This is a genomic window from Burkholderia oklahomensis C6786 (assembly GCF_000959365.1).
Taxonomy (GTDB): Bacteria; Pseudomonadota; Gammaproteobacteria; order Burkholderiales; family Burkholderiaceae; genus Burkholderia; species Burkholderia oklahomensis.
This window is the reverse complement of the sequence record NZ_CP009555.1, coordinates 454,633-568,382: the sequence shown is the minus strand read 5'-3', so window position 1 is coordinate 568,382 and position 113,750 is coordinate 454,633. Positions and strand designations below refer to the sequence as shown.

The 113,750-nt window shown below is 69.1% G+C and carries 99 protein-coding genes and 3 pseudogenes; 52 read left to right on the top strand and 50 right to left on the bottom strand.

All coding sequences use genetic code 11. The features are described 5' to 3' along the window. Positions 1 to 47: 47 nt before the first annotated feature. Positions 48 to 503: a multidrug/biocide efflux PACE transporter gene (locus BG90_RS02515; protein ID WP_010102325.1), complete on the top strand. Its 456-nt coding sequence runs from the start codon at positions 48 to 50 to the stop codon at positions 501 to 503. Positions 504 to 600: 97 nt separating this feature from the next. On the opposite strand, the gene BG90_RS02510 is transcribed toward BG90_RS02515, so the two are convergent. Then, positions 601 to 1,563 carry a LysR family transcriptional regulator gene (locus BG90_RS02510; RefSeq protein ID WP_010102326.1) on the bottom strand — a complete coding sequence of 321 codons (963 nt, stop codon included), beginning with the start codon at positions 1,561 to 1,563 and terminating at the stop codon, positions 601 to 603. Between the two features lie 208 nt (positions 1,564 to 1,771). Between BG90_RS02510 and BG90_RS02505 the strand changes: the two genes are divergently transcribed. From BG90_RS02505 to BG90_RS02495, 3 genes are all read left to right on the top strand, one after another. Further along, a complete protein-coding gene (locus BG90_RS02505; RefSeq protein WP_025989724.1) occupies positions 1,772 to 3,085 on the top strand; it encodes an MFS transporter in 1,314 nt (437 codons plus the stop codon). Between the two features lies 1 nt (position 3,086). Further along, positions 3,087 to 4,346: a Zn-dependent hydrolase gene (locus BG90_RS02500; protein WP_010102330.1), complete on the top strand. Its 1,260-nt coding sequence runs from the start codon at positions 3,087 to 3,089 to the stop codon at positions 4,344 to 4,346. Between the two features lie 257 nt (positions 4,347 to 4,603). Further along, the gene (locus BG90_RS02495; RefSeq protein ID WP_010114448.1) at positions 4,604 to 5,629 is read left to right on the top strand and encodes a histone deacetylase family protein; all 1,026 of its coding nucleotides are present in this window, start codon (positions 4,604 to 4,606) and stop codon (positions 5,627 to 5,629) included. Positions 5,630 to 5,804: 175 nt separating this feature from the next. On the opposite strand, the gene BG90_RS02490 is transcribed toward BG90_RS02495, so the two are convergent. From BG90_RS02490 to BG90_RS02460, 7 genes are all read right to left on the bottom strand, one after another. Then, the gene (locus tag BG90_RS02490) at positions 5,805 to 7,013 is read right to left on the bottom strand and encodes a chromate transporter (protein WP_045568037.1); all 1,209 of its coding nucleotides are present in this window, start codon (positions 7,011 to 7,013) and stop codon (positions 5,805 to 5,807) included. 153 nt (positions 7,014 to 7,166) lie between these two features. Beyond that, entirely contained in the window at positions 7,167 to 9,527 is a 2,361-nt protein-coding gene (locus tag BG90_RS02485) for a bifunctional diguanylate cyclase/phosphodiesterase (protein ID WP_010102333.1), read from the bottom strand. Positions 9,528 to 9,721: 194 nt separating this feature from the next. Further along, positions 9,722 to 10,618 carry a PhzF family phenazine biosynthesis protein gene (locus BG90_RS02480; protein WP_038802522.1) on the bottom strand — a complete coding sequence of 299 codons (897 nt, stop codon included), beginning with the start codon at positions 10,616 to 10,618 and terminating at the stop codon, positions 9,722 to 9,724. Positions 10,619 to 10,622: 4 nt separating this feature from the next. Beyond that, on the bottom strand, positions 10,623 to 11,081 hold the full coding sequence (locus tag BG90_RS02475; RefSeq protein ID WP_010102337.1) for a RidA family protein: 459 nt from the start codon (positions 11,079 to 11,081) through the stop codon (positions 10,623 to 10,625). Positions 11,082 to 11,133: 52 nt separating this feature from the next. Then, the gene (locus BG90_RS02470) at positions 11,134 to 12,315 is read right to left on the bottom strand and encodes an aminotransferase-like domain-containing protein (protein WP_010102338.1); all 1,182 of its coding nucleotides are present in this window, start codon (positions 12,313 to 12,315) and stop codon (positions 11,134 to 11,136) included. Between the two features lie 60 nt (positions 12,316 to 12,375). Beyond that, a complete protein-coding gene (locus BG90_RS02465) occupies positions 12,376 to 13,284 on the bottom strand; it encodes a DMT family transporter (protein WP_010102339.1) in 909 nt (302 codons plus the stop codon). Positions 13,285 to 13,351: 67 nt separating this feature from the next. Further along, complete coding sequence (locus tag BG90_RS02460; RefSeq protein WP_010114451.1) at positions 13,352 to 14,035, bottom strand: VOC family protein; 684 nt, start codon at positions 14,033 to 14,035, stop codon at positions 13,352 to 13,354. A gap of 146 nt (positions 14,036 to 14,181) precedes the next feature. On the opposite strand from BG90_RS02460, the gene BG90_RS02455 reads away from it, so the two are divergent. The 7 genes from BG90_RS02455 to mctP all read left to right on the top strand — a co-directional run bounded on the left by BG90_RS02455 (position 14,182) and on the right by mctP (position 21,821). Further along, positions 14,182 to 15,636 carry an aminotransferase-like domain-containing protein gene (locus tag BG90_RS02455; protein ID WP_010102342.1) on the top strand — a complete coding sequence of 485 codons (1,455 nt, stop codon included), beginning with the start codon at positions 14,182 to 14,184 and terminating at the stop codon, positions 15,634 to 15,636. 122 nt (positions 15,637 to 15,758) lie between these two features. Continuing rightward, positions 15,759 to 17,657, top strand: coding sequence for a molecular chaperone HtpG (gene htpG, locus BG90_RS02450; protein ID WP_010102343.1), 1,899 nt, complete (start codon positions 15,759 to 15,761; stop codon positions 17,655 to 17,657). Next, positions 17,657 to 18,259: a chorismate--pyruvate lyase family protein gene (locus BG90_RS02445; RefSeq protein ID WP_010114452.1), complete on the top strand. Its 603-nt coding sequence runs from the start codon at positions 17,657 to 17,659 to the stop codon at positions 18,257 to 18,259. The genes htpG and BG90_RS02445 overlap by 1 nt, the downstream gene beginning before the upstream one ends. Further along, positions 18,259 to 18,735 carry a DNA-deoxyinosine glycosylase gene (locus BG90_RS02440; protein WP_010102347.1) on the top strand — a complete coding sequence of 159 codons (477 nt, stop codon included), beginning with the start codon at positions 18,259 to 18,261 and terminating at the stop codon, positions 18,733 to 18,735. Before BG90_RS02445 ends, BG90_RS02440 begins: the two co-directional genes overlap by 1 nt. 171 nt (positions 18,736 to 18,906) lie before the next feature. Continuing rightward, positions 18,907 to 19,830: a class I SAM-dependent methyltransferase gene (locus BG90_RS02435; RefSeq protein ID WP_010114453.1), complete on the top strand. Its 924-nt coding sequence runs from the start codon at positions 18,907 to 18,909 to the stop codon at positions 19,828 to 19,830. A 204-nt stretch (positions 19,831 to 20,034) separates the two neighbouring features. Further along, positions 20,035 to 20,274, top strand: coding sequence for a DUF3311 domain-containing protein (locus BG90_RS02430; protein ID WP_010102349.1), 240 nt, complete (start codon positions 20,035 to 20,037; stop codon positions 20,272 to 20,274). Beyond that, entirely contained in the window at positions 20,271 to 21,821 is a 1,551-nt protein-coding gene (gene mctP / locus BG90_RS02425; RefSeq protein WP_010114454.1) for a monocarboxylate uptake permease MctP, read from the top strand. Before BG90_RS02430 ends, mctP begins: the two co-directional genes overlap by 4 nt. 109 nt (positions 21,822 to 21,930) lie before the next feature. On the opposite strand, the gene BG90_RS02420 is transcribed toward mctP, so the two are convergent. The 5 genes from BG90_RS02420 to BG90_RS02400 form a co-directional block, all read right to left on the bottom strand. Beyond that, positions 21,931 to 22,365: a VOC family protein gene (locus BG90_RS02420; protein ID WP_010102352.1), complete on the bottom strand. Its 435-nt coding sequence runs from the start codon at positions 22,363 to 22,365 to the stop codon at positions 21,931 to 21,933. 371 nt (positions 22,366 to 22,736) lie between these two features. Next, entirely contained in the window at positions 22,737 to 23,690 is a 954-nt protein-coding gene (gene tal / locus BG90_RS02415; protein WP_010102353.1) for a transaldolase, read from the bottom strand. A 156-nt stretch (positions 23,691 to 23,846) separates the two neighbouring features. Continuing rightward, positions 23,847 to 25,064 carry a benzoate/H(+) symporter BenE family transporter gene (locus tag BG90_RS02410; RefSeq protein ID WP_025989725.1) on the bottom strand — a complete coding sequence of 406 codons (1,218 nt, stop codon included), beginning with the start codon at positions 25,062 to 25,064 and terminating at the stop codon, positions 23,847 to 23,849. 63 nt (positions 25,065 to 25,127) lie between these two features. After that, positions 25,128 to 26,303: a vWA domain-containing protein gene (locus tag BG90_RS02405; protein ID WP_010114456.1), complete on the bottom strand. Its 1,176-nt coding sequence runs from the start codon at positions 26,301 to 26,303 to the stop codon at positions 25,128 to 25,130. A gap of 122 nt (positions 26,304 to 26,425) precedes the next feature. Next, positions 26,426 to 27,268 carry an AAA family ATPase gene (locus tag BG90_RS02400; protein ID WP_010114457.1) on the bottom strand — a complete coding sequence of 281 codons (843 nt, stop codon included), beginning with the start codon at positions 27,266 to 27,268 and terminating at the stop codon, positions 26,426 to 26,428. 244 nt (positions 27,269 to 27,512) lie between these two features. Here BG90_RS02400 and BG90_RS02395 point away from each other — a divergent pair, with 244 nt between their 5' ends. Together BG90_RS02395 and BG90_RS02390 are read left to right on the top strand one after the other, a co-directional pair. Then, entirely contained in the window at positions 27,513 to 27,881 is a 369-nt protein-coding gene (locus BG90_RS02395; RefSeq protein WP_010102358.1) for a c-type cytochrome, read from the top strand. 40 nt (positions 27,882 to 27,921) lie between these two features. Next, positions 27,922 to 28,290, top strand: a complete 369-nt coding sequence (locus tag BG90_RS02390; RefSeq protein WP_009892353.1) for a c-type cytochrome — start codon at positions 27,922 to 27,924, stop codon at positions 28,288 to 28,290. 357 nt (positions 28,291 to 28,647) lie between these two features. Here BG90_RS02390 and BG90_RS02385 read toward each other — a convergent pair whose 3' ends face one another. Then, entirely contained in the window at positions 28,648 to 29,082 is a 435-nt protein-coding gene (locus BG90_RS02385; RefSeq protein WP_010102361.1) for a DUF1841 family protein, read from the bottom strand. Positions 29,083 to 29,476: 394 nt separating this feature from the next. Here BG90_RS02385 and BG90_RS02380 point away from each other — a divergent pair, with 394 nt between their 5' ends. Further along, positions 29,477 to 30,409: a DMT family transporter gene (locus BG90_RS02380; protein WP_010114458.1), complete on the top strand. Its 933-nt coding sequence runs from the start codon at positions 29,477 to 29,479 to the stop codon at positions 30,407 to 30,409. A gap of 530 nt (positions 30,410 to 30,939) precedes the next feature. Here the strand turns inward: BG90_RS02380 and nth are convergent. Further along, positions 30,940 to 31,584, bottom strand: a complete 645-nt coding sequence (gene nth, locus BG90_RS02375; RefSeq protein ID WP_010102366.1) for an endonuclease III — start codon at positions 31,582 to 31,584, stop codon at positions 30,940 to 30,942. Between the two features lie 4 nt (positions 31,585 to 31,588). Beyond that, positions 31,589 to 32,455 carry an electron transport complex subunit RsxB gene (gene rsxB / locus BG90_RS02370; RefSeq protein ID WP_010114460.1) on the bottom strand — a complete coding sequence of 289 codons (867 nt, stop codon included), beginning with the start codon at positions 32,453 to 32,455 and terminating at the stop codon, positions 31,589 to 31,591. 257 nt (positions 32,456 to 32,712) lie between these two features. Here rsxB and bspR point away from each other — a divergent pair, with 257 nt between their 5' ends. Beyond that, entirely contained in the window at positions 32,713 to 33,345 is a 633-nt protein-coding gene (gene bspR, locus BG90_RS02365) for a T3SS transcriptional regulator BspR (protein ID WP_010102371.1), read from the top strand. Between the two features lie 132 nt (positions 33,346 to 33,477). Here the strand turns inward: bspR and BG90_RS02360 are convergent, their stop codons facing one another. Both BG90_RS02360 and BG90_RS02355 read right to left on the bottom strand, forming a co-directional pair. Continuing rightward, positions 33,478 to 34,956, bottom strand: coding sequence for a polyhydroxyalkanoate depolymerase (locus BG90_RS02360; RefSeq protein WP_010114461.1), 1,479 nt, complete (start codon positions 34,954 to 34,956; stop codon positions 33,478 to 33,480). A 218-nt stretch (positions 34,957 to 35,174) separates the two neighbouring features. After that, positions 35,175 to 37,007: a glycoside hydrolase family 15 protein gene (locus BG90_RS02355; RefSeq protein WP_010114462.1), complete on the bottom strand. Its 1,833-nt coding sequence runs from the start codon at positions 37,005 to 37,007 to the stop codon at positions 35,175 to 35,177. Between BG90_RS02355 and BG90_RS38015 the strand changes: the two are divergent. Next, positions 36,963 to 37,186: pseudogene (locus BG90_RS38015) on the top strand (hypothetical protein). The gene BG90_RS02355 and the pseudogene BG90_RS38015 sit on opposite strands and share 45 nt — an antisense overlap. A gap of 56 nt (positions 37,187 to 37,242) precedes the next feature. Next, positions 37,243 to 38,418, top strand: coding sequence for a lactonase family protein (locus BG90_RS02350; protein ID WP_010114463.1), 1,176 nt, complete (start codon positions 37,243 to 37,245; stop codon positions 38,416 to 38,418). Between the two features lie 213 nt (positions 38,419 to 38,631). Here the strand turns inward: BG90_RS02350 and BG90_RS38010 are convergent. Continuing rightward, a pseudogene (locus tag BG90_RS38010) lies at positions 38,632 to 40,164 on the bottom strand (DNA translocase FtsK); the annotation flags it as partial. A 193-nt stretch (positions 40,165 to 40,357) separates the two neighbouring features. On the opposite strand from BG90_RS38010, the gene BG90_RS38005 reads away from it, so the two are divergent. The 3 genes from BG90_RS38005 (at position 40,358) to BG90_RS37995 (ending at position 42,085) form a co-directional block, all read left to right on the top strand. Next, positions 40,358 to 40,834 carry a hypothetical protein gene (locus BG90_RS38005; protein WP_107950832.1) on the top strand — a complete coding sequence of 159 codons (477 nt, stop codon included), beginning with the start codon at positions 40,358 to 40,360 and terminating at the stop codon, positions 40,832 to 40,834. A 42-nt stretch (positions 40,835 to 40,876) separates the two neighbouring features. After that, the gene (locus tag BG90_RS38000; protein ID WP_107950830.1) at positions 40,877 to 41,182 is read left to right on the top strand and encodes a hypothetical protein; all 306 of its coding nucleotides are present in this window, start codon (positions 40,877 to 40,879) and stop codon (positions 41,180 to 41,182) included. Between the two features lie 306 nt (positions 41,183 to 41,488). Next, on the top strand, positions 41,489 to 42,085 hold the full coding sequence (locus BG90_RS37995) for a hypothetical protein (protein ID WP_107950828.1): 597 nt from the start codon (positions 41,489 to 41,491) through the stop codon (positions 42,083 to 42,085). Here BG90_RS37995 and BG90_RS37990 read toward each other — a convergent pair. Beyond that, positions 41,995 to 43,983: pseudogene (locus BG90_RS37990) on the bottom strand (DNA translocase FtsK 4TM domain-containing protein); the annotation flags it as partial. The gene BG90_RS37995 and the pseudogene BG90_RS37990 overlap by 91 nt on opposite strands. Before the next feature lie 185 nt (positions 43,984 to 44,168). Beyond that, on the bottom strand, positions 44,169 to 44,717 hold the full coding sequence (locus BG90_RS02340; RefSeq protein WP_010102384.1) for an META domain-containing protein: 549 nt from the start codon (positions 44,715 to 44,717) through the stop codon (positions 44,169 to 44,171). 599 nt (positions 44,718 to 45,316) lie between these two features. On the opposite strand from BG90_RS02340, the gene purT reads away from it, so the two are divergent. From purT to BG90_RS02320, 4 genes are all read left to right on the top strand, one after another. Continuing rightward, on the top strand, positions 45,317 to 46,531 hold the full coding sequence (purT, locus tag BG90_RS02335; protein ID WP_010114467.1) for a formate-dependent phosphoribosylglycinamide formyltransferase: 1,215 nt from the start codon (positions 45,317 to 45,319) through the stop codon (positions 46,529 to 46,531). 171 nt (positions 46,532 to 46,702) lie between these two features. Continuing rightward, a complete protein-coding gene (locus tag BG90_RS36595; protein ID WP_010102389.1) occupies positions 46,703 to 46,867 on the top strand; it encodes a DUF6726 family protein in 165 nt (54 codons plus the stop codon). A 64-nt stretch (positions 46,868 to 46,931) separates the two neighbouring features. Continuing rightward, the gene (locus BG90_RS02325; RefSeq protein WP_010114468.1) at positions 46,932 to 47,318 is read left to right on the top strand and encodes an MliC family protein; all 387 of its coding nucleotides are present in this window, start codon (positions 46,932 to 46,934) and stop codon (positions 47,316 to 47,318) included. Between the two features lie 280 nt (positions 47,319 to 47,598). Further along, positions 47,599 to 49,050 carry a DEAD/DEAH box helicase gene (locus tag BG90_RS02320; RefSeq protein WP_045568035.1) on the top strand — a complete coding sequence of 484 codons (1,452 nt, stop codon included), beginning with the start codon at positions 47,599 to 47,601 and terminating at the stop codon, positions 49,048 to 49,050. A 306-nt stretch (positions 49,051 to 49,356) separates the two neighbouring features. Here the strand turns inward: BG90_RS02320 and gluQRS are convergent, their stop codons facing one another. Together gluQRS and BG90_RS02310 are read right to left on the bottom strand one after the other, a co-directional pair. Continuing rightward, positions 49,357 to 50,250 carry a tRNA glutamyl-Q(34) synthetase GluQRS gene (gluQRS, locus tag BG90_RS02315; protein WP_010114471.1) on the bottom strand — a complete coding sequence of 298 codons (894 nt, stop codon included), beginning with the start codon at positions 50,248 to 50,250 and terminating at the stop codon, positions 49,357 to 49,359. Positions 50,251 to 50,293: 43 nt separating this feature from the next. Continuing rightward, positions 50,294 to 51,175 (bottom strand): sulfurtransferase, encoded by an 882-nt coding sequence (locus BG90_RS02310; RefSeq protein WP_010102396.1) that lies wholly within the window; start codon positions 51,173 to 51,175, stop codon positions 50,294 to 50,296. Positions 51,176 to 51,742: 567 nt separating this feature from the next. Between BG90_RS02310 and dnaE the strand changes: the two genes are divergently transcribed. The 7 genes from dnaE to rfaQ all read left to right on the top strand — a co-directional run bounded on the left by dnaE (position 51,743) and on the right by rfaQ (position 63,497). Next, positions 51,743 to 55,267: a DNA polymerase III subunit alpha gene (gene dnaE, locus BG90_RS02305; RefSeq protein ID WP_010114472.1), complete on the top strand. Its 3,525-nt coding sequence runs from the start codon at positions 51,743 to 51,745 to the stop codon at positions 55,265 to 55,267. A gap of 36 nt (positions 55,268 to 55,303) precedes the next feature. Next, positions 55,304 to 57,094, top strand: coding sequence for a lipid A export permease/ATP-binding protein MsbA (gene msbA, locus BG90_RS02300; RefSeq protein WP_010114473.1), 1,791 nt, complete (start codon positions 55,304 to 55,306; stop codon positions 57,092 to 57,094). 47 nt (positions 57,095 to 57,141) lie between these two features. After that, positions 57,142 to 58,233, top strand: a complete 1,092-nt coding sequence (locus BG90_RS02295) for a glycosyltransferase family 4 protein (RefSeq protein WP_010114474.1) — start codon at positions 57,142 to 57,144, stop codon at positions 58,231 to 58,233. A 317-nt stretch (positions 58,234 to 58,550) separates the two neighbouring features. Next, positions 58,551 to 59,696 (top strand): glycosyltransferase family 9 protein, encoded by a 1,146-nt coding sequence (locus BG90_RS02290; protein WP_010114475.1) that lies wholly within the window; start codon positions 58,551 to 58,553, stop codon positions 59,694 to 59,696. After that, on the top strand, positions 59,693 to 60,991 hold the full coding sequence (locus BG90_RS02285) for an O-antigen ligase family protein (RefSeq protein WP_010114476.1): 1,299 nt from the start codon (positions 59,693 to 59,695) through the stop codon (positions 60,989 to 60,991). The genes BG90_RS02290 and BG90_RS02285 overlap by 4 nt, the downstream gene beginning before the upstream one ends. Beyond that, positions 60,988 to 62,238 carry a glycosyltransferase gene (locus BG90_RS02280; RefSeq protein WP_010114477.1) on the top strand — a complete coding sequence of 417 codons (1,251 nt, stop codon included), beginning with the start codon at positions 60,988 to 60,990 and terminating at the stop codon, positions 62,236 to 62,238. Before BG90_RS02285 ends, BG90_RS02280 begins: the two co-directional genes overlap by 4 nt. A gap of 86 nt (positions 62,239 to 62,324) precedes the next feature. Continuing rightward, on the top strand, positions 62,325 to 63,497 hold the full coding sequence (gene rfaQ, locus BG90_RS02275; protein WP_010114478.1) for a putative lipopolysaccharide heptosyltransferase III: 1,173 nt from the start codon (positions 62,325 to 62,327) through the stop codon (positions 63,495 to 63,497). Between the two features lie 290 nt (positions 63,498 to 63,787). Here rfaQ and BG90_RS02270 read toward each other — a convergent pair whose 3' ends face one another. Continuing rightward, positions 63,788 to 64,552 (bottom strand): glycosyltransferase family 2 protein, encoded by a 765-nt coding sequence (locus BG90_RS02270; RefSeq protein WP_010114479.1) that lies wholly within the window; start codon positions 64,550 to 64,552, stop codon positions 63,788 to 63,790. A 434-nt stretch (positions 64,553 to 64,986) separates the two neighbouring features. On the opposite strand from BG90_RS02270, the gene BG90_RS02265 reads away from it, so the two are divergent. After that, the gene (locus tag BG90_RS02265) at positions 64,987 to 65,373 is read left to right on the top strand and encodes an RcnB family protein (RefSeq protein ID WP_010114480.1); all 387 of its coding nucleotides are present in this window, start codon (positions 64,987 to 64,989) and stop codon (positions 65,371 to 65,373) included. 247 nt (positions 65,374 to 65,620) lie between these two features. On the opposite strand, the gene BG90_RS02260 is transcribed toward BG90_RS02265, so the two are convergent. The 8 genes from BG90_RS02260 to BG90_RS02225 all read right to left on the bottom strand — a co-directional run bounded on the left by BG90_RS02260 (position 65,621) and on the right by BG90_RS02225 (position 72,720). Then, positions 65,621 to 66,178: an FUSC family protein gene (locus BG90_RS02260; RefSeq protein WP_010114481.1), complete on the bottom strand. Its 558-nt coding sequence runs from the start codon at positions 66,176 to 66,178 to the stop codon at positions 65,621 to 65,623. A gap of 206 nt (positions 66,179 to 66,384) precedes the next feature. Next, positions 66,385 to 67,647 (bottom strand): MFS transporter, encoded by a 1,263-nt coding sequence (locus BG90_RS02255; protein ID WP_038802529.1) that lies wholly within the window; start codon positions 67,645 to 67,647, stop codon positions 66,385 to 66,387. Continuing rightward, complete coding sequence (locus BG90_RS02250) at positions 67,644 to 68,615, bottom strand: hypothetical protein (protein WP_038802870.1); 972 nt, start codon at positions 68,613 to 68,615, stop codon at positions 67,644 to 67,646. Before BG90_RS02250 ends, BG90_RS02255 begins: the two co-directional genes overlap by 4 nt. A gap of 496 nt (positions 68,616 to 69,111) precedes the next feature. Beyond that, positions 69,112 to 69,564 carry a carboxymuconolactone decarboxylase family protein gene (locus tag BG90_RS02245; protein ID WP_010114492.1) on the bottom strand — a complete coding sequence of 151 codons (453 nt, stop codon included), beginning with the start codon at positions 69,562 to 69,564 and terminating at the stop codon, positions 69,112 to 69,114. A gap of 325 nt (positions 69,565 to 69,889) precedes the next feature. Continuing rightward, the gene (locus BG90_RS02240; RefSeq protein WP_025989727.1) at positions 69,890 to 70,783 is read right to left on the bottom strand and encodes an RNA polymerase sigma-70 factor; all 894 of its coding nucleotides are present in this window, start codon (positions 70,781 to 70,783) and stop codon (positions 69,890 to 69,892) included. A 352-nt stretch (positions 70,784 to 71,135) separates the two neighbouring features. Next, a complete protein-coding gene (locus tag BG90_RS02235) occupies positions 71,136 to 71,678 on the bottom strand; it encodes a LysR substrate-binding domain-containing protein (protein WP_010114494.1) in 543 nt (180 codons plus the stop codon). A gap of 181 nt (positions 71,679 to 71,859) precedes the next feature. After that, on the bottom strand, positions 71,860 to 72,309 hold the full coding sequence (locus BG90_RS02230; RefSeq protein ID WP_010102420.1) for a lipocalin-like domain-containing protein: 450 nt from the start codon (positions 72,307 to 72,309) through the stop codon (positions 71,860 to 71,862). Positions 72,310 to 72,390: 81 nt separating this feature from the next. Next, positions 72,391 to 72,720, bottom strand: coding sequence for a TfoX/Sxy family protein (locus BG90_RS02225; protein WP_010102421.1), 330 nt, complete (start codon positions 72,718 to 72,720; stop codon positions 72,391 to 72,393). A gap of 227 nt (positions 72,721 to 72,947) precedes the next feature. Between BG90_RS02225 and BG90_RS37710 the strand changes: the two genes are divergently transcribed. Continuing rightward, a complete protein-coding gene (locus BG90_RS37710; protein ID WP_158335880.1) occupies positions 72,948 to 73,160 on the top strand; it encodes a hypothetical protein in 213 nt (70 codons plus the stop codon). Here BG90_RS37710 and BG90_RS02220 read toward each other — a convergent pair. From BG90_RS02220 to upp, 18 genes are all read right to left on the bottom strand, one after another. Further along, positions 73,154 to 73,447 (bottom strand): hypothetical protein, encoded by a 294-nt coding sequence (locus BG90_RS02220; protein WP_010102422.1) that lies wholly within the window; start codon positions 73,445 to 73,447, stop codon positions 73,154 to 73,156. The two genes, BG90_RS37710 and BG90_RS02220, sit on opposite strands and share 7 nt — an antisense overlap. Positions 73,448 to 73,523: 76 nt before the next feature. Further along, positions 73,524 to 74,456: a hypothetical protein gene (locus BG90_RS37985; protein ID WP_157135612.1), complete on the bottom strand. Its 933-nt coding sequence runs from the start codon at positions 74,454 to 74,456 to the stop codon at positions 73,524 to 73,526. Between the two features lie 335 nt (positions 74,457 to 74,791). Further along, entirely contained in the window at positions 74,792 to 75,427 is a 636-nt protein-coding gene (locus tag BG90_RS02215) for an SCO family protein (RefSeq protein WP_010114501.1), read from the bottom strand. A 107-nt stretch (positions 75,428 to 75,534) separates the two neighbouring features. Beyond that, on the bottom strand, positions 75,535 to 77,244 hold the full coding sequence (locus BG90_RS02210; protein WP_010114503.1) for a c-type cytochrome: 1,710 nt from the start codon (positions 77,242 to 77,244) through the stop codon (positions 75,535 to 75,537). 55 nt (positions 77,245 to 77,299) lie between these two features. Continuing rightward, positions 77,300 to 78,535, bottom strand: coding sequence for a S53 family peptidase (locus BG90_RS02205; protein ID WP_025989730.1), 1,236 nt, complete (start codon positions 78,533 to 78,535; stop codon positions 77,300 to 77,302). A gap of 88 nt (positions 78,536 to 78,623) precedes the next feature. Further along, entirely contained in the window at positions 78,624 to 80,768 is a 2,145-nt protein-coding gene (locus BG90_RS02200) for a polysaccharide deacetylase family protein (RefSeq protein ID WP_025989731.1), read from the bottom strand. Between the two features lie 617 nt (positions 80,769 to 81,385). Next, positions 81,386 to 81,769: a copper resistance protein CopC gene (locus tag BG90_RS02195; RefSeq protein WP_010114509.1), complete on the bottom strand. Its 384-nt coding sequence runs from the start codon at positions 81,767 to 81,769 to the stop codon at positions 81,386 to 81,388. Further along, entirely contained in the window at positions 81,766 to 82,698 is a 933-nt protein-coding gene (locus tag BG90_RS02190) for a hypothetical protein (RefSeq protein WP_025989732.1), read from the bottom strand. Before BG90_RS02190 ends, BG90_RS02195 begins: the two co-directional genes overlap by 4 nt. A 108-nt stretch (positions 82,699 to 82,806) precedes the next feature. Further along, on the bottom strand, positions 82,807 to 83,130 hold the full coding sequence (locus BG90_RS02185) for a DUF2946 domain-containing protein (RefSeq protein WP_232288869.1): 324 nt from the start codon (positions 83,128 to 83,130) through the stop codon (positions 82,807 to 82,809). A 782-nt stretch (positions 83,131 to 83,912) separates the two neighbouring features. Further along, entirely contained in the window at positions 83,913 to 85,376 is a 1,464-nt protein-coding gene (gene rng, locus BG90_RS02180; protein WP_010114515.1) for a ribonuclease G, read from the bottom strand. Positions 85,377 to 85,384: 8 nt separating this feature from the next. Further along, complete coding sequence (locus tag BG90_RS02175) at positions 85,385 to 86,017, bottom strand: Maf family protein (RefSeq protein WP_010114517.1); 633 nt, start codon at positions 86,015 to 86,017, stop codon at positions 85,385 to 85,387. A 46-nt stretch (positions 86,018 to 86,063) separates the two neighbouring features. Next, complete coding sequence (gene rlmH, locus BG90_RS02170; RefSeq protein ID WP_010102434.1) at positions 86,064 to 86,534, bottom strand: 23S rRNA (pseudouridine(1915)-N(3))-methyltransferase RlmH; 471 nt, start codon at positions 86,532 to 86,534, stop codon at positions 86,064 to 86,066. 35 nt (positions 86,535 to 86,569) lie between these two features. Beyond that, positions 86,570 to 87,037, bottom strand: coding sequence for a ribosome silencing factor (rsfS, locus tag BG90_RS02165; RefSeq protein ID WP_010114519.1), 468 nt, complete (start codon positions 87,035 to 87,037; stop codon positions 86,570 to 86,572). Positions 87,038 to 87,041: 4 nt separating this feature from the next. Further along, complete coding sequence (locus tag BG90_RS02160) at positions 87,042 to 87,698, bottom strand: nicotinate-nucleotide adenylyltransferase (protein WP_232239064.1); 657 nt, start codon at positions 87,696 to 87,698, stop codon at positions 87,042 to 87,044. A gap of 92 nt (positions 87,699 to 87,790) precedes the next feature. Continuing rightward, entirely contained in the window at positions 87,791 to 88,714 is a 924-nt protein-coding gene (gene hemF / locus BG90_RS02155) for an oxygen-dependent coproporphyrinogen oxidase (RefSeq protein WP_010114520.1), read from the bottom strand. Between the two features lie 128 nt (positions 88,715 to 88,842). Continuing rightward, the gene (gene purD / locus BG90_RS02150) at positions 88,843 to 90,120 is read right to left on the bottom strand and encodes a phosphoribosylamine--glycine ligase (protein WP_010102442.1); all 1,278 of its coding nucleotides are present in this window, start codon (positions 90,118 to 90,120) and stop codon (positions 88,843 to 88,845) included. Positions 90,121 to 90,227: 107 nt separating this feature from the next. Next, on the bottom strand, positions 90,228 to 90,956 hold the full coding sequence (locus BG90_RS02145; RefSeq protein ID WP_010102443.1) for a YebC/PmpR family DNA-binding transcriptional regulator: 729 nt from the start codon (positions 90,954 to 90,956) through the stop codon (positions 90,228 to 90,230). 272 nt (positions 90,957 to 91,228) lie between these two features. Then, entirely contained in the window at positions 91,229 to 91,879 is a 651-nt protein-coding gene (gene upp / locus BG90_RS02140; protein WP_010102444.1) for a uracil phosphoribosyltransferase, read from the bottom strand. 235 nt (positions 91,880 to 92,114) lie between these two features. Here upp and BG90_RS02135 point away from each other — a divergent pair, with 235 nt between their 5' ends. The 19 genes from BG90_RS02135 (at position 92,115) to BG90_RS02040 (ending at position 113,714) form a co-directional block, all read left to right on the top strand. Beyond that, a complete protein-coding gene (locus tag BG90_RS02135; protein ID WP_010102445.1) occupies positions 92,115 to 92,894 on the top strand; it encodes an SDR family oxidoreductase in 780 nt (259 codons plus the stop codon). Between the two features lie 145 nt (positions 92,895 to 93,039). Beyond that, complete coding sequence (locus BG90_RS02130) at positions 93,040 to 93,432, top strand: methylglyoxal synthase (protein ID WP_010114521.1); 393 nt, start codon at positions 93,040 to 93,042, stop codon at positions 93,430 to 93,432. Positions 93,433 to 94,057: 625 nt separating this feature from the next. Beyond that, on the top strand, positions 94,058 to 95,032 hold the full coding sequence (locus BG90_RS02125; RefSeq protein ID WP_010102449.1) for a quinone oxidoreductase family protein: 975 nt from the start codon (positions 94,058 to 94,060) through the stop codon (positions 95,030 to 95,032). Positions 95,033 to 95,127: 95 nt separating this feature from the next. Further along, positions 95,128 to 95,436 (top strand): hypothetical protein, encoded by a 309-nt coding sequence (locus tag BG90_RS02120; protein WP_010114523.1) that lies wholly within the window; start codon positions 95,128 to 95,130, stop codon positions 95,434 to 95,436. A gap of 168 nt (positions 95,437 to 95,604) precedes the next feature. Further along, the gene (gene kdpF, locus BG90_RS02110; protein ID WP_004550719.1) at positions 95,605 to 95,697 is read left to right on the top strand and encodes a K(+)-transporting ATPase subunit F; all 93 of its coding nucleotides are present in this window, start codon (positions 95,605 to 95,607) and stop codon (positions 95,695 to 95,697) included. Then, a complete protein-coding gene (gene kdpA / locus BG90_RS02105; protein WP_010114530.1) occupies positions 95,694 to 97,502 on the top strand; it encodes a potassium-transporting ATPase subunit KdpA in 1,809 nt (602 codons plus the stop codon). The genes kdpF and kdpA overlap by 4 nt, the downstream gene beginning before the upstream one ends. 65 nt (positions 97,503 to 97,567) lie before the next feature. Then, a complete protein-coding gene (gene kdpB, locus BG90_RS02100) occupies positions 97,568 to 99,694 on the top strand; it encodes a potassium-transporting ATPase subunit KdpB (RefSeq protein WP_010114532.1) in 2,127 nt (708 codons plus the stop codon). 12 nt (positions 99,695 to 99,706) lie between these two features. After that, on the top strand, positions 99,707 to 100,288 hold the full coding sequence (gene kdpC / locus BG90_RS02095) for a potassium-transporting ATPase subunit KdpC (RefSeq protein ID WP_010102455.1): 582 nt from the start codon (positions 99,707 to 99,709) through the stop codon (positions 100,286 to 100,288). A 190-nt stretch (positions 100,289 to 100,478) separates the two neighbouring features. After that, entirely contained in the window at positions 100,479 to 103,541 is a 3,063-nt protein-coding gene (locus BG90_RS02090; RefSeq protein WP_045568034.1) for a sensor histidine kinase, read from the top strand. After that, positions 103,534 to 104,232 (top strand): two-component system response regulator KdpE, encoded by a 699-nt coding sequence (gene kdpE, locus BG90_RS02085; protein WP_025989734.1) that lies wholly within the window; start codon positions 103,534 to 103,536, stop codon positions 104,230 to 104,232. Before BG90_RS02090 ends, kdpE begins: the two co-directional genes overlap by 8 nt. A 233-nt stretch (positions 104,233 to 104,465) precedes the next feature. After that, positions 104,466 to 104,762, top strand: a complete 297-nt coding sequence (locus tag BG90_RS02080; protein WP_025989735.1) for a putative hemolysin — start codon at positions 104,466 to 104,468, stop codon at positions 104,760 to 104,762. A 162-nt stretch (positions 104,763 to 104,924) separates the two neighbouring features. After that, entirely contained in the window at positions 104,925 to 105,245 is a 321-nt protein-coding gene (sugE, locus tag BG90_RS02075; RefSeq protein ID WP_010114561.1) for a quaternary ammonium compound efflux SMR transporter SugE, read from the top strand. A gap of 189 nt (positions 105,246 to 105,434) precedes the next feature. Continuing rightward, positions 105,435 to 106,052, top strand: coding sequence for a DUF4126 domain-containing protein (locus BG90_RS02070; RefSeq protein WP_010102462.1), 618 nt, complete (start codon positions 105,435 to 105,437; stop codon positions 106,050 to 106,052). After that, on the top strand, positions 106,049 to 108,640 hold the full coding sequence (locus tag BG90_RS02065) for an ABC transporter permease (RefSeq protein WP_010114562.1): 2,592 nt from the start codon (positions 106,049 to 106,051) through the stop codon (positions 108,638 to 108,640). The genes BG90_RS02070 and BG90_RS02065 overlap by 4 nt, the downstream gene beginning before the upstream one ends. Positions 108,641 to 108,727: 87 nt before the next feature. Then, entirely contained in the window at positions 108,728 to 109,138 is a 411-nt protein-coding gene (locus tag BG90_RS02060; RefSeq protein ID WP_010102468.1) for a group II truncated hemoglobin, read from the top strand. Positions 109,139 to 109,249: 111 nt separating this feature from the next. Beyond that, positions 109,250 to 109,981 (top strand): alanyl-tRNA editing protein, encoded by a 732-nt coding sequence (locus BG90_RS02055; protein ID WP_010114563.1) that lies wholly within the window; start codon positions 109,250 to 109,252, stop codon positions 109,979 to 109,981. Continuing rightward, positions 109,978 to 110,619, top strand: coding sequence for a DUF924 family protein (locus BG90_RS02050; RefSeq protein ID WP_010114564.1), 642 nt, complete (start codon positions 109,978 to 109,980; stop codon positions 110,617 to 110,619). The genes BG90_RS02055 and BG90_RS02050 overlap by 4 nt, the downstream gene beginning before the upstream one ends. 231 nt (positions 110,620 to 110,850) lie before the next feature. Then, positions 110,851 to 112,245: an amidase gene (locus BG90_RS02045; RefSeq protein ID WP_010114565.1), complete on the top strand. Its 1,395-nt coding sequence runs from the start codon at positions 110,851 to 110,853 to the stop codon at positions 112,243 to 112,245. A 146-nt stretch (positions 112,246 to 112,391) separates the two neighbouring features. Then, entirely contained in the window at positions 112,392 to 113,714 is a 1,323-nt protein-coding gene (locus tag BG90_RS02040; protein ID WP_010114566.1) for an MFS transporter, read from the top strand. The last annotated feature ends 36 nt before the right edge of the window (positions 113,715 to 113,750 follow it).

Below are 113,750 nucleotides of genomic sequence, written 5' to 3'. Positions count from 1 at the left end.
TTAATCCGATGAAAATAGCGCCATCTCATTCACTGATGGAGCTTTTCATGCAGATGCAAATGGCTAAGCACGTGCCGAGGAAGACGCTGACCGAGCGCCTCGTGCACGCGCTGACGTTCGAAGTGACCGCGATCGCGATCTGCGCGCCGATCGTCAGTTGGATGCTCGGCCTGTCGCTCGTCCACGTCGGCGTGTTGACGGCCGCGGTGTCGGTGATCGCGATGGTGTGGAACGTCACGTTCAACGCGCTCTTCGAGCGGATCGAGCGCCGCTATCGGTTGACGCGTACGCTCGCGGTGCGCGCGGCTCACGCGATCGTGTTCGAGCTCGGCCTCGTCGCGATGGCGCTGCCGCTCGCCGCGTGGTGGCTCGGGATCAGCCTGCTCGAGGCGCTGTTGCTCGACTTCGGCATCCTGCTGTTCTTCCTGCCGTACACGTTCCTGTTCAACCTCGGCTACGACCGCCTGCGTGCGCGCCGGATCGCGCAAAGGGTGGCGGCCTGACGATGAACGCAATCCGAATCCGCTTCGATGGTCCCTTTCGAAAGCCGGCGCGACGCCGGCTTTTTCTTTTTGCGCGGACGCATCGCCGCGCGCCGCGTCACGGTTCGGCCGACAGCCGCTCGTCGAACGCGTAGCGCTGCATCGCGCGCTCGAATCCCTCGAGGAACGCGTGCTCGGCAGCGTTCATCTTTCGCTCGCGATGCCACAGCAAGAAGATGTCGACGTCGACGAGGCCTTCTTCCGGCGGGAGCCGCCAGAGCCGCTGGCGCGCGAGATCGTCGCGGACGATGTGCTCGGGCAGGCAGCCGATCCCGTAGCCCGCGAAGATGAGGCGCCGCACTTCGTCGAGGCTCGGCGACGCCGCGACGATGCGCCCCGTGAAGCCCTTCTGGTCGCGGAACACGGTGAGCGGCGACAGGCTGTCGCCGATCTGGTCGCTCGTAAACGACACGAAGTTCTCCGCGAGCAGATCGTTCATCGTCAGCTGCGTCTGACCGAAGAGGCGATGGTGGCGGCCGCAGAAGATCGCGTAGCGCTGGCGCAGGAACGGCGTGCGCGCGAGCTTGTCGACCGGGTTTCGGCAGAGGCTCAGGCCCGCCGTCGCGGTCTTCTGCAGCAGCGACGAGATGATGTCGGACGAGCGCATCACTTCGATCTGCAGATCGACGCGCGGATATTGCCGGTGGAAGTCGGCGAGGAAGAGGTCGTAGACGCCCGATTCGATGCGGCTCACCGACAGCAGCCGGATCGAGCCCGCCAGGTCGGCCGCGGCGTCGTCGAGCTCGGTGTCGAGCTGCGAGATCGTGCCGTAGATCTCGCTTGCGATCCGGTACACCTCGGCGCCCGCCTGGGTCGGCTCGAAGTGCGGGCCGCGGCGCTGGATCAGCGTGTGGCCGAGCGTGTCCTCGAGACGCTTGAGCGCCTGGCTCACGGCCGGCTGCGTGACGTGCAGGCGCGCGGCCGCGCGGCTCACGCTGCGCGCCTGCATGATGACGAGGAACGTGCGCAGCAGGTTCCAGTCGAGGCGGTCGTTCAGGAAGCGGACGGCGGCGGGGCGCATGGCGGCAAGTCTCCGGCGACTGACATTAGTAAAAATTATGCCGTAGATAATAAGACGAAATTTGACTAATAGTTAATGGATGGCGATAAACGTGCTGCGCGCAGCCGCTTGCGTGCGGCGCGGGCCCTCCGCGACGGGCCCGCGCGACGTCGAGTGCACGCCCGCCGATTCGCCGGGTGCCGCGCGTGAGCAGAGAGGAGATCCCGCGATGACTGCCCCCCAACCGTCCGCGCGCCAGCCGGTGCGCGCCGCCGGCGCCGCGTTCGTCGGCACGATGATCGAGTGGTACGACTTCTACATTTACGCGACCGCCGCCGCGCTCGTGTTCGGCGAGCTGTACTTTCCGTCCGGCGATCCGTTCGTCAGCACGATGGCGTCGTTCGGCACGTTCGCGGCCGGCTTCTTCGCGCGGCCGCTCGGCGGCATCGTGTTCGGCCATCTCGGCGACCGGATCGGCCGCAAGAAGGCGCTGATGACGACGCTGATGATGATGGGCGTCGCGACCGTCTGCATCGGCCTGTTGCCGAGCCATGCGTCGATCGGCATGCTCGCGCCCGTGCTGCTCGTGCTGCTGCGGGTCGTGCAGGGCGTCGCGGTCGGCGGCGAATGGGGCGGCGCGGTGCTGATGGCGGGCGAGCACGCCCCCGAAGGGCGGCGCACGTTCTTCGCGTCGTTCGCGCAGCTCGGCAGCCCGGCCGGGCTCATCCTGTCGCTCGTCGCGTTTCGCGCGGTCACGTCGCTCGACAAGGCCGATTTTCTCGCGTGGGGCTGGCGCCTGCCGTTTCTCGCGAGCGCGGCGCTCTTGATCGTCGGGATCGCGATCCGGCTCGGCGTCAACGAATCGCCCGAGTTCGAGGCGGTCAAGCGGACGCGCGCGACCGCGAAGCTGCCGATCGCCGACGTGTTCCGCTCGGCATCGGGCCTCGTGCTGCTGTGCATCGGCGCGAACACGATCGGCATTGCCGGCGTGTACTTCACGAACACGTTCATGATCGCGTACACGACGCAGCAGCTCGGCATCTCGCGCTCGACGATCCTCGATTGCCTGTTCGCGGTCGCGATCATTCAGTTCGTCGCGCAGCCCGTCGCCGCGTGGCTCGCCGAAAAGACCGGCGGCGCGCGCTTCCTGAAGCTCGCGGCCGTCGCGGCGATGGCGTCGCCGTATCCGATGTTCATGCTCGTGACGAGCGGGCGGCCCGGCGCGATCGTCGCCGGCATCGCGCTCGCGGTGGCGTGCATGGCGGGCTTTTATTCGGTGATCGCGGGCTTCGTGTCCGGCGTGTTCCCGGCGCGCATCCGCTATTCGGCGATCTCGCTGTCCTACCAGGTGTGCGGCGCGCTCGCGGGCGGGCTCACGCCGCTCGTCGGCACGTGGCTCGCGCATCGCCACGCGGGCGCGTGGCTGCCGCTCGCGCTGTTCTATACGTGTCTTGCGGGGCTGTCGCTCGTGAACATCGTCGCGCTGGATGCGCGCCGCTCGGCCCGTCATGCTTCGGGTCGCGAAGTAATGGAGGCGCGCTGACATGACGCTTGCATTCGATTGGCGATCGCTCGCCGTGAACGGCGAGCGACTGTGGCGTTCGCTTGCCGAGATGGCCCGGATCGGCGGGACCGCGAACGGCGGCGTGCGCCGGCTCGCCGCGTCCGACGACGACAGGCGCGGCCGAGATCTGTTCGCGCAGTGGTGCCGCGACGCGGGGCTCGCGGTCAGCGTCGACGAGATCGGCAATCTGTTCGCGCGCCGCGGGGGCGCGGACGCCGCGGCGCCGCCCGTCCTGATCGGCAGCCATCTCGACACGCAGCCCGAAGGCGGGCGCTTCGACGGCGCCTACGGCGTGCTCGCCGCGCTTGAGGTCGTGCGCAGCCTGAACGACGCGGCGATCGTCACGCGCAAGCCGATCGAGATCGCGTCGTGGACCAACGAGGAGGGCGCGCGCTTCGCGCCTGCGATGCTCGGCTCGGCGGTGGCCGCGGGCGTGATGCCGCTCGCCGATGCGCTCGCCGTGCGCGACGCCGCGCAGGCGACGCTTGCCGACGCGCTCGATCGGATCGGCTATCGCGGCGCGCGGAAGGCGGCGCGGCCGGCGATCGATGCGTACTTCGAGGCGCACATCGAGCAGGGGCCGGTGCTGGAGGCGAACCGAACCGAGATCGGCATCGTCACGGGCGGGCAGGCGATCCGCTGGCTCGACGTGACGATCGCGGGCCAGCCCGCGCACGCGGGAACGACGCCGATCGCGCATCGCCGCGACGCGCTGTTCGGCTTCGCGCAGATCGCGGACGGAATCGAACGGATGCTCGCGGACTTCGCGCCGCACGGGCTCGCGACGATCGGCTGCGTCGGGATTCCGAATGCGTCGCGCAACACGATCGCGGGCGCGGTCGCGTTCACGCTCGACTTGCGTCATCCGGACGACGCGACGCTCGACGAGATGGCGCGCGCGGCGACCGAGGTCTGCGCGCGCGTCGCTGCGCAGCGCGGCTTGCGCATCGACGCGTCGACGCACTGGACGAGCCCCGCGACGCCGTTCGATGCGGCTTGCGTCGCGAGCGTCGAGGCCGCGGCCGAGCGCTTCGGCTATCGGCACGAACGGATCGTGAGCGGCGCCGGGCACGACGCGATCCATCTCGCGAAGCACTGCCCGAGCGCGATGGTGTTCATTCCGTGCGTCGGCGGGTTGTCGCACAACGAAGCCGAGGATGTGCTGCCCGACGACGCGACGCGCGGCGCGAACGTGCTGCTCGGCGCGGTGCTTGACCGCGCGGGCGTGATGGAACGGTGAGTGCCGGATCGCTGCGCGACGGAGCGCGAGACGGCGAGCGGGCATGCATCGAAACGAGCGTCGCGGCCGTCGATCGACATCGATTCGATCGATGTTGATCGACGATTATCGAATCGGAGCGCATTCGGACATCGCATGCCGAATGCGAAACCCGAAACGCGAAACGCGAAACGCGAAACCGACACGCACCGCCTCGACCACCCGATAACCGATAACGGGCGCCGCGCGGCCCGCCCGTCCAACCCGAGGAACGCAAGATGCTCACGTACTTCCACCCCGACCAATCGCTGCATCATCCGCGCACGTACTATTCGCGCGGCCGGATGCGCACGCCGCAGGAGGTGCCCGATCGCGCGGCGCGGCTCGCCGCGGCGGCGCTTGCGATGGGATTCGCGGTGCGCGAGCCGGCCGACTTCGGCATCGCGCCGATCGCGGCCGTGCACGACACGCGCTACCTGCGCTTTCTCGAAACCGCGCATCGCGAATGGAAGAAGATGCCCGAGGACTGGGGCGACGAAGTGATGTCGAACATCTTCGTGCGCGAGCCGAACGCGCTGTGCGGCGTGCTCGCGCAGGCGGGCCGCTATCTCGCGGACGGCAGCTGCCCGGTCGGCGCCGACACGTGGCGCGCCGCGTACTGGTCCGCGCAGAGCGCGCTCGCGGCGGCGGCGGCAGTGCGGGACGGCGCGCGCGAAGCGTACGCGCTGTGCCGGCCGCCCGGCCACCATGCGCGTGTCGACGCGGCGGGCGGTTTCTGCTACCTGAACAACGCGGCGATCGCCGCGCAGGCGTTGCGCGCCCGTCATGCGCGCGTCGCGATCCTCGACACCGACATGCACCACGGCCAGGGCATCCAGGAGATCTTCTATGCGCGGCGCGACGTGCTTTACGTGTCGATCCACGGCGATCCGACGAACTTCTATCCGGCCGTCGCGGGCTTCGACGACGAGCGCGGCGCGGGCGACGGCTGCGGCTACAACGTGAATCTGCCGATGCCGCACGGATCGAGCGAAGCGGTGTTCTTCGAGCGCGTCGACGATGCGCTGCGCGAGCTGCGGCGCTTCGCGCCGGATGCGCTCGTGCTGTCGCTCGGCTTCGACATCTATCGCGACGACCCGCAGTCACAGGTCGCGGTGACGACGCAGGGCTTCGGCAAGTTAGGAAGCCTGATCGGCGCGATGCGGCTGCCGACCGTCATCGTGCAGGAGGGCGGCTACCACATCGAGAGCCTCGAAGTGAATGCGCGGGCGTTCTTCGGCGGATTCGGCGCGGCGCGCGGCTGACGCGGCGGCGTGGGCACGTGCGACAGGCGGTGCGCACGGAGCAGCGCGAAAAGCTACGAAGCAAGGGAACGAGCAGCAAGGGAACGACGAGCGGAAAACGGAGAGCGGAAAACGGAGAGCGGGGCGAGACGAAACGACGCAACGACGAAACGGAAACAACCGGCGCAGGCGGCGCTCACCCATGCGCCGCGAGGATCAGCCAGCCGCCGCACGCCGCCGCGACCGCGCCGTATATCGCATAGACGGGCACCTTGAATCGCGCGAGGCACAGCCACGCGATCGCGCCCGTTGCCCAGTACACAGGCTCGACGGGCGTCTTCGCGACGAGGCGCACGGCCGCGATCACGAGGAACGCGGTGGTGGCCGCGCGCAGCACGCGCATGCCGCCCGCGAAGCGCGGATGGAGCTTCAGACGCTCGACGTGCCGCCGCGCGAATATGACGAGGCAGCCGGACGGCACGAACAGCGCGACGGTCGACAGCAGCGCGCCGCGCCAGCCGTCCTCGAGATAGCCGAGAAACGGCACGACGTTCAGGAGCGGCCCGGGCGACACGGGCGACAGCGTGAACGCGAGCATGAAGTCCTGCTCGGTGATGCCCGTCGCGCGCGTGACGAACAGCGATTTCAGCACGGGCAGCGCGGAGAAGCCGCCGCCGAAGAGCGTCATGCCGGCGCCCGCGAGGCGCGGCCAGAGCAGCGACGATTCGTATTCGATCGGCAGCGGCAGCGCGAACAGCGTGATCAGGATCGCCAACGATGCGAGCAGCCGCCATTCCCGCGCGGGCAGCGCGAGCCGCAGCGCTTCGTTGCGCCGCCGCCCGCTCGAAAGCCAGCCGACCGCGAACGCGGCGGAGAGGATCGCGACGAACGAGGCCGGGCTGTGCGCGAGCGCGAGCAGCACCGTCGCGAGCGCGGCGATCGCGCGTTCCAGCGGCGCGTGCACGAGCGCCCGGACTTGCCTGAACCACGTGAGCCCGATCAGCGCGGCGAGCACCATCCCGAAGTGATGCAGCAGCACGGGCGATGCGAGCGTGCGCACGAGCGGCGTCTGATAGAAGATCGCGAAGAGCGTCATTGCCCCGAAGAACGGCAGCACGCTCGCCGTGCCGGCGATCCATGCGCCGGTGCGGCCGCGCAGCGCGTGGCCGACCTGAACCGCGACGTTGCAGCCGACGGGGCCGGGCATCATCCATGCGAGCGCGACGAGATCGGCGAACGACAGCGGGTCGATGCGCCGCTCGTGGTCGACGTAATGCCGCTCGAGTTGGGCCATCATCGCAAGACCGCCCCACGACACGGCGGAGACGCCTGCCACGGTTTTGAACAACGCCCACAGCGATTCTCGTTCGCCGCAAAACGCGGCATCCACGCTTGTGATTGTCATGATGGTGTCCAGGTGCGCTCGTGGACGCACCACGGCCACGCGTGCGTCGCACGTTTCATTGTGCACCCGCGAACGCGATTATTGTATGAGCGAAAACGAGTACGGGCCGCGCGGCCGCCACCGGCGGGCGCAGCGCGGACGGAGGTGCGCTGTTTAGTCGCTGCCGAACGATTGTTTAGCTGTGCTGGCGGTGTCGCGGCGGGCCGCGTGCGCGCCGTCGCCGCCGCAGACGCCGAAGCGTGCGAGAAGGGCCGGAATGCCGTCGGCGGGCACCGGCCGCGAGAACAGAAAGCCTTGCGCCTCGATCCGGCCGAGCGCGGTGAGCCATGCGATCTGCTCTTCCGTCTCGGTTCCCTCGACGACGACCGTGAGCCCGAGCGAACGCGCGAGGTGCACGATCGACGACACCATCACGCAGACGCTGCGATCGGCCGGGATCGCCTGGATGAACGAGCGGTCGACCTTCAGCGTGTCGACCGAGAAGCGGTGCAGGTACGACAGCGACGAATAGCCGGTGCCGAAATCGTCGAGCGCGACGCGGATGCCGAGCTTCTTCAGCGCGACGATCTTTTCCGACACGAGCTCAGGGTATTCCATCATCGCGGTTTCCGTGATCTCGAGTTCGAGGCGGCGCGCCTCGACCCCGGTCTCGACGAGCGCGCGCGAGATCGTGTCGATCAGGTCGCCGCGCCAGAACTGCACGGGCGAGATGTTGACGGCGAGCGTGAGCTTGTCGTGGCCTTCGCTGCGCCAGCGCGCGAGCTGCTCGCACGCGGTGCGGATCACGAAGTCGCCGATCGGAACGATGAGTCCCGTCGATTCGGCGATCGAAATGAATTCGTTCGCGGAGATCACGCCGTGCTCCGGATGATCCCAGCGCACGAGCGCCTCGAAGCCGGTGATGCAGCGGTACGTGAGGTCGATCTTCGGCTGGTAGGCGAGGAAGAGCTGCCCGTCCGATAGCGCGACGCGCAATTGCTGCTCCCAGCGCATCAGGTGGTCCGCGCGATGCGACAGGTGCGGCGCGTAGAACTGATAGCAGTTCTTGCCGGCGTCCTTCGCGCTGTACATCGCGAGATCGGCCTTCTTCAGGAGGTCGATCTCGCTTTCGTTCTCGACCGAATGCAGCGCGATGCCGATGCTCGCGTGGAGCACGAACGAGCTGCCGCGCACGTCGAACGGCTCGGCGAACATCCGGACGATCGCCTCCGCGAGGCGCTCGGCGCGCCGCTCGACGTCGTCGCCCTTCACCACGACGACGAATTCGTCGCCGCCGATCCGCGCGAGCGCGCCTTCGTTCATCACCGCGTCGGACAGGCGCGCGGCCGTCATCTGCAGCACGATGTCGCCTGCGTTGTGGCCGAGCGTGTCGTTGACGGTCTTGAAGTTGTCGAGATCGATGAAGAGGATCGCGAGCCGCGACAGGTTCGACGGCAGCGCGACGTCGTTGCGCAGGCTGCGCAGCGTCGCGTAGCGGTTCGCGAGGCCGGTCAGCAGGTCGAACTCGGCCAGCTGCGTCATCTCGCGCTCGCGGCCGAGCAGCTTGCCGATCAGGCCCGTCGCGACACCGAAGAACGCGAGCATCGCGAGCGTGATGAAGCTCGTCATCAGCAGGTAGACGTTGCGCGTGTGGTGGTAGTCGGCGAGCTCGTCCGCCTGCGAAAGGCCGACCATCACGCCGAGCGGGTAGCCGTCGAGATGGCGGTACGACACGATGCGCACGATGCCGTCGATCGGATCGACGTAGGTGCCCGACGCGCGCTCCGACACCGGATACACGCCCGACGCCGAGAACGTGCCGGGCGTCTTCTGCGCGGAGCCGGTGCTGCGCGCGAGCACGGCGCCCGTGTCCGAGATCACGGCGATCACGCCGTCCTTGCCGAGCGTCGCGTTGTTGTAGAAGTCGTTCGTGAAGTAGGCCGGATCCTCCGACACGACGACGACCCCGGCGAACGAGCCGTCCGGGTGGTTCAGGCGACGCGTCATCTGCAGCGTCCAGTGGCGGGACACGCGGCCGAGCACCGGCTTGCTGATGTAGAGATCGTTGTCGTTGCGCTGCGAGTGCACCTTGAAGTGCTCGCGGTCGGACAGGTCGATCGGCTTCGGATGCGGATCGGCCGTGTTCGCGAGGAGCCGGCCGCGAGAGTCGAGGAGCGACACCTGGATCAGCGTGTCGCTCGGCACGACGCCTTTTTCGACGGTGCTCGCGAGGTTGAAATGCGCGGGCGACTTCTCGAACTCGTACTTGACGAAGCGGGTGATCTGGTCGACCTGGTGGATCGCCTTGACCGTGTGCTGCTCGAGCGCCGTCGACAGGATCGCGGCCGACGCGGCGGCCTCGCGGTACGCGCTGTCCTTCTCGACGGACAGGCGCGCGATGATCGCCACCCAAAGCAGCGCGAGCGCGAGCGTGCCGAGGAGCGGAATCGCGAACAGCGCGCGGCGGCGGCGCGACCTGCGTGTCGCGCGTACCGACCGCGCGGCGCGGGCGGCATGTGACCGAGACGAACTCATCGGACGGAAAGTGTCCTTGCGCGCATGGGCGATCCGACAGGATAACCGAGTAAACGGGCCGATAAAGAAGACAATAGACGAGGCCCGATATTACTGAATGGTCAGTCTTTAATTTAGCGCGATCAAGATATCGCTAACCGGGCGAGGAGGGGACCGGTCCCGCGCGCGGCCCGCGCGGCCGGGCGAAACGCGGCTCAGCGCAGCCGGATGCCGCCGTCGACGAGCGTGACGGCGGCGCCGCCGATCCAGATCTTGCCGGCGTCGTCGTCGTAATCGACCGCGACGCGGCCGTCGCGGCCGAGCGCCGTGCCCTGGCGCGCGGTGTAGCTGCGGCCGGGACGGCGCCCCGCTTGCGCGAGGAGGCCCGCGATCGCCGCGTTCGCGCTGCCGGTCACGGGGTCTTCGCCCACGCCGAACGCATCGCCCGTCATCAGGCAGCGCACTTCGAACGTCGCCGCGCCGCCCGCCGGATGCGGCGCGTAGGCGGCGAGGCCGTCCGCGCCGAGCGCGGCGACGATCGGCGCGAGCGCCGCATGGTCCGGCGCGAGCGCGAGACAGTCGGCGGCCGACGCGAGCCGCACGACGAGCCACGGCGCGCCGTTGTCGACCGCTTGCGGCGGCGCGTCGAAATCGATCGCGTCGGTGCGCAGCGCGGCCGCGAGCGCCGGGTAGTCGCGCTCGGGCAGCGGCGTCACGCGCGCGGGCGGCGCGGCGAACGCCCAGCCGCCGCCGCGCTTCGCGAGCTCGACGAGCCCCGCGCCGCATTGCTGGACGAGCCGCCCGGGCGTCTTCGGCTGCGCGCCCGCGTCGAGAAACGCGTGCGCGGCGCCGAGCGTCGGGTGGCCCGCGAACGGCAGCTCGCCGCCCGTCGTGAAGATCCGCACGCGGTAATCGGCGGCGGGATCGGTCGGCGCGACGAGAAACGCGGTCTCGGACAGGTTGGTCCAGCGCGCGATCATGCGCATGTCGGCGTCGGAGAGCGCATCCGCGTCGAATACGACCGCGAGCGGATTGCCCTTGAACGGCACCGACGTGAACACGTCGACCTGCTTGAAGCGCACCGTTTCCACGGCGCCCGGAGCGGCCGGCATCGCGTTACGCGACTTCGGCGATCAGTTCGATCTCGACGCAAGCGCCGAGCGGGATCTGCGCGACGCCGAACGCCGAGCGCGCGTGCTTGCCCGCATCGCCGAACACTTCGGCGATCAGCTCCGACGCGCCGTTCGTCACGATGTGCTGCTCGGTGAACTCGAGCGTCGAGTTGACGAGGCTCATCACCTTGACGATGCGCTTGATCTTGTTCAGGTCGCCCGTGTGCGCGTGCAGCGTCGCGAGCAGGTCGATCGCGACCGCGCGCGCGGCCGTCTTGCCTTCCTCGGTCGTGACGTCGCGGCCGAGCTTGCCGGCCCACACCTTGCCGTCCTTCTTCGCGATGTGGCCCGACAGATAGACGGTGTTGCCGCTTTGCGCGCTCATCACGTAGGCGGCGGCGGGCGCACCCGCGACCGGCAGTTCGATGCCGAGATCCTTCAGTTTGTCGTAGACGTTTGTCATCTGATTCCTGTCCTCGTGAGTCAATCGTGAATGTGTGAACGAACGAAGCGCGTCACAGACGCTCGCGCAACAGCTTGCCGAGCCGCGCGACGCCTTCCTCGATCTTTTCCGGCGGCACCGTGACGAACGACAGCCGCAGCGTGTTCTTCCGCGGGTCGTTCGCGAAGAACGGCGCGCCCGGCACGAACGCGACGTTGTTCGCGACGGCCGCATCGAGGAGCTGCATGCTGTCGATCTGCTCGGGCAGCTTCACCCAGATGAACATCCCGCCTTCCGGGCGGTTCCAGCTCACGCCTTCCGGCATGTGCCGCGCGAGCGACGCGAGCATCGCTTCGCACTGCGCGCCGTAGAGCCGGCGAATCGTCGGGATGTGCTCGTCGAGAAAGCCGTCCTGGATCACCTCGTACGCGATGCGCTGCGTGAGCGATGGCGTATGCAGGTCCGTCGCCTGCTTCGCCTGCACGAGCTTGAAGTGCAGTTCCTCGGGCGCAATGATATAGCCGATCCGCAGGCCGGGCGCGAGCACCTTCGAGAACGTGCCGAGATGGACGACGTGATCGGGCGCCATCGACAGCATCGTCGGCAGCGGCTCGCCCGCGTAGTTGAGCGCGCCGTACGGATCGTCCTCGAGCACCGGGAACGGGCTCGTCTGCGCGAGCGCGGCGAGCGCGCGGCGGCGCTCGACGGAGAGCCGGCGGCCCGTCGGATTCTGGAAATTCGGTTGCGCGTACAACAGGCGCGCGTCCTTCGTCAGCTCGGGCGTGAGCGCTTCGGGGACGAGGCCGGCGTCGTCGGTCGGCACCTGCACGTAGGTCGGCTCGAAGAGCGAGAACGATTGCAGCGCGCCGAGGTAGGTCGGCGTCTCGACGAGCACGCGGCTTGCCGGATCGATCAGCACCTTGCCGAGCAGATCGAGCGCCTGCTGCGAGCCCGTCGTGACGAGCACCTGCGTCGTGCGCACGCGATAGCGCTCGGCGATCCACTCGCGCAGCGGCAGGAAGCCTTCCGTCGCGCTGTATTGCAGCGCGGCGGCGGGCGAGTCGCGCAGCACGCGGTCGGCGGCTTCGCGCATCCGCTCGGCGGGGAACGTCGCGGGCGACGGCAGGCCGCCCGCGAACGAGATGACCTCGGGGCGCTCGGTCACTTTCAGGATCTCGCGGATCGCCGAGCTCGTGAGCTTGCGTGCGCGTTCGGACAGGGCCCAGTGGGGCGGCTTGAGATCGCTCGGATTCATGGTCTCCTCGGTCGGTGTCGTCGTTCGTGCGGGTAAAAGTGCCGATTATCGCTCGTCAATTCAGGCGGCGCGAGCCGGTTGCGGCGCGGTGCTCACGGCGGCGCGCCGGCCGAGCACGACGGTCGCGATCACGGCGGCGGCGAAGAGCCACGTCGACGGCGAGACGGTTTCGCCGAAGCAGAGCGCCGAGAACGCGATCGTGAAGAAGATCTGCAGCAGCTGCACCTGGCCGACGCGCGCGGTGCCGCCCATCGCGAGGCCCGCGTACCACGCGAAGAAGCCGACGAACTGCGAGAACAGCGTCACGTAGCCGAACGCGAGCCACACGCGCAGCGACACCGGGCCCGGATGCGCGGCGTGATGCGCCCACGCGAGCCAGCCGACGGGCAGCACGAGGAACGGCGCGGACACGACGAGCGCCCAGCAGATCACCTGCCAGCCGCCGATCTCGCGCGCGAGGCGCGCGCCTTCCGCGTAGCCGAGCGCGCCGATGCCGACCGCGACGAGCATCAGCAGGTCGCCCGGCTGCAGCGTGCCGCCCCCGTCGCGCAGCGCGAACGCGACGACGAGCACGCTGCCGAGCACGGCGCTCGCCCAGAACGCCCTCGACGGCCGCTCGCGCGACAGCCACGCCGCGTACAGCGCGACGAGGAGCGGCTGCAGGCCGTTGACGACCGCGCCGTGCGCGGCGGGCACGGTCTTCATCGCCCATGCGGAGAACACCGGAAACGCGACGATCACGCCCGCCGACACGACGGCGAGGCTCTTCAACTGCGCGCGGGTCGGCACGCGCTCGCGGCGCAGCCACAGCAGCAGCCCGGCCGGCGCCGCGGCGGCGAGCGCGCGGCCGAGTCCGTTCAGCAGCGGATGGAATTCGGTGACGACGATGCGCGTCATCGGCAGCGTCAGGCTGAAGATCATCACGCCGATCAAGCCGAGCAGCATGCCGCGGGTTTCGCGCGAATCCATGAAGTGTCTCCGTCGATATGGGGTGTCGGAAGCTGGAACGGGGGAGCGGGCCGCCGCGCACGCGCAGCTAGCGCAGCGTGCGCGCGCCGGCGGGCGTGTCGAATTTGGCGGCGAGCGCGGGCGTCTCGCCCGCGTCGAGGTCGATCAGGTGCGCGGCGTTCAGCCAGGCGAGCTGGTCGCGCACGGCGTCCGCCCGCGGGTGCGCGCCCTTGAGCGCCTTCAGCGCGACGCCGCCGTGCGGCAGCGTGTCGGCCGGATGGCGCGCGTCGTTCCACTGGATCAGCGACGGCAGCACGCCGTCGCCCGCGTGCCGCCACGCGGGCAGCGAGCCGTCGTCGGGCACCGTCAGCCGCCAGCCGAAGTCGCCGCGCGTCATCGGCACGACGCGGGCAATCCGCGCCGGATACTGGCGCTGCCACAGGTCGAGCTGGCGAGGGCGGTCGACCCGCGCGACCCAGTGCGCGAGGTACGGGCCTTGCTCGAGGCGCGCCTGCGTCGCCGGATCGTCGAGGCCGAAGAGGCGCGGCCGCGGCTCGCCGTCGGCGGGCGGGGGCGCGTCGGGATCGGGGGCGATCACTTCGAGATACGCGCCGCCCCACAGGCCGAACAGGCGATTGTGCGTGCGCATCGACGGATGCGCGCCGCCGCCCGCGGGCTCCAGGCCGAGCGTGCCGGCGACGTACGCGACGCCTTCTTCGAGCGTGCGCGCGGCGACGACGAGATGATCGAGTTTCAATGAATGAGCTGCCATCGAACCAAAAGCGAGGAATCGGGACCGGTTTCCCGGCGGACGTGCGCCATTGCGCCGCATCGCCGTCGAAAAAACTGTAATCGCGGCGACCGGCACAGTAACGGTACAATCGCGGCGATACTCTTCGGTACAGTTGGAGGCCCGCGATGTCCACCGTTCCGCTCGCGCAGATCCCCGCGCCGCACGATACCGCGACGCTCACGCTCGTCGACCAGCTCGTGCAGTGGGCGCGCCGCCGGATCGACGAGCGCGTGTTCCGGCCCGGCATGCGGATGCCGTCGATCCGCAAGCTCGCGGTCGACAAGAGCGTGTCGCGCTTCACGGTCGTCGAGGCGTACGAGCGGCTCGTCGCGCAAGGCTATCTCGATTCGCGGCGCGGGTCGGGCTTCTACGTGCGCGAGCGCGCGCCGGGGCCGCAGCCCGTCGCCGGGCCTGAAGGCGGGCAGGCGCAGCCGGTGCACAACACGATCGACGTCGTCTGGCTGCTGCGCAACATGCTGCACACGGTCAGCCCGGAAAAGGGGCCGGGGCTCGGCTATCTGCCGAGCCGCTGGCTCGACGGCGAGCTGATCACGAGCGCGTTGCGCGCGCTCGGCCGGCAGGCGGGCGCGCAGATGCTCGGCTTCGGCAGCGCGCAGGGCTTCCTGCCGCTGCGCCAGCAGTTGCAGACGCGCCTGGCCGAAATCGAGATCGGCGCGACGCCCGACCAGCTCGTGCTCGTGTCCGGCATCACGCAGGCGATCGACCTGATCTCGCGCCTCTGCGTGCGGCCGGGCGACGCGGTGATCGTCGGCGATCCGGCCTGGTTCCAGATGTTCGGCCGCTTCGCGTCGCAGGGCGCGCAGCTCGTCGGGATGCCGTACACGCCCGACGGCCCCGATCTCGACGCGCTCGAGAACCTCGTGCAGATGTGGCGCCCGAAGATGCTCGTGATCAACTCGGTGCTCCACAATCCGACGGGCACGTCGCTGTCCGCCGCGCAGGCGTTCCGGATCCTGAAGCTCGCGGAGGCGTACGATTTTCTCGTCGTCGAAGACGACGTCTACGGCGACCTGTGCCCGCCGAGCTATCCGGCGACGCGCATGGCGAGCCTCGATCAGCTGAAGCGGGTGATCTTCCTCGGCAGCTATTCGAAGACGCTCGCGGCGAACCTGCGGGTCGGTTACATCGCGTGCGCGCCGGAGCTCGCGAAGGCGCTGACGGACCAGAAGATGCTCGTCGGGATGACGACGCCCGAGCTCAACGAGCGCGTGCTGTACAAGGTGCTGACGGAAGGGCACTACCGGCGCCACGTCGAGCGGCTGCGCGCGCGGCTCGACGGCGTGCGCGACAAGACCGCGCGGATGCTCGAGCGCAGCGGGATGCGGCTCTTCACGATGCCGGCGGCCGGGATGTTCCTGTGGGCCGACACGGGCGTCGATTCGGACGCGCTCGCCGCGGCCGCGCACGAGGAGGGCTTCCTGCTCACGCCGGGCAGCCTGTTCTCGCCGCAGCAGTCGCCGTCGACCTGGACCCGTTTCAACGTCGCGAACTGCGGCGACCCCGCGCTGCCGGCGTTCCTTGGCCGCTATCTCGACAGCGTGAATCGCCGCGCCTCTTGAAATTCCCGCAAGCGCCCCAACTTGGGGCGCGGTCGAGCGTCGCGGGATGCCGCGCGCCGGCTCCTGTGGGGTCGTGAATCGAAAACGTTTGTCGTATTGACGCAATCAATGGGTAAATCAAGATGACTCAGCAAACCATGAGCTTTCAGGCAGAGGTCAAGCAACTCCTCCACCTGATGATTCATTCGCTTTACAGCAACAAGGAAATCTTCCTGCGCGAACTCGTGTCGAACGCGTCCGACGCCGCTGACAAGCTCCGTTTCGAGGCTCTGGAAAACAACGCGCTCTACGAGAGCGATCCGAATCTGCGCATCCGCCTGTCGTTCGACAAGGCCGCGCGCACGATCACGATCGACGACAACGGGATCGGCATGAGCCGCGACGAGGCGATCGCGAACCTCGGCACGATCGCGCGCTCGGGCACGAAGGAATTCTTCTCGAAGCTCTCCGGCGACCAGCAGAAGGACGCGGCCTTGATCGGCCAGTTCGGCGTCGGCTTCTACTCGGGCTTCATCGTCGCGGACAGGATCACGGTCGAGACGCGCCGCGCGGGCCTGCCCGCGTCCGAAGGCGTGCGCTGGGAAAGCGCGGGCGAGGGCGACTTCTCGGTCGACACGGTCGAGCGCGCCGCGCGCGGCACGACGATCACGCTGCATCTGCGCGAAGGCGAGGACGAGCTCCTGTCGTCGTACCGCCTGAAGTCGATCGTCCAGAAGTATTCGGACCACGTCGCGCTGCCGATCCTGATGAAGAAGGAAGAGTGGGATCAGGACAAGGGCGAGATGGTCGAGAAGGACGAGGACGAGACCGTCAACCAGGCGAGCGCGCTCTGGACCCGTTCGAAGAGCGACATCGCCGAAGACCAGTACAAGCAGTTCTACCAGCACCTCGCGCACGATCATCAAGACCCGCTCGCGTGGACGCACAACCGCGTCGAAGGCCGCAGCGAGTACACGCAGCTCCTGTACGTGCCGTCGCACGCGCCGTTCGATCTGTGGAACCGCGACTATCGCGGCGGCCTCAAGCTGTACGTGAAGCGCGTGTTCATCATGGACGACGCCGAGCAGTTGCTGCCGCAGTACCTGCGCTTCGTGAAGGGCGTCGTCGACTCGTCGGATCTGCCGCTCAACGTGTCGCGCGAGATCCTGCAGGAAAGCCGCGACGTGAAGGCGATCCGCGAAGGCGTGACGAAGCGCGCGCTGTCGATGCTCGAAGAGCTCGCGAACGCGGAAGACGATGCCGGCCGCGAGAAGTACAAGACGTTCTGGCGCGAGTTCGGCCAGGTGCTGAAGGAAGGCGTCGGCGAGGATCACGCGAATCGCGAGCGCGTCGCGAAGCTCCTGCGCTTCGCGTCGACGCACGGCGACACCGACGTGCAGGACGTGTCGCTCGCCGACTACGTCGCGCGGATGAAGCCCGAGCAGTCGAAGATCTACTACGTGACGGCCGACACGTGGCAGGCCGCGAAGCACAGCCCGCATCTCGAAGTGTTCCGCAAGAAGGGCGTCGAAGTGCTGCTGCTCACCGACCGCGTCGACGAATGGATGCTGTCGTTCCTGCACGAGTTCGACGGCAAGGGGCTCGCGAGCGTCGCGCGCGGCGATCTCGATCTCGGCTCGCTGAACGACGAAGAGAAGAAGGCGCAGGAAGAGACGGGCGAGGCGATGAAGCCCGTCGTCGACAAGATGAAGGAAACGCTCGGTGACAAGGTGAAGGACGTGCGCGTCACGTTCCGGCTGACCGATTCGCCGTCGTGCCTCGTCGCCGACGACAACGACATGAGCGGCTACCTGCAGCGGATGCTGAAGGCGGCGGGCCAGAATGCGCCGGCGTTCCAGCCGATCCTCGAGATCAATCCGGAGCATCCGCTCGTCAAGGCGCTGAAGGCTGACGGCGCGGACTTCGGCGACTGGTGCCACCTGCTGTTCGAGCAGGCGCTCCTCGCCGAAGGCGGCGCGCTCGAGGATCCGGCGAGCTTCGTCAAGCGGACCAACACGCTGCTGCTGTCGCGCGCGGCGTGATGGCGCGGATGCGTTTCGACGCGGCGGACGCGCACTGGCGCGACGCGCCGCGCCCCGGCGCGTCGAGCGCACAGAAGGACTGGCTCACGCGCGGCGGCTCGCTGACCGCGCATCTCACGCGGCTCGGCGGCGTGACGGTGCGCGTGACGCGCGAGGCCGTCGCGACGCCGTGGGCGGACGAGCACGCGGCGCTCGCGTGCGCGACGCGCACGCCTGTCTGGGTGCGCGAGGTCGTGCTCGCGGTCGACGGCGCGCCGTTCGTCGCCGCGCACAGCCTCGCGCCGCTCGCCGCGAGCAAGGGCGTGTGGCAGGCGATGCGGCGGCTGCGCACGCGGCCGCTCGCGGAGCTCCTGTACAGCGATCCCGAAGTGACGCGCTCGGCGCTCGTGAGCCGGCGCGTGATCGCGGGGCATCCGCTCTTCGCGCTGGCGTCGCACGCGCTCGGCCGCGCGCACGCGGCGCCGCACGCGTTCGCCGCGCGCCGCTCGGTGTTCGAGCGGCACGGCGCGCCGCTGATGGTGACCGAATGCATGCTGCCCGCGCTGTGGCGGCATCTCGACGCGCACGGCGAGCGCCGCGCGCGCGACGGCGAGGCGGCGTGATGTTGCGCGGTTTTCCTCCCGTCGTGTCGCCCGGCACGCATACGCTGATACTCGGCAGCTTTCCCGGCGAGGCGTCGCTCGCGGCCGCGCAGTACTACGCGCATCCGCGCAATCAGTTCTGGCGCTTGCTGGGCGTCGTGCTCGGCGAGCCGGATCTGCACGAGCGGCCGTACGAGCAGCGTCTGACGCGCGTGCTCGCGCACGGCTTCGGCATCTGGGACGTGCTCGCCGCATGTCATCGCGAAGGCAGCCTCGATGCGGCGATCCGCAATGCGCGGCCGAACGATTTCGCGTCGTTGCGGGAAGTCGCGCCGAAGCTCAGGAAGGTGTGCTTCAACGGCAAGACGGCGGGGCGCTTCGAGTCGACGATACGCGCGGCGGGATTCGATACGCTCGTGCTGCCGTCGTCGAGTCCGGCGAATGCGATGTTGTCGTTCGAGCAGAAGCTGACCGTCTGGAAGGACATCGTCGCCTGAGATGCTTCGCACGCGGCGCGATGGCCGACCGCGTGTTTCCCGTTCGCCTGCTTCGTCTTTCGGCGCGTCGCCGTACGCAACGGCACGAGCGAGCGGTTCGCCGATGCGCTTCGCCGCGAATGCTATCCTCTCGTTCGCCCAAACCGCCACATATCAGCACGAGATTCATCCATGACCCGATTGATCAAGCGCGCGTCCGCCGAGGCGCGCGCGTTCCAGCGCGGCAAGCCGTCTTCCTATAACGGCTCCGACAAGCTCAAGCCGTCCCGCGCGAAGCGCGGCCGCGCCGAGTTTGACGACGAATTCGACGGCGTCGCCGTCCTCGACGAGCCGCGCAAGCCGCGCTTCGCGCCCGTCACGTTCTCCGAAGAGCGCGGCGTGCGCTATCTGCATTTCGGCACCGAGTGGGTGCAAGGCGCAATGCGCCTGTCGAAGCCTTATCACATCGAACTCGAGTACGCGCAGCAGATGATGGCGTGGCTGCTCTTCCTCGAAACGCCGAAACGCATCGTCCAGCTGGGCCTCGGCACCGGCGCGCTGACGAAGTTCGCGCATCGCTTCCTGCCGCGCGCGCACGTCGAGGCGGTCGAGCTGAATCCGGCCGTGATCGTCGCTGCGCGCTCGATGTTCGAGCTGCCGCCCGACGACGCGCGTCTGACCGTCCACGAAGCGGACGCGTGGGATTTCGTCAATGATCCGAAGAATCGCGGCGCGATCGGCGCGCTGCAGATCGATCTCTATGACGCGACCGCGCGCGGCCCGGTGCTCGACAGCGTCGCGTTCTATCGCGCGGTGCGCGGATGTCTCGCCGACGCGGGCATCGCGACGATCAATCTGTTCGGCGACCATCCGAGCTTCGTGCGCAACATGAAGCACCTGAACGCCGCATTCGGGCAGCGCGTGATCGCGCTGCCCGAAGTGCACGACGGCAACCGGATCGCGCTCGCGTTCTCCGGCCCGGCGCTGTCGGCGTCGTTCGCGCAGCTCACCGAGCGCGCGAAGCTGATCGAAGCCGATCTGCGCCTGCCCGCGCGCTCGTGGGTGAAAGGATTGAAAGCGTCTCTCGGCGAGCGCGCCGACGTCTTCACGATCTGACGTCGAAGAGGCTGCTCGCGCCGCCGCCGGATGGGCGGGCGGCGGCGCGCGCCGGCTTCGGGTTCGCCCTCGTATGACCGAGCATTTCCGACTTTTATACTGACTGACGCCAGGGGAGGCGCAGCTTACCCGTCGTGTCGTTCCTCTCGCACCGCCGTACCCGTTCAGAACATATCAATAACCGGGATGTGAAGAGGAGACGTCATGGCTCACGATGCCGACGCCAACCGGGCCGCGAAACGCTGGCTCTGGCTGCTGGTCCTGCCGCTCGTTGCGATGGTCTGGGTGCCGTCGTACAACAAGATCGAACCGCAATGGTTCGGATTCCCGTTTTTCTACTGGTATCAGCTGCTGTGGGTGTTCTTTAGCGCCGTGATCACGGCGTTCGTCTACTTCAAGACGAAGAACTGCTGGAAGGGCGTTCCGCGGGGAGACGGCAAATGAACATGACCGCGACCTTCGTCTTCGTGCTGTTCTTCGTCGGCGTGACGATCATGGGCTTTCTCGCCGCGAACTGGCGGCGCGGCAATCTCGCGCATCTCGACGAATGGGGCCTCGGCGGCCGGCGCTTCGGCACGATCGTCACGTGGTTCCTGCTGGGCGGCGACCTCTATACCGCGTACACGTTCGTCGCCGTGCCGGCGCTCGTGTTCGGCGCGGGCGCGATGGGCTTTTTCGCGCTGCCGTACACGATCCTCATCTATCCGTTCGCGTTCGTCGTGTTCCCGAAGCTCTGGAGCATCGCGAAGCGCCACGGCTACGTGACGGCCGCCGACTTCGTCAGCGCCCGCTACGGCAGCCGCTCGCTCGCGCTCGCCGTCGCGGTGACGGGCATTCTCGCGACGATGCCGTACATCGCGCTGCAGCTCGTCGGTATCGAGGTCGTGATCGGCGGGCTCGGCTTCGACACGAAGGGCTTCGTCGGCGATCTGCCGCTCATCATCGCGTTCGCGATCCTCGCCGCGTACACGTACACGTCGGGCCTGCGCGCGCCCGCGATGATCGCGATCGTCAAGGACATCCTGATCTACATCACGATCGCCGCGGCCGTGATCGTGATTCCGGCGAAGCTGGGCGGCTTCGGGCACATCTTCGGCGCGGTGCCGCCCGCGAAGCTGCTGCTGAAGGCGCCCGACGTATCGAGCCTGAACGGCTTCAGCGCGTACACGACGCTCGCGATCGGCTCGGCGCTCGCGCTGTTCCTGTATCCGCATTCGGTGACGGCGATCCTGTCGTCGTCGTCGGGCAACACGATCCGGCGCAACATGGCGATGCTGCCCGCGTACTCGTTCGTGCTCGGCCTGCTCGCGCTGCTCGGCTACATGGCGCTCGCGTCGGGCGTGAAGGACATGCCGGAATACGCGCCGTACTTCGAGGCGTTCGGGCCGAACTTCGCGGTGCCGGCATTGTTCCTGCACTTCTTCCCGTCGTGGTTCGTCGGCGTCGCGTTCGCCGCGATCGGGATCGGCGCGCTCGTGCCGGCGGCGATCATGTCGATCGCGGCCGCGAATCTCTACACGCGCAACATCCACCGCGAATTCGTCAATCGCAACATGACGCACGACCAGGAGACGAACGTCGCGAAGCTCGTATCGCTGATCGTGAAGGTCGGCGCGGTCGCGTTCATTCTCGGGCTGCCGCTCACGTACGCGATCCAGCTGCAGCTGCTCGGCGGGATCTGGATCATCCAGACGCTGCCCGCGATCGTGCTCGGCCTCTACACGCGCGTGCTCGACTATCGCGGACTGCTGCTCGGCTGGGTGGCGGGGCTCGTCTGCGGCACGTGGATGGCGATCTCGCTGAAGCTCGCGAGTTCGATCTTCACGATCCATCTGTTCGGCTATGCGATTCCGGGCTACGCGGCCGTCTGGTCGCTGCTCGTGAATCTCGCCGTGTCGATCGTCGTCAGCGTGCTCGTTCGCGTGTTCGGGATGACGCATGCGGAAGACCGCACGCGGCCGGAGGATTATCTCGACGTCGTCGAGAGTTGACGCGCGGGTTCACATCGACCGGAAGCGAAAATGAAAACGCCCGCGGCGCGTCTTGCACCGCGGGCGTCGTCCGTTCGTCGACCGCGAGAAGCTTCGGCTTCCGAAGCGCTCACTTCTTCATGTTCGGGTCTTCGACGTTGATCATCCAGTGCACGCCGAACTTGTCGCGCAGCATGCCGAAGCCGAGCGCCCAGAACGTCTTCTCGAACGGCATCGTCACCGCGCCGCCGCCCGCGAGCAGCGCATCGAAGATCTTCTTGGCCTCGTCGACGGTCTTCGGATCGATCGACAGCGAATAGCCGTCGTGCACCTGCTGCGTGCCCGCCTTGCAGTCGCCGTCCGAGCACATCAGCACCGAGTCGCCGATCTGGAAACTCGCGTGCATCACCTTGTCGGCCATCTCGGGCGGCGTCGGCCGCTCGGGATTCGGCGGCGCTTCTTTGTAGCGCACGAGGAAATTCACCTTCGCGCCGAGCGCGTCGCCGTAGAACTTCAGTGCCTCGTCGCAGCGGCCGCCGAAAAACAGATACGGTTGTACTTGCATCGTCGTCTCCTTGATCTTGGGCTGGGATAGGGCGCAGCCGCGCCCGTGCGGACGATTGTAGTGCGTCCGGATGACGGTGACGGGACGATTGAAAGGGGCCGCAACGGGCGGGCCGGGAAGGCGCTTGGGAGAAGGGGCGGCGATCGAACCGCACCCCAAAAGTCAGCGCCGATGGCGGGCAATCGGCGGGAAATCAGCGGGAAATCGGGTAAATGGGCAAATCGGGCGCTCGATGCCGCTCGGCGACGCACGGACGCCGCTTCGCAGTGCGGCGCCCGTCGATTCAGGCATCCGAAAAAGATGCCGGCGCCGAACCGCGCGGCGGGCGCACGTCGACGACGCCCGCTCGCCGCGAACTGCGCCCGCTTGCGTCAGCGCAGCGCCTCGATCATCTTCTCGAGCTTCACCGCGTCGGCGGAGAACAGGCGAATGCCTTCGGCGAGCTTCTCGGTCGCCATCGCGTCGTCGTTCAACTGGAAGCGGAATGACGACTCGTCGATCGCGACGCGCTCGAGCTGCGCGTCCTTCGCCGTGTCCGGCGACAGCTTGCGCGCGACCGTCTCGGTGCTGTCCTGCAGCTTCTGCAGCAGATCGGGGCTGATCGTCAGCAGGTCGCAGCCGGCGAGCTCGGTGATCTGGCTCGTCGTGCGGAAGCTCGCGCCCATCACTTCGGTCTCGTAGCCGAAGTGCTTGTAGTACGTGTAGATGCCGCGCACCGACTCGACGCCCGGATCGTTCGCGCCGCCGTTCTTCGCCTCGTCCCACTCGGCGCCCGCCTGCTTCTTGTACCAGTCGTAGATCCGGCCGACGAACGGCGAGATCAGCTGCGCGCCCGCTTCCGCGCACGCGGCCGCCTGCACGAGCGAGAACAGCAGCGTCATGTTGCAGCGGATGCCTTCGCGCTGCAGCACTTCGGCCGCGCGAATGCCTTCCCACGTCGACGCGAGCTTGATCAGCACGCGCTCGCGGCCGATGCCCGCTGCTTCGTAGAGCTTGATGATCTCGCGGCCCTTGTCGATCGAGCGCTGCGTGTCGAACGACAGGCGTGCGTCGACTTCGGTCGATACGCGGCCCGGGATCAGCTTCAGGATCTCGGTGCCGAACGCGATCAGCAGACGGTCGATGATGAAGCCGACGGATTCGCCCGCATGATCGCGGACCGTTTTCTCGAGGATTGGCCGATAGGCGTCCTTCTGGACGGCCTTCAGGATCAGCGACGGGTTCGTCGTCGCGTCCCGCGGCTTGTATTGCGCGAGTTGCTGGAAGTCGCCCGTGTCGGCGACGACGGTCGTGTACTGCTTGAGCTGGTCGAGTGCGGTAGTCATGACGAGTCGAGAGCGAGGCGCGGCGCGCCGGTTCGGTGAAGACGACCGCGCGGCGGGGCGCGGGGCGATGCAGGGCGGCGCGCTGCACGCGGCCGCCGGATCCTCCATTTTAGGCCGGATCCGGAAACCGGTGCCGAACGACGAGATCGACGCGCGTCAGGCCGCGCGGCGCGCGTTCAGGATCGCCTGCGTGAGCACGCCCGCGACGAGGCCCCAGAACGCCGAGCCGATCGACAGCAGCGTGAGGCCCGATGCCGTCACCATGAACGTGACGAGCGCCGCTTCGCGCTGGCGGACGTCCTGCATCGCGTTGGTCAGGCCGCTCATGATCGAGCCGAACAGCGCGAGCGCGGCGACCGACACGACGAGCGCCTTCGGCAGCGCGCCGAACAGCGCGGCGATCGTCGCGCCGAACACGCCCGCGACGAGGTAGAACGCGCCGCACCAGACGGCCGCCGTGTAGCGCTTCGCATGATCGTCGTGCGCTTCGGGGCCGGTGCAGATCGCGGCCGTGATCGCCGCGAGGTTGACCCCGTGCGAGCCGAACGGCGCGAGCACGAGCGATGCGATGCCCGTCGTCGCGATGAGCGGCGACGACGGCGTCCGATAGCCGTCCGCGCGCAGCACCGCGATGCCGGGCACGTTCTGCGACGCCATCGCGACGACGAAGAGCGGAATGCCGATGCTCACGATCGCCGACAGCGAGAACGACGGCATCGTAAACACCGGCCGCGCGAGCGCGACGTGAAAGCGGCTGAAGTCGAGCAGGCCGAGCGCGCCCGCGACCGCGGTGCCGATCGCGAGCGTCGCGACGATCGCATAGCGCGGCGCCGCGCGCTTGACGATCAGGTACGTGAAGAACATCGCGAGCACGAGCGCGGTCTGGAACTGCGCGGCGCGGAAGATCGCGATGCCGATCTCGAACAGGATGCCGGCGAGCAGCGCGGCGGCGATGCCGGACGGGATCTTGCGCATCAGCGTGTCGAACAGGCCGCTCGCGCCGACCGCGGCGAGCAGCAGCGCGCAGACGACGAACGCGCCGATCGCGTCCGCATACGCGACGCCCGGCAGCGACGCGACGAGGAGCGCCGCGCCGGGCGTCGACCACGCGACGACGATCGGCGCGCGATACCGCATCGACAGCCCGATCGTCGTCACGGCCATGCCGATCGACAGCGCCCAGATCCACGACGAGATCTGCGCATCGGTCAGATGCGCGGCGCGGCCCGCCTGGAACATCAGCACGAGCGAGCTCGTATAGCCCGTCATCATCGCGACGAAGCCCGCGACGAGCGCGGACGCCGACGTGTCGGCGAAAAAACTCGGCCGCGCGAGGGCGGGCGACAGGTTGGAGGCGGGCGGCTGATTGCTCATCGGTGGAACGTCGGGTTGGATGCGCCGGAGGGGCGTCGAAAGGTTCGGGGGACGGCGGGCGCGTCACTTGCTGAGCACGCGCATCGCGGATTCGAGGCCCGCTAGCGTGAGCGAATACATCCGGTCGCCGAGCACGTCGCGGATGATCGAGATCGACTGCCGGTATTCCCACAGGCGCTCGGGCTCGGGATTGAGCCACGCGTGGTGCGGGAATTGATCGGCGAGGCGGCGCAGCCACACGGCGCCCGCCTCGGGGTTGTTGTATTCGACCGAGCCGCCCGGCTGCAGCACCTCATACGGGCTCATCGTCGCGTCGCCGACGAAGATCAGCTTGTAGTCGGGCGTGAACTTGTGCAGCACGTCCCAGGTCGGCGTGCGCTCCGAGTGGCGGCGGCGGTTGTTCTTCCACAGATGGTCGTACACGCAGTTGTGGAAGTAGTAGAACTCGAGGTGCTTGAATTCGGCCTTCGCGGCGGAGAACAGCTCTTCGGTGCGCTTGATGTGATCGTCCATCGAGCCGCCGACGTCGAGCAGCATCAGCACCTTCACGTTGTTGTGGCGCTCGGGCACCATCCTGATGTCGAGCCAGCCGGCGTTCGCGGCGGTGCTGCGGATCGTGTCGGGCAGGTCGAGCTCCTCGGCCGCGCCTTCGCGCGCGAAGCGCCGCAGCCGACGCAACGCGACCTTGATGTTGCGCGTGCCGATCTCGACCGAGTCGTCGTAGTCGCGATACGCGCGCGCCTCCCACACCTTGACCGCGGTGCGGTTGCCGTTCGACGGCCCGCCGATCCGGATGCCCTCCGGGTTGTAGCCGCCGTGCCCGAACGGCGACGAGCCGCCCGTGCCGATCCACTTGCTGCCGCCTTCGTGGCGCTCCTTCTGCTCGTCGAGCAGCTGCTTCAGGCGCTCCATCAGCTTGTCGAGGCCGCCGAGCGACTGGATCTGCGCTTTCTCGTCGGGCGTGAGCTCGCGCTGCAGGCGCTTTTCGAGCCAGTCGAGCGGGATGTCGAACGCGTTCGCGGGCAGCGCCGACACGCCGTGGAAGTACGCGCCGAACGCCTTGTCGAACTTGTCGAAGTACTGCTCGTCCTTCACGAGCGTCATCCGCGCGAGATAGTAGAACGCGTCGAGCGACGGCTCGATCACCTGCGCCTTCAGCGCTTCCAGCAGCGTCAGGTATTCCTTGACCGACACCGGCAGCTTCGCGGCGCGCAGCGAATAGAAGAAATCGATCAGCATGGGCGGGCCCTCACGCAATCGCGGCGAGCCGGGCGGCGATCGAGCGTCGCGTGCTCGATCGCGGGCGTGACGGATGGGGGCCGGCGGCTCATCTCGCGTGTCTCCTCGCAGCGCCGGCGCGCCTAGCGGTTGTGGCGGTTCATGTAGACGAGCCGCTCGAACAGGCTCACGTCCTGCTCGTTCTTGAGCAGCGCGCCCGCGAGCGGCGGCACGATCTGCTTCTGGTCCTTCGAGCGCAGCGCGTCGGGCGGAATGTCTTCGGCGAGAAGGAGCTTCAGCCAGTCGAGCAGCTCGGACGTCGACGGCTTCTTCTTCAGCCCCGACACGCTCCTCAACTCGAAGAAGCTCTCGAGCGCCGCGCGCAGCAGGTCCTGCTTGATGCCGGGGTAGTGGACCTCGACGATCTTCTGCATCGTCGACGGATCGGGGAACTGGATGTAATGAAAGAAGCAGCGGCGCAGGAACGCGTCGGGCAGCTCTTTCTCGTTGTTCGACGTGATGATGACGAGCGGGCGGTGCTGCGCGCGCACGGTCTCGCGCGTCTCGTACACGTGGAACTCCATCCGGTCGAGCTCGCGCAGCAGGTCGTTCGGGAATTCGATGTCGGCCTTGTCGATCTCGTCGATCAGCAGCACGCTCGGGCGCTCGGCGTCGAACGCCTGCCACAGCACGCCCTTCACGATGTAGTTCGCGATGTCCTTCACGCGCTCGTCGCCGAGCTGCGAATCGCGCAGGCGCGACACCGCGTCGTATTCGTAGAGGCCTTGCTGCGCCTTCGTCGTCGATTTGATGTGCCACTGCAGGAGCGGCATGCCGAGCGCCGCCGCGACTTCCTCGGCGAGCATGGTCTTGCCCGTGCCGGGCTCGCCCTTGATGAGGAGCGGGCGCTGCAGCGTGAGGGCGGCGTTGACGGCGAGCTTCAGATCGTCTGTCGCGACGTATTGCGAGGAACCTTCGAAACGCATGGCGGCGAGCTTCCGGCGAAAAAATCCCAGTATAAGTCAGAAGCGCCGACGGCCTCGCGCGGCCGGTGTATCGTGCGGGGCGCATTCGGCGGGGCCGCATGGTGGACGCATTCCCCGACGACGCGGTACAATCTGGCCGTTTTTTTGGCCTGCGTGGCGGCCTCACAAGTATAACGGCGGCATGACGGCGCCGGCCGTTGCCTTTGCGGGCGCCAGTTTCCCCTCAAGCTAGGTTACAAGAGCTATGAACAAATTCGTCGGCAAACATGTCGCTGCCACAGTGCTTGCGGCGCTCGCGGCGCTATCCGCCAGTGCGCAGGCGGCCGGTGTGGTCGGCAACCCGAAGGACGGGGCGAGCAAGGCTGCGATGTGCATCGGCTGCCACGGCATCGAAGGCTACCGCGTCGCCTACCCGGAGGTCTACCGGGTTCCGCTCCTCGGCGGCCAGAACCAGGTTTATCTCGAGAACGCGCTGAAGGCCTACCGGAAGAAGGATCGCCATTTCCCGTCGATGAACGCGATCGCCGAATCGTTGACGGATCAGGACGTCGCCGATCTCGCGGCCTACTACGCCGCGCAAAAGCCCGATTCGAAGAACAATCCCTACAAGTAAGCTCGCGCTTGCTGATCTCAGCACCGGGATAGGAGCATCCATGAAGAAGCCTCAGACGGCACTCAAGACGGCGGCGGCGCTCGCGCTCGCAGCCGGCTTCGCGATCGGCACCGCGCATGCGGCGGACGTCGCGAAGGGCAAGGAACTCGTCGAGTCGCACAACTGCGCGGCCTGCCACGGCGCGAAACTCGACAATCCGATCAACGCCGAATATCCGCGCCTCGCGGGCCAGCACGCCGACTACCTGGTCTGGGCGATGCGCCAGTATCAGATGGGCCTGACGAACCCGCTTCTCGGTCGCAACAACGCGATCATGCAGGCGCAGGTGCAGAGCCTGTCGGTCGCCGACATGAAGGACATTGCCGCGTATCTCGAATCGCTGCAAGGCAGCCTCGTGTTCAAGAAGTAACGGACACGTCCGGCATCGCGTGCGGCCGCTTGTGCGGCGCGCGCCGGAAATGCCCCGCCTCGTGCGGGGTATTTTTTTGTCCGGCGCGGGCGTGCGTTCGTTTGCGGCGCGCAATGGGGCGGCTCGTTGAGGGCGGCTCGTTGAGAGCGGCTCGCTGGGGCGGCTCGTGGGGGCGGCCTTTGCCGCGCCGATCGGCGGGTGGAAGCGGGGCGCACGGACGGCGGATTCATGCGCTCGGGCGAATCGTGCGTCGCGGTCCGTCGCGGGTCGACGGTTGGCGCTGGCCTTTGCAACTATGGCGAGCGTGCGCGTGTGCGCTATCGCCGCCTCGACGAAACGACGCCGGGCCGCGCGACCTCAACCGCGCGAAGCGCGCTGCAGGACCCGTTGCAGATAGGCGTCGGAATCGGGCGGCGTATTCGTGCGCTGCGCTTCCCAGATCGTCTCGCCGAGACATTCCATGATCGCGTGCTGCGCGTCGTGCGCGGAGCCGAAGCGGGCGGCGAGCTTCTCGTGCGCGGCCCGGATGCCGGGCGGCTGGTCGATCGACAACTGCTCGCTGATCGCGAGATGCATCGACAAATGCAGGAATGGATTCGTGCGTCCCTCGTCGGGCGTGTAATCGTGCGCGGTCGAGCGCTCGGCGTCCTCGAGTTCCGCGTGGTATTCGGGATGCTCGACGATCCAGTCGGCCGCGATCGCTTCGAGCGGCGTGAGGATCTCGCCCGAGCGCTGCTTGCGCCAGGTGTCGATGAAAAAGCGACGCACGTCGTCGCGGCTCGGATTGAACATGATGTGGTGCGGGGTTGCGTGTGGCGGGCCGTCGCGGCCGCGCGAACGCGCATTTTACGCCGCCTGTGGCGAGGCTGCCGAAAGCGCGTCGGGGGAACGCTTGGCGCGCGACAGGGCCGACGACGCCGGAAACGGAAAAGCAGTGGCGCGGCTTGCCCGCGCGTGTTGCCACGCGCCCGAAGCAGCACGGCGACTGGCGGTTGCCTGCGTGCTGCGATGCGTTTCCCGCTCGATCGTCGTTTCGAGCGGGCCGCGCTTGCCGCCGGAAACGCTGCGCTCGCTGCGGCGTGCGTGCGATGTGCGTCGCGAGCGGCGCAAGCTTCGGCATAAACACCGCTTATGCGGTCGCCCGGAGCTCGTTAGAATCGAACCTTTTCACTATTCCTTTTCCGCCATGACCTCCGCCGCAGAAGCGCCGTCCGCCGCGTTGCGCGGCGCGCTGTACGTCGCATTGTCCGCTGCCGCGTTCGGCGCGATGGCGATCTTCGGCCGTTACGCATACGCGGGCGGCGCCGACGTGCTCGGCCTCCTGATCGTCCGCTTCTCGATCGCGGGCGCGCTGCTCGCCGTCATTGCGCGGCGGCGGCGCGTGAGCTGGCCGCGCGGTCGCGCGCTCGGCGCGATCGTCGGCATGGGCGCACTCGGCTACGTCGGCCAGTCGCTGTGCTATTTCAGCGCGCTGCAGCACGCGCAGGCGAGCCTCGTCGCGCTGCTGCTCTATCTGTATCCGGCGTTCGTCACGCTGCTTGCCGCATGGTGGCTCGGCGAGCGGCTCACGCGCGCGAAGGCGGTCGCGCTTGCGCTGTGCGTCGCCGGCTCGGCGCTGATGGTGGGCGGCGGCCGCGGCGAGCCGCTCGGCATCGCGCTCGCGCTCGGCGCGGCGGTCGTCTATTCGCTGTACATCGTCGTCGGCGCGAAGGCGGCGCGCGGCGTCGATCCGCTCGCGACCGTCGCGATCATCTGCTGCGCCGCGGCCGCGACGCTCGTCGCGCTCGCGCTCGTGCGCACGGTCGCGTTCGACGCGCCGCCGCATTGGCCGCGCGCGGCGTCCGGCTGGGCGGCGCTCGTCGCGATCGCGCTCGTGTCGACCGTCGCCGCGATGCTCGCGTTCTTCGCCGGCCTCGAACGGCTCGGCGCTGCGCGGACGTCGATGCTGTCGACGCTCGAGCCCGTCGTGACGGTCGCGCTCGCCGCGTCGCTGTTCGGCGAGACGCTGACGCCGCTGCAATGGGCGGGCGGCGTCGCGATCCTCGCGGCGGTGCTGTGGCTCGTGCGCGCGGGCGACGCGGGCGACGAAGCGGAATCGAAGGCGATCGCGGGCGCGTGACGCGCGCGGCTCGCGGGGCGGGCGTTCGGCGTTGTCCGTTATCGATTGGGTAGGCGGCGGTTCGTGCTGTCGGAGGAGCCGGCGTCGCTTGTCGACGACGCATATGCGATGGTGATTCTGCCGAGCGGGTCGAGCGGATCGACGCAGTGATCGGGCGCACGCGATACGGGCGGCGGAGAGGCCCGCGTTCGCCGCCGCTGACCGGATGCGCGAAGCTCGGAGCAGGCGGCGGAAAACGATGCGGCATGCTGCCGTTTTCGACGCGGCCGCGATTGCGGCGACGGAGTCGAGACGGCCACGAACGGGTACGCGGGAAGCACGCGGTCGCGCGGCGCGCGTCCTGCGAGCCTGCTCGAAAGGCTCGAAACAGATGAAGGGATGAACGGACGAAGGGACGGCCGCGTCGCGTGCAGGCGGCTCCAGTTCATCGCTGCTGCACCGCTGGCTCGGCCGCCGCGTCTGACGACATCCGCGCGCGCACGAAGCGATTCGCACGGAGCGCGCGCAGCTTCACCCGCGTCCCGCGTCCGTCACTGCACCGGCGCCGGCGTCTTCGGCTTGTATTCGCAAAGCGGCTCGATCGCGCAATGCCAGCACTCCGGCCGCCGCGCCTTGCATACGTAGCGCCCGTGCAGGATCAGCCAGTGATGCGCGTCGTGCAGGAATTCCTTCGGCGTGAACTTCTCGAGCGCGGCTTCGACCGCGCGCACGTCCTTGCCGGGCGCGAGCCCCGTACGGTTCGCAACGCGGAAGATGTGCGTATCGACGGCGATCGTCGGCTGACCGAACGCGGTGTTGAGCACGACGTTCGCGGTCTTGCGGCCGACGCCCGGCAGGCTCTCGAGCGCTTCGCGCTCGGCGGGCACTTTGCCGTCGTAGCGCTCGAGCAGGATCTGGCATGCCGCGACGACGTTCTTCGCCTTCGTCCGATAGAGGCCGATCGTCTTGATGTAGTCGGCGACGCCTTCCTCGCCGAGCGCGACGATCTTCTTCGGCGTGTTGGCGACCGGGAACATCTTGCGCATCGCCTTGTTGACCGATACGTCGGTCGCCTGCGCCGACAGCATCACCGCGATCAGCAGTTCGAACGGCGTCGTGTATTCGAGTTCGGTCGTCGGATGCGGGTTGAGGCTTTGCAGCGTTTCGAAGATCGCGCGTCGTTTGTTGGCGTTCATGCGGTCATGGCTTCGGTTTCGAGGTCGGCGATGCGTCGCGTGCGGTATCCGACGCATCGGCATCGTCCGGCTTGCCGCTCGCGTCGCGCTGTTCGGCGAGACGGCGACGGCGTGCTTCGGCCGCGTCGATCTGCGTCTGCACCGCGGCGCTCACGCCTTCGGTGTTCTTCGGGCCCGCGCCCTGCGCGGCGAGCGCTTCCTTCTTCTTGCGGGCGCGCTCGAGCGCCGCCGCGATGATCGCACGCTTCTTCGCTTCCGGATCGTCGGCGGCAGCCGCGATAGTCGAGGTAGGCGCGGAGGCCACGGGCGCGGCCGCGGCGCTCGCCGCTCGCCGCGCCGCCGCACGCGCTTCGGCCGCTTCGCGCTCGCGCTTCTGGCGCGCGAGGCGTGCGTCGTGCCGCGTGCGCGCGGCGTCCGCCTGCTGCTGCGACCATGCGTCCCAGCCGGTCTTCTCGCCCGTGACGGGTATCATCGCGATGCAGTCGACGGGGCAGGGCGGCACGCACAGGTCGCAGCCGGTGCAGAGCTCGGCGACGATCGTATGCATTTGTTTCGGTGCCCCGACGATCGCGTCGACGGGACACGCCTGCATGCACAGCGTGCAGCCGATGCACAGCTGCTCGTCGATGAACGCGACGGGGCGCGGGCGCTCGACGCCGTGCTCCGGATTGAGCGGAATCACGGGCTTGCCGAGCAGCTTCGCGAGGCGCGCGACGCCTTCGACGCCGCCCGGCGGGCATTGGTCGTAGCAGGCGGCGCCGGCCGCGATCGCCTCCGCGTAAGGGCGGCAGCCATCGTAGCCGCACTTCGTGCATTGCGTCTGAGGCAGCAGATCTTCGATGCGATCCGCGAGGGTCTTGGAATCGGTCACGGTGACTACGTGGGGAGGCGCGCGGGCACGGCGCGGCGGCCGGGCGTTCGAATGCGGCCAGGATCTTTCTCGAAACGACAATTATCGCCGATTTTTCGCATTGCGCTTAACAACGCATGTGCCATAATCAAAACGCTTTTTCGCGTGACTATAGCAGGGTGTCCCTTAACGACGGCGCGCCCGTTCACGCTGCTGGCGTTCGACGCAGGGCCGGCGGCGCGAGCCGGACTACGCGGCTCACATAGCAAAACGCCACTATGAATCAGCCAAAAATCAAAAGAGACCCAGAGGGAACCCGGCGCCGCATCCTGCTCGCGGCGGCCGAAGAGTTCGCGACAGGGGGGCTGTTCGGTGCGCGAGTCGACCAGATCGCACGCCGTGCCGAGACCAACGAGCGCATGCTCTATTATTACTTCGGCAGCAAGGAGCAGTTGTTCACCGCGGTGCTCGAATACGCGTTCTCCGCGCTGACGGAGGCCGAGCGGGCGATCGATCTCGAGGGCGTCGCGCCCGTCGAGGCGATCACGCGGCTCGCGCATTTCGTGTGGGACTATTACCGCGATCACCCCGATCTGCTGCGCCTCCTCAACAACGAGAACCTGCATGAGGCGCGCTATCTGCAGAAGTCGACGCGCATCCGCGAGATGATCTCGCCGATCGTCGCGACGCTCGACGGCGTGCTCGAACGCGGCCAGAAGGCGGGGCTCTTTCGCACCGACATCGATCCGCTGCGCTTCTACGTGACGCTGTCGGGGCTCGGCTACTACATGGTGTCGAACCGCTTCACGCTCGCGGCGACGTTCGGCCGCGATTTCAGCGCGCCCGGCGAGCGTGTCGAGATGATCAAGATGAACACCGAGCTGCTGCTCGCGTATCTGCTCAGGCGTTGAACCGGGCAGGGCGCCCGGCCGGCTTCGGTTTTTCGTCGCGCTCGTTCGTCGAGCCGCCGAAAAACGTTGTGCGCCGCTCGCGCTCGACGGCGCGAAGCGGCGCGCAATTCGACGACGAGCGGCGGACAGGCGTCAGGCAGCCTTGCGCGAGCGCGGCACGCGCGTTGCCGCGACCTTCGCCGCGGTGCGCTTCGCGGCGGCCGGCTTTGCCGCGCGCGCTTTCGCCGCCGGGCGCTTCGCGGCCGCCAGCCGGAGCGTCGCCGCCGTTGCGGGCGCGGCGCCCGCCGTCTCGCTGCCCGACGTCGATTCGCTCGGCGTGGTCGGCGAAGCCGGCGTGCGCGTGGCCTGCGGCGTCGGCTTCTTCGGCTGCGCCGCGTGCTCGCGGATGAAGTCGCGCAACTGCGGATAGATGATCGTGCGCCAGCGGCGGCCGGAGAAGATGCCGTAGTGGCCGCATTTCTCGGCGGTGAGGCCGCGGCGGTGCGCCTGCGGAATGCCCGTGCACAGCTCGTGCGCGACGTGCGTCTGACCGCTGCCCGAGATGTCGTCGAGCTCGCCTTCGATCGTCATCAGCGCGGTCGAATGGATGTCGGCCGGCTTCACGCGTTCGCCGTGGATGTCCCATGTGCCTTCGGCGAGACGGAATTCCTGGAACACGATGCGGATCGTGTCCAGGTAGTATTCGGCCGCCATGTCGAGCACCGCGTTGTATTCGTCGTAGAAGCGGCGGTGCGCTTCGGCGTCTTCCTCGTCGCCGCGCAACAGGCTCTGGTAGAAATCCCAGTGCGATTGCGCGTGGCGCTCCGGATTCATCGCGACGAAGCCCGTGTGCTGCAGGAAGCCCGGATAGACCTTGCGGCCTTCGCCCGGATAGTTCGCGGGCACCGTGTGGATCACGTTGTTTTCGAACCACGAATGCGAGCGGTTCGTCGCAAGCGAATTCACCGACGTCGGGCTCTTCCGCGCGTCGATCGGACCGCCCATCATCGTCATCGTGAGCGGCGTGTCCTCGCCGCGGCTCGCCATCAGCGAGATCGCCGCGAGCACGGGCACGGTCGGCTGGCACACCGAGATCACGTGCAGGTTGCGCGCGCCGATATGTCGGATGAATTCCTGGATGTAGTCGACGTAGTCGTCGAGATGGAACGGGCCCACTTCGACGGGCACCATCCGCGCGTCGATCCAGTCGGTGATGTAGACCTTGTGATCCTGCAGCAGCGTGCGGACCGTGTCGCGCAACAGCGTCGCGTGGTGGCCGGACAGCGGCGCGCACACGAGCACGACGGGTTCGTCCTTCAACTGCCCGACGGCGCCCGTGTCGTCCGCGTAGCGCTTGAAGCGCAGCAGGCGGCAGAACGGCTTCTCGACGATCGTCTGCTCGACGATCGGAATGTTGTGCCCGTCCTTGACGATCTGGTGAATCCCGAATTCCGGCTTCTCGTAATCCTTGCCGAGCCGGAACAGCAATTCATAGCCGGCCGCGAGGCGCGTCGCACCCGGCACGAGCGACAGCGGGCTCAACGGATTCGCGAACGATTTCGAGGCGGCCTGTGCCCAGGCGGTCAACGGGCTCAGCATCGCCCGCTGGAATTCGTGAAATTGGTAAAGCATGCGAGCTCCCGATGGGAGAACGGTGCGCGGAGGCGGCGCAGGGCGTCGCGGCGTGCCGTGTCAGTCAGCAATCGGACCGATTCGCTCCTAAGATCGAATCAGTCGCGACCGATCATATCGAACAATGAGGGGTGTCGCAACGCAGCATACCCGCATTTCCGAGGGATACCTCGACATCTGACGTTCTCTTACGTTTGTCGTGCAAACGTGAATCGGCATCAGCGTCCGGCGACGGCATCGGCGGGCGTCGGCTGGCCGGCCGCGCGCAGCATCTCCTCTTCGTGATGCATCAGGTTGAACGCCGTGTGCACCAGCCCGACGTGTGAGAACGCCTGCGGGAAATTCCCTACCTGACGCCGCGTGGCGGGATCGTATTCCTCGGCGAGGAGGCCAAGGTCGTTCGTCAGCGACAGCAGGCGCCGAAAGAGCGCGTGCGCGTCGTCGATGCGGCCGAGCAGCGCGAGATTGTCGACGAGCCAGAAGCTGCACGCGAGAAACGTGCCTTCGCCGGGCGGCAGGCCGTCGTCGTATTCGGTCGTGTGGTAGCGCAGCACGAGGCCGTCGTGCATCAGGCCGCGCTCGATCGCGGCGACCGTGTCCACGACGCGCGAATCGGCCGGGGGCAGGAAGCCGACGAGCGGCAGCATCAGCACGCTCGCGTCGAGCGCGTCGCTGCCGTAGCTTTGCGTGAATGCGCGCACGCGCGGATTCCAGCCGTGCGCGCAGACGTCCGCGTGGATCTCATCGCGCACCGCGCGCCAGCGGTCGAGCGGCGCGGGCAGGCGGAACATCTCGGCCGACTTGATCGCGCGGTCGAACGCGACCCACGCCATCACCTTCGAGAACGTGAAGTGCCGGCGGCCGCCGCGCGTCTCCCAGATGCCTTCGTCCGGCTCGCGCCAGATCTTCTCGAGGTGCGCGAGCAGCGTCGTCTGGACGGACCAGACCGTGTCGTCCGCCTGCAGGCCGCCGACGCGCGCGACGTGCAGCGCGGCCATCACTTCGCCGAAGACGTCGAGCTGCAACTGGTTCGCCGCGTTGTTGCCGATCCGCACCGGCCGCGAGTCGTGATAGCCCGGCAGCCAGTCGAGCTCCATTTCGGGCAGGCGCCGCTCGCCCGCGATCCCGTACATGATCTGGATCTGCTCGGGCGAGCCCGCCATCACGCGGCCGAGCCACGCGCGCCACGCGCGCGCCTCGTCGTAGTAGCCGCCGCGCATCAGCGCGAGCAGCGTGATCGTCGCGTCGCGCAGCCAGCAGTAGCGGTAGTCCCAGTTGCGCGAGCCGCCCAGCTGTTCGGGCAGCGACGTCGTCGGCGCGGCGACGATGCCGCCCGTCGGCTCGTACGCGAGCGCCTTCAGCGTGATCAGCGAGCGGCGCACGGCCGCGGCGTAGCGGCCGCGCAACGGACAGCGCGTCGACCATTCGAGCCAGTAGTTCTCGGTGCGCGCGAGCATCGACAGCGGCTCGCGGGCGGGCGGCAGCCGCAGATGCGACGCCGCGTAGCTGAGCGAGAACGGCACGCGCTCGTCGGCCTTCACGGTGAAATCGGCGATCGTATGCAGGTTCTCGCCCGACAGCGGCACCGGCGTGCGCAGCACGACCGTGTCCGGACCGGCGATCGCCTTCACGCCGGCTTCGCGCGGCAGCCGCGTGACCCACGGAACCGAGAAGCCGTAGTCGAAACGCAACACGAGCTGCATCTGCATCTTCATCTCGCCGCGCCGGCCGACGACGATCCGCACGAGCTCCGACCAGCCGCTGTCGGGCGGCATGAAATCGATCACCGTGACGGCGCCTTCGTCGCTCTCGTAGTCGGTTTCGAGGATCAGCGTGTCGCCGCGGTAGCGGCGCGCCGTCGAGCTCACGCGGACGTCGTTGGCGGGCGCGACGAGCCAGCGGCCGTGCTCGGGCGTGCCGACGAGCGCGGCGAAGCATGCGCCGGAATCGAAACGGGGCCAGCATAGCCAGTCGACCGAGCCGTCCCGGGAGATCAGCGCGGCCGTGTGGCCGTCGCCGACGAGGGCGTAGTCTTCAATGAGGGCGGGCATGGGCGACGATCCTCCAACAATCCTGTCGTTCACGATCTGGGCACACCCGCGCCGCGCTGTACGGCGGCAAGCGGGGGCCCGTATACTCCGGCGGACGGCGCCGCGCGGGCCGTCCGGACGGCCCGCGCTTCGCAACATCACATCACTTGAGACGGATCGATGCAAGGAGGTTCCGATGACCCAACGCGCTCACGCGCCTTCGTCTTTCGCTTTCCCGCTTAGGCTAAGTTACTGGATGAAAGGTTTCGCGCTCGCGCTGCCGCTCCTGAGCGTCCATGCGTTCGCACAGGATGCGAGCGCCGGCCCCGCGGGCGGCGTCTACAACCTGCTCGTCGGCACCTACACGGGCTCGGGCAGCGAAGGCATCTACGTGTATCGCTTCGACACCGATTCGGGGCGCATGACGCCCGTGTCGTCAGCGAAGACCGAGAACCCGTCGTACCTCGTCGCGAGCCGCGACGGCCGCCACGTTTACACGGTCAACGAGCTGCCCGGCGACGCCGGTCCCGCGAGCGTGCGCGGCGGCGTCAGCGCATTCGACTTCGACGCGAAGACGGGCGCGCTCGCGTTCGTCAACCGGGTGTCGTCGGAAGGGAACGATCCGTGCTACCTGAGCCTGTCGCCGGACGGCAAGTATCTCGTCGCGGCGAACTACTCGGTCGCGTCCGATCCTGGCGGCAGCTTCTCGGTGTTTCCGGTCGAAGCGACGGGCGCGCTCGGCGCCGCCGTGCTGAACGTGCATCACGAGGGCACGGGCCCCGTGAAGGGGCGCCAGGACGGCGCGCACGTCCATTCGGCGGTGTTCTCGCCGGACGGCAAGTATCTGTTCGTGCAGGACCTCGGCGCGGACAAGATCTATTCGTACCGCTACACGCCGGACGGCAGCCGCGGGCTCGTCGGCCCGACCGATGCGCGCTACACGCTCGTGAAGCCGGGCTCGGGTCCGCGCCATCTCGTGTTTGGCGCGAACGGGCGGTTTGCTTACGTGACCGACGAGCTGAACGCGTCGGTCGACGTGTATCGCTACGACGACGGCCGCCTCGCGCACGTCGAGACCGTGTCGATGACGGCGCCGGGCTTCGCCGGCAAGGTCGGCGGGGGCGCGCTGCACCTGTCGCCGGACGGGCGCTTCCTGTATGCGAGCAACCGCGGCGACGCGAACGACATCGTGATCTATGCGGTGAGCGCGGCCGACGGCAAGCTGAAGCTCGTCGGCCGTCAATCGAGCCTCGGCAGGACGCCGCGCGAGTTCGCGATCGACCCGAGCGGCAAGTGGCTCGTCGTCGGCAACCAGGACAGCGACAGCGTGTTCGTGTTCCGGCGCGATGTCGCGAGCGGCCGGCTCGAGCCGAATCCGGCGAAGATCGAGGTCGCCAAGCCGGTCGATTTCAAGTTCGTGCCGGTGCGGTAACGCCGGGCGGGGCGCGGCGCGCGCGAACGCCGCCGCGGCCGGTCGGATCCGGCAGGAAAGAGACGGGCGCCGCGTTCGTTCCGGTCGTCCGTTCGAGTTCGAGAAATCGAAAAAGAAAACCCCTTCGCGATACGCGAGGGGGTTTCCTTTTGCTGCATTGCGTCGCGCCGCGCGGCGTCGAAGCCGTGCCGCGCGGCACATGCGCCGGCGCGCTTATTCGGGCAGCGGCGGCGCGAGCACCTCGCGGCTGCCGTTGATCCCCATCGGCGACACGAGGCCCGCCGCCTCCATCTGCTCGACGAGCCGCGCCGCGCGGTTGTAGCCGATGCGCAACTGCCGCTGCACCGACGAGATCGACGCGCGCCGCGTACGCACGACGAACGCGACGGCCTCGTCGTAGAGCGGATCGGCCTCCGCGTCCGGCGCCTCGCCGAACAGATCCTGCGCCCCGCCTTCGGCGCTCGGCCCGTCGAGAATCCCTTCCTCGTACTGCGGTTCGCCGAACTGCTTCAGATACTCGACGATCCGGTGCACTTCCTCGTCCGCGACGAACGCGCCGTGCACGCGCTGCGGGTAGCCGGTGCCGGGCGGCAGGAACAGCATGTCGCCCTGGCCGAGCAGCGATTCGGCGCCCATCTGGTCGAGGATCGTGCGCGAATCGATCTTCGACGACACCTGGAATGCGACGCGCGTCGGAATGTTCGCCTTGATGAGGCCCGTGATCACGTCGACGGACGGACGCTGCGTCGCGAGAATCAGGTGGATGCCGGCCGCGCGCGCCTTCTGCGCGAGCCGCGCGATCAGCTCCTCGATCTTCTTGCCGGCGACCATCATCAGGTCGGCAAGCTCGTCGATCACGACGACGATGAGCGGCAGCGGCGACAGCGGCTCCGGATCGTCGGGCGTGAGCGAGAACGGGTTGCCGATCTTCTTTTCCTTCGCGGCGGCGTCGCGGATCTTCTGGTTGAAGCTCGCGAGATTGCGCACGCCGACGGCCGACATCAGCCGATAGCGCTTCTCCATCTCGCCGACGCACCAGTTGAGCGCGTTCGCGGCGAGCTTCATGTCGGTGACGACGGGCGCGAGCAGATGCGGGATGCCTTCATAGACCGACAGCTCGAGCATCTTCGGATCGATCATGATGAGCCGCACGTCCTCGGGCGTCGCCTTGTAGAGGAGCGACACGATCATCGCGTTGATCGCGACCGACTTGCCCGAGCCGGTCGTGCCGGCGACGAGCATGTGCGGCGCCTTCGCGAGATCGGTGACGACCGGGTTGCCGGTGATGTCCTTGCCCATCGCGAGCGTGAGCTGCGACGCCGAGTGCTGGTACTGGCGCGACGCGAGGATTTCGGACAGGCGGATCACTTGCCGCTTCGCGTTCGGCAGTTCGAGGCCCATGCAGGTCTTGCCGGGAATCGTCTCGACGACGCGGATCGACGTGAGGCCGAGGCCGCGCGACAGGTCCTTCATCAGGCCGACGATCTGGCTGCCGCGCACGCCGAGCGCGGGCTCGATTTCGAAGCGGGTGATCACGGGGCCGGCCGACGCGCCGACGACCGTCACCGGCACCTTGAACTCCTGCAGGCGCTGCTCGATGATCTGGCCGGTTTGCGCGAGATGCTCGTCGGAGATTGCCTCGATGGTGTCGGACGCGGGTTCGAGCAGATCGAGCGTCGGCAGTTCGACGTTCGACGCGGCGGGCGCGTGGAATGCGAACGCGTTCGGGCCGGGCTGGAGCGTGGGGCGGGGGGGCTCGGCGGAGACGGCGTTCGACGGCGCGGCGACGGCAGCCGACTCGGGCGGGATGGTCGGTGCGCCTGGCGTGCCGGGTGCTTCCGGCGCCCCCGGTGCGGCGGCGTGCGGCGACGGTGACCACGGCGAAGCGCCCGGCACGGCTGCGGCGGGCGCGCCGGCAACCGGTGCGACGGTGGCAGGCGTGACAACGGCTGGTGCGGCGGCGGCTGGTGCGACGGCGGCTGGTGCGACGGCAGAGGTCGCCGAGGTCGGCACGGCTTGGCCCGGGGCCGCGCCGGTCGGTCCGGCGAAGCTCGGCACGGCTGCGTTCGGCACGCTCGACACGTGGCCGGGCGGCATCGGCGCGTGCGATGCGGCGACGTTCGGCGGCGTGACGCTCGGCGAGGCGACTGCGCCGGAAGCGCCGACGCCCGTCGTTGCGGCCGTCGGCGTGCTCACGCCCGGCGCGACGGACGGTGCACTGGCGGGCGACGTGATTGCGTTCGACGTGACGGCGGGCGCGGCGACGACGATCGGCGAGGCAACGCCCGCCGCGGCGACGGTCGGCGCGACGGCGCTTGGCGCAACTGCGGCTGGCTGGGCATTCGGCGCGCCGATGGGCGGCGCGACCGGGCTCGATGGGGGGACGGCCGTCGCGATCGCGCCGGGCGCGCTGTAGGGCGTCGCGGTCGCACCAGGCGCGGCGACGTACGGCGAAGCCGTGTTCGACGCGTTCCGCGCGGCATTCGGCTGCGGGATTGCGCCGGGCGTGCCGGCGGGTGGCGTGGTCGCGTTCGGCGCGCGGACAGACGAAATCGCCGCAGCCGGATTGACTGCGCTCGGGGCGGTCGCTGCCGCCGCACGGGCGGCGTCCAGCATGCCGACGGCCGCGCCGACCATGCCGACTGCGCCGGCGGCATTGCCCGTCGAGGTCTGCGTTGAAGAAGGAGGCGCAGCGAGCGAAGCCGCCGAGGTGGTCGAAGCGGTCGAAGCAATCGGCGACGCGGCCGTCGCCGGCATTGTCTGAGCCTTCGACTCGTTCGATACGACCGCGGTCTTCTCCGGCATCGGCGCGGTCGCGTTTCCGGTCGCGGCCAATGCGTCGCTGTTCCGAGCGCTCGTCGCGGGGCGCGCGGCGTCGCCCGGCCGGGGCAGGGCGGTTGCAGCACCGGCCGACGACTCGGCGGGCGTCGGTTGCGAGGCGGCCGCACTGATCGCGGCCGCAGCTTGTGCCGATTGCGTTTGCGCGTGCGATTCGATTTGCGCCGTCGCGGAAGAGGCGGCCGGGGCGCCGGCGTCAACCGCGTCTTCCCACGGCGCGATCGCGCTTCGCGTGTCGACGGCCTGCGAAGTGCTCGCTATCGCGCGTGAGTCGAAAGCGACGGCCGGTTGCGGCACGGCTGGCGCGCTGTTGTCGTTGGCCGGCGCGATCGGCTTGCGGTCGGCGGCGCCGTCGTTCGACGTGGCGGCCAGCGCGGCGCCTGCCGCGGTCGGGGCGGCAATTGGCGACGCGGGAGCGACGCTCGGCGCGGCCACGGATCGCTGCTCGCCTGCCGCGAACGCGGCCGCCGGTTCCTGGTTCGACGACGGCGTGTCGGCAATGTCGAGCGCGGGCCCATGCGGCGCGGCGTCGGCTCGCGACTTCGCATCGGGCGCGCCGGCCGCATTTTTGGCGTCGTCTGTGTCGGACATCGCAGCCGATGCGAGTTTTGTCGCCGTGGCCGGCTGGACCGCTTCGGCGATGATCGGCGCGACGGCCGTTGCAACGGCCGTGGCGTCGGCTATGACGTTGCACGCCGATGCCGTGGCGGATGCAACGTTCCGCTCCGCCGGATTGTCGACAGGCGCGTCGACATCGGCGACGGGCGCGGCGTGTTCGACGGCGGCATTGGCGGCAGTGGCGGGTATGACGGACGCGTCAATCCGGTGATCCGTTTCAGCGGCCGGCGGCACGGATTGTCCGGCCGCGCCGACTTCGCGGGCATGCGCGACGGGCGTGCCGACGTCGATGCCGCGAGCGGCATCGACCGATGCGGCCGCGACTTCAGCGGACGTGATCTCGTCCGTGACGTCGACGGCTGGGGCTACCGCCGATTTGGCGGCGAGCGCGCCGGCATCGGCACGGGAGGCGGCATTGGCGTCGACCGTCGACCTGGCTGCATCGACAGCCGGTGCGGCAGTCTCGACGACGGGAGAAACCGCAGCCGCAGTCATTTCCTCTGCCGCCGGCATGCTCGATGCAACCGCCGCCGCCTCGATGGCCCGTGGCACGGACGGCGGCACGGACGGCGCGCGCGCCGCTTCCGGCGCCGGGGCGGCACCCGTCGCGCCGGCGATCGCCGTCCATTGTGCGGCGTTGGCCTCGATCGAGCGCAGTGTCTCGTGCACGCTCGCTGCGGGCGCGATGCGTTCCGCGGGCTTTTCCGTCCACGCGTAGAGCGGCGCGCGCGCCGGGCCGGCCGGCCGCTTGCGCGCGGATTCGGCGACGGGCGCGGCGATCGGCGCGCGGGCGGCGGGCTGCAGCGGCGTCGCGGCGAGGTTGCGCGGCGCGACGGCAGCCTGCCGCGACGGCGTGAACGTCATCGGCCGATTGCGGGCCGCGGACACGGCGGCCTGCGTCGCCGGGCGGCGCAGCACGAAGCGCTCGTCGGGCGTGGCGGGACGCGGGCCCGACCGTTTGCCGATCGCCGCGACGGCCGCGGTCGAGCCGATCGGCTTGGCGATGCCGGCCGCAGCCGGTGCGAACGGTGCGTGCGGCGCGCCGGACGGAACGGGCGTGCCGAGCGGAGTGGCCGCGCCGCCTGCCGATGCGGCGACGCCTGCCGGCTTCGCGAGTCCGCCTGCCGGCATCGTTCCCGCGGCCCTTGCCGGGCCGGTCGCAGGCGCGGCCGAGACGGGATGCGGTGCTTTCGCCGCAGTGCTTCCTTGCGTCGCCGGGCTCGCAGCTTTCGGCACGCCGCTCGCCGGCATCGTCGCCGTCGTCGGGTTGGCCGCTTTGGGCGTGCTGCTCACGGGCATGGCGGCGCCGGCCGTTTTCGCCGGCTCGCCCGTCGTCATTGCATTGCCCGCCGCCTTCGAGAATCCGGTCGCGGGCGCCGCGGCCCCAGCCGCGGCCGCCTTCGCGACGCCGCTGGCCGCCGCTTCCGTCATCGCGGCCGCCGACGCCGCGCCGCGCGCGGGCGCACCCGGCTTGAGCCACCCGGAGGACGCGGTCGGCTCCACCGCGGCTCGCGCCGCGCCGCCCGCGGCGGCGTTGCGTCGATCGCCGCGCGGCGCGTCGTTCGGCTTCCACAGCGTCGGCCGCGAAAAGCGGCCGTTCTGCCGAGGCGCCATCGAGTTGACCGTGTGCGCGGTCGTCGGCTGCACGTCGGCTGCGCGACGCACGCGCCGGTCGTCGTCGCGATGCAGCGCGGCGCGCGGCAGGTCCGCGACGCCGCGCGATTCGTCGTCGCCGCGCTCGCGCGCGAAGCGGATCCCGAACGATGCGTCGAGCCACGCGTTCACCTGCTGCCAGCGGACGCCGACGAGCCACGGCAGCCCGACGAAAAACAGCACGACCATCGCGAGCGGCGTCCCGATGTGTCCGAACACTCGTTCGAAGCCGCCCGCGAGCGCGTGGCCGAGCGCGTTCGTCGTCGCGTCGCCCGGCAGCGCGGTCGCGAGCGTGCAGCTCGCGACGAGCACGCAGAAGAAGCCGAGCCATAGCCGGATCGAGCCGTGGCCCGCGAGGCCGCCGCCGCCCGGCAGCATCGCCTTGACGAGCCGCCAGAAAAGAGGAATGAACCAGACGGCCGAGAAGCCGAACCAGCCGAGAACTACCGTTTGCATGCTCAGAAACTGGAGGAGGACGGGGCGCGACGCGCGACCCCGTCGAGTTTAACCGGTCGACGAAGATGCTTTCGAGAACGGCGCGCGTCGTCGCGCCGTTCTCGTGGGCGCGCGACCCGGCGGGCGGCGCCCGCCGTCCGCATCGCCGGCAGGGCCTTCCGCCGCGCGTCGCGCGGCGGCGCGGCTTACTTGCTGTCGCGGCGCGCGAACGTCAGCGTCGCGCCGTCGTCGGTGATGAGGATCAACTGCTGAGGATCGCGCATCTGCACGCCGGCCTTCGCGATGTGGCCGAGCGCGGCGAGATAGTCGCGCTCGAGCGTGGTGCGCGCCGGCGCGATGCACGCCATCCGCGTGCCGACGAGCGGGCCGAAGCTCAGCACGCCGTTCTTCACGTCGTAGGTGCCTCCGTAGCGGTTGCAGCCCGAGAAGCCGGCCGCGCGCCGCACGCCCGACTGCGTCGACAGCGCGAGCTTGATCGGCTCGCCGTTGTCGCCGTGCGGGACGTCGCGCTGCGAGCCGTCGGCATTGCGCCAGTTGACGAGCTCCCAGCTCGTGTCGTCGATCAGCTGGATCGTCGCGGGATTGAATGGATCGGGGGCGGGGGCGCTCGAGTCGGGATGAGTCGGCATCGTGCAGGCGGCGAGAAGCGCGGCGACGGTCAGCGCACCGAGCGGCGCGCGCAGCGAGCGGACAACGCGAAAGCGCATGCGCGCGGCTGCGGATGAATTGAACATGGCCTCGTTCCTCTTCGAATCTTCAATGTTGCTGGCGAAGCCGTAAGGGTAACGCACTAGCGTCGTCCGACGCGAGCGGACAGTCGCCGCACGCGTTCGTTCGTGCGTCTTGCGGCGATGACGCGGTGCGTTTCTTGCGCGATTCGCGGGCAATGCGGCGCGTTGCGAAGGATTGCGTCGGATCGTTGCGATGGTCGTGCGGTGGGTGGCTTTGCGACGCGTATGCGACGCCAAAGTGTCGTCGCGAGCGTCGTTGGCGCGCGGGGACCTCGGAGTGCTCGGCGATGCCGGGGTTTCCGACGCGCGTCGAAGCCGCCGGTCATTTCGTGGATGGCGCGACGGCGGGGAAGTTGCGAAGGCTGTAAAAGTCGCGAAGGTCGCAAAGGGCTGCAATGGTCGCGGAGCGCAGGAGCGAGCGGAAGGTGCGGCTGCAAAGCTTCGCAGTTGCGACGTCCCGGCGCCCGCGAGCCGCCGCGCGGCGCGCCCGCCGCCGCCCGCCCGCCGACGGCCGCAACCGCCCAAATCGACGGGCGGCGCACAGGCCCTGCGTGTTAACATCGCAAGTCGTTTTCGACATCCATCATCCAGCGGGAAATCTCATGCAGATCGGTCAGCGGCTCGGCACGCCGCTTTCGCCGTCCGCCACGCGCGTCATGCTGCTCGGCGCGGGCGAGTTGGGCAAGGAAGTCATCATCGCGTTGCAGCGGCTCGGCGTCGAAGTGATCGCCGTCGACCGCTATCCGAACGCGCCCGGACATCAGGTCGCGCATCGCGCGCACGTGATCGACATGACGGATCCGGACGCGCTGCGCGCGCTCGTCGACGCGGAGCGTCCGCATCTCGTCGTGCCCGAAATCGAGGCGATCGCGACCGACGCGCTCGCTTCGATCGAAGCGGCCGGCATCGCCGAAGTGATTCCGACCGCGCGCGCGACGCAGCTCACGATGAACCGCGAGGGCATCCGCCGGCTCGCGGCCGAGACGCTCGGGCTGCCGACGTCGCCGTACGCGTTCGCGCAGTCGTTCGACGAATTCAAGGCGGCCGTCGCGCGGATCGGTTTCCCGTGCGTCGTGAAGCCCGTGATGTCGTCGTCGGGCAAGGGGCAGTCGGTCGTCAAGCGCGACGCCGACGTCGAGTCCGCGTGGCAGTACGCGATGGCGGGCGGCCGCGTGAATCACGGCCGCGTGATCGTCGAGGGCTTCGTCCAGTTCGATTACGAGATCACGCAGCTCTCGGTGCGCGCGATCGATCCGGCGAGCCTCGAGACGCGCACCTATTTCTGCGAGCCGATCGGGCACGTGCAGGTCGCGGGCGACTACGTCGAGTCGTGGCAGCCGCAGCCGATGAGCGCGAAGGCGCTCGAACGCTCGCGCGACATCGCGCATCGCGTGACGGCCGCGCTCGGCGGCCGGGGGATCTTCGGCGTCGAGCTGTTCGTGCGCGGCGATGACGTCTGGTTCTCCGAAGTGAGCCCGCGCCCGCACGACACGGGGCTCGTCACGCTCGCGTCGCAGCGCCAGTCGGAGTTCGAACTGCACGCGCGCGCGATTCTCGGCTTGCCGGTCGAGCCGGCGCTCGCGACGCCCGCCGCGTCGGCCGTGATCTACGGCGGGCTCGACGAAGCGGGCATCGCGTTCGAAGGCGTGCGCGACGCGCTCGCGGTGCCGGGCGCGGACCTGCGTCTGTTCGGCAAGCCGGAGAGCTTCGTCAAGCGCCGCATGGGCGTCGCGCTCGCGACGGGCGCGAACGTCGACGAGGCGCGCGAGCGCGCGAAGCGGGCGGCCGCCGCGGTGCGGCCGGTGTCCGCGCGCTGACGATGCGCGATGCGCATCGCGCGCATCGGCGGATGCGGCGGGGCGCCGCGATCGGTTCGTGCCGGTCGCGATGCCGCGTCGGTCCACAAGCGGCAAATTGAAGTTTCCGGGCCGCCGCGCTTGCGTACATCGACGCGAAGGGCGCGCAGCGGGCCGGGAGAGGAGGTGGCAATGAAGTGGATGTTGATCGTTGCATTGTGTCTGTCGACGGCGGGCTGCGGGCTTGCCGCCGCGCCGTGCCGGATCGCGTCGGCGGGGCTCAAGATCGTGCCTGTCGTCGGCCACGTCGCGGCGGCGCCGACCGACGCGTGCGCGGGCGTCATCGATCCGGATTGACGAGGCAACGGCCTGGATGGCGGCGCCCGGTGCGGCGCGCGTCCATCGCTCGACGAGGAAAGGAATGAACGGGAAAATGCTGGCTGCGCTCGGCGCCGCCGGTCTGTGCGTGGCTGCGGGCGCGGCGCACGCGGCGCGGCTGACCGTCGAGGAGATCGACGCCGACGCGCGCGAAACGGTCGTCTATCGGTGCACGAACGAGCCGAAGCCGATGCGGGTGTCGTACTGGCGCGCGGACAACGGGCAGAGCTTCGCGCTCGTGCCCGTCAACGGATCGCGGCTGCTGTTCGTCGATACCGTGTCGGCGTCGGGCGTCCGCTATCAGGCGGGCCGCTACGTCTGGTGGACGAAGGGACGCGACGCGAACCTGTACGACGAAATCGCGGGCGAGAAAGCGCCGCCCGTGCTCGGCGACTGCAGCGAGATCCGGACGAAGCGCAAGAAGGGCTGAGCGGGGAACGCGCGCCGCGGGACGCGGCCGAGCCGCGCCGAGCGCCGCGCGGGCCATGCCGACGAAGCCGTTTTGCAAGGGATGCTACAATACTGCCCTTTCTGCCGGCATTCCTGCCGGACGAAGCCTCGCGCGCGGCCTGGACGGCCTCAAGCGCCGGCGGCGCCCTGCGGCGCGCCGCGGCTTCGTCTTCATTCCGAAGTGGTTTGCGCAGCCTGTCTCGCGAGCGAGCATGCCGCGCGCTAGATGTCCCGCCGCGCCTTTTGAGCGAAACGCCACCATGTCCGATTCTGTTGCCACGCCTGTCGACGCGACGTTCGATCAATTCGGCCTTGCCGCCGAGATCCTGAAAGCGATTGCTGACCAGGGCTATACGACGCCGACGCCGATCCAGGCGAAGGCGATTCCGGTCGTGCTGTCCGGCCGCGACGTGATGGGCGCCGCGCAGACCGGCACCGGCAAGACCGCGAGCTTCTCGCTGCCGATCATCCAGCGCCTGCTGCCGCAGGCGAGCACGAGCGCGTCGCCCGCCCGCCACCCGGTGCGCGCGCTGATCCTCACGCCGACCCGCGAGCTCGCCGACCAGGTCGCCGCGAACGTGCACGCGTACGCGAAGCACACGCCGCTGCGCAGCGCGGTCGTGTTCGGCGGTGTCGACATGAATCCGCAGATGGCCGAGCTGCGCCGCGGCGTCGAGGTCCTGATCGCGACGCCGGGCCGCCTGCTCGACCACGTCCAGCAAAAGACCGCGAATCTCGGGCAGGTGCAGATCCTCGTGCTCGACGAAGCGGACCGGATGCTCGACATGGGCTTCCTGCCTGATCTGCAGCGGATCCTGAACCTGCTGCCGAAAGAGCGTCAGACATTGCTGTTCTCGGCGACGTTCTCGCCGGAAATCAAGAAGCTCGCGTCGACCTACCTGCGCAACCCGCAGACGATCGAGGTCGCGCGCAGCAACGCGACCGCGACGAACGTCACGCAGATCGTCTACGACGTCGCCGAGGGCGACAAGCAGGCGGCCGTCGTCAAGCTGATCCGCGACCGCGCGCTCAAGCAGGTGATCGTGTTCTGCAACAGCAAGATCGGCGCGAGCCGCCTTGCGCGCCAGATCGAGCGCGACGGGATCGTCGCGTCGGCGATCCACGGCGACCGTTCGCAAAGCGAGCGGATGCAGGCGCTCGACGCGTTCAAGCGCGGCGAGATCGAAGCGCTCGTCGCGACCGACGTCGCCGCGCGCGGCCTCGACATCGTCGAGCTGCCGGCCGTCATCAACTTCGATCTGCCGTTCAGCGCGGAAGACTACGTGCACCGGATCGGCCGCACGGGGCGCGCGGGCGCGTCGGGCGACGCGCTGTCGCTATGCAGCCCGAACGAGCGCAAGCAGCTTGCCGACATCGAGAAGCTGATCAAGCGCGCGCTGCCGCTCGAGGCGCTCGAGCTCGACCTGCCGCGTCACCGCCCGCCGAGCGACGAGCGCGGCGGCCGCCGCGAGCGCGACCGTGACGAGCGCCGCGGCGCATCCGCCGGCCGCCGCTCGGCGGGCGGCGAGCGCCCGCATCATCCGCGCCGCGAAGCGCCGGTCGACGATTTCTTCCTGAAGCCGTACGAGCCGTCGACGCCGGCGCACGGCTCGGAAGAGGCGAAGCCCGTGCAGCCGGAGAAGAAGGCGCCGAAGCAGCCGCTCGCCGCGCTGCTCGGCGGGTTCGGGATGCCGCGCAAGACGTCGTCGTGATGCGGGGTTGAGCCTCGACGGGCGCCGGGAAGGCGCTGCGATAAACGAGAAGCGGGCGGGTGCGCGAGCATCCGCCCGCTTTGTTTTGCGCGCGGCGAGCGGGGCATCGGTCGAGCTTGGGGCGAAAGGGCGGCGTTGTCGCGGCCGGGCCGAATATGAACCGATCGGCGGGAGGTCGGCCGCGCAGACGAGGTCGCGAAGGATGCGCGGGGATGCCGAGGACCGCGGCCGGAGACCGCGCAGCCGGGCGACAGGGCCGAGCGACGCGGCGAAGCAATGCGAAAGCGGCCACGCGCCGCGCAAACGTCACCGGCGCGCGTTCGGTCCGAAACGCAAATCCCACGCGGCGATCGCGGCCGGATGGAACGCGTCGAGCGACGCGCGCGCCGCGGCGTCGAGCGACAGCCCGAGATGCCGCGCGGCGGCGACGAGCGCGGGCAGCGGCGCGGCGGGGTCGAGCGCGGTCGCGCCCGTCTGCTTGCTGAGCTTTTCGCCGTTCGCATCGACGACGACGGGCACGTGGAGATAGCTTGGCGTCGGCAGCCCGAGGCAGCGCTGCAAGTAGATCTGGCGCGCGGTCGAGTCGAGCAGGTCCGCGCCGCGCACGATGTGCGTGATGCCTGCGTCGCCGTCGTCGACGACGACAGCGAGCTGGTACGCCCATTGCCCGTCCGCGCGCTTGAGTACGAAATCGCCGACTTCCGTCGCGAGATCCTGCGTCTGCGTGCGCTGCCATCGATCGTCGAAACTGACGACCGCTGCCGCGCCGTCCGGCACGCGCAGCCGCCACGCGCGCGCGGGCTTGCCGCGCAGGCCGTCGCGGCAGGTGCCGGGATAAGCGAGCGTCGTGTGCCGCTCGTGCGCGGCGCGCAGCGAATCGGCGATCTCCTTGCGCGAGCAGCCGCACGGATAGACGAGCCCCGCGGCCGTGAGCCGCTCGAGCGCCGCCGTGTAGCGCGCGACGCGCGCGCTCTGCCGGACGGGCGGCTCGTCGGGGACGAAACCGAAGCGGGTCAGCGTCGCGAGGATGTCCTCGGCCGCGCCGGGCACCGTGCGCGGACCGTCGATGTCCTCGATCCGCACGAGCCACGCGCCGCCCCACGCGCGCGCGTCGAGCCAGCTCGCGAGCGCGCCGACGAGCGAGCCGAAATGCAGCGGGCCGGTGGGCGACGGCGCGAAGCGCCCGCGATAGCCTGTCATCCGATGCGGCGCGTGACGGAAGCGGGGAAGCGGACGCGCGGCGTCAGGCGGCGTGCGCCGGCTCGGCAGGACGGCTCGCACGCTCGCCGGGATGGCACGCGGGACAGGACTTGCCGGGCACGTAGAGCGGCGACCGCTGTGCTTCGGCCGGCACGACCGCGCGGCACGCGAAGCACGTGACATCGGCCGTCGGCGCGAGGCTCGGATTGAGCGCGGTGCGGTAATCGAACACGAAGCAGTCGCCGTGATAATGCGCGCCGCCCACTTCCTCGAAGTACTTGAGGATGCCGCCTTCGAGCTGATAGACGTGATCGATGCCGACGTCCTTCATGTGGATCGCCGCCTTCTCGCAGCGAATGCCGCCCGTGCAGAACGACACGATGGTCTTGCCCTCGAGGTCCGCGCGGTTCGCCTCGATCACTTCGGGGAACTGGCTGAACTTGTCGATCCGGTAGTCGAGCGCGTTGTCGAACGTGCCGACGTCGACCTCGAACGCATTGCGTGTGTCGAGCATCACGACGGGGCGGCCCGCGTCGTCGCGGCCCCGGTCGAGCCAGGTCTTCAACGTTTGCGCGTCGACGGACGGCGCGCGGCCGAGCTCGGGCTTGATCGCCGGCTTCTTCATCGTGATGATCTCGCGCTTCAGGCGCACGAGCATTCGGCGGAACGGCTGCGAATCGGACAGGCTCTCCTTGAACGGCAGGTCCGCGAACTTGCCTTCGAACAGCGGATCGTGGCGGAGATAGTCGACGAAGGCGTCGGTCGCTTCGCGGGAGCCCGCGATGAACAGGTTGATGCCTTCGGGGGCGAGCAGGATCGTGCCGCGCAGTCCGAGCGCATCGCAGCGCGCGGTGATGAGCGGCCGCCATTGCTCGATCGAGTCGAGCGAGACGAAGCGGTAGGCGGCGAGGTTGACGGTAGTCATGTCGGTCGGTAAGGCGGCTGCGGCCCGACGGCGCTGCGGCGCGAAAAAGGGCGCGGCTGAGCGGGTGGGCAGAAGCGGACGAAAAACGGAAAGCCGTATTATCCCGCAAACCGCGCGGCTTTCCGCAGTCGGCCGAACGGACGATGTGCGACGGCGGGACGCGGCACCGTCGCCGAAGGCAAATCGGCGCGGCCGCTTGGCGGGCGTCGTCGGTCTTCGGCGCGGCCGGATCGTCGAATTGCCGAATTGCCGAATTGCCGAATTGCAGAATTGCAGAATTGCAGAATTGCAGAATTGTCGAGTTGTCGAGTTGTCGAGTTGTCGAGTTGTCGAGTTGTCGAGTTGATGGGGCGACGGCCCGCCGCTCAGTCGAACCGCCGGATATCGGGCCGCCCCGCGTCGAACAGTGCCCGAGCAGCCGCGAATCGCCGCCCCGCGCTGTCCCGCGCCGCCCCGCGCGACCAAGCCGCCCGGCGACCCGCGCCGGCACTCGGCCGAACGGCCAACGCCGCATTTTTTGGCCGGCGCGAACGATGGCCGGCCCCGGGGGCGGCTACAATAGCGCCCATGTCAGATCCCCGTTTCGTTCATCTTCGCGTTCACTCCGAATTCTCGATTGCCGACGGCATCGTGCGTCTCGACGATATCGTCAAGGCGGCGGCCGCAGACGGTCAGGGCGCGCTCGCCCTGACCGACCTCGGCAACGCGTTCGGTCTCGTCCGTTTCTACAAGGAAGCCCGCGACGCGGGCATCAAGCCGATCGCCGGCTGCGACGTCTGGATCACCAATCACGACGATCGCGACAAGCCGTCTCGGCTGCTGCTGCTCGTCAAGGACAAGCGCGGCTACCTGAATCTCTGCGAGCTGCTGTCGAAGGCGTGGCTCACGAATCAATACCGCGGCCGCGCGGAGCTCGACGCGAGCTGGCTCGAAGGCGAGTTCGCCGAAGGGTTGCTCGCGCTGTCGGGCGCGCAACAGGGCGACATCGGCCTCGCGCTCGCGGCCGGCAACGAAGCGGCCGCGCGCCGTCACGCGGAGCGCTGGGCGAAGACGTTCCCCGGCGGTTTCTACATCGAATTGCAGCGCTACGGCCAGCCGGGCGCCGAAGCGTACATCCAGCAGGCGGTGACGATCGCCGCCGAGCTGAAGCTGCCCGTCGTTGCGACGCATCCGCTGCAGTTCATGACGGCCGACGACTTCACCGCGCACGAGGCGCGCGTGTGCATCTCGGAAGGCGACATCCTCGCGAATCCGCGTCGCCAGAAGCGCTTCACGACCGATCAGTTCTTCCGCACGCAGGACGACATGGCCGCGCTGTTCGCCGACCTGCCGTCGGCGCTCGCGAACACGGTCGAGATCGCGAAGCGCTGCAACCTGACGCTCGAGCTCGGCAAGCCGAAGCTGCCGCTCTTCCCGACGCCCGACGGCATGTCGCTCGACGACTACCTCGTGCAGCTGTCGAAGGAGGGGCTCGAGAAGCGTCTCGTGCAGCTCTATCCGGACGAGGCCGAGCGCGAAGCGCAGCGCGACACGTACTGCCAGCGCCTCGATTTCGAATGCGGCACGATCAAGAAGATGGGCTTTCCGGGCTACTTCCTGATCGTCGCGGACTTCATCAACTGGGCGAAGAACAACGGCGTGCCGGTCGGCCCGGGCCGGGGCTCGGGCGCGGGCTCGCTCGTCGCATACTCGCTCGGCATCACGGACCTCGATCCGCTGCGCTACAACCTGCTGTTCGAGCGCTTCCTGAATCCGGAGCGGGTGTCGATGCCCGACTTCGACATCGACTTCTGCCAGCACGGGCGCGATCGCGTGATCCAGTACGTGAAGGAGAAGTACGGCGCAGACGCGGTGTCGCAGATCGCCACCTTCGGCACGATGGCCGCGAAGGCGGCTGTGCGCGACATCGGCCGCGTGCTCGATCTCGGCTACATGTTCACCGACGGCGTCGCGAAGCTGATCCCGTTCAAGCCGGGCAAGCACGTGACGATCGCCGACGCGATGAAGGAAGAACCGCTCCTGCAGGAGCGCTACGACAACGAGGACGAAGTCCATCAGCTCCTCGATCTCGCGCAGCGCGTCGAGGGCCTCACGCGCAACGTCGGGATGCATGCGGGCGGCGTGCTGATCGCGCCCGGCAAGCTCACCGATTTCTGCCCGCTCTACACGCAGGGCGACGACGGCGGCGTCGTCAGCCAGTACGACAAGGACGACGTCGAAGCCGTCGGCCTCGTGAAGTTCGACTTTCTGGGTCTGACGACGCTCACGATCCTCGACTGGGCCGAGCGGTACATCCGCCGTCTCGATCCGTCGAAAGAGAACTGGTCGCTCGCGCAGGTGCCGCTCGACGATCCCGCGTCGTTCCAGATGCTCAAGAAGGCGAACACCGTCGCCGTGTTCCAGCTGGAAAGCCGCGGGATGCAGGGCATGCTGAAGGATGCGCAGCCCGACCGCTTCGAGGACATCATCGCGCTCGTGTCGTTGTACCGTCCGGGCCCGATGGACCTGATCCCGAGCTTCTGCGCGCGCAAGCACGGGCGCGAGAAGGTCGAGTATCCCGACATGCGCGTCGAACCCGTCCTGAAAGAGACCTACGGCATCATGGTCTATCAGGAGCAGGTGATGCAGATGGCGCAGATCATCGGCGGCTACTCGCTCGGCGGCGCCGACTTGCTGCGCCGCGCGATGGGCAAGAAGAAGCCCGAGGAGATGGCCAAGCATCGCGAGCTGTTCCGCGAGGGCGCGGCGAAGAACGGCCTGACGGCCGAGAAGGCCGACGAGATCTTCGACTTGATGGAGAAGTTCGCGGGCTACGGCTTCAACAAGTCGCACGCGGCGGCGTACGCGCTGCTTGCGTACTACACCGCGTGGCTGAAGGCGCACCATCCGGCCGAATTCATGGCGGCCAACATGACGCTCGCGATGGACGACACCGACAAGGTGAAGATCCTGTTCGACGACTGCGTCGTCAACGGCCTCGCCGTGCTGTCGCCCGACATCAATCAATCGCATTACCGCTTCGAGCCGGTCGCGGAAGCCGACGGCAAGCGCTCGCGCACGATCCGCTACGGCCTGGGCGCGATCAAGGGCAGCGGCCAGAACGCGATCGAAGAGATCCTGCGCGCGCGCGAAGAGAAACCGTTCGCCGATCTGTTCGACTTCTGCGAGCGGATCGACCGGCGCGTCGTGAACCGCCGGACGATCGAGGCGCTGATTCGCGCGGGCGCGCTCGATTCGCTGCACGCGAACCGCGCGCAACTGCTCGCGTCGGTGCCGCTCGCGATGGAGGCTGCCGAGCAGGCGGCCGCGAACGCGCTGCAGGCAGGGCTCTTCGACATCGGCGGCGAGCCCGCGCATCAGCACGCGCTCGTCGACGAGCCCGCTTGGGACGACAAGCGCCGCCTGCAGGAAGAGAAGAGCGCGCTCGGCTTCTATCTGTCCGGCCACCTGTTCGACGCGTACCGCGACGAGGTGCGACGCTTCGTGCGCCAGAAGCTCGGCGAGCTGAAGGAAGGGCGCGACAAGGTGGTGGCGGGCGTGATTGCGTCGCTGCGCACGCAGATGACCCAGCGCGGCAAGATGGTGATCGCGCTGCTCGACGACGGCACCGGCCAATGCGAAATCACCGTGTTCAACGAGCAGTTCGATGTGAACCGTGCGCTCTTCAAGGAAGACGAGCTGCTGATCGTCCAGGGGCAGGCGCGCAACGACGCGTTCACGGGCGGGATCCGCTTCACCGCCGATTCGGTGATGGATCTCGAGCGCGCACGCAGCCGCTACGCGCAGGCGGTGCGGATGACGATGAACGGCAATGCGGATGCCGCGGCGCTGCGCCGCGTGCTCGAAGCGCACGTCGCGAAGCCTGACGAGACGCCGGCCGTCGATGCCCCGGCGCCGCGCGGCGGCCGCGACGGCGGGCGGCGCGCGGCGCCCGTGATACCGAACGGCCTCGCCGTGCGGATCGCGTACAGCAACGCGCGCGCGCAAGGCGAGATGCGCCTGGGCGACGCCTGGCGCGTGAAGCCGAGCGACGCGCTGCTCGCGGATCTGCGCGCGGCGTTCGGCGGCAGCGTCGTCGAGATCGTCTACTGATCCCCAGCACGTTTTCCGGATTTTTTTGAGGGCATTTTGAGCGTCAAGCCTACCCTAAGCAAACCGATCGGCGGCCAGGACGCGTCGTCGCCTTCCGTCGTGATGCGCCGCCTCTGGCCGTACGTGAAACCGCTCGTGTGGGTGCTCGTCGCCGGCGTGCTCGCGATGGCCGCGGTCGCCGCGACGGAAGCCGGGATTCCGGCGCTGCTGAAGCCGCTTCTCGACCACGGCTTCGGCTCGAAGGGCGACGTGACGACGAAGCTGTACGTGCCCGCCGCGGTCGTCGGCCTCGCACTCGTGCGCGCGATCGCGCAATACGCGTCTGGTTATCTGCTGCAGTACGTGTCGAACCGTATCCTGCTCGATCTGCGCATCCAGATGTTCGACCGGATGATCCACACGGGCGTGTCGTTCTTCCAGCGCGAGACGGCGAGCACGGTGATCAACGCGATCGTGTTCGAAGTGAACCAGGTGCTCAGCGTGCTGATGAGCGTCACGATCACGCTCGTGCGCGATTCGCTCACGGTCATATTCCTGCTCGGCTACCTGTTCTATCTGAACTGGCGCCTGACGCTCATCGTCGCGATCCTGCTGCCCTGCATCGGCTGGCTCGTCGGCAAGATCAACCGGCGGCTGCGGCGCCTGAACCGCGAGCACCAGACGCTCACGAACCAGCTCGCGTACATCGTCGAGGAGACCGTCGGCGGCTACAAGGTCGTCAAGGTCCACAACGGCGAGCCGTACGAGATCGGGCGCTTCAACGAGCTGAGCCGCAAGCTGCGCGGCTATTCGATGCGGATGACGGTGTCGGGCGGGCTCGCGCAGCCGCTCACGCAGTTCCTCGCGTCGATCGCGCTCGCCGTCGTGCTGACGATCGCGGTCGTCCAGTCGTCGAACGATCAGACGACGGTCGGCGGCTTCGTCGCGTTCGTGACGGCGATGCTGCTCATCATCTCGCCGCTCAAGCACCTGATGGACGTGAATCAGCCGCTGCAGCGCGGGATGACGGCGGCCGAGCTGATCTTCGGGCTGATCGACGAGCCGCGCGAGCCCGAGGGCGGCGGCAAGCCGCTCGCGCGCGCGTCGGGCGCGATCGAGTTCAGCCGCGTGTCGTTCTCGTACGGCGCGTCGCGCGACGGGCGGCATACGCTCGACGACGTATCGTTCAGCGTCGCGCCGGGAGAGATGGTCGCGCTCGCGGGGCCGTCGGGCAGCGGCAAGACGACGCTCGTCAATCTGCTGCCGCGCTTCTTCGATCCGTCGTCGGGCTCGGTGTGCGTCGACGGCGTCGCGCTGCCCGAATACAGCCTGCGTGACCTGCGCAACCAGATCGCGATGGTGAGCCAGGACGTCGTGCTGTTCAACGACACGATCGCGGCGAACGTCGCGTACGGCCAGACGGCGGAGCGCGATCGCGTCGAGGCGGCGCTGCGCGCGGCGAATCTGTGGGATACCGTCACAGCGATGCCCGACGGCATCGATACGCTCGTCGGCGACAACGGGATGCGCCTGTCGGGCGGCCAGCGCCAGCGGCTCGCGATCGCCCGTGCGATCTACAAGGATGCGCCGATCCTGATTCTCGACGAGGCGACGTCCGCGCTCGATTCCGAATCCGAGCGGCACGTGCAGGCCGCGCTCGAGACGTTGATGAAGGGCCGCACGACGCTTGTGATCGCGCACCGCCTGTCGACGATCGAACGGGCGGACCGGATCCTCGTGCTCGAGGCGGGCAGGATCGTCGAGAGCGGCAGCCATCGCGAGCTGCTGGAGCAGGGCGGCCTGTACGCGCACCTGCATCGGATCCAGTTCCAGCAGGACGCAGGGTGAGCGGCGGACGTCCGGCCGAGCGATCTCCCGGCGAGCGCGATCGTCAAATGAAAATCGGCCTGTCATGCAACGCGCTCAAATACGGCGGCGGGCTCGAACGTTATGCGATCGACCTCGCGCGCGGCCTCGCCGCCGCCGGCATCCCGCCTGCGGTCTACGCGCGGTCGTTCGACCCGTCGGTGCCGGAATACCGGCTAGTCGAGCCGCATCGGATCGACGTGTCGTTTCTGCCCGGCAAGTGCCGCGACGCGTGGTTCTCGTGGAGGCTGCGCGCGGCGCGGCGCGCCGCGCCCGTCGACGTGCTGATCGGCTGCAATCGGGTCGATTCGTCGGAGATCGCGATCTGCGGCGGCACCCATCTCGGATTTCTCGACGCGATCGGCCGCGCGCCGACGTTCTTCGATCGCAGGCAGATCGCGCTCGAGCGCCGTCAATACGAGCGCGCGCGCTTCGTCGTCGCGCACTCGATGCTGATGCGCGACGAGCTGCGCCGCTTCTACGGGCTCGGCGACGACAAGATCCGCGTACTGTTCCCGCCCGTCGACGCCGCGCGCTTCACGCCTGTCGATGCGCCGCGCCGCGCCGAACTGCGCAGGCGCTTCGGCTTCGCCGACGACGAGGTCGTGCTGCTGTTTCCGTCGAGCAGCCACGAGCGCAAGGGGCTGCCGCTCATCGAAGCGGTGCTGCGCGACGCCGGGCCGCCCGTCGTCGTCGCGGTCGCCGGGCGTCCGCCCGAGCGGACGTCCGAGCAGTTGCGCTACGTCGGCTACGTGAAGGACATCGAGGACGGCTATCGCGCCGCCGATTTCACGATCCTCGCGTCGAAATACGAGCCGTTCGGGCTCGTCGGCATCGAGTCGGTGATGTGCGGAACGCCCGTCATCCTGTCGTCGAACATCGGCTGCTGCGACGCGATCGCGCCGTCGGCGAAGCGCGTGTTCGCGCCGGGGGATACGGCCGGGCTGCGCGCCGCGCTCGACGATGCAGTGCGCGAGGCGCGCGCGGGCGCGGCCCGGGTCGAATCGGGCGCGGCCGCGCGCGCGGCGATCGAGTACGATCCAAGCGTCGCGCGCCATGTCGCGCAACTGCTCGATCTGGCCGCCGAGGCGGCCGGCAGCGGGCGCGTCGCCGCGGCGTGACGCGCGCTCGCGCGTCGCTTACAGCCAGTCTTTCATCAGGATATTCGCTCAGGAAGCGCTTGGGCCGGATGGTATACTCCGCGCGTTCGGCTCAGCCCGCGGCGCGCTTGCCGTGCGTCGCGGGCCGGGCTGCATGCCCAGCCCGGAAGTGAGGATGCGCGTCGGTTTCGCGCAGGTCCTGCGCGGGTTGTTCGGGCGTTCCGATCTGTCCTCCGCAATACGAATCGTGGAAAATCTGCATGACGAAACGGCTTTTGGCCGGCCTCCGGCGCATTGCATCCCAGGTGGCGGAATCGATCAGCCGTTGATCTAATCGAATGAGCAGACTTCACGGCCGGATCCACATCTTTGCGCGAGCGCTGCCGAGGCTCGTCCTCAAGCCGCTGCGTCGCAAGCCCGCGCAGCCGCGGCGCATCCTGATCGCGCACCATCTGCTGCTCGGCGACACGCTGTTGCTGACGGCGCTGCTCGCGAAGCTGCGCGCGCAGCATCCACGCGCGCAGATCGTGCTCGCTTGTCCGAAGGCGATCGCGCCGCTCTACACGAAGCGGCCGTTCGGTGTCGACGCGTTCGCGTTCGATCCGCGCGACGGCGCATCGGTCAAGCGTCTGTTGGCGTCGGGGCCGTACGACCTCGGCATCGTCGCGGGCGATAACCGGCATAGCTGGCTTGCGCTCGGCGCGGGCTGCCACTGGATCGTCGCGCATGCGGGCGATGAGCCCGCTTGGAAGAACTGGCCGGTCGACGAGTCGATTCCGTATCCGGATGCGCCTGCCGCGTGGGCCGATTTCGCCGCCGAGCTGGTGGAAGGACCCGCGCCGCGGCCGTACCGTCCTGCGGACTGGCCCGCGCCTCAGGCGAGTGCGCCGCTGCCCGCCGAATTGCGCGAGCGGCCCTATGTCGTGCTGCATCCGGGCGCGAGCACCGCGGTCAAGCGCTGGCCGCCCGCGCGCTGGCGCGAGCTCGCGGAGCGTGTGGCGGCGGCAGGCTATTTGCCCGTCTGGAGCGGCGGGCCGAGCGAAGTCGCGCTCGTCGCAGGGATCGGTCCCGATCCCGCGCAGCCGAATCTCGCGGGACGGCTCGGCCTCGCCGATTTGTGGCACCTGTTGAGCGGCGCGCGCGCGGTCGTGTGTCCCGATACCGGCGTTGCGCATCTCGCGCGTCTCGTCGGCGTGCCGACGGTTGCGCTGTTCGGCCCCGGCAACGCCGGCATTCACGGCGCGGGCCGTTATTGGCGGGACGCGCCGTTCGTCGCGCTGACGATCGCGGACATGCCGTGCCGCGACCAGCCGTCGATCTTCCGGCGTCACGTCGCGTGGGTGCGGCGCTGCGACCGCAATGCGGCGACGTGCGTCGCCTGGCGCGGCGACCATGCGGACTGCATGGGCCTTCTTTCAGTGGATGCGGCGCATCGTGCGCTGCAAAACGTTTTGGCGCTGGCGCCATCAAGTTCAAGTCGATGACGATAACAACATCGCGCGTCGAGCGCGTGCTCTGGATTGCTTGTCCTACGTTGATGTTCGCCGTGATGTTCGGCCATATGAACGGGGTCGTCAACACGACGCTCGCGTTGATCGGCATCGGCACGCTGGCCGGCATGCTGTCGGCCAGCCGGCCGCCGTTTCGGCATTGGCCGCTCGTCCTGCCGGTTCTCGCGTGGGCCGCGTGGAGCCTCGCATCGGTCGGCTGGTCGCTGTACCCGCACGTCAGCATGCGCGCATGGCTCGACGAGGTGCTGTATCCGCTCGTCACGTTCTGGGGCTTCTGGCTCTTCGGCTCGCGCGTGAAGCGTCCGGAATGGCCGGTGCTCGTCGTGTGGGGCGCGTGCGTGCTGCTCGCGCTGCTGAGCGCGTTCTACTGGGGGCGCTTGCAGCCGCCGACGCCGTCGACCTTCCCGATCCGTTTCTACAACCGCGTCGGCCACACGAGCACGCTCGTCGTGTTCGCGATGCCGCTCTTCGCCGCGCTGCTCGTGCGCGTCCGCTGGCGCGCGATCGGCGCGATCGGGCTCTTCGCGAGCGGCTTCGTCGGGCTCGCGAGCCTGAATCGCTTCTTTTGGCCCGCCGCCGGCGCGACGCTCGTCGTCGCGTTCTTCCCGCTCTATCGGCGCCGGCTCGGCGTGAGCGTCGTCGCGATCGCGATCCTCGGCGCCGCGGCGCTCGGGCTGCTCGAATACAGCGCGCGCGAGCGCGATCCGTCGGCGTCCGCGGCGGCCGCATCGGCGTCGTCGGCCGCGCGCGACATCACGGTCGCGGGCCAGCGGGTCTACGTGCCGGGCGAGCTGAACGCGCTCGGCGACACGCTGTCGTCCGACACGCGGCCGAAGCTCTGGGCGTTCTACGCCGAGCAGGGCAAGCACCACGCGTGGCTCGGCGTCGGCTTCGGCAAGCCGCTGCCGGGGCACGCGTACGCGGCCGATGCGCCGCCGCTGCTGCTGCAGATCGAGCCGCAGGCGCTGACGCACGCGCACAACCTGTTCCTCAATACGTGGCTGCAGACGGGCTATATCGGCGTCGCGCTCGAGGCGATGCTGTTCCTGAGCCTTGCCGGCGCGTTCTGGCGGTTGCGGCGCGACGTGCCGGCGATGTCCGCGGCCGGGCTCGCGCTCGTCGTCGGGATGATCGCAAAGAACACCGTCGACGATTTCATGTGGCAGACGACGATGCTCGCGTTCTGGTCGTTCGCGGGCTTCCTGCTCGGCCACGGCGAACGCGAGGCGGGCGTTTCGCGCGCGTCGCGGACCGGGGGCGCGCGATGACGGCGCCTGCCGCTCCCGCGACCGCCGCCGCATCGTCGACGCATGTCGCCCACACGAGCGCGCGGCGCGTGCGCATCCTGTTTCACATCGACGACTTCGGCAAGGGCGGCACCGAGACCGCGCTCCTTGCGTGGCTCAACACGCTCGATCGCAGCGCGTTCGAGATCGGGCTGTCGGTCACGTATCCCACTCCGGATCTGGCGACCTGGTGCGCGAAGGCGATTCCGTCCGACGTCGCGCTGCACGTGCTCACGCCGGAGCGCTGGATGCATGCGCTGCATCAGCGCGAACGCGTGCGCAAGCTGCGCGGCGGCGAGAAACTGCTGCACAAGGCGTCGACGCATGCGTTGATTCGGCCGCTCGTCGCGCGTCGTTTTCTGCGGCTCGCGCGCGGTTACGACGTCGTCTGCGATTTCGATTTCTCGTTGCGCCGCATCGCGGGGCAGGGCGGCGCGCGATGGATCGGCGTCAGTCATTACAGCTTCGCCGCGCGGTTCGGCGACAAGAGCGCGTCGTACATGGCGCGGCGCATCGGCCAGTACGAGCGCTATGCGGCATTCGCGGTGCTTACGCCGGACATGCGGCGCGAAGCGGAGCGGCTCTTCGCGAGCACCCGCGTCGCCGTCACCGAGCTGCCGAACGTGATCGATCCGCTCGCGCTGCGCGCGCGAGCGGCCGAGCCGGCCGAGTTGCCGGCCGGGCGCTTCATCGTGTCGGTCGCGCGGCTCGACGAAGGGCAGAAGGACCACCGCACCTTGCTGCGCGCCTATGCGAAGGTGCGCGCGCGCCGCGCCGATGCGCCGCGGCTCGTGCTGGTGGGCGACGGTCCTGACCGCCGGGTGCTCGAGCAGCTCGCGGACGAGCTCGGGCTGGGCGATGCGGTGCAGTTCGCCGGCTTTTGCGCGAATCCGTTTCCATCCGTGCGCGCGGCCGACATGCTGATCCTGAGCAGCCGCTACGAAGGCTTGCCGATGGTGCTCGGCGAGGCGATGGCGCTCGGCACGCCGGTGATTTCGACGGATTGTCCGACGGGGCCGCGCGACCAGCTCGACGGCGGCCGCGGCGGGCTCCTCGTGCCGCCCGGCGACGCCGACGCACTCGCGGACGCGATCGAGCGGATGCTCGCCGACGACGCGTTGCGCGCGGCGCTCGTCGCGCATGCGTCGCACAAGATCGAATCGTTCGGGCCGCGCGCGGCGAACGCGCGCATGCAGGCGCTCGTCGCGAAGCTGCTCGAGTCGGCGTAAGCTCGCCCGTGCCGCACGGGGGCGCGGGGCGAATTCGCTAAAATGTCCAGTCGCCCGTTCTTCCTGCCTTCATCGTGACCGCTCAGTTGACGCTTCTCCGGCCGCCGCGCACCATCCTCGTGTCCTGTACGCGCCGCCTCGGCGACGTGCTGCTGACGACGCCGCTCGTCCGTTCGCTGAAGGCGCGCTGGCCCGATGCGCAGATCGACATGGTCGTGTTTCGGGGCACCGAAGGCGTGCTCGAGCACAATCCCGATATCCGCCGCGTGATCACGGTCGCGCAGCGCGCGCGGCCGAAGGAGCGCATCGCCGACGCGCTGCGCATCTGGCGCAAGTACGACCTCGCGTGCGCGGCGATCAGCTCCGATCGCGCGCGCTTCTACGCGTTCTTCGCGGGCCGCAAGCGGGTCGGGCTCGTCGATCCCGAGCGGGTGACGCGGCTCACGCGCTTCATCCTGAACGGCATCGCGCTCGACCAGCATCGCGACGTGCATACCGTCACGAGCAACCTCGCGCTCGCGGACGTGCTCGGCGTGACGCCGCACGCCGACGTCGTCGCGCCCGGCATCGGCGCCGATCCTGCCGCACGCGCGCGTTTCGACGCGAAGCTGTACGCGACGCCCGCGCTGTCGCGCGGCGAGCCGTACGTCGTGCTGCATCCGTATCCGATGTTCCGCTACAAGCAGTGGCGCGAGGACGGCTGGGTCGACCTCGTGCGCTGGGCGCGCAGCCAGGGCTTCGCGGTCGCGCTGAGCGGCGGTCCCGCGCAGGCCGAGCGCGATTACGCCGCGCGGATCGCGCAGGCGTCGGGCGAGCCGGTGCTGAACATGGCGGGCGAGCTGTCGTTCGGCGAGAGCGCCGAAATGTTCCGGCGCGCGCAGCTCTTCATCGGCCCGGACACCGGCGCGACGCACGTCGCAGCCGCATCCGGCGTCCCGACGATCGCGCTGTTCGGGCCGTCGAATCCGACGCGCTGGGGCCCGTGGCCCGCGCACTGGCCGGCCGGCAACGAGCCGTGGCCGCTGCGCGGCTCGGGGCGGCGCGGGAACGTCTATCTGCTGCAGGGCGAAGGCGACTGCGTGCCGTGCAAGCTCGAAGGCTGCGACCGGCATCTGGAAAGCTGGAGCCGATGCTTGACGGAAATGTCGTCGGCGCGCGTGATCGGCATCGCGACCGAGATGCTCGATCTCGATGCATCGAAAACGCAGGCCGGCGTTGCGGTGCCGGTCGACATTAGCAAGCTCGGCGCACGCAAGTAGGTGCGTGTCGTCGGCCTCGGCGAGCCGCTGTGCTGGCGGCCGTCGCGGACGCGGTTGCCCGGGCGCGTGCTGGCGGGTGGGAGGCGGGCGGCGGGAGGCGCGCTTGCGGGATGCGTGTTGCGCGACCGAGCCGGCGCGATTCCGGTGCGATTCCGGTGCGCGGCGCGCAGGCGCTGCGCAGGCGGCCGCCTCGCGCGATGCGTCATCGTCTTCGGCCGGCGCATCGACTGGCGTAGCAATTTCTCGATGAACTTCGCTTGGAAACGTGGCCGGCGCCGCCCTGCAGCGCGTCAGTCGCGCGTTTGCCCCGGCCGCGAATGCCCGAGCTTCAGGAAGCGGTAGTAGACCGTCTCCGCATTGAACACGGCGATCATGAAGCCCGCCCGTCCGTCCAGGAACCCTCGCCGCAGCAGATAGGTCCGCACGAACGCCCACGCGCCGCGGCCGAGCGCCTTCGCGAATCCGCCTTGCTTGCCCGCCGCGCGCCGTTGTGCGGCGCCCGCGCTCGAATACGCGTCGAGCTTGCGCAGCACCGTCTCGAAGTCCTCGTACGAGTAGTGGAGCAGCTTGCCGTCGAGCTTCGCGGCCGGTCCGTCGAACACGAGCCGCTCGTGGACGAGGTCGTCGGAAAAGCGCGCCGCGCCGCGCCTGAAAAGCCGCGGCACCCAGTCCGGGTACCAGCCGCCGTGCCGTACCCAGCGGCCGCAGAAGCTCGACAGCCTGTCGAGCGCGTAGACCTGCGCGCGCGGCGCGCGCATCGCCGCCTGGATCGATGCGGCGAGTTCGGGCGTGACGATCTCGTCGGTATCGATCGACAGGACCCAGTCGGTGTCGAGCGCGGCGACCGCGCGATTCTTCTGCGGCCCGAATCCCGGCCAGTCGGCCGCGACGATCACGCGCGCGCCGTGCGCTTTCGCGATTTCGGCGGTCGCGTCGGTGCTGCCGCCGTCGACGACGACGACGGCGTCGGCGAACGACAGCGCGTCGAGGCATTCGGCCAGCCGGGCCGCGGCGTTGTGGGCGATGAGGGCGACGCCGAGAGTGGGTTCTGCCATGAAAGCGGTGCCTGAATGCGAGGTGGGCGTTGAGCGGTGAGCGCGAGTATACCCGCGCGTCGCGCGGCGGCTGGCGAGATCGCGCAATCGGGGCGGGATGGCGCGCTCGCGACGAGAGGCGGGGGAAGGCGGCTGTGGCCCGTCCGCGATCTTCAGGCGGGGTTAGGGGTTAGGCGGATTGGAAAGTCTGGGCGGGGCGGGGAAGCCGATGAATCGGAGGATCCGACGAATCGGGGGCGGGAAGGAGGAACGGCAGGGACGACGAAAGCGGGAAGGCGGAACGCGCAAGCGCGGCCGATGCGCCGTCGATTTGCGTCGCCTCACGCTTTTTTTCATCTCGACCCGTAATTCCGGGCGGATCCTGCGCGATGTGCTACCTTTTTCCATGCGCTCCGGCGCCGACAGCCGGTTGCGCCTTTTCACGGAGAGACTCGATGAAAGCACATCGTTTGCTGTGGGTTTCGATGGTCGCTGCCGGCGCGCTCGTGTCGTCGCTCGCAATCGCTCAACCGTCGCATGGCCCGGGCGGACCGGGCGACGAACGTCACGGGCCGCCTCCCGGCAAGCATTACGAACGCGATCACGGTAATCACGGTGATCGCGGCGGCCCGCGTCCGGGCGAGCATCGCGGCGACGAAAATGCCGCATGGCGTCGCGGCGACCGCCTGCCCGACGAATACCGCGACCGCCAGTACGTGATCGAGGATTGGCGCGGGTACCATCTGTCGCCGCCGCCGCGCGGCTATCACTGGGTCGGGGTCGGCGGCGATTACCTGCTCGTGCGCATCTCGACGGGCGTCATTCTGCAGATCGGGCCGTAAGCCGGTCGGCGCGCGGCGGCCGCCCGCTGTCTGTCGTCCGCTCCACGGCGGCATGGGCGCAGCGGGTGCCGCGCACCTTCGTTTTCGGTCGATTCGGGACGAGCGCCGCGGCCTCGGCCCGTGGCGGCGGCGCGAGGTGTCCGTCCGTTGGTCCGGACGCGATGCGTCGCCGCCCGTCGCCGTCCATCGCCGTCCATCAATTTCCGCTCCGCGCTCCGCCGTCTGCTGTCGATCTCCTGCCGCGACGTCAATCCTTGGCGAACCAGCGCCGCTCGATCTGCGACATCGTCCAGCCGACCGCCATCGCGCACGCGGTGCCGAGCGTCACCTCGCCCAGCCGCACGAGCGGGATATCCCACAGCGGCCCTTCGCCCGGAAACAGCAGCACGATCGTCGCGGTGATCGCGCCGAGCCGCGCCGCGCTGCCGACGTTCAGGCACCAGCAGCAGATGATCGCGGTCACGATCGTGACCGCGTACGTGACGACGTGGCCGGTGCCCGTCGCCGCGGCCGCAAAGCCGATCAGGCCGCCCACCATCGCGCCGATGAACTGGTCGCGCGACAGGTTGATCGTGTCCGCGTAGTTGTGCTGCGTGACCGCGATCGCGGTGATCGCCGCCCACACGGCCTGCTCGGTGTGCAGCGCGCGGCCGATGCCGTACGCGAGGCACGCGCCGCCCGCGGCCTGCACGGCCATCAGCACGCCTTGCAGCAGGCGCTCCTTGAGCGACAGGCCCTTGAACAGGTCGAGCACCGACTGCTGGATCTGCCGACGTGTGTCGTTGAAAGCTTTGATCGTTTCCATCTCGTTCAGGCGAGGATCGGGGGATCGAGGGTGGATGCCGAGCGGACGAAAGGCGAAGGGCGCGGCGCGTCGCGCCCGCCGCTTGCCGCCACGTGCGCTTCGAGACGGCGCGCCGACGGCGGCGAACGGCGGCGGCGGCCGGCGGCTGCGTGCATCGCCGCCGCATCAACCATGCCGTGCGCCGCCGCGCGCCGTCACCGCGCCAGTCACCGCGCCGGCTCGGCGCTCGAACGCTGCGCGTCTTCGACGAGCGCCGCGTCGCGCGTCTCGGGCATCGCGAACCAGACGAGCAGCGTCGCGAGCGCGCCCGCGGCGGCAAGCCCGAAGAAGCTCGTGGCGTTGCCGAAGTGATCGGCGGCGAAGCCCGCGACCGCGGTGCTGAGCGTCGCGCCGATGCCCGCCGCGAGCCCGAAGAGCCCGATGCACAGGTTGTAGCGGCCCTTGCCGCCCGCGACGTCGGCGGCGATGAGCGGCAGCATCACGCCGAACACGGCGGCGCTGATGCCGTCGAGCATCTGCACCGGCACGAGCAGGTAGGGGCTCGACACGCCGGCGAACAAGAGCGCGCGCAGCGGCAGCGCGGCGAAGCCGAGCAGCAGGATCGGCCGGCGTCCCCAGCGCTGCGCGGAGCGGCCGACCCACGGCGACAGCATCGCGACGATCGCTTGCGGGACGATGATGCACGCGGCGATCACGAGCTGGACGTTCTCGCCCATGCCCGCCGTCACTTCGCCCGCAGCGAGGTTGAGCATCGCCGCGTTCGACAGGTGGAACAGCACGACGCACGCGGCGAAGATCAGCATCCGCCGGTCGCGCAGCAACTCGCGCAGCGTCTCGCGCTCCTCGTCTTCGTCGGCGTCGTCGCGCGCGGCGGGCGCGCGCGGCGTCGCGTGACGATGGTGGTGGGTCGGCTCGATCATCGCGAGCGCGACGAGCGCGGGCAGCGCGAGCGCCGCCGTCAGCCAGAACACCGCGCGCGCGGAAAAGTACTCGCCCGTGAGCCCCATCAGGCCCGCCGCGACCGCGCTGCCGAGCGACGCCCAGCGCGCGTTGCGGCCGAGCCGGTCGCCGAGGCTCTCGCGGCCGACGAGCGCGAACGAGATCGCCGCCATCGCCGGCACGAGCATGCAGCTCGCGAAGCCGTGGAACACCTCGGCCGCGATCACCGGCACGACGGTCGGGCTCGCGGCGAGCAGCACCGCGGACAGGATGATCGCGGCGATCGCCCATGCGGCCGCGCCTTTCTTGTTTCTCAGCGCGTCGACGGCCGCGCCCCCCGGCACCTGGCTCACCATCGCGCTGATCGTGCCGATCGACAGCACCATGCCGATCTCGCCCTGGGTCCATTTGTGCGAGGCCAGATACGACGCGATGAACGGACCGAAGCCCGTCTGCACGTTTGCGACGAAGAAGTTGAGCCAGTCGAGGGCGCGCAGGCTGCGCGCGCTGACCGCATGCCGGACCGTCATCGTTTCGCACCTGCTTGAGCGGCGGCCGGCGCGGCTGCGGGCGCGGCGGGCGAGACGGCGAGGATCGGCTTGTCGCCCGCATAGGGCGGCGACGCCTTCAACTGCGCTTCGTTCAGATCGAGGAGCGCGCGCAGCGACTTGTCCTTCGGCGCGAAGCGCAGCGCCGACCAGTTCGCGGCGATCGTGTGCCGGTCCGGATCGACGAGGCCGCCGACGTCGAGCACGACCGCCTGCGGCCGCGCGTCGCGGCCGATCAGCACGTCGACGACGCGGCCGACCTTCGCGCCGTTCGGGCGTTCGACGTCGGCATCGATGATCCGCATCTGGCCGGGATCGGTGCCCGCGTGCGCCGACGCCGTCAGTGGCACCGTCTTCGGACGGTCGGCGGGCGGCAACTGCGTGGCGGCCGGCATGTCGAGGACGATCGGCTCCTGCCTGCCGCCCGGCGTGAAGCGGAACAGCTTCCACGGGAAGCTGACCTTGCGGTCGCCGACGCCCATGAAGCCCTGCAGGTTCACGAGCATTTCGCGCGGCGCGCCGCTCGCGTCGGCCGTCATGTCGACCGCGCGGCCGATCACCTTGCCGCCGCGCCGCACTTCGCTGTCGAGGAGCGCATGCACCTGGCTGCGCTCGATCGCGCGCGTCGTGACGAGCGGCGCGGGCGCAGGCGCGGGAGGGGGCGGCGGCGGTGCGGCGCGCGCGGGCTTGCGCGGCGGCGCGGCCTCGCGGTGCGGCTTCTTCGGCGCCGCGGCTTCGGCGGGCTCGGGCGCGCTCGCCGGCTCGGGCGCCGCGACGGGCTCGCTTGCCGGCTCGACGGGCACGGCGACCGCTTCGACGACCGGCGCGGGCGCTTGCGGCGCGCGGAACAGCGCACAGCCGGACAGCGCGAGCGTGGCGAGGACGACGGGAGCCGCAGTGGCGACGGGACGGGGGAAACGGAAGGCAGAATGCGGGAATCCGCCGCTCATCAAGAAATACTCCATGGACTGGTGCAGGCCGCATGGGCGGCATGGCTGTCGATGATGGCTGACGCCCGGAGGGCATCGCGGGAGGACAGAGTTTAACCTGTGAGGAATACGGGCCGGGAAAACGGCGACGACAGCGCGCGGCGCATGCCGGTTCCGGGCGTCTGAACGGAATGGTACGCCCGTGCGGGCGGCGGTGGGGCGGGGGACGGATGGGGCCGAATGGTGGATGACGCAGGCGGATGATCCGCCGTATCGCGTCGTGCGGTCCGCGATTCCTTCGCGTGCGGCGGGCGAGTCGGCGGCCGCCCTCGGCCCGACGGTCGGGAGGCTCGGCATTCGGCGCGGCCGGGCCGTCGCATCGATCGTCGACCGACCACGAACGAATCCGGAGCCCAGGGCACCGAGAGCCAGATGTCGGCCGCTGGCCGCCGAACGCCAAAACGGCGGGGGCCGGGCGCTTTCTTCAGCATGCGACGCCCGGCCGCCCGGCGTTCGCTTACACCGTTTCCGGAATCGGATTCCTGAAGCTGACGTTGAGCAGGTTCCATGCATTGATGGTCGCGATCGCGAAACCGAGTTCCGCGATTTCGGCGTCGGAGAAGTGCGTCTGCAGCTCCGCGAACGCCGCGTCGCTCGGGTCCGTGTGCGGAATCCGCGCGACGCTTTCCGCCCATTGCAGCGCGATGCGCTCGCGCGCGTCGAAGAAGGGCGCCTCGCGCCAGCCGGCGACGGCGTTCAGGTGCCGCTGGTCGACGCCGAGCCGCACGAGATCGCGCCAGTGCATGTCGATGCAGTACGCGCAGCCGTTGATCTGCGACACGCGCAGGAACACGAGATCGACGAGCCGCTTGTCGAGCGAGCCGCTCCATACGGTTTCGGACAGATGGAGCAGCGCGTTGAACGACTTCGATGCGAGCTTGGGGTACGGAAGGCGGGGGGCGTGTGCCATGATCGGTTTCCTCGGGAGGGTGGGGCCGTCCAATACGGCCCTCTCGCCTACAAGACGCGGTACGTCGCGCGTTTGTGACAGGTTCTTGCGAGGAGGCGTCGCGGGGCGGGGGCGCGACGCGGTCTGCATCGATGGCCGTTCGGACGATGGGATGGTCTTCGGGCCGTGCCGTACGATGTCGAGTACGAGCTGAACCGAATTGAGGCGAATTGAACCGAATTGAGGCGAACCGAGGCGAGCCGGGCCAGCCCTATCCGGTCCTGGCGCGGCGGGCGTCGCGCGAGACATCGCGCAAGCGCGATTGCGCCGCGCGCCGCCGCGGCGTTCACTTGTCGCCGGTCGGAATGTGCGCGAGCTTGTCCGGATTGCGCACCGCGTAGATCGCGACGATCCGCGCGCCGTCGGTGACGAACGCCTGCGCGGATTCGATCTGCCCGTCGATGAAGCGCAGCAGGCCCGGCTCGCCGTTGATCTGCGCGAGCCGGTACTCGATCCGCCCGACGTTGCGTCTGCCGACGACCCAATACAGATTCGCGATCCGGAGCGCGCCGCGCAGCACCTTGAAGAACGACGGCACCTTGCCGCCGCCGTCTCCGACGAGCTCGACGTCGTCGGCGAGGAGCGCCTGGATCGCGCTGCGCTCGCCGCTCGCGGCGGCCCGCGCGAAGCGCTCGACGAGCTGCCGGTGCCGATCGCGCGTCACGTCGAAGCGCCGGTGCTCCTGCTGGACGCGCGTCGACGCGCGATGGACGAGCTGCCGGCACGCGGCCTCGCTCTTGTCGAGCAACTGCGCGATCTCCGCGTAGTCGCGCTCGAACGCCTGACGCAGCAGGAACGCCGCGCGTTCCTCGGGCGACAGCCGCTCGAGCACCCACAGCAGCGCGACCGACAGGTCGTCGGCGAACTCGGCCGCGGCCTCCGGCGTGCGCTCGTCCACGTCGACGAGCGGCTCGGGCAGCCACCAGCCGACGTACGCGTCGCGCTGCGCCTTCGCGGCGCGCAGCCTGTCGATCGACAGCCGGGTGACGACGGTGACGAGCCACGCCTCGGCCGAGTCGAGCGCGTCGTGGTCGGCCTGGTGCCAGCGCAGCCACGCGTCCTGCAGCACGTCCTCGGCGTCGGCGCGCGTGCCGAGCATCCGGTACGCGATCGAGAAGAGACGCGGGCGCAGCGCGGTGAACGGTTCGTCGGACGGCGTCGGTCGGGATGTTTCGTTCATGTTCATCTGATTGCTCGAATGGCTGACGGTTGGAATCTCCAAGACGCGGCAGGCCGGGATTTTGTGACAGTGGGGAGCGGGGCGATGCGCCAAGGTTCGGCGCTTCGTCGCTCGCCCGGCGTCGGCGCATCTACCGACGGATGCGCCGCGCTCGAGACCCCGCCGCCCGCGCGTCGTCGCCCGGTGCGGGTTCCGGCTCTGGCTCTGGCTCCGGCTCCGGCTCCGGCTCCGGCTCCGGCTCCGGCTCCGGTTCCGGTTCCGGCTCCGGCTCCGGTTCCGGTTCCGGCTCGTCCGTGCGCCGCCGGACGACGGCGGACAGCTCGTCGCGCAGCCAGCGATGCGCGGGATCGGCCTAAAGCCGCGGATGCCAAGCGGCGGCGAGCGCGAAGCCTTCGACTTCGACGGGCAGCGGCAGCAGATCGAGCCGCTCGGCGAAGCGCGTCAGGAAGCGCTCGGGCAGCGCGCACACGTCGTCGGTCGCTTCGAGCACGAGCGGAGCGAGATGGTACTGCCGCACCGACGCCGCGACGAACCGCGTGCGCCTCAGCTCGCGCGGGCGGTCGTCCATGAAGCCGTGAAAGCCGCCGCCGTCGCCCGACACGATCACGTGCCGGAGCGCGCAGTACGCATCGAGGCCAGGCGGCGCGAGCCCGCCCGGATGCCCTTTGCGCTGCGCCATCACGTACCGCTCGCGCAGCAGCGGGCGCGCAATCGTCGTGCGTGGCACCGCGAAGTCGGCCGCGATCAGCAGATCGGTCTCGCCGCGCTCGAGCGCGCGCCCGCGGCGTCGGCCGCCAGGTGACGCACGGCGCGGGTGTTGGCGCGGCGTGCAGTGATGGCGATCGATGTCGATCGATGGCGGGGCGGCGGACGGTGCCGCGCGACGGCATCGCATCGCGCCGCTCGAAAGACAACGAATCGCGGAATGTCGGCGCCCGCGACCGGTGCGGTACGACAGTACGGCGGCACGGCCAGCACGGCAAGCAAAACAGCAAAACAGCACGACCGCCGGGGCCGCCGAGTTCGATGGTCCCTCGCTTGCACGCCGCCGGCGACAGCCCCGGCCCGCGGCCGCGTCACGCGTTCAGCGGCGCGCGCTTCCAGACGAGGCGCGCGAGCTTCAACGCGCCGTTGAACCGTTGCGGCGTCGGCGTGCCGAGATGCAGTACGTCGTCGGTCAGCTCGACGACGCGCGTCTGGGGGCCGCCCAACCAGTTCGGAAAGAGCGACGCGGCCATTTCATGCGATAGCGCGCCGGTCGCCTCGCCGACGAAGAATCGCCTGGCGTAAGCGAGGTACGTGCGTCCCGCCGCCACGTGTTCGTCCGGCGCGCCGCCGTACGGATCGTCGCCCGCGAACGGCGCGCGCTCGCGCGCCTGCAACTGCGCGGACATGTAGCCGTCGGGCGTGTAGACGATGAAGCCGAGCGGCGCGCTCGTCGCGCCGGTTTCGGCGTCGATCTCGACATAGGATTCGAGCGCCCATGCGCCGATCAATCGTTGCATAAGATTGCGTCGTGCGCTCATCGAGTGGGCTCCGCTGCGCGAATCGCCGCGGGATCGGCGCGTTCGAGAGCCCGCGCACGCGCGAGCACGGCGGGCGGCGCGCTACTTCGGCGGCAGCGAACGGACGAATTCGAGCGCCGCGTCGACCAGCCGGCGACGCAGCGCGTCGTTGCCGTACGCCTCCGGCGCGACGCGCACCCAGCCTTGCATCGGCCTGCCGCGCGAGATCATCCGGACGACGCCCGGACGCTTCAGCGCCCAGCCGTCGTTGTCCTTGCCGAGCCTGACGAGCATCCCGTCGTCGCGGGCGCAGCACAGCAAGTTGCCGTCGAGCAGCCATGCCCAGCCGCCGAACATCGCCTTCGCGGTGAGATTGCGCTCGAACTTCAGTTCGTCGTCGACGAGCGCTTCGAGGCCGGGGTCGCGAGCCATGCGACGTTTTCCGTTGATGGGCGGCGCAGCGCGCGCTGTGCGCCGGGGAGCGTGCCGACCGCGCCGGCATCTTTCATCGTAGTGCGTGTGCGGCGCGGCGCAAATGCGCACGCCGGCGCTCGGGGTCACCATTTTTCGAAGGCCGGCTTGGATGCGCGTGAGCGAGGCGCTCCGTGCGCTGGGCGGGACGCTGGCGATGCCGATGTTCAACGTCCATTGGACGGTGGATGGCGATTGGCGAATGGCAAATGATCGATGGCAAACGGCAAACGGCAAACGGCAAACGGCAAACGGCAAACGGCAAACGGCAAACGGCAAACGGCAAACGGCAAACGGCAAACGGCAAACGGCAAACGACTCACATGCCGCTTGCATTTCGTCGTTCGTCGCGGATCTCGCAGGTAGCGCCGCCGCCGCGCCGCCCGTCGCGCGGTCAATAGCCGTGCGTGACGAGCGACAGCACCGACAGATCCGGATGCGTGCCGTCGACGATGCTGCAACCAATCGACACCGCTTCGTGGAACGCCTCGTCGGCGGTGCGGAAGCTCTCTTCGCCGTCCGCGTGAAACGGCACGGTATGGCCGGGCAGCTTCGGATCGGCGCCCGGATGGCACACGTAGCCCGTGTACGTGTAGCGGTTCGCGTCGGATTGCGTCGGGGTCGGCGACACGTGAATCTCGAAGCCTTCGTAATCGACTTGTCGAGACGGAATCGGCGATTCGGACATGGCTGTCTCCTGGGTCGCGCCCGGCGCCCGGCACCGATCGCGCGGTCGTTTTCGTTGTCTTCCTTTGAAGAAAATTCTAGGCGATCGGATCCCGAATAGCTCGTCGTCTCCCGCCGGGAGCGGCTTGCCATTGGCCGATTGACCTATCGACCGGCCGATCGATCGGCACGGCCCGGCCCGATTGGCGGCGTTGGGCGGAACCGCGGCACGCCGCTTGCTGCGCGACGGACTCATTCACTGCAGGAGGTGCCATGCGACCCGAATTTTCTCGAAGCTTTCGAAGCATATGGCGGGCGGTCGCCGTCGGCGTGACGGCGGTCGGATTGGCGATGGCGATGTCCTCGTGCTCGAAGCAGGGCGGCTCGAACGCCGATTCGAGCTCGACAGGCACGACGGGGGGCGTGCAGCCCGCACCGATGGCGCCGTCCGGCAGTTCCGGCGCGATGGGCGGCAGCGCCGCATCCGGCGGCGGTTGAGGATCAATCGCGCCGCCCGGACGCGCGCCGCGCATCGGACGCGCGCCGCGCGCCGGCGCTCGATCGGGAGAGGGCGTCGACTCGGGCAGCAAGCACGCTGATTCCCGCCGACGAACCGGACGAATCATACGAACCCAACGAGCCGCCCGAAGGCCAGTTGACGGAAAGACCGCGGCAACCGCTCGCTCGGTCCGGGCGATTCGCCGGGCAGCGGCGGCGACGTCGCGGGCGCGAACCGGCGTCCGTTCGACATCGATGTCGAATGCGACGATCGTGCGTTCGAAACGCGCGCCGCCGAATTCGACCGCGATACGGATCGCGCGGAGACGGTCGAGCGCGCGTTGGCGGACGGCGGCTCGACGCTCGACGAAGACGCGGATATCGAGCCGATGCGATCCGAGTGCCCGAGGCGAGGCGCAAGGGCCGAACGGGGCGCGGCGCTTTTTTACAACGTGAGTGCAAATTGCGGCGTCGCCAGCCGAGTCGCGCCGGCAGCGGATCGAACCGCCGGCGGTGCGTCTCCTGCGCCGCATGAATTCCCTGCAACTACCTGATCGATTCGAGCAGGGGCGACCGAGCGACGGTTTTCGCGGCGTAGCGAATTTATCCGTCTTGCGTCGCGCGACGGGTGCTCGGCCGAATCAATCATCGGCGCTGCATCGTCCGCCATCGTCGGGCAACGACCGTCGTCGGGCGTCGCCGCCTCGCTGCCGTTCGTCATGCGCCGTGGCGCGGCAATCGTGCTCGCGAGGATCGCCTCGTTCAGCCCGGCGGCGTTTGCCGCATGCAAGCAGCCGCGCCCATGACGCCGGCTTCTTCGGACGAGCCGGCGCGTTCGTCGATGCAGGCCCGCGCGATCAATCGAAAATCAGTCGAAAGCCAGGACGGATTGGTACAGATGCAGTAGATCGTCGGCGGTCGCGAAACCGTCGATCCGAAGCCATGGCTTGCCCGGCGCCGCGCGCAGCAGCAAGACCGGGTTGTGATCCATCTTGTCCTGCCGGTACACGTTGAAGGCTTTCTGCGCGGCGACGCTCGCCGCCACCGTGCCCGTGTAGTGTTGCCACTCCGGTCCCGCGCTGAACTTCGCCGCGTATTCGCGCAGGCGCGCAGGCGTGTCGTTTTCCGGATCGATCGAAATCGACACGATATGGACTTTGTCGCGATCCGCGCCGAGCTCGTGCTGGAGCTGCGACAGCGTCTGGCTGATCACCGGGCAGATCGACGTGCAGGTGGTGTAGATGAACGTCAGCACGACCGGACGTCCGTCGTCGAGTTCGTCTTTCAGCGCGACGGTCTTGCCGTCGTCGCGCACGAGCGTCACGGCCGGTACGGTATACGCCGCCGTCGATGTCTTCATGCCGTCTGTCTTCATGCTCGACATCGTCATGTGGTGATGCGCATGCATGTCTTCTTGAGCCGATGCCGGATGCCCGATCAGCGCGAGCGCGCCGGCCGCGATCAGCGTGTTGGCGAATGCGGATAGCTTCCCGATCATGTTCATTTCAGCCTCCCTGAGTGGTGAGCCGCGTTGCTCGTCGCCGGCTTGGGCGGTTCGCTTGCGGCGCGGCGAATCACCGTCCTGCGAATCGGGCAGGGCGATGCCGGCGTCTACGGAACGGTCCATGCCCCGTCGGCCACGATGCGCGTGCCGCTCGTGTCCGCGAAGTGGACCATGTAGCCGCCTTTCGATGCGAGGCGCTGTCCCGGCGCAAGCGTCAGGCGCGGATAGTAGCCGGTGATCACGCGCTGTTCGAGCGTGTCCTCGATGCGCTCGACGAGATAGTCGCGCACGTAGGTGCCGGTCACGTGGCCGAGCGCCTCTTCGAGCAACACGCACGCCAGGAATGTGTCCGCCTGAACCTGCAGATCGACGATCGGGATGTGCCTGGAGGCCGCCCAGTCGAGCATGTAGTCGACGCGTCGGCGCACGCGGTCGGGCATGTCGAACGGATACGCGATGTGCGTGACCGCACGCCAGCCGCTGGGCAGCGGCGCATGATCGAGGCCGCCCATCATGCCGGACAGGTAGACCGTCCGCGCCGGCGCGGCTTGACCCAACGTCGCGATATCGGCGGGGCGCAGCCACAGCACGAGCGCATCGTTTTTCGAGATGCCGTTCAGCGCTTTCACGACGCGATCGGCCGGCATCAGCGCATGGCGGGACACGTCGAATCCCCGCGCCCGCAACGCAGCGGCGAGCGCTTGCGCGCCCGCTTCGCCGCTGTCGCCGACCCGATACACTTCGTGGACCGTTTGCGGCGCGACGCCGTGGTTGCCTCGGGCGATGTCCGCCGCGATCAGTCCGGCCTCCAGCAGCACGCCGTTCGAGAAGTAGATCGAATAGAAGTCGTCGTTGCGGACGTCCGGCACCTCGACGTTCGGAAACAGGCATGGAATACGGGCGCGCTCGCAGAACGCGCGAACGGGCGCCCAGTTTCGCCCGCCCAGTCCCGATATCACCGCGAACACCGGCTCGGCGGCCAGATGCCGTGCGAGCTGCGCTTCCCAAGTCGATGCCGCGCCGCTCAGTTCCCAGACGTGCAGTTGCCAGCGGCGCGGCGCCGAGGCTGGCGCGTCGCTCGCCAGGTGCGGCGGGGCCGCGTTCGTCGGAAATGCGTCCTTGTCGGCGAAGTAGTGCCGCAGCACGTCGAGCGTCGCGCGGCGCTTCACCGGATCGGCGTCCGGCGTCGTGATCGTCGCGAAATGCAGGGCAGCGCCGGTGACGCCCGGCGCGGGCCGCGGATCGAGGCGTTTCAGATAGCGGAGCAATGCCGCCATGTCGTCGTCGTTCAACGCGAAGCGCGGCATCAGATAGCCAAGGCGCTGGCCTTGCGTGTCGATTCCGCTGCGGATCGCACGCGCGAGCGTCGCGTCGGTATAGGCGGCGCGATCGCTGCGCATGCTTTCCACGTACGGCATGCCGGGACGCTCGCCGCTCAGCGTGCTCGGATGGAACAGATACGTTCCGGCAATCGGCGGAATCGTCGTGAATCCCGATTTGGCTCCGAGACCGCTGCGCCGATGGCAGTTGACGCAGGCGACCGCGGGGCCTGCCATGCGCAAGCCGCCTTCGCGCAGCGCCTGAAGCGGCGCGCCGGAACTCAGCATGCCGTCGCGATAGATCGCCTCGCCGGGATCGTCCGTCGGCGCGCCGCCCGCCCGCGCCGTCACGCTGGCGGACAGCGCGAGCAACAGGGCGAACAGCGGCGCGAGCCGCGTCGGCGCAAGCGCCGGCTTAGCGGGCGCTTGCGCCGCGGCCGATCCTGCGGCTCCGGTTGTCCGGCGCAGCCTGCGATGCGAGCGGGCGTGGTCCGGCATCGGCGGTTTCGAACCTCCGCCGTGTTCCGGCAGCGCCCGTCCGCGCAGAACCTCGTCACGGCGCATCGATCAGCGCTTGCATCAGATTGCCGGCGATCGGACGTCCGAGTCCGGTCACGTAGTCATAGCCGGGCGTCGCGTCGCACACCGCGCCGCATGCGCCGTTCGCGCCGCTCGTGACGTCGTAGAAGGTCGTTCGGTACGCGGCGGACGCGATGCCGTACAGCGCCGCTTCGACGGCGCTGACCGCATTCAGCGTGGATTTGCCGCGCTCGACCCGCACGCCGTTCGCGATCGCGAGCAAGCCCGACCATTGAGGCGCGCCCGCGCTCGTTCCGCCGACCACGAACCAGCCGCGCTGCCCGCCGTATCCGTACGAGTCGTATATCGCGAAACCCGACGCCGGATCTCCGTCGTAGGCGACGTCGGGCACGCCTCGCGCGCCGGGCGTGTCGAACGGAATCCCGTAATGGGTTTGATACGGCGGCTCGGATTCGATTGCGCTCTGGCCGCCGCCGCTCCCGGACCACGCCGTTTCGCCGACATAACGGCCGCTCGCGTCGGTGACGATCGTCGTCGCGCCGACGCCGAGCACGTATGGCGACGCGGCGGGGTAATCGACGGCGTTGCCGCCGTCGCCGGACGCGGCGACGAACGACACGCCGTTCGCGCTCATGAACTGGCCGTCAAATTGCGTTTCCGGCAGGAACTCGCTGCCGCCCCAGCTCATCGACACGACTTTTGCGCCGGCGCCTTCGGGCGGCGCCGCGACAGCCGCGGCCACCGCGCTCATCATGTCGGCAAAGGTGTTGGATGCCGCTTCGATCAGCACGATTTTCGAGTCGGGCGCGATCGCGTGCGCCCACTGGACGTCGAGCGAGCTTTCCAGCGCCCAGCCTGCATCCGCGGGCGGACGGGTTTGATCGGCAGTGGCGTAGATCTTGGCGAAGCATCGATTGGCCGCATTGCAGGGCGGCAACCCGAACTTGCGGCTGAACACGTCGAGATCCGCCTCGGCGGTGGGGTTGTCGTAGGCGTCGATGATCGCGATGACTTGTCCGCTGCCGCGATAATTGCGCGGCAACTGATCGAATCCGTAGAAATTCCGGATCTGCGCCGGAGAAAGGCCGCCCGGGCTCGCGGCCGCATGCCCGTGCAGATGGAACGGCGGACGAGTGAAGCCGCGGGGCGGCCGATTCGCTTGCTGCGCAAACGGCGCAGCCGTCGCGAGCGCAAGCGTGGCCGTTGCGGCGAGCATGCCGAGCGCATGCCGTAGCGAGTGTCGTTTCATGTCGTTTCCCTGCCGTGAGCGGTCCGGGCTGCGCCGACGATCCTTCGATCGAGGGATCGTCGATCGTCGGCGCGCGTACTGCGCGGCGCTATTGGACTTTGGCGCTCGTGAACGTCAACGCCGTTCCCGCGCCGGCGATCACGAGCCAGTTGGTCGGATCGGTTATCACGACCGTGGCCGATCCCCCGGTCACGACCGGCAGCTGATAAGCGTTCTTCGGCAGCAGCCACGTCACGTCCTGCAGGCTCGTCGGCTGCGACGCGCTGAACGACCAGCCGCTGCCCGTATCGGTCGCCGTCCACGTGACGAGCAGGCGCCGCCTGTCGAACTGCGTCAACTGGTCCATCGTGTACCACTTGTACTGCCCGCTCGCGATCAGCGCGTTCGCATAGCTGAAGATGGTCGCGAGTATGTCCGGGTACCACGACGCGCCGAGCGGGTGCATGTAGATGAGCCGGGTCGTGCGATTGGCGACGACGAAGTCCATCAGCGACTCGTACCAGTTCGTGATGTCCGTCGTGGATACGCCGAACTCCTGGAATTCCTCGAACGTCGCGTACTTGCCGAACGGCATGACCGGGAACGCCCAGATGCCGGGATTCAGCAGCGCGGCGTTGCGGTACGCGCGGGTCTGCGCCATGCCGGTGTGGCCTGTGAAGTAGTAGCCCGAATAACCGTTGCTCTCGAGCCAGTTCACGGCCCACGTCGGCGTGTTGCCTTCCGGCGCCGCCCATTCGACGTCGGGCTTGCCGGTGACGGACTGCACCGCCTGGTGGTTCAGCACGAGGTACTGCTGGAACGTGCTCTGGTCGGTCTCGCTCGCGTTGGCGCCCCAGTAGTCGTGGTCCCACCCGCCGTGACTGCCGATGTTGTGTCCGAGGCCGAGCAGATACTGCATCAGCTGCTGCGCCTGCGTGTTGTTGGCCAGATTGATGCCGAGGCCGTCGCCTATCGCTGCGTCGTCCGGGCCGGCCGTCACGACGATCGAGAACGGACCGTTGTTCCAGATGCCGAGCGACTTCAGGTACAGCGCCGGCTGGATCATCTCTTCCGCGCAGAAGTGCCAGTTGAGCACCATCCCCGCTTGCGCCTTCGGCTCGAGCGACAGGTGCGGCATCGACAGCACGTTCGTCGTGAAGTAGTGCAGGAAGCCGTGGAGCGGCATGCCGTCGGTTTGCCCTTCGAGGTAGCTGAGCGGCATGTTCACGAACAGCACGCCGCCGCTGCCGTACGGGTTGTAGCCGGCGACGAGGCCGAAGTTCGGCGACGTCAGCAAGGCCGTGCCGCTGTACGCGCCCTGCGTGACGAAGCTCGGATACGTGAGGAAGCCGTACACGTAGCCCGAGATGCCTTCGAGCACGTCCGTCGTCGCGACGGCCGTCGTCGTGACGAGCGCGGACGTTCCGGTGGACTTCTTCGGCGTCGACACGGTCTTGTTCTTGGTCGACGTCGCGCTATAGGTGCCGGACTTGACCTTCGGGCCTTTGAACACGCGGCCGAGATTCAGGCTGATGTTGGTCGCGAGGCCGTTCTCGGTCTTGTAATTGAAATACGCGTTGTGCTTGTAGCCGGTCAGGCCGCCCGGATTGGTCCGGCTAGGCTGCAGATAGAGCACCTGGCCGGGCGACGCGGCGACCGATACGGACGCCGACGTCGTGACGGCAGTCGCAGTCGAGCCGCTGGTTGAACTGGTGGTCGGCCAGGTCATCGACTTCCCGGGCGGGATCTGGAGCGTGCGCAACGTGCTTCCCATGCCGGTCACGGGCCCGAGGCCGATCATGTTGCCGCCCAGCGAATCGTAGAGCACGTAGCTCACGCCCGCCATCGCGCTGAATCTCGACTGCGGAACCGGATAGAAGCCGGTCGACGTGAGGACGCCGAAATCGTAGACCAGCATCACGTGCCCGCCGTTGAGCGCGTAGTTCTGAATGGCCGTCAGGAGCGTGTCGTCGGCTGCCGTATGGACCTGATCGGGCAGGATCAGGCCTTGATACTGCTGGAGCGTGGTGCCCGCCTGTTCGAACTGGCTGTCGTTGATGATCGAGATCTGCAAGCCTTCTTCCGACGCCGCGTCGAGCCAGGCCGACACGCGCGGATCGGGGAGCGTGAAGTTGTCCGGCAGCAGCAACAGCAACTGGTTCGACACCGCGTTTGCTCGTCCGGGGACGATGGTCAGACATAGAGAAAACAGGATCAGGCATGCCCTTAGGAACCGAATCGACTTGACCAACATGATGCTCTCCCGCCGGAATGGACGACACTTGATATCCAACACTCCTGGTACGCGCCTCGTCCGGATGCGCTCGGCGGCGACGCGTAGGGAACGACGTCGGCCGAGCGAATAAAAGATGGGTGGGCGACAGGCACGTTGCGAACCTGTGGCGACTTTTCGAGCGGGAAACAATCTGGCGCGGCATGGCTTCCATCAGGAAGTGCCGGATAACCAGTCATCCTCGACCGCGCGTCGAATCCGCCATTGGCAGCGCGTCGAAAGAAGCTAGCAACGTGCCAAGCCGGCCGCTTGCCGGATGCATGGGGACGCCGCGCGGACGTGGATGCCGCCGCCCTTCGGAATCGGCGAAAAATGTCGCAGCGTTGATACGTGCCGCGCGGGGGGGCGGCGCGTTTCCAACGCCGCGAAGCCATGACGAGCCCGCGCGCGACGAGGCGGCGACGTCGCGTAGCGAAACGAGTCGACGTCGGCGCGCCGTCAGCACGGCGGATGGCGACGCCGCCGACATCGTATGACGCATGCGCTCGCGCTGGCCGGGGATTGGACGGCTACGCGCGAGCGACGCGAAACGCGTCGAACCAGGGAAAAATGACGCTGATATGCAACATCGGCCTTCGTCATTTCACCTTGAACGCGTAGTCGCCCTGGGTCCGATGCCCGTCGGCGGCCACGGCCACCCAGTGCACGGTGTACTTGCCGGGCGCCAACGGAGGCAATGGGACGCTGATCGTCTTCGCGTCGTTCGGTGCGACGGTCGCCTTGGCGGTATTCACCGGCTTGCCCGCTGCATCGCTGACGGTGAGGGCGCTGAAGGCGGGCTCGAGCGGACCGTTGAAGACGATCGTCACGTTCGCGGGCGGCGATACCTCGGCGCCCGCCGACGGCGATTGCGTTTGCGGGAAGACGTGCGCGAAAGCCGCCGAAGGGATCGCGAAGCAGGCGATCGCCGCAGCCGCGGCGGCGCAGGCGCCGAGAAGCCGGCCGAATTTGGTCATGTTCATTCTCCCTTGCCGAAGAGGGGTTTGCCGAGCGAGTCGGGCAGCACGTCGTCCAGATAGAGATGCGCCTGCAGCAGGATGCCGACGCCTTTGCCGCTCGCATGATTGACGGGAATCTGCGCCTCGACGCCGAATTGCCCCCAGCGATTGAGCCACAGCAGGCCGGGGTTGACGGTCCCCGTGGTATGCCCCGAGCACGCGCCGCCGGTGCAAGTGCTCATCGGGAACTCGACGACCGGAATCAGATTGCTGAAAGGCGGCTTGAGCCCGACGTCCTGCACGAAGTTCTGCAGATAGGGCAGGCTGTACTGCAAGGTGACGCCCCAGTTCAGCGAATCCGGATCGGCGCTGCTGGTCGTCAGGCGCGGTCCTACGGCGCCCGTGATCGCCAATGGGCGCAGATATTTCAGGCTGTCGGGCAGATCGCCGAAACCCTTGCCGAAGTACAGCGTCGGCGAGAGCGCGGAGTGCGGGTCGGCGATCGCCTTTGAACCGGTTCCGCCGAGCTCGGCCACCACGCCGACCGATGCCATGAATTCGTGTGCGGCGTTCACGTAGAAGCGATACTTGGCGCCGACCGCGAAGTTGTCGAATCCTCGTGCCGAGCCGCCGTTCGGGGCATTCACGTTCACGTAGGTTCCCGTCACCGACAACGCGAAACTCGGCGTGATCAGCTTGTCCCATTCGAGCGTCGTCGTGTTGGCGCTCTGGGTGTCGCCGTCGTCCGTCTGCGACTTGAGGTGCCCGAATTCCAGATTGAGCTCGTCGCCGACGCCGGGGTCGTCGACCGCCATCGTCGCCGGGAATACGCGATTGCCCGCAATGGCGTGGGCGGCGGCAAGAGAAGGAACGAAAAGCGTAGCGACTACGGCAGCCGGAACAACGAGCGTCGCGAGCGCTGGTATACCGCTGCGAGGTGCGACGGTGCGCATGATTTATCCATTTTTGAATGGTCGTATGTGCGCGGTCGCGCATCCGTCGAGAGAGGCGCGACGCCGCGGCGACGCGATGGCGCGTGCGTCGCCGCATGACTGCTTCGATCAGGATAGGACAGGTGGGGCGCGTGGCTGCGCAGCGGTGAACGGGAAGACGCGACGAGGCGGCGAAATCGGCGCGGCGGCAGTCGCGCGGACTGTCCAAATCGTCGGCGTGAATGCGGCGGTCGTGCTCGGTACCGCCGGCGTGTGCGCGAGCAGCCCGCAATACGCGCACGCCTGCCAATGAACCGCTTTTTCGGACGACGGCGACGAGTCGGATGACGTTGCGTCGGTGCCGTCCTGCGCGGAGCAGAAAGCGCTCGGCAGCTCGCTGAAATGATGGCTGTTTGAAAGCGTGTGCGAAACCGTCGGCGCGAGCGTCGCCATCAGGATTGCAAGCAATCCGAGCATGCTGCCGATCTTGCGATGGAGAAGGCTGCGCATGGCCTTGACGGAATGACGGACGGACTCGAGAGCTGCGGCGGATTATGTCACGCGTCGCCGGTATTTCGAATCAGGGGGGGGCGACGAAAGCCTGATCGGGATCGTCGAGCGCCGTGCCGCGCGGATGATTTCGCGGTGATGTCGCGGTTCGCCGCCCGGCAATGTCGGCGAGGCGAACGAACCTGGCTTCGCGTCGGCGCCGGCGGATTCCGGGCGGTCGACGTTTCAGGTGCGAGACAATTTCAGCCTTCGCGGTGTTTGAGAACGTACTGGATTGTCCGCGTTCGCCTACTCGGTACAAGCGTGGCTTAAGACGCGCGGCCAGGCCCTGGATCGTGGCTGCGCGAAAGGCCGCTTGGACCGGCGTACGGCTTGCTTGCCGCGCGCGACGCATGTCTGCGAACGAATCTAGGAGGCTTGATGCGAGAGCGGCAAGCGCGGGGAAGTCGAGACTTCGACTGACAGGTTCTTCTACGAGTGAATGCCGTTCAGGATTCCCAACGTCGATTCGTCATCTTCTCGGCGAATCGATGTTGAAACGCCCGCTGGCGGCCGGGCTCTTTGGGGGCGCGCTGTCGGCGCCGATGCGATGCCGATCGACCTGCCGGTCGACGCGGCCTGCGGTGCTTCCGGTATGGAGGCGTTCGCCGGTTCCGTGCTCGCGTGCCGCCGCCGTACGTCTCGGCGCTCGGCGCGGCTTGCGGCGGCGATGATGCCGGCGATCGCTACATCAGCACGATGTCGTATTGCTCCTGACTCAGATTCGACTCGACCTGCAACGACACCGGCTTGCCGATGAAATCGATCAGCATCGCGAGATGCTGCGACTCCTCGTCGAGAAAGAGGTCGATCACCTGCTGCGACGCGATCACGCGGAATTCGCGCGGATTGAACTGCCGCGACTCGCGCAGGATCTCGCGCAGGACGTCGTAGCAGACGGTGCGCGACGTCTTCACCTGGCCCTTGCCCTGGCAGGTCGGGCACGGCTCGCACAGCACGTGCGCGAGCGATTCGCGCGTGCGCTTGCGCGTCATCTCGACGAGCCCCAACTGCGAGAAGCCGTTCACCGTCACGCGCGTGCGGTCGCGCGAGAGCGCCTTCTTCAGTTCGGCGAGCACCGCGTCGCGATGCTCGGCGTTCTCCATGTCGATGAAGTCGATGATGATGATCCCGCCGAGGTTGCGCAGCCGCAACTGCCGCGCGATCGTGTGCGCGGCCTCGAGATTCGTCTTGAAGATCGTGTCGTCGAAGTTGCGCGCGCCGACGTAGCCGCCCGTGTTCACGTCGATCGTCGTCATCGCTTCCGTCTGGTCGATCATCAGGTAGCCGCCCGACTTCAGATCGACGCGCCGCGACAGCGCCCGCTGGATCTCGGTCTCGATGCTGTACAGGTCGAAGAGCGGCCGCTCGCCGGTGTAGTGGTGCAGCTTCGGGCTCACGGCCGGCGTGAACTCGCCCGCGAAGTCGACGAGCCGCTGGTACGTCTCGCGCGAATCGACCTGGATGCGCGTCGTGTCGTCGTTCGCGAAATCGCGCAGCACGCGCTGCGCGAGATCGAGATCCTGGTACAGCAGACTTGTCGCGGGCAGGCGCTGGCCTTGCGCCACGATCGTCGCCCAGGTCTTGCGCAGGTACGCGACGTCGGCGGCGAGCTCGTCGCCCGTCGCGTCCTCGGCGATCGTGCGCACGATGTAGCCGCCTTTCTCGTCGGCGGGGATCACGGCGGTCAGCCGCGCGCGCACGGCCTCGCGCTCGGTCTCGCTCTCGATCTTCTGCGAGATGCCGATGTGCGGCTCCTGCGGCAGGTAGACGAGCGTGCGGCCCGCGATGCTGATCTGCGTCGACAGCCGCGCGCCCTTCGTGCCGATCGGGTCCTTGATCACCTGAACCATCAGCGTCTGCCCCTCGAACACGATCTTCTCGATCGGCTGCTGCACGACGGCGGGCGCGTCGCCCGCGCGCGGCTGCCAGATGTCGGCGACGTGCAGGAACGCCGCGCGCTCGAGCCCGATGTCGATGAACGCCGACTGCATGCCGGGCAGCACGCGCACGACCTTGCCGAGATAGATGTTGCCGACGCGCCCGCGCGACAGCGTGCGCTCGACGTGAAGCTCCTGCACCGCGCCTTGTTGGACGAGCGCGACCCGCGTTTCCTGCGGCGTGATGTTGATCAGGATTTCTTCGTTCATGGTGTGATTCAGAAGGAGACGTGCGCCGCGCGAAGCAGCGTCGCGGTCTCAAAAAGGGGCAGACCCATGATACCTGAATGGGAACCGTCGATTCGTTCTACGAATTCCGCCGCGCGCCCCTGGATCGCGTAGGCGCCCGCCTTGCCGAACGGCTCGCCGCTCTCGACGTAGCGCGCGAGCGCGGCGGGCGCCGCCGCCGCGAAGCGGACCTCGGAGCGCGACAGCGCGGGCGGCATCAGCTCGCCCGTCGCGTCGATCACCGCGAGCGCCGTCAGTACTTCGTGCGTGCGGCCGGCGAGGCGCATGAGCATCGCGAGCGCGTCGGCGGCGTCGGCGGGCTTGCCGAGGATCGCGCCGTCGATCGTCACGGTCGTATCGGCGACGAGCACGGGCGCGGCCGGCTTGCCGTTCGCGACGAGCCGCGCGCGCGCCGCCTCCGCCTTCGCGACGCACACGCGCAGCACGTAGTGGTCGGGCGCTTCGCCCGGCAGCTCGGCTTCGAGCGCTTCGGCGTCCTCGTGGGGCGCGGGCGTCAGCAGTTCGTAGCGCACGCCGAGCTGATCGAGCAGTTCCCGGCGGCGAGGGCTTTGCGAGGCGAGGTAAATGAACGGGTAGGACGGGGCGGCGGCGCTGTCGGGCATCGTCTTGTCTCGATGGGCGCGTGCGCGGCGCGTCGGGCGACGGCCGCTACGCGCGATGATAGGGATGATTCTGCGTGATGCTCCACGCGCGGTAAAGCTGCTCGGCGAGCAGCACGCGAACCATGCCGTGCGGCAGCGTGAGGCTCGATACGCGCAGCAGCAGTTCGGCGCGCGACTTGAGCGCCGGATCGAGCCCGTCGGCGCCGCCGATCACGAACGCGACGTCGCGGCCGTCCTGCCGCCACGCGGGCAGCGCCTGCGCGAGCTGCATCGTGGTCCAGTCGCGGCCGTGCTCGTCGAGCGCGACGACGCGCGCGTTCTTCGGCAGCGCGGCCTCGATCCGTTGCTTCTCGGCGGCCATCACGCTCTCGGCCGTGCGCGAACCCGAGCGCAGCTCGGGCTTCACCTCGCGCAGCTCGATCCGCAGCTCGGGCGGCATCCGCTTCGTATATTCGTCGAAGCCGGTCGCGATCCAGCCGGGCATCTTGTGGCCGACCGCGACGATGTGCAGTTTCATGGCGGCGAACGCAATGCAAGCGGCGAAACCGCGCGTCAGCGGCGGCGCGCGGCCGTCGTCTTGCGGGCCGGGCGCGCGGCGGGGGCTTCGTCGGCCGCGTCCTCGTCCTCGTCGGCGCCGTCGGCCGCGCGCGCGCCGCGCGCATTCGGCGAAGCCGGGCCGCCCAGCTTCATCCGCACGGGCTTGTCGCCCCAGATTTCCTCGAGGTTGTAGTACTGGCGCAGTGCGGGCTGCAGGATGTGGACGACCGCGTCGCCGCAGTCGACGAGCACCCATTCGCCCGTGTCCTCGCCCTCGGAGCTGACGACGTCGCCGCCCGCTTCCTTGACCTTGTCGCGCACGTTGGACGCGAGCGCCTTCGTCTGCCGGTTCGACGTGCCGGACGCGACGATCACGCGGTCGAACAGCTCGGTCAGGTGGCTCGTGTTGAACACTTTGATGTCTTGCGCCTTGATGTCTTCGAGAGCGTCGACGATCACACGCTGGAGTTTGCGGATATCCATGGAATCAGGGATGGTAGAGACGGTGTTGGAGAATATAGGCCCAGACGGCGCCGGGCACGTGCTCGGCCGATGCGTCGGGCACCTGCGCGCGCCGCGCGATGCATGCGCGCAGATGCGCGCGGATGTCGGTCGCGGCGACGTCGAGCGAGAGCGTCGTGTCGATCAGCAGGCGCCCGGCGGGCGTCGCCTGCAGCACGGCCGCGCTCGCCTGCCGGCTCGCGATCTCGGCCGCGACGGCGGGCGACGCCGCCGCGAAGTCGAAGCCCGGCCGCGTCGCCGCGCACACGTGCGCGAAATCGAAGAGCCTGCGCCAGTCGCGCCACGTGTCGAGGCGCACGAGCTGGTCGGCGCCGATCAGGAGCGACAGCGACGCGTCGGGGCCGACCCGCTTGCGCCAGCGCTCGAGCGTCTCGACGGTGTAGGTCGGGCCGGCGTGCTCGATCTCGTCGGTCGCGACGCTCACGGCGACGCCCGGCAGCACGAGCGAGCCCGCTGCCGCGCGGGTCATCGCGAGCCGGTGCTCGGCCGCCGAAACGTCCTGCTTCTGATAAGGCTGGCCGGCCGGCATCAGCACGAGCTCGGTCAGGCGAAGCGCGTCGGCGAAGCGGCGCGCGAGCGCGAGATGGCCGTCGTGGATCGGATCGAACGTGCCGCCGAGCATGCCGATGCGGCGCGGCAGCGGGGGCGGGCCGGCGTTGTCGGGATGCGGAACGGGTCCTTTCGCGGGATCGGCCCGGCGGGCGGCGGGGCGGCTCATGCCCAGTCGCGCGGCGCGAGGAAGTCGCTGTAGAGGCGCGCCTCCGGCGTGCCCGGTTCCGGGCGCCAGTCGTAGCGCCAGCTCGCCGTCGGCGGCATCGACAGCAGGATCGACTCGGTGCGCCCGCCGCTTTGCAGGCCGAACAGCGTGCCGCGGTCGAACACGAGATTGAACTCGACGTAGCGGCCGCGCCGGTATGCCTGGAATGCGCGCTCGCGTTCGCCGTACGGCGTGTCGCGGCGCCGCTCGACGATCGGCAGGTACGACGGCAGGAACGCATCGCCGACGCTTTGCAGCATTTCAAACGAGCGTTCGAAGCCGAGCTCCGAGAAGTCGTCGAAGAAGATGCCGCCGACGCCGCGCGCCTCGTTGCGGTGCTTGAGGAAGAAATAGTCGTCGCACCACTGCTTGAAGCGCGGGTACAGATCGGGGCCGAACGGGTCGAGCGACGCGCGGCACGTGCGATGGAAATGCTGCGCGTCTTCGTCGAAGCCGTAAATCGGCGTCAGATCCATGCCGCCGCCGAACCAGAACACGGGCGCTTCGCCCGGCTTCGTCGCGATCAGCATCCGGACGTTCATGTGGACGGTCGGGCAGTACGGATTGCGCGGGTGCAGCACGAGCGACACGCCGAGCGCCTCGAAGCCGCGCCCGGCAAGCTGCGGGCGCGCGGCGCTCGCGGACGGCGGCAGCGCGTCGCCCGCGACGTCGGAAAAGCCGATGCCCGCGCGCTCGAAGAAGCCGCCTTCCTCGAGAATGCGCGTGCAGCCGCCGCCGCGCAGCCGCTCGCCGGGGCCGCGCTGCCACGCGTCGGCGGCGAGCGGGGTGCCGTCGAAGGCGCCGAGCGCATCGGCGATGCGCGTCTGCAGCCCTTGCAGATACGCGCGTACTCGGTTGACGTCGTAAGTCGAATCGGTCATCGATGTGGGGCGGCATCCGCGTGACGGATGCCGTCGAAAAATGCTTCTGCCGGGCATTCTAGCGAACCCCGGCAGAGGAGAGGGCGCGCCGGCCGCGGAGGCGGCGCGCGAAGGGGCGACGCGGCGCGTCAGACCGTCTTGCGGCTGAGCGCGCGGTAGCCGATGTCGCGGCGGTACTGCATGCCCTCGAAGTTGATCTGGTTGATCGTCTCGTACGCGGCCTGCTGCGCGCCGCGCACCGAATCCGCGAGGCCGACGACGCACAGCACGCGCCCGCCCGACGTGACGAGCTTGTCGCCGTCGAACGTCGTGCCCGCGTGGAACGTCACCGAATGCGCGGTTTCCGCCGGGATGCCGTTGATCCGGTCGCCCTTCCTCGGCGAATCGGGGTAGCCGTGCGCGGCGAGCACGACGCCGAGCGCGGTGCGGCGGTCCCATTCGAGATCGACCGTGTCGAGCGTGCCCGCGATCGCCTGCTCGACGACCTTCGAGAAATCGCTCTTCAGGCGCGCCATGATCGGCTGCGTTTCGGGGTCGCCCATCCGGCAGTTGAATTCGAGCGTGCGCGGGTTGCCGTCCTTGTCGATCATCAGGCCCGCATACAGGAAGCCCGTGAAGCGGATGCCGTCCTTTTCCATGCCGCGCACGGTCGGCATGATGATCTCGCGCATCACGCGCGCGTGCATCTGCGGCGTGACGATCGGCGCGGGCGAGTACGCGCCCATGCCGCCCGTGTTCGGGCCGCGGTCGCCGTCGAGGAGGCGCTTGTGATCCTGGCTCGACGCGAGCGCGAGCGCGTTCTTGCCGTCGACCATCACGATGAAGCTCGCTTCCTCGCCGTCGAGGAATTCCTCGATCACGACGCGCGCGCCGGCGTCGCCGAGCTTGTTGCCGGACAGCATCATGTCGACGGCCTCGTGCGCCTCTTCCAGCGTCGTCGCGACGACGACGCCCTTGCCGGCCGCGAGGCCGTCGGCCTTCACGACGATCGGCGCGCCCTTCGCGTCGAGGTACGCGTGCGCGGCGGCCGCGTCGGTGAAGGTTTCGTAGCCGGCGGTGGGAATGCCGTGGCGCTTCATGAACGCCTTCGCGAAATCCTTCGAGCTCTCGAGCTGCGCCGCTTCCCTCGTCGGGCCGAAGATTTTCAGGCCGCGCGAGCGGAAGTGGTTGACGATGCCCGCCGCGAGCGGCGCTTCCGGGCCGACGAGCGTGAACGCGACGCCTTCGGACTCGGCGAAATCGGCGAGATCGTCGAGCGAGCTCAGATCGACGTTCTTCAGGCGCTCGTCCTGCGCGGTGCCGCCGTTGCCGGGCGCAACGTAGACGAGCTGGACGCGCGGCGACTGGGCGAGCTTCCAGGCGAGCGCATGTTCGCGGCCGCCGGAGCCGACGACGAGTAGTTTCATGGGATTCCCCGCAGACTAGAAAATAGGACGGCCGGCACGCACGAGGCGGGCCGGCCGCGAGATTCGGCTGCGGCCGCCTTTCGCCGGAAAGTGCGGCCGCTCAACGTTCATTCCTCGACGACGACGGCGTTCGTGTAGACCTCCTGCACGTCGTCGAGATTTTCGAGCGCGTCCAGGAGCTTTTGCATCTTCGCCGCGTCTTCGCCGGTGAACTCGATCTCGTTCTGCGGCTTCATCGTGACTTCGGCGAGTTCGGCCTTGAAGCCTGCCGCTTCGAGCGCGTCCTTCACCTTCGAGAATTCCTGCCAGTCGCACAGCACTTCGATCGAGCCGTCGTCGTTCGTGTTCACGTCGTTCGCGCCCGCTTCGAGCGCCGCTTCCATCAGCGCGTCTTCCGACGTGCCCGGCGCGAACAGGAACTGGCCGACGTGATCGAACATGAACGCGACCGAGCCGTCGGTGCCCATGTTGCCGCCGAACTTCGAGAACGCGTGGCGCACTTCGGCGACGGTGCGGGTGCGGTTGTCGGTCAGCGTGTCGACGATGATCGCCGCGCCGCCGATGCCGTAGCCTTCGTAGCGGATCTCTTCGTAGTTCGCGCCGTCCGCGCCGCCGACGCCGCGGTCGATCGCGCGCTTCACGTTGTCCTTCGGCATGTTCGCGTCGGCCGCCTTGTCGACCGCGAGACGCAGGCGCGGGTTCGAGTTCGGATCGCCGCCGCCGAGGCGCGCGGCCACCTGGATTTCCTTGATGAGGCGCGTCCAGATCTTGCCGCGCTTCGCATCGGCCGCCGCTTTCTTATGCTTGATGTTGGCCCATTTCGAGTGACCAGCCATACTTTTCTCCGTCCGCCCGCGCGCATGCCGCGCCGGCGTTTAGCAATTGTCTGTCGTTGAGTCCGGCGGCCGCGTGAGCGGGCGAGCGCCGCTTGGGCCGCGCGTTGTCGAGTGGAACGAGATTTTATCACGCGGCGGTGCGCCGAACGGCTGCCGGACGATGGCCGGGCCGCGGCCGAACCGCCCGCGAGGCGCGGCGCGCCGAAGGAACGCCGCGCGTGAGCGGGCGGCGGGGCACGGCCCGCGCCCGCGCGAATCGCCGGTTTTTCTCGTCAGTTTTTCGTGCCGAACAGGCGATCGCCCGCGTCGCCCAGGCCCGGGACGATGTAGGCGTGGCCGTCGAGGTGCGAGTCGAGCGACGCGACGAAGAGCTTCACGTCCGGATGCGCGTCCTGGAACACCTGCACGCCTTCCGGCGCCGCGACGAGCGCGAGGAACATGATCCGGTCGCCCGGCACGCCGCGGCGCTTGAGGACGTCGATCGCGTGGGCGGCCGAATAGCCCGTCGCGACCATCGGATCGCACAGGATGAAGATCCGGTCTTCGAGGTCGGGCAGGCGCACCAGGTATTCGACCGGGCGGTGGTCGTCGGCGCGGTACACGCCGATGTGGCCGACGCGCGCCGACGGAATCAGCTCGAGCAGGCCGTCCGACATCCCGACGCCCGCGCGCAGCACGGGCACGATCGCGAGCTTCTTGCCGGCGATCACGGGCGCGTCGATCTCGACGAGCGGCGTTTCGACCCGCTTCGTCGTGATCGGCAGGTTGCGGGTGATCTCGTAGCCCATCAGCAGCGTGATCTCGCGCAAGAGCTCGCGGAACGTGCGCGTCGACGTGTCCTTGTCGCGCATGTGCGTGAGTTTGTGCTGGATCAGCGGATGGTCGAGGATGAAGAGATTCGGAAAACGGCTGTCCTGTTTCATGGAGGAGGCGGCTCAAGGGATTCGGGGGCGGCGGGCGGGCCGGGTCGGCAGTCCGCGCGCGGAACAGGCGCAAGTTTACCGAAGATGAACGCTCGCGATCCGGATATTATCGGCGTTTCGGCGCGCGCTTAGGTGCGCGTTCGGTCGCAGGCGGCGGGAAACGCGCGGGCGCGGCGTCCGGCGGCCCCGCCGGCGAAGGATTTCGTCAGACAGGCATCGGCAAGGAACACGCTCAATGGATCTGGGAATCGCAGGACGGACCGCGCTCGTGTGCGCGGCCAGCAAGGGGCTCGGGCGCGGCTGCGCGCAGGCGCTCGCGGCCGAGGGCGCGAAGCTCGTGATCGTCGCGCGCACGCGGCAGACGCTCGACGCCGCCGCGGCCGACATCCGCGCGAAGACGGGCGCCGACGTGACGGCCGTCGCGTGCGACATCACGACGCCCGAAGGGCGCGCCGCCGCGCTCGCCGCGTGCCCGCAGCCCGACATTCTCGTGACGAACGCGGGCGGCCCGCCGCCCGGCGACTTCCGCGATTTCTCGCACGACGACTGGATCCGCGCGCTCGAGGCGAACATGCTGACGCCGATCGAGCTGATCCGCGCGACCGTCGACGGGATGATCGCGCGCCGCTTCGGCCGCATCGTCAACATCACGAGCTCGGCCGTGAAGGCGCCGATCGACGTGCTCGCGCTGTCGAACGGCGCGCGCTCGGGCCTCACGGGCTTCGTCGCGGGGCTCGCGCGCAAGGTCGCCGAGCACAACGTGACGATCAACAACCTGCTGCCGGGCCTCTTCGACACCGACCGGATCGCGACGACGCTCGCCGCCGCGGCGAAGGCGCAGGGCGCGACGGTCGACGAGCTGCGCGCGCGGCGCACGAGGGAGATTCCGGCCAAGCGCCTCGGCACGCCCGACGAGTTCGGCGCGGCGTGCGCGTTCCTGTGCAGCGTCCATGCGGGCTACATCACCGGGCAGAACTGGCTGCTCGACGGCGGCGCGTATCCCGGCACGTTTTGAGCCTGTTTTGAGTCCGTCATCCCGAGCCCGTAAAGTAGCGATGCGGTGCGCGGGCGCGCCGGCCGTGGTTCGGGCGGCATCGCCCGGCCGCACGCGGCGCGCGGGCTCGACCCGCATCGATAGATCAGCAAAAAAGGATTCGCAGATGAGCACACCCCGCATTGCGCTGATCGCGCACGATGCGAAGAAGGACGAAATCGTCGCGCTCGCGGGCGCATACCGGCCGACGCTCGCGCAATGCCGGCTCGTCGCGACGGGCACGACGGGCGGACGGATCGCGCAGGCGCTCGGGCTCGAGGTCGAGCGCAAGCTGTCGGGGCCGCTCGGCGGCGACTTGCAGATCGGCGCGGAGCTCGCGGACGGGCGCGTCGACGTCGTGATCTTCCTGCGCGATCCGATGACCGCGCAGCCGCACGATCCGGACATCACCGCGCTCGTGCGCGCGTGCGACGTGCACGACGTGCCGGTCGCGACCAACGTCGCGACGGCGCGCATGCTGCTCGACGACCTGACGCGCCGGCTCGCGGCGAAGGCGTGAGCGGCGCGGCGCGCCGCGCCGCGAGCGGACGATCCGGCGCGGCCGGGATCGGGCCTGGGCGGGCGCGACGGCGCTAGCGGGGGCGATGGGCCGGGCGCATGCGGCGGACGACATCGGCGGGCGCGACGGCCGCTCGGCGCTCGGTGCTTTCCGGGCGCGCGGCAGCCTTTCGGCAACGTCGCCTTCGTTTCTTGGGCGAGTCGTTCTCTTTCGGCGCGGTTGCCGTGGCGCGTCGGGCGCGCCGCCGCTTTCCTGTCCTGCGGCATTGCCGTCGCGGTTCGGCCGCGCTGCCGTTCGCTGAACGCGCGCCGGCGCGGTTGCCGTGGCGTCGCGTCGCGCGGCGCCGTTCGCCGTCCGCCATCGCGGTTCGGCCGCTTTCCATTTCGATCCCGCATCGACCCCGCATCGAAGCCAAGCCCTGCAAGAGTTCTCGCAACGCGCGACAATCGTGCGGCGCGACGCAAGCGCGCCGACGGCGGCGACGTCGCGCGGCGCGCGCGAGCCGTTCCGCTCGCCGGCCGCGGACGGCGGGCGCGCTCGTCCACGTATTTCGCGCGCCCGCGCATCGCCCGGGCGCGCCAGCCGATTCCGAACTCAACGCTCAACGCAACCAGGAGGAGCCAGCATGCCGAAGGCAATTCGATACGACCAGCCGGGCGGACCGGAAGTCATGAAGTGGGTCGACGTCGACGTCGGCGCGCCGCAGCCGGGCGAAGTCCGCATCAAGCAGCACGCGGTCGGCCTCAACTACATCGACGTCTATTTCCGCACCGGCCTCTACCCGCAGCCGCTGCCGGGCGGCCTCGGCATGGAGGCGGCGGGCGAGGTCACGGAAATCGGCGACGGCGTGACGACGCTCAAGCCGGGCGACCGCGTCGCCTACGTCGCGCAGCCGCCGGGCGCTTACGCGCAGGAGCGCGTGCTGTCCGCCGCGAAGCTCGTCAAGCTGCCGGACGGCATCGGCTACGACGACGCGGCGTCGGCGATGCTGCAGGGCCTGACCGCGCAGTATCTGTTGCGCCGCACGTATCCGGTCAAGCCGGGCGACACGATCCTGATCCACGCGGCGGCGGGCGGCGTCGGCCTCCTCGTCTGCCAGTGGGCGAAGGCGCTCGGCGCGACGGTGATCGGCACGGTCGGCTCCGACGAGAAGGCCGCGCTCGCGAAGTCGCACGGCTGCGATCATCCGATCGTCTATACGCGCGAGAACTTCACCGAACGCGTGAAGGAAATCACGAACGGCGCGGGCGTGCCGGTCGTCTACGACTCGATCGGCAAGGACACGTACGTCGGCTCGCTCGACTGTCTCGCGCCGCTCGGGCTTTTCGTCAGCTTCGGCAACGCGTCCGGGCCGCTGCCGCCGATCGACTCGAAGGCGTTCTCGTCGCGCGGCTCGCTGTTCTTCACGCGGCCGACGCTGTTCTCGTACATCGCGAAGCGCGAGGATCTCGATCGCAACGCGGCCGAGTTGTTCGACGTGCTCACGTCGGGACGCGTGAAGACGAGCATCCAGCAGCGCTATCCGCTCGAGAACGTCGCGCAGGCGCACCGCGATCTCGAGGCGCGGCGCACGACGGGGTCGACGATCCTGGTGCCTTGACCACGCGGGCGCGCGTGCGCCGGCATCGGCGCGCGCCGACGCCGCGCACGCGAGCTCGCGCTCGCTGACGCACCTTTTCAGCGCGGAAACGGAGGATGACGTTCGGCCGCCGGCGAGAGCGCTTGCGCGTCGTGCGTGTGGTCGACGCGCTCGCGCGCGGCCCGTCGGTCATGCCGATCACGCACACGGCGCTCGAACTCGGCTACGGGAGCGAGCAGCTTCACGACGCTATTCACGCGGCTCCCGCGCTCGGCCGCCGCGCCATTGCATGCGGCAGCGCCATGCGCGGGACGGCGGTCGGCCGGAAGGCGCTCCGCGCCTGCCGACGCTGGATGGAGCGCAGCGCGCCGGCTGCGCGCGCGTCGATGTTTACGCGTTTTTTACACCCCCCTTCGAACCTTTGACCTGCCCTTTACACGCGATCCTCTAACGTTTCACCGGTTCGATTTGGAACACGGAGAAACAAAAATGGATGCGGTTTACATAGGCGGTCTGGCGCTTTTCACCGGGTTGATACTCGCGCTGATCGCCGGTTGCGAGAAGCTTGCGCAATACGGTCGCGGGGGGCGTTCATGAGCTGGATGTTGTGGTTGGCGGGGGCGTCGACGTTCCTGCTGTTCGCGTATCTCGTCTACGCGCTGCTGCGCGCGGAGGACATCGAATGAACGCGAACGATCTGTTGCAGGCGGCGCTTTTCATCGTCGTCCTGATCGCGGCCGCGGTGCCGGTCGCGCGTTATCTGACGCGCGTGATGGACGGCTCGTCGGCCGTCGTGCGCGTATTCGGCCCGCTCGAGCGCGTGCTCTACCGAATCGCGGGCGTCGATCCGCAGGCCGAGATGGGCTGGAAGCAGTACGCGGTCGCGACGATCGCGTTCAATGCGCTCGGCGTGCTGTTCCTCTACGCGCTGCTGCGCGTGCAGGGCCTGCTGCCGGCCAATCCGCAAGGCTTCGGCCCGATGACGGTCGACGGCGCGTTCAACACCGCCGTCTCGTTCGTCACGAACACGAACTGGCAGGACTACACGCCCGAGCAGACCGTCAGCTATCTGACGCAGATGCTCGGCCTGACCGTGCAGAACTTCCTGTCGGCGGCGACGGGCATCGTCGTCGTGATCGCGTTGATCCGCGGCTTCGCCCGCCATACCGCGCAGACGATCGGCAACTTCTGGGTCGACGTGACGCGCGTGACGTTCTACGTGCTCGTGCCGATGGCCGCGATCATCGCCGCGCTCCTGATGAGCCAGGGCGTGATCCAGAACCTGAAGGCGTACCAGGACGTGCCGACGCTGCAGACGACGGCCTACGCGGCGCCGAAGCTCGACGCGCAGGGCAATCCCGTCAAGGACGCGAAGGGCAGCCCGGTGACGGTGCAAACGAGCGTGAAGTCGCAGACGCTCGCGATGGGCCCTGTTGCTTCGCAGGAAGCGATCAAGATGCTTGGCACGAACGGCGGCGGCTTCTTCAACGGCAACTCCGCGCATCCGTACGAGAACCCGACGCCGTTCTCGAACTTCCTGCAGATCTTCTCGATCCTGATCATTCCGGCCGCGCTTTGCCTCGTGTTCGGCAGCGTGATCGGCGATCGCCGGCAGGGCGTCGCGGTGCTCGCCGCGATGACGGTCGCGCTCGCGATCGCGATCGGCGTCGAGACGAGCGCGGAGCAGGGCGGCACGCCCGTGCTCGCCGCGCTGAACGTCGATCAGGCGCCGAGCGAGCTGCAGGCGGGCGGCAACATGGAAGGCAAGGAAACGCGCTTCGGCATCGCGCAGACGGGCATTTTCGTCGTCGCGACGACGGCCGCGTCGTGCGGCGCGGTCGACGCGATGCACGATTCGCTGACGCCCGTCGGCGGCCTCGTGCCGATGCTCCTGATGCAGTTGGGCGAAGTGATCTTCGGCGGCGTCGGCTCCGGCCTCTACGGGATGCTCGTGTTCGCGCTCCTCGCGGTGTTCGTCGCGGGCCTGATGATCGGCCGCACGCCCGAGTACGTCGGCAAGAAGATCGAGTCGTACGAGATGAAGATGGTGTCGATCGTCGTGCTGCTCACGCCGCTCCTCGTGCTCGTCGGCACGTCGATCGCCGTGCTCGCCGCCGCGGGCCGCGCCGGCATCGCGAACCCGGGCCCGCACGGCTTCTCGGAGATCCTGTACGCGTTCAGCTCGGCCGCGAACAACAACGGCAGCGCGTTCGGCGGCCTGTCCGTCAACACGCCGTTCTACAACTGGATGACGGCGATCGCGATGTGGTTCGGCCGCTTCGGCACGATCGTCCCGGTGCTCGCGATCGCCGGCTCGCTCGCCGCGAAGAAGCGCATCGCCGCGACGAGCGGCACGCTGCCGACGCACGGCCCGCTCTTCGTCGTGCTGCTGCTCGGCACGGTGCTGCTCGTCGGCGCGCTCACCTACGTGCCGGCGCTCGCGCTCGGCCCGGGCGTCGAGCATCTGATGCTGTTCGTCGGCGCGCATTGAACGTGCGGCCGACACGAGAGGACTAGCGCAACCAGCAACTGGATACGCGCATCTGAAGGATTGCAATGACTCAACATTCCGCTACGCGATCGATGTTCGACCCGGCGCTCGTGCGCCCGGCGATCGTCGATTCGTTCAAGAAACTCACGCCGCGCACGCAGTTCCGCAACCCGGTGATGTTCTGCGTGTACGTCGGCAGCATCCTGACGACGATCCTCTGGATCGCCGCGCTGATGGGGCAGGCCGAGGCGCCCGCGGGCTTCATTCTCGCGGTCACGCTGTGGCTGTGGTTCACCGTGCTGTTCGCGAATTTCGCCGAGGCGCTCGCCGAGGGCCGCTCGAAGGCGCAGGCCGCGTCGCTTCGCAGCGCGAAGAAGGACGTGATGGCGAAGAAGCTCAACGAGCCGCATCCGAAGTCGCCCGTGCGCATCACGACGGCGTCGGATCTGCGCCGCGGCGACGTCGTGCTCGTCGAGGCGGGCGACACGATTCCCGCCGACGGAGAGGTGATCGAAGGCGTCGCGTCGGTCGACGAATCGGCGATCACCGGCGAATCGGCGCCCGTGATCCGCGAGTCGGGCGGCGACTTCTCGTCGGTGACGGGCGGCACGCGCGTGCTGTCCGACTGGATCGTCGTCCAGGTGACGGCGAACCCGGGCGAAGCGTTCCTCGACCGGATGATCGCGATGGTCGAAGGCGCGAAGCGCAAGAAGACGCCGAACGAGATCGCGCTGACGATCCTGCTCGTCGCGCTGACGATCGTGATGCTGCTCGCGACCGCGACGCTCCTGCCGTTCTCGATGTTCTCCGTCGAAGCGATGAAGGCGGGCCACGTCGTGACGATCACCGCGCTCGTCGCGCTGCTCGTGTGCCTGATCCCGACGACGATCGGCGGCCTCTTGTCCGCGATCGGCGTGGCCGGGATGAGCCGGATGATGCAGGCGAACGTGATCGCGACGTCGGGCCGCGCGGTCGAGGCGGCGGGCGACGTCGACGTGCTGCTGCTCGACAAGACCGGCACGATCACGCTCGGCAACCGCCAGGCGTCGACGTTCCTGCCGGCGCCGGAGGTGACCGAAGTGATGCTCGCCGACGCGGCGCAGTTGTCGTCGCTCGCCGACGAGACGCCGGAGGGCCGCAGCATCGTCGTGCTCGCGAAGGAGCGCTTCAACATCCGCCAGCGCGACATGGGCTCGCTGCACGCGGTGTTCCTGTCGTTCTCCGCGCAGACGCGGATGAGCGGCGTCGACCTGTCCCCCCACGGGACTTCCTCCGGGGCGCCGGGCCGCGAGATTCGCAAGGGCGCGGCCGACGCGGTGAAGAAGTACGTCGAGGCGAACGGCGGCCGCTTTCCGGCCGAAGTGGCGAACACGGTGACGGACGTCGCGCGCCGCGGCAGCACGCCGCTCGTCGTCGCGGAGAAATACGCCGATGCGGCCGGCCGGGACGTCGCGCGCGTGCTCGGCGTGATCGAGCTGAAGGACATCGTGAAGGGCGGCATCAAGGAGCGCTTCGCCGAGCTGCGCAAGATGGGCATCAAGACCGTGATGGTGACGGGCGACAACCGGCTGACGGCCGCGGCGATCGCGGCGGAAGCGGGCGTCGACGACTTCCTCGCGGAAGCGACGCCCGAGGCGAAGCTGTCGACGATCCGCGAGCATCAGGCGGCGGGCCGGCTCGTCGCGATGACGGGCGACGGCACGAACGACGCGCCGGCGCTCGCGCAGGCGGACGTCGCGGTCGCGATGAACTCGGGCACGCAGGCGGCGAAGGAAGCGGGCAACATGGTCGACCTCGACTCGAATCCGACCAAGCTGATCGAGATCGTCGAGATCGGCAAGCAGATGCTGATGACGCGCGGCTCGCTCACGACGTTCTCGATCGCCAACGACATCGCGAAGTACTTCGCGATCATCCCGGCCGCGTTCGCGACGACCTATCCGCAGCTGAACGCGCTGAACGTGATGCATCTCGCGACGCCCGCGTCGGCGATCATGTCGGCCGTGATCTTCAACGCGCTCATCATCGTGCTCTTGATTCCGCTCGCGCTGAAGGGCGTGCGCTACCGCGCGCTCGGCGCCGCGTCGCTGCTGCGCCGCAATCTGCTCGTCTACGGCTTGGGCGGGATTCTCGTGCCGTTCGTCGGCATCAAGCTGATCGACGTCGTGCTCGCCGCCCTCGGCTGGGTTTAAAGGAACATCGCCATGAAATCACTGTTTCGTCCGCTCATCGTCGTGTTCGCCGTGCTGGTCGCCGTGACGGGGCTCGCGTATCCGGCCGTGATGACGGTCTTCGGCCAGGCCGTGTTCCCGTCGCAGGCGAACGGCAGCCTCATCGAGAAGGACGGCTTGGTCGTCGGCTCCGCGCTGATCGGCCAGCAGTTCGATGCGCCGCAGTACTTCTGGGGCCGCCTGTCCGCGACGAGCCCGATGCCGTACAACGCGACGGGCTCGGGCGGCTCGAACCTCGGGCCGCTCAATCCTTCGCTCAAGGATCAGGTGAAAGGACGGCTCGACGCGCTGAAGGCGGCGGGCACCGATCTGTCGAAGCCCGTGCCCGTCGATCTCGTGACGGCGTCGGCGAGCGGCCTCGATCCGGAGATCAGCCCGGCCGCGGCCGACTACCAGGTCGCGCGGATCGCGCACGCGCGCAAGATGCCGGAAGCCGACGTGCGGCGGCTCGTGGAGGACAGCACCGCGGGCCGCCAGTTCGGCGTGCTCGGCGAGCCGCGCGTGAACGTGCTGAAGCTGAACCTCGCGCTCGATGCCGCGCAGGCCGCGCATTGACGCGAGACGCCCGGGAGCGCCGCGCCGTCCGCAAGGCCGCGCGCCGCGAGCGCGGCAAAGGCGGTGGCGTGGGAACGCCGCCTTTGCCGCCACGGCATCCGGACGACGCCGCCTCGGCGTCGTCCTTTCCTTTTTGGGCGTTTTGGAACGACAATGAATTTCAGCCGCCAACCGGAGACCTTGGCCTCGCATGAACCGTCCCGATCCTGACCAGCTTCTCGACAAGATCCAGCGGGAAGAGGAAAAGCAGCAGCGCGGCAAGCTGAAGATCTTCTTCGGCGCGTCGGCGGGCGTCGGCAAGACCTACGCGATGCTGCTGGCTGCGCGCGCGCGCAAGCAGGAAGGCGTCGACGTCGTCGTCGGCATCGTCGAGACGCACGGCCGCAGCGAAACGGCGTCGCTCGTCGACGGGCTCGACGTGCTGCCGCTCGCGCAGATCGAATACCGCGGCCGCACGCTCGGCGAATTCGATCTCGACGCGGCGCTCGCGCGCCGCCCGCAGCTCGTCCTCGTCGACGAGCTCGCGCACTCGAACGTGCCGGGCGCGCGGCACCTGAAGCGCTGGCAGGACGTGTACGAGCTGCTCGACGCGGGCATCGACGTCTACACGACCGTCAACGTCCAGCATCTCGAGAGCCTGAACGACGTGGTCGGCGCGATCACGGGCATCCGCGTGTGGGAAACCGTGCCCGATCGCGTGTTCGACGTCGCCGACGAAGTCACGCTCGTCGACCTGCCCGCCGAGGAGCTGCTGAGCCGGCTGCGCGAAGGCAAGGTCTACATGGCGCAGCAGGCCGAGCGGGCGGTGCGCAACTTCTTCCGCAAGGGCAACCTGATCGCGCTGCGCGAGCTCGCGCTGCGCCGCACGGCGGACCGCGTCGACGCGCAGATGCGCGAGTACCGCGCGGACCGCTCGATCCAGCGGATCTGGCAGGCCCGCGAGCGCCTGCTCGTGTGCGTCGGCCCCGGCCCCGAGGCGCCGACGCTCGTGCGGGCGGCCGCGCGCCTCGCCGCGAGCCTGAAGGCCGACTGGCTCGCCGTGTACGTCGAGACGCCGCGGCTCGCGCGGCTGCCGGACACGGTCAGGCAGCGCACGCTCAACGCATTGAAGCTCGCGGCGGAGCTCGGCGCCGAGACGGCGACGCTGACGGGCGCGGACGCGGTCGCCGCGCTGATCGGCTATGCGCAGGTGCGCAACGTGTCGAAGATCGTCGCGGGCGGCTCGTCGAAGAGCGGCTTCCGGCGCCACCTCTCGCGTCCGTTCGGCGAGCAGCTCGCGGAGCGCTCGGGCGACGTCGACCTGATGCTGATCCGCGCGTCGGCGAGCGAGGACGCGCGCACGCCGCTCGATGCCGGCGCGCGCGCGTGGCGCGATGCGTTCTCGAGCGTCATCGACGGCCGCTCGCCGCCGCGCAACTACGGCTACGCGGCGACGATCTGCGCGCTGATCACGGTCGTCGCGAACCTGCTGCACAACCAGCTCGACCTGACCAACCTCGTGATGCTGTACCTGCTCGGCGTCGTGTTCTCGGCGGTGCGCCTCGGGCGCGGGCCGGGCGTCGTGCAGTCGTTCCTGTCGGTCGCCGCGTTCGATTTCTTCTTCGTGCCGCCGCGGATGTCGTTCTCCGTGTCGGACACGCAGTATCTGCTGACCTTCTTCGGGATGCTGCTCACGTCGCTCGTGATCAGCCATCTGACGTCGAGCCTCACGCGCGGCGCGTATATCGCGCACCGTCGCGAGCGGCGCACGAGCGCGATGTACGCGATGGCGCGCGAGCTCGCGGCGGCGCTGACGGCCGAGCAGATCGTCGAGATCGGCAGCCGGCACGTGTCCGAGGTGTTCCGCGCGCACGTCGCGATCCTCTTGCCCGACAGCGGCGACAAGGTCCAGCAAAAGATCGAGAATCCCGACGAGACGGTGACGATCACGGGCGCGGCGCTCGACATCGACGTCGGCCAATGGGTGTACGACCAGCAGAAGCCGGCGGGCCACGGCACCGACACGCTGCCCGCCGCCGCCGCGCTCTATCTGCCGCTGAAGGCGCCGATGCGCACGCGCGGCGTGCTCGCCGTCGTCACGAAGGATTCGCACGAGCTCGAGGTGCCCGAGCAGCAGCGGATGCTCGACGCGTTCGCCGCGCAGATCGCGCTCGCGCTCGAGCGCGTCCACTACGTCGACATCGCGCGCGACGCGCTCGTCAACATGGAGTCCGAGCGGCTGCGCAACTCGCTGCTGTCGGCGATCTCGCACGATCTGCGCACGCCGCTCACGGCGATCGTCGGGCTGTCGTCGATGCTCGCGAACGCGCGCGGCGCGCTGCGCAACGACGGCGGTGGCGGCGGCCCGCCCGCGCGCGAGGACGAGCTCGTCGAGGCGATTCACGACGAGGCGCTCAGGATGACGGGGATCGTCACGAACCTGCTCGACATGGCGCGGCTGCAGGCGGGCAGCCTGCAGCTCAAGCGCCAGTGGTCGCTGCTCGAGGAGACGGTCGGTGCGGCGCTCGCCGCGTGCAAGCGCGTGCTCGCGCGCCATCCGGCGCGGGTGCGGCTGCCCGCCGACCTGCCGCTGTTGCAGATGGACGCGGTGCTGATGGAGCGGCTCTTCGCGAACCTGTTCGAGAACGCGGCGAAGTACACGCCGCTCGATACGCTGATCGAGATCGGCGCGGAGCGCATCGTCGACGACGGCCGGCCGTTCGTGCGCGTGTTCGTCGACGATCACGGCCCGGGGCTGCCGGCCGGGATGGAGACGCGGATCTTCGAGAAATTCACGCGCGGCGAGAAGGAATCGGCGACGCCCGGCATCGGCCTCGGGCTTGCGATCTGTCGCGCGATCGTCGACGCGCACGGCGGTAAAATCGGCGCGCTCAACCGGGTCGGGCCCGGCGGCAAGATCGAGGGCGCGCGCTTCTGGTTCACGCTGCCGGTCGAGACGCCGCCGCCCGAGCCGGGCGTCGTCGACGAAGAGGCGCACGCCGGAGCGAACGAAGGCGACGGCGCGGGCGACGGCGCAGGCCACGCCGCGGTCGGCGCCGCGATTGGCGAATCCGCCGCCGGGCCGCGCGCGCCGGGCGATCTCGCGGCCGGCGCGCGCGTCGCCGATGAACGCGGACGCGGCGAACGCGCGGCCGGCGCGCCCGCCTCCGCTACCGCCGGCGAGCCCGTCCGATCCGCTCCGGCGCCCGCGCCGCGCCGCGACGACGGCGCGCCGGCGCCCGTATCCAACGACCACCCGCATGATCATGAGTGAACCGACCGTCACCGTCGTCCTGATCGAAGACGAAAAACAAATCCGCCGTTTCGTGCGCAGCGCGCTCGAGGAAGAGGGGATCGCCGTGTTCGACGCCGAAACGGGCCGCCAGGGCCTGATCGAAGCCGCGACGCGCAAGCCCGATCTCGCGATCGTCGATCTCGGCCTGCCGGACGGCGACGGGCTCGACGTGATCCGCGAGCTGCGCGGCTGGTCCGAGATGCCGGTGATCGTGCTGTCGGCGCGCACGCACGAGGAAGAGAAGGTGGCCGCGCTCGACGCGGGCGCCGACGACTACCTGACGAAGCCGTTCGGCGTGTCCGAACTGCTCGCGCGGATACGCGCGCATCTGCGGCGGCGCAATCAGGGCGGCGCGGCCGAGTCGCCGCTCGTGAAGTTCGGCGACGTGTCCGTCGACCTCGCGCTGCGGCGCGTGTGGCGCGGCGGCGAGGTCGTTCATCTGACGCCGCTCGAGTATCGGCTGCTCGCGACGCTCGTGCGGCACGCGGGCCGCGTGCTCACGCACCGGCAGCTGCTGCGCGACGTCTGGGGGCCGACGCACGTCGAGAGCCACCATTACCTGCGGATCTACATGGCGCACCTGCGGCAGAAGCTCGAGGTCGATCCCGCGCAGCCGCAACACATCGTCACCGAGACGGGCGTCGGGTACCGGCTCGTCGGCGCGGGTTGACGCGGCGGGCGTCGCGGACGCCCGCCGCCGAGCCGTATCGCTCGTCGCGGCGTCGCGGCGTCACCGCGCTTTGCCGCGTCTCGCTTCGCAAGCCGCGCCGGCCGTACCCGCCGGCCGTACCCGCCGGCCGGCCGCGGCGCCCGAACCGAGTGCGGCGTCGGCCGCGCCTCACGCCGCCGCGCGCGTTTTTCTCTTATGCTGAGCGCTCGACAACCACAACGAGGAGGTCAGTCATGCTCGCCCGTCTACTGTGCGGTTGCGCATTGGGCATCGGCGCCGCGGCGGCGCTCGCGCAGCCGCTGCCGTCGAATCGGTCGACGGCGCTCGCCAATCCGGCGTCGGTGAATTGCGAAAAGCTCGGCGGCAAGGTGGTGATCCACGACGGCCCGCGGGGTCAGTTCGGGATCTGCGTGTTCAAGGACGGGCGCGAATGCGACGAATGGGTGCTCTACCGCGACGACCGCTGCGTGCAGCTCGACGCGCACGGCTGGCCGATCGCGCAGCATGGCCGGAAGCCCGAGCCGAAGTGATGCGGCCGGCGCGACGGGCACGCGGCGCGCGCCGGCTTCTCGGCCCGAAGGCCCGGCCAGCGCGGCTGTAAGCCTCTTGTTATACTTTCGCCGCCTGGGGACGACCCCGGGCCGTCGATGTACAACGGGGACGACCCCATTTGACTCATGGAGAGTCTCCGCATGCCTTGGCTGTGGCTTCTCGTCGCCGGTCTGCTCGAAGTTGCGTGGGCGGCCGGTCTCAAATCGTCCGAGGGCTTCACGCGTCTCGGTCCCTCCGTTTTCACGATCGTCACCGCGCTCGGCAGCTTCGGGCTTCTCGCCGTCGCGATGCGCGAGCTGCCGCTCGGCACCGCGTATGCGGTCTGGACGGGCATCGGCGCTGTCGGCGCGTTCATTTTCGGAATCGTGATGCTCGGCGAAGCGGTGACGCTCGCACGCATCGCGAGCGCGTCGCTGATCGTCGTCGGGCTCGTCGGCCTGAAGCTGTCGTCGGCCGGCTGAGCGCGCGGGGTCGCCCGGGGCGGCGCGTCGCGGTTGCGCGCGTCGCGCGTCTATAATGAAGCGGAATCCATCTGACAATGTCCCGCCGCCGTGCGCGAATCGGCGGGGCCGGCGGGTCGATGGGCCGCTTCGCCCGGCGTCGGGCGCAGTCCGCCCTCGACCCGCGCGCATTGCGCAAGGAGGCGGCACATGGTCGAAGCCATTTCGCTCGGCGCGGGGCTCGCGTGGGCGAGCGGCCTGCGCCTCTATCTCACCGTGCTGATCGCGGGGGTGTTCGCGCGCGCCGGTCTCATTCATCTGCCCGATACGCTCGCGGTGCTGACCTCGCCATGGGTGATCGGCGCGGCCGCCGCGCTCGCGATCGCCGAATTCCTCGCCGACAAGATCCCCGCGTTCGATTCGCTATGGGACGCGGTCCACACGTTCATCCGGATTCCCGCGGGCGCCGTGCTCGCGGCGGGCTCGCTCGGCCACGCCGATCCGACGCTCCTCGTGATCGCCGGCCTCGCGGGCGGCACGCTCGCCGGCTCCGCGCACATCGCGAAGGCGGGCACGCGCGCGCTCATCAACCTGTCGCCGGAACCGATCTCGAACTGGATCGCGTCGACGACCGAAGACGGGCTCGCGGTCGGCGGGCTCGCGCTCGCCTTCTTCGTGCCGCTCTTGTTCATCGCGCTGATGATCGGCTTTCTCGCGTTTTCCGCGTGGGCGCTGCCGCGGCTGTGGCGCGGCGTGTCGGGCGGTTTTCGCGGGATGGCGAACCACATGGTGTCGAGGCTGAATTCGATCGGGAGCAAGCGCGATTGACGGCGGCGGGCAAAGCGATGCCGGCCGGCCGCCGCTTCGGCCTCGTCGACCTGCTGCGCCAGGCGGGGCGGATGACGCTGCGCGACTGGCGCGCGGGCGAGCTGACGCTCGTTGCGCTCGCGCTCGTGCTCGCCGTCGCGGCGCTCACTAGCGTCGGCTTTCTTGCCGACAGGCTGCGCCAAGGGCTCGAGCGCGACGCGCGCCGGATGCTCGGCGCGGACTTCGTCGTGCGGGCCGATCATCCGGTCGATCCGGCGTTCGCCCTCGAAGCGCGCGCGCTCGGCCTGTCGGTCGCGACGACCGCGATCTTCCCGAGCATGGTCGGCGCGCCCAATCCGCCCGCCGCCGAATCCGACGCGAACGCAATGCCGCCCGTGCGGCTCGCGGCCGTGAAGGCCGTGTCGGCCGGCTACCCGCTGCGCGGCGCGGTCGAGATCGCGCCCGACGCCAATGCGCCCGGCCATTCCGCCGGCTCGATCCCGGCTTCGGGCACCGTGTGGGTCGACCCGTCGCTCCTCGACGCGCTGCATCTGAAAGTCGGCGACGCGCTGCGCGTCGGCGGCCGCACGTTCACGGTCGGCGCGGCGATCACCCGCGAGCTCGATCGCGGCTTCTCGTTCGTCAATTTCTCGCCGCGCGTGATGCTGCGCGCGGACGAGCTCGAGTCGACGGGGCTCACCGGCTACGGCAGCCGCGTCACGTATCGCCTCCTCGTCGCGGGCGACGACGCGGCTGTCGAACGCTTCGCGCGCTACGCGCATGCGCGCGTCGACGGCGGCAAGCTGCGCGGCGTCGCGCTCGAATCGCTGCAGGAAGGCCAGCCGCAGGTGCGGCAGACGCTCGACCGCGCCCGCCATTTCCTCACGCTCGTCGCGCTCCTGACGGCGCTGCTCGCGGCCGTCGCGATCGCGATGTCCGCGCAGCGCTACATGCGCCGCCATCTCGACGGCTGCGCGGCGATGCGCTGCCTCGGCGCGAGCCGCCGCACGCTGTCGGCGCTGTTCGCGATCGAATTCGTGCTGCTCGGCGTCGTCGGCGGCCTCGCGGGCGCGGCGCTCGGCTACGCCGGCCATCTCGTGCTGCTGTACGCGCTCGGCAGCCTGATCGACGTCGTGCTGCCGCCGCCTTCCGTGTGGCCGGCGGCGATCGGCGTCGCGACGGGGCTCGTGCTGCTGCTCGGCTTCGCGCTGCCGCCGCTCGCGCCGTTGACGCGCGTGCCGCCCGTGCGGGTGCTGCGCCGCGAGTGGGGCGACGCGGGCCGCGTCGCGTGGGCGGGCTACGCCGTGGGCATCGCGCTCTTCGCGGCGCTGCTCATCGCAGCGGCGGGCAACCTGACGCTCGGCCTCATCGTCGCAGGCGGCTTCGCGGGCAGCCTCGTGCTGTTCGCGCTCGTCGCGCGGCTCGCGCTCTTCGCGGCCGCGCGGCTCGTGCGCGACGGCCGCGTCGCGGCGGGGCTCGGCTGGCGCTACGCGCTCGCCTCGCTCGACCGGCGCGGCGCCGCGAGCGCGCTGCAGATCACCGCGCTCGCGCTCGGCCTGATGTGCCTGCTCCTCATCGCGATCACGCGCAACGATCTCGTCGCCGGCTGGCGGCAGTCGACGCCGCCCGACGCGCCGAACCAGTTCCTGATCGATATCCAGCCCGACCAGCGCGACGACGTCGTCCGCTATCTCGCGGCGAACGGCATCGCGAATCCGGCGCTGTCGCCGATGGTGCGCGGGCGGCTGCTGTCGGTGAACGGCAAGCCGGTGAATCCGGACGACTACAAGAGCGACGATGCGCGCCGCCTCGTCGATCGCGAATTCAACCTGTCGTACACGACGCAGTTGCCGGGCGACAACCGGATCGTCGCGGGCGACTGGTTCGGCGCGACGAACGCGCCGCAGATCTCGATCGAGGCGGGGCTCGCGAAGACGCTCGGCGTGAAGCCCGGCGACACGCTGCGCTTCGACGTGACGGGCCTGACCGTCGACGCGCCCGTGACGAGCGTGCGCAAGCTCGATTGGGGCACGTTCCGCGTGAACTTCTTCGTGCTGATGCCGCCCGCCGCGCTGCGCGATTTTCCGGCGACCTACATCACGAGTTTCCATCTGCCGTCCGCCCGGCAGCGCGTGCTCGACGGCCTGATCGCCCAGTATCCGAACCTGACGGCGATCGACGTCGCGCCGATCCTCGCGCAGCTCGAGCGCGTGCTGCTGCAGGTGATCGGCGCGGTGCAGTTCCTGTTCGGCTTCACGCTCGCGGCGGGCGTGCTCGTGCTGTACACGGCGCTCGCGGGCTCGCGCGACGAGCGCGTGCGCGAGGCCGCGCTGATGCGCGCGCTCGGCGCGTCGCGCGCGCAGGTGATCGCCGTGCAGCGCGCGGAGTTCATCGTCGTCGGCGTGCTCGCGGGCGCGATGGCGGCGGCGGGCGCGCTCGCGGTCGGCGCGGTGCTCGCGTCGCGGGTGTTCGATTTCCAGCTCGCGCCCAACCCGTGGCTCGTGCCGGCCGGCATCGCGGCGGGCGTCGCATGCGCGGGCGCGGCGGGGTGGCTCGGCCTGCGCGGCGTGCTGCGCCGCCCGGTGCTGCAATCGTTGCGCGATGCATGAATCGCGCGCACGCATTATCTTCGCGCGGTCGGCCTCTCGTTTTCCCTGCTCGTTTTTTCCTTGTTCGTTTCATTTGACCGATTCCGTATGACCGATGTAACCGATGACGCGCCGTCGCAGCCGACGGCGTTCGAACTCGTGGGCGGCGAGGCGCGCGTGCGCGAGCTCGTCGACCGTTTTTACGACCTGATGGATCTCGAGCCCGAATTCGCCGGGATTCGCGCGCTGCATCCGCCGACGCTCGACGGCTCGCGCGACAAGCTGTTCTGGTTCCTGTGCGGCTGGCTTGGCGGCCCCGATCACTACATCGAGCGCTTCGGCCATCCGCGGCTGCGCGCGCGGCATCTGCCGTTTCCGATCGCGTCGTCCGAGCGCGACCAGTGGCTGCGCTGCATCGCGTGGGCGATGGAGGACGCGGGGCTCGACGAGCCGCTGCGCGAGCGCCTGATGCACTCGTTCTACGACACGGCCGACTGGATGCGAAACCGTCCTGGTTGAAATTCCGGTACGCTTGCGTGCGCGCCGCGCGCAATTGCGCCTGTCGCGGCGCGCGCGGCGCACCGCATACTGATCGCTTCCGATCACCCATAACGACATCCGAGACGCCCCATGGCCACCCAAGCCCTTTTTCGCGAAGACGCTTATCTGACGCGCTGCGACGCGGTCGTCACCGCCGTCGACGAAGCCGGCATCCACCTCGATCGAACCGTGTTCTATCCGCTCGGCGGCGGCCAGGCGGGCGACAGCGGCATGCTGACGCTGCCGGGCGGCGCGACGCTCGCCGTCGCCGACACGCGCAAGGCCAAGTTCGAAGGCGCGACGCCCGACGACGCGGTGCACGTGCTCGCGCCGGGCCAGGAGGCGCTCGCGGCGGGCGTGAAGCCGGGCGACGCGGTCGTCGCCGAGATCGACTGGACGCCGCGCCACCGCCGGATGCGGCTGCACACGGCGAGCCATCTGCTGTGCGCGGTGCTGCCGTATCCGGTCGACGGCTGCAGCGTGACCGCCGACTACGCGCGGATCGACTTCGCGACGGTCGAGCCGATCGACCGCGCGTTCGTCGACGCGCGCCTGGCCGAGCTCGTCGGCGGCGCGCATCCGGTGACGACCGAGTGGATCACCGACGACGAGATGGCCGAGCGTCCGGACCTCGTGCGGACGATGAGCGTGAAGCCGCCGATGGGGCTCGGGCGCGTGCGGCTGCTGCGGATCGGCGGCATCGACCTGCAGCCGTGCGGCGGCACGCACGTGCGCAACACGGCGGAGATCGGCGGGCTGCGCGTCGCGAAGCTCGAAAAGAAGAGCGCGCGCACGCGCCGCCTCGTGCTGGCGCTCGCATGACGGCGCCGCACGCGCAAGGCGGCGCGCATGAAGCCGCCGCTCGCGATTACGCGGCGCTCGACCCGCGCGCGCGCGACGTGCTCGACTTCTGGTTCGGCGCGCCCGACGATCCGTCGTTCGGCACGGCGCGCAAGATATGGTTCAGCGGCGGCCCGGCGCTCGACGCGCAATTGCGCGAGCGGTTCGGCGCGCTCGTCGACGCGGCGACGGCGGGCGAGCTCGACGCTTGGACGCGCACGCCGCTCGGCGCGCTCGCGCTCATCGTCGTGCTCGACCAGTTCTCGCGCAACATCCACCGTCGCACGCCGCTCGCGTTCGCGGCCGATCGCGCGGCGCTCGCGCACGCGAAGGCGCTCGTCGCGTCGGGCGGCGACCGCGCGCTGCCGACGGGCCATCACCGCGCGTTCGCGTATCTGCCGTTCGAGCACGACGAGTCGCCCGACAGCCAGCGCGAAGCGGTGCGCCTCTGCGCGCGGATCAAGGACGAGGCGGGTTGCGCCGGCTACCACGACTACGCGCTGCGCCATGCGGCCGTGATCGAGCGCTTCGGGCGCTTCCCGCATCGGAACGCGATCCTCGGCCGGCCGTCGACCGACGAGGAAATCGCGTTCCTGAAGGAGCCCGGCTCGTCGTTCTGAGGATGCCCGGCCGTGCCCGCACGACTTGCTCCGGGCATGCGCTCGGCGCGCTCGCACGGCGTTTTCGCGTGTGCCGCGGGCCGTCGCGAGTGCTCGAAAAATGTGTGCGCCGTTCGATATAAATCGCGCTATCCGTCACAGTTTTTGCGTTGCTATCGTGAGTTCCATCGACGAGGGGCGGCCGCCGAAGCCGGCCTGGCCGCCCGTCTCCAACCTTGCGAGGCCGAACCCATGCCCGAGCTGCTCGACCTGACCGCCTGCTCGCTTGCCGAGCTGTTCAAGACCCGCAGCGTGACGCCCGCCGATTACGCGGACGCGCTGCTCGACCATATCGACCGTTGGGAGCCGCATCTGAACGCGCTGTGCCGCTTCGATCCGGCGCGCGTGCGCGAGCAGGCGCTCGCGTCGACGCGCCGCTGGGCGGCGGGCGCGCCGTTGAGCGAGATCGACGGCGTGCCGGTGACGATCAAGGAGCTGATCGCGACGCGGGGCGATCCGGTCGCGCAAGGCTCGGCGGCGGCCGCCGACGCGCCGCCCGCGACCGTCGACGCGCCCGCCGCGATGCGGCTGCGCGAGGCGGGCGCGGTCGTGATCGGCAAGACGACGGTGCCCGATTACGCGATGCTGTCGTCGGGACTGTCGAGCCTGTACGGCATCACGCGCAACCCGTGGCGGCTCGATCTCAATCCGGGCGGCTCGAGCAGCGGCGCGGCGGCGGCGGCGGCGGCGGGCTACGGGCCGCTGCACGTCGGCACCGACATCGGCGGGTCGATCCGGCTGCCGGCCGGCTGGTGCGGGATCGTCGGCTTCAAGCCGTCGAACGGGCGGATTTCGATCGATCCGTACTACACGGGCCGCTGCGCGGGGCCGATGACGCGCACGCTCGATGACGCCGCGCTGCTGATGCGCTTCCTGTCGCGCCCGGACTGGCGCGACGCGACGAGCCTGCCGCCCGAGACGATCGACTGGTCGATCGCGCCCGCCGACGTGAAGGGGATGCGGGTCGGCCTGATGCTCGACGCCGGCTGCGGGATCGCGCCGGCGCCGGAGATCGTCGCCGCGGTCGAGGCGGCAGCCGAGTGCTTCGCCGCGCACGGCGCGCGGATCGTCGCGGCGCCGCCGGTTCTGTCGCGCGGGATGCTCGACGGCCTCGACCGTTTCTGGCAGGCGCGGCTGTGGGCCGACCTCGAACGCCTGCCCGACGCGGCGCGCGAGCGCATCCTGCCGTACATCCTCGCGTGGGCGGGGCGGGGCGCGTCGGTGTCCGGCGTCGACGCGGTGCGCGGCTTCGGCGCGACGTTCGAGATGCGCGCGGCCGCCGCGCGGCTGTTCCAGTCGGTCGACGCGGTGCTGTCGCCCACCAACGTCGTCGCCGGCTTCCCGGCCGAGTGGGCGGGGCCGACCCATGACCCGGCGCAGCCGTTCGAGCACATCGCGTTCACGGTTCCGTGGAACATGGGCGAGCAGCCGGCACTGTCGATCAACTGCGGCTTCGCGCGCAACGGGATGCCGATCGGCCTGCAGATCGTCGGACCGCGCTTTGCCGACCGCCTCGTGCTGCAGCTCGGCAAGGCGTACGAGAACTGGCGCGGCGAGATGCCGCGCTGGCCGGCGCCGCCTCACTGACGCCGCCGCGCACGCGCGTTGGCGCGCCCTGCGCTTTCCGACGGTTTTTCGCTTGCCACCCTGACACCGCATCCAGCCCGGCGGGCGGACGCCGCGTGCGCCGCGCCGGCGGCCGGTATCGTCGTCGCTTCGATCGAGGACTCGCCATGGAAGACCTGCTTGAACCCGCCTATCGGCCGACGCCTGCCGAGACCGGCACGGCCGCGACGCGCGCCGACGCGCGCCGCAACGTCGCGGCGGTCGCGCTCGGCAACGCGGTCGAGTTCTTCGACTTCGGCACCTACGCGACTTTCGCGGTGATGATCGGCCACACGTTCTTCCCGACGAAGAGCGCGTTCGTGAGCCTGCTGCTGTCGGTGTCCGTGTTCGGGCTCGGCTTCGTCGTGCGGCCGTTCGGCGCGCTCGTGATCGGCGCGTACGCGGACCGCGCGGGCCGCAAGCCCGCGATGATGCTGACGCTCGTGATGATGGCGGTCGGCACGGGCGCGATCGCCGTGCTGCCGGGGTACGAGACGATCGGCATCGCGGCGCCGATCCTGCTCGTCGTCACGCGGCTGATCCAGGGGCTCGCGTGGGGCGGCGAAGCAGGGCCCGCGACGACCTACATCCTCGAGGCGGCGCCGCCCGACAGGCGCGGCGCATATGCGTGCTGGCAGGTCGCGACGCAGGGTTTCGCGGCGGTCGCGGCGGGGCTCGCGGGCTATGTGCTGACGGTCTTGCTGTCCGAGGCCGACCTGTATGCATGGGGCTGGCGCGTGCCGTTCGTGTTCGGCCTCCTGGTGCTGCCGATCGGCATCTACATCCGCCGCCGGCTGTCCGACACGATCGATGTGCACGGCGCGTACGGCTCGACGCGCGAGATCCTGCGCGAGCTGAGCGCGCGGCATCGGCGGCCGATCGCGATCGGCCTGATGATCCTGCTCGGCAGCACGATCACGCAGTACTTCCTCAACTACATGACGACGTTCGCGCTGACCGAACTGCATCTGCCGGGCGGCGTCGCGATGCTCGCGACGCTCGCGACAGGCGCGGCGCTCGCCGTGTGCTCGCTCGTCGGCGGCAGCTTGTCGGATCGCTTCGGACGCCGCGCGGTCCTGATCTGGCCGCGCGTGCTGCTGTTGCTGCTGATCTTCCCGGCGCTGCAGCTGATCGTGTCGCATCCGACGCCTGCCGTCTTCCTCGTCACGCTGACCGTGCTGTCCGGCCTGCACGGCATGAGCGGCGCGGCGCTCATCGTGCTGATCGCAGAGAGCTTCCCGCCGCGGGTGCGCTCGACCGGATTCTCGATCGTCTACGCGGTCGCGGTGTCGCTGTTCGGCGGCACCGCGCAAAGCATCGTCGCCTGGCTCATCGGCAGCACCGGCAATCCGATGGCGCCGACGGGCTACCTGCTCGTCGCGAATGCGATCTGCATCGCGGCGGGCTGGCTCGCCGTCGAGACCTGGCCGGCCCGGCGCGCCGCGCGCTAGCACGCAATCCATCGTTCTCCATTCCCGATTGCTTCC

Bases quoted from the DNA above. Each gene is read 5' to 3' on its own strand.
- BG90_RS02515 (WP_010102325.1), top strand. From the start codon at position 48: ATGCAGATGCAAATGGCTAAGCACGTGCCGAGGAAGACGCTGACCGAG.
- BG90_RS02510 (WP_010102326.1), bottom strand. From the start codon at position 1,563: ATGCGCCCCGCCGCCGTCCGCTTCCTGAACGACCGCCTCGACTGGAAC.
- BG90_RS02505 (WP_025989724.1), top strand. From the start codon at position 1,772: ATGACTGCCCCCCAACCGTCCGCGCGCCAGCCGGTGCGCGCCGCCGGC.
- BG90_RS02500 (WP_010102330.1), top strand. From the start codon at position 3,087: ATGACGCTTGCATTCGATTGGCGATCGCTCGCCGTGAACGGCGAGCGA.
- BG90_RS02495 (WP_010114448.1), top strand. From the start codon at position 4,604: ATGCTCACGTACTTCCACCCCGACCAATCGCTGCATCATCCGCGCACG.
- BG90_RS02490 (WP_045568037.1), bottom strand. From the start codon at position 7,013: ATGACAATCACAAGCGTGGATGCCGCGTTTTGCGGCGAACGAGAATCG.
- BG90_RS02485 (WP_010102333.1), bottom strand. From the start codon at position 9,527: ATGAGTTCGTCTCGGTCACATGCCGCCCGCGCCGCGCGGTCGGTACGC.
- BG90_RS02480 (WP_038802522.1), bottom strand. From the start codon at position 10,618: ATGCCGGCCGCTCCGGGCGCCGTGGAAACGGTGCGCTTCAAGCAGGTC.
- BG90_RS02475 (WP_010102337.1), bottom strand. From the start codon at position 11,081: ATGACAAACGTCTACGACAAACTGAAGGATCTCGGCATCGAACTGCCG.
- BG90_RS02470 (WP_010102338.1), bottom strand. From the start codon at position 12,315: ATGAATCCGAGCGATCTCAAGCCGCCCCACTGGGCCCTGTCCGAACGC.
- BG90_RS02465 (WP_010102339.1), bottom strand. From the start codon at position 13,284: ATGGATTCGCGCGAAACCCGCGGCATGCTGCTCGGCTTGATCGGCGTG.
- BG90_RS02460 (WP_010114451.1), bottom strand. From the start codon at position 14,035: ATGGCAGCTCATTCATTGAAACTCGATCATCTCGTCGTCGCCGCGCGC.
- BG90_RS02455 (WP_010102342.1), top strand. From the start codon at position 14,182: ATGTCCACCGTTCCGCTCGCGCAGATCCCCGCGCCGCACGATACCGCG.
- htpG (WP_010102343.1), top strand. From the start codon at position 15,759: ATGACTCAGCAAACCATGAGCTTTCAGGCAGAGGTCAAGCAACTCCTC.
- BG90_RS02445 (WP_010114452.1), top strand. From the start codon at position 17,657: ATGGCGCGGATGCGTTTCGACGCGGCGGACGCGCACTGGCGCGACGCG.
- BG90_RS02440 (WP_010102347.1), top strand. From the start codon at position 18,259: ATGTTGCGCGGTTTTCCTCCCGTCGTGTCGCCCGGCACGCATACGCTG.
- BG90_RS02435 (WP_010114453.1), top strand. From the start codon at position 18,907: ATGACCCGATTGATCAAGCGCGCGTCCGCCGAGGCGCGCGCGTTCCAG.
- BG90_RS02430 (WP_010102349.1), top strand. From the start codon at position 20,035: ATGGCTCACGATGCCGACGCCAACCGGGCCGCGAAACGCTGGCTCTGG.
- mctP (WP_010114454.1), top strand. From the start codon at position 20,271: ATGAACATGACCGCGACCTTCGTCTTCGTGCTGTTCTTCGTCGGCGTG.
- BG90_RS02420 (WP_010102352.1), bottom strand. From the start codon at position 22,365: ATGCAAGTACAACCGTATCTGTTTTTCGGCGGCCGCTGCGACGAGGCA.
- tal (WP_010102353.1), bottom strand. From the start codon at position 23,690: ATGACTACCGCACTCGACCAGCTCAAGCAGTACACGACCGTCGTCGCC.
- BG90_RS02410 (WP_025989725.1), bottom strand. From the start codon at position 25,064: ATGAGCAATCAGCCGCCCGCCTCCAACCTGTCGCCCGCCCTCGCGCGG.
- BG90_RS02405 (WP_010114456.1), bottom strand. From the start codon at position 26,303: ATGCTGATCGATTTCTTCTATTCGCTGCGCGCCGCGAAGCTGCCGGTG.
- BG90_RS02400 (WP_010114457.1), bottom strand. From the start codon at position 27,268: ATGCGTTTCGAAGGTTCCTCGCAATACGTCGCGACAGACGATCTGAAG.
- BG90_RS02395 (WP_010102358.1), top strand. From the start codon at position 27,513: ATGAACAAATTCGTCGGCAAACATGTCGCTGCCACAGTGCTTGCGGCG.
- BG90_RS02390 (WP_009892353.1), top strand. From the start codon at position 27,922: ATGAAGAAGCCTCAGACGGCACTCAAGACGGCGGCGGCGCTCGCGCTC.
- BG90_RS02385 (WP_010102361.1), bottom strand. From the start codon at position 29,082: ATGTTCAATCCGAGCCGCGACGACGTGCGTCGCTTTTTCATCGACACC.
- BG90_RS02380 (WP_010114458.1), top strand. From the start codon at position 29,477: ATGACCTCCGCCGCAGAAGCGCCGTCCGCCGCGTTGCGCGGCGCGCTG.
- nth (WP_010102366.1), bottom strand. From the start codon at position 31,584: ATGAACGCCAACAAACGACGCGCGATCTTCGAAACGCTGCAAAGCCTC.
- bspR (WP_010102371.1), top strand. From the start codon at position 32,713: ATGAATCAGCCAAAAATCAAAAGAGACCCAGAGGGAACCCGGCGCCGC.
- BG90_RS02360 (WP_010114461.1), bottom strand. From the start codon at position 34,956: ATGCTTTACCAATTTCACGAATTCCAGCGGGCGATGCTGAGCCCGTTG.
- BG90_RS02355 (WP_010114462.1), bottom strand. From the start codon at position 37,007: ATGCCCGCCCTCATTGAAGACTACGCCCTCGTCGGCGACGGCCACACG.
- BG90_RS02350 (WP_010114463.1), top strand. From the start codon at position 37,243: ATGAAAGGTTTCGCGCTCGCGCTGCCGCTCCTGAGCGTCCATGCGTTC.
- BG90_RS02340 (WP_010102384.1), bottom strand. From the start codon at position 44,717: ATGTTCAATTCATCCGCAGCCGCGCGCATGCGCTTTCGCGTTGTCCGC.
- purT (WP_010114467.1), top strand. From the start codon at position 45,317: ATGCAGATCGGTCAGCGGCTCGGCACGCCGCTTTCGCCGTCCGCCACG.
- BG90_RS36595 (WP_010102389.1), top strand. From the start codon at position 46,703: ATGAAGTGGATGTTGATCGTTGCATTGTGTCTGTCGACGGCGGGCTGC.
- BG90_RS02325 (WP_010114468.1), top strand. From the start codon at position 46,932: ATGAACGGGAAAATGCTGGCTGCGCTCGGCGCCGCCGGTCTGTGCGTG.
- BG90_RS02320 (WP_045568035.1), top strand. From the start codon at position 47,599: ATGTCCGATTCTGTTGCCACGCCTGTCGACGCGACGTTCGATCAATTC.
- gluQRS (WP_010114471.1), bottom strand. From the start codon at position 50,250: ATGACAGGCTATCGCGGGCGCTTCGCGCCGTCGCCCACCGGCCCGCTG.
- BG90_RS02310 (WP_010102396.1), bottom strand. From the start codon at position 51,175: ATGACTACCGTCAACCTCGCCGCCTACCGCTTCGTCTCGCTCGACTCG.
- dnaE (WP_010114472.1), top strand. From the start codon at position 51,743: ATGTCAGATCCCCGTTTCGTTCATCTTCGCGTTCACTCCGAATTCTCG.
- BG90_RS02295 (WP_010114474.1), top strand. From the start codon at position 57,142: ATGAAAATCGGCCTGTCATGCAACGCGCTCAAATACGGCGGCGGGCTC.
- BG90_RS02290 (WP_010114475.1), top strand. From the start codon at position 58,551: ATGAGCAGACTTCACGGCCGGATCCACATCTTTGCGCGAGCGCTGCCG.
- BG90_RS02285 (WP_010114476.1), top strand. From the start codon at position 59,693: ATGACGATAACAACATCGCGCGTCGAGCGCGTGCTCTGGATTGCTTGT.
- BG90_RS02280 (WP_010114477.1), top strand. From the start codon at position 60,988: ATGACGGCGCCTGCCGCTCCCGCGACCGCCGCCGCATCGTCGACGCAT.
- BG90_RS02270 (WP_010114479.1), bottom strand. From the start codon at position 64,552: ATGGCAGAACCCACTCTCGGCGTCGCCCTCATCGCCCACAACGCCGCG.
- BG90_RS02265 (WP_010114480.1), top strand. From the start codon at position 64,987: ATGAAAGCACATCGTTTGCTGTGGGTTTCGATGGTCGCTGCCGGCGCG.
- BG90_RS02260 (WP_010114481.1), bottom strand. From the start codon at position 66,178: ATGGAAACGATCAAAGCTTTCAACGACACACGTCGGCAGATCCAGCAG.
- BG90_RS02255 (WP_038802529.1), bottom strand. From the start codon at position 67,647: ATGACGGTCCGGCATGCGGTCAGCGCGCGCAGCCTGCGCGCCCTCGAC.
- BG90_RS02250 (WP_038802870.1), bottom strand. From the start codon at position 68,615: ATGAGCGGCGGATTCCCGCATTCTGCCTTCCGTTTCCCCCGTCCCGTC.
- BG90_RS02245 (WP_010114492.1), bottom strand. From the start codon at position 69,564: ATGGCACACGCCCCCCGCCTTCCGTACCCCAAGCTCGCATCGAAGTCG.
- BG90_RS02240 (WP_025989727.1), bottom strand. From the start codon at position 70,783: ATGAACGAAACATCCCGACCGACGCCGTCCGACGAACCGTTCACCGCG.
- BG90_RS02235 (WP_010114494.1), bottom strand. From the start codon at position 71,678: ATGCGATGCCGTCGCGCGGCACCGTCCGCCGCCCCGCCATCGATCGAC.
- BG90_RS02230 (WP_010102420.1), bottom strand. From the start codon at position 72,309: ATGAGCGCACGACGCAATCTTATGCAACGATTGATCGGCGCATGGGCG.
- BG90_RS02225 (WP_010102421.1), bottom strand. From the start codon at position 72,720: ATGGCTCGCGACCCCGGCCTCGAAGCGCTCGTCGACGACGAACTGAAG.
- BG90_RS37710 (WP_158335880.1), top strand. From the start codon at position 72,948: ATGGCGATTGGCGAATGGCAAATGATCGATGGCAAACGGCAAACGGCA.
- BG90_RS02220 (WP_010102422.1), bottom strand. From the start codon at position 73,447: ATGTCCGAATCGCCGATTCCGTCTCGACAAGTCGATTACGAAGGCTTC.
- BG90_RS37985 (WP_157135612.1), bottom strand. From the start codon at position 74,456: ATGCGGCGCAGGAGACGCACCGCCGGCGGTTCGATCCGCTGCCGGCGC.
- BG90_RS02215 (WP_010114501.1), bottom strand. From the start codon at position 75,427: ATGAACATGATCGGGAAGCTATCCGCATTCGCCAACACGCTGATCGCG.
- BG90_RS02210 (WP_010114503.1), bottom strand. From the start codon at position 77,244: ATGCCGGACCACGCCCGCTCGCATCGCAGGCTGCGCCGGACAACCGGA.
- BG90_RS02205 (WP_025989730.1), bottom strand. From the start codon at position 78,535: ATGAAACGACACTCGCTACGGCATGCGCTCGGCATGCTCGCCGCAACG.
- BG90_RS02200 (WP_025989731.1), bottom strand. From the start codon at position 80,768: ATGTTGGTCAAGTCGATTCGGTTCCTAAGGGCATGCCTGATCCTGTTT.
- BG90_RS02195 (WP_010114509.1), bottom strand. From the start codon at position 81,769: ATGAACATGACCAAATTCGGCCGGCTTCTCGGCGCCTGCGCCGCCGCG.
- BG90_RS02190 (WP_025989732.1), bottom strand. From the start codon at position 82,698: ATGCGCACCGTCGCACCTCGCAGCGGTATACCAGCGCTCGCGACGCTC.
- BG90_RS02185 (WP_232288869.1), bottom strand. From the start codon at position 83,130: ATGGCGACGCTCGCGCCGACGGTTTCGCACACGCTTTCAAACAGCCAT.
- rng (WP_010114515.1), bottom strand. From the start codon at position 85,376: ATGAACGAAGAAATCCTGATCAACATCACGCCGCAGGAAACGCGGGTC.
- BG90_RS02175 (WP_010114517.1), bottom strand. From the start codon at position 86,017: ATGCCCGACAGCGCCGCCGCCCCGTCCTACCCGTTCATTTACCTCGCC.
- rlmH (WP_010102434.1), bottom strand. From the start codon at position 86,534: ATGAAACTGCACATCGTCGCGGTCGGCCACAAGATGCCCGGCTGGATC.
- rsfS (WP_010114519.1), bottom strand. From the start codon at position 87,037: ATGGATATCCGCAAACTCCAGCGTGTGATCGTCGACGCTCTCGAAGAC.
- BG90_RS02160 (WP_232239064.1), bottom strand. From the start codon at position 87,698: ATGCTCGGCGGCACGTTCGATCCGATCCACGACGGCCATCTCGCGCTC.
- hemF (WP_010114520.1), bottom strand. From the start codon at position 88,714: ATGACCGATTCGACTTACGACGTCAACCGAGTACGCGCGTATCTGCAA.
- purD (WP_010102442.1), bottom strand. From the start codon at position 90,120: ATGAAACTACTCGTCGTCGGCTCCGGCGGCCGCGAACATGCGCTCGCC.
- BG90_RS02145 (WP_010102443.1), bottom strand. From the start codon at position 90,956: ATGGCTGGTCACTCGAAATGGGCCAACATCAAGCATAAGAAAGCGGCG.
- upp (WP_010102444.1), bottom strand. From the start codon at position 91,879: ATGAAACAGGACAGCCGTTTTCCGAATCTCTTCATCCTCGACCATCCG.
- BG90_RS02135 (WP_010102445.1), top strand. From the start codon at position 92,115: ATGGATCTGGGAATCGCAGGACGGACCGCGCTCGTGTGCGCGGCCAGC.
- BG90_RS02130 (WP_010114521.1), top strand. From the start codon at position 93,040: ATGAGCACACCCCGCATTGCGCTGATCGCGCACGATGCGAAGAAGGAC.
- BG90_RS02125 (WP_010102449.1), top strand. From the start codon at position 94,058: ATGCCGAAGGCAATTCGATACGACCAGCCGGGCGGACCGGAAGTCATG.
- BG90_RS02120 (WP_010114523.1), top strand. From the start codon at position 95,128: ATGACGTTCGGCCGCCGGCGAGAGCGCTTGCGCGTCGTGCGTGTGGTC.
- kdpF (WP_004550719.1), top strand. From the start codon at position 95,605: ATGAGCTGGATGTTGTGGTTGGCGGGGGCGTCGACGTTCCTGCTGTTC.
- kdpA (WP_010114530.1), top strand. From the start codon at position 95,694: ATGAACGCGAACGATCTGTTGCAGGCGGCGCTTTTCATCGTCGTCCTG.
- kdpB (WP_010114532.1), top strand. From the start codon at position 97,568: ATGACTCAACATTCCGCTACGCGATCGATGTTCGACCCGGCGCTCGTG.
- kdpC (WP_010102455.1), top strand. From the start codon at position 99,707: ATGAAATCACTGTTTCGTCCGCTCATCGTCGTGTTCGCCGTGCTGGTC.
- BG90_RS02090 (WP_045568034.1), top strand. From the start codon at position 100,479: ATGAACCGTCCCGATCCTGACCAGCTTCTCGACAAGATCCAGCGGGAA.
- kdpE (WP_025989734.1), top strand. From the start codon at position 103,534: ATGAGTGAACCGACCGTCACCGTCGTCCTGATCGAAGACGAAAAACAA.
- BG90_RS02080 (WP_025989735.1), top strand. From the start codon at position 104,466: ATGCTCGCCCGTCTACTGTGCGGTTGCGCATTGGGCATCGGCGCCGCG.
- sugE (WP_010114561.1), top strand. From the start codon at position 104,925: ATGCCTTGGCTGTGGCTTCTCGTCGCCGGTCTGCTCGAAGTTGCGTGG.
- BG90_RS02070 (WP_010102462.1), top strand. From the start codon at position 105,435: ATGGTCGAAGCCATTTCGCTCGGCGCGGGGCTCGCGTGGGCGAGCGGC.
- BG90_RS02060 (WP_010102468.1), top strand. From the start codon at position 108,728: ATGACCGATGTAACCGATGACGCGCCGTCGCAGCCGACGGCGTTCGAA.
- BG90_RS02055 (WP_010114563.1), top strand. From the start codon at position 109,250: ATGGCCACCCAAGCCCTTTTTCGCGAAGACGCTTATCTGACGCGCTGC.
- BG90_RS02050 (WP_010114564.1), top strand. From the start codon at position 109,978: ATGACGGCGCCGCACGCGCAAGGCGGCGCGCATGAAGCCGCCGCTCGC.
- BG90_RS02045 (WP_010114565.1), top strand. From the start codon at position 110,851: ATGCCCGAGCTGCTCGACCTGACCGCCTGCTCGCTTGCCGAGCTGTTC.
- BG90_RS02040 (WP_010114566.1), top strand. From the start codon at position 112,392: ATGGAAGACCTGCTTGAACCCGCCTATCGGCCGACGCCTGCCGAGACC.